The following is a 115,343-nucleotide window of genomic DNA, read 5'->3' as shown; positions in this document are numbered from 1 at the left end:
GAATTTCTGTTGTATGCGGGGGGCATCCGGAAGGGCTGATTAACCCTGCTGTAGAACTGGTCGTCAAGAACCCTGGCATTCCTTACACGGCACCGCCAGTCGCTAAGGCACTTGAGCTTGGAATCGAGGTCGTGAGCGAGGTGGAGGTCGCTTATCATTTGTCCAAAGCGCCGATGATCGGCATTACCGGATCCAACGGTAAGACGACGACAACGACCTGGATCGGCAACATGCTGGAGGCGGCGAGTCTGTCCCCGGTCATAGCCGGTAATATTGGGACGCCTCTCTGTGCAGCGGCCGAGACGGCCGACGTTGAAGACTGGCTGGTCGTTGAGCTCAGCAGCTTCCAGCTCAAAGGGACACGGGAATTTCGTCCCGAGGTGGCTGTTTTGCTGAACATCGCCGAGACGCATCTGGATTATCACGGTACGATGGACGATTATATTTCCTCCAAGGCCAAGATTTTTGCCAATCAAACGGAGGAAGATACGGCTGTTATCAATTGGGACGACCCCGTTTGCAGAGAATTGGTGCCTTACATCAAGGCGAAGCTGCTGCCTTTCTCGATGACGGAGGAGCTGCGTACGGCCGGGGTATACGTTAAACCGGCTTACGTTCCGGATGTACAGGACGGACTTAGCCGTAGCGTTGTTTACTGCGATGAGGAAGGACAGGAGCATACGATCGTAGAAACGGCGGAAATCGGCCTGGCGGGCCGTTTTAACGTAGGGAACGCCCTTGCTGCGGTTGCAGCCTGCGTAGCGGCCGGCGCGGCTCCGGAGTCGCTTGCGGAGCCGCTGCGTACGTTTCGCGGCGTGGAGCATCGCCTGGAGTTCGTCGAAGTTAGAGACGGCGTGGCTTATTATAACAATTCCAAGGCCACGAATTCCAAAGCGACCGCGATGGCGCTCGGCGCCCTGGATAAGCCGATCGTCCTGATCGCCGGAGGCCTTGATCGGGGCTCCGATTATATGGAACTCCTTCCTGTTTTCAAAGATAAAGTGAAGGCAATAGTAGCTTTGGGCCAGACGAAGGAGAAAATCGGAAGAGTAGCCGAATTAGCGGGTCTAAGCGACATCGAGCTGGTCGATACTGGAGACAGCGCCGCGGAAACGCTGCGGACCGCAATCTCCAAGGCTGCTGGCCTGGCCGAGGATGGGGACATTGTGTTGCTCTCGCCGGCTTGTGCGAGCTGGGACATGTTCTCGTCCTATGAAGAGCGTGGACGCATTTTTAAAGAGGCGGTGCATACCCTTTAAGTAGGGGGGTGGAAAAGCCCCTACTTCCTTGTTAAGAGGTGGCTTCCACGATGGTCAAAGGCCGCAACAAACCGGATTTTTGGTTAATGGCCAGCATTTTCGGCTTGCTGGCAATCGGAATTGTGATGGTTTACAGTGCGGGTTCCGTACTCGCTTTCCATGATTACGGCGATTCCTTCTACTTTGTAAAACGTCAAGCTTTGTTTGCTGTTCTTGGTTTCGTAGCAATGTTTTTTACGATGAACGTAGATTACCGGATTCTGAAAAAATACGCCAAGGTGCTGCTCCTGATTTGCTTCGGGTTACTTGTCATCGTATTGATTCCCGGTATTGGGGTAGTGCGCGGCGGCGCCCGAAGTTGGCTCGGCATCAGCTCGTTCGGCATACAGCCTTCCGAGTTTATGAAGCTGGGCATGATTCTTTTTCTATCCTATTGGCTAAGTAAAGAAGATTATAGAATCACCCATTTCACCAAAGGCCTGCTTCCGCCGCTAGGCATCATCGGCGCCGCGTTCGGCCTCACTATGCTTCAACCGGACCTCGGTACGGGTACAGTAATGCTGGGTGCCTCGCTGCTGATCGTGTTTACGGCCGGCGCGAAGATCAAGCACCTCGCCGGATTGGCCGCCGTAGGGGCTCTAGGCTTCGTTGGGCTCATCCTGGCTGCGCCTTACCGGCTGCAGCGGATTACCGCTTTCCTTGATCCTTGGTCCGACCCGCTCGGCGCGGGCTATCAGATCATCCAGTCCCTTTATGCAATCGGACCGGGTGGATTGGCCGGTTTGGGCCTGGGCATGAGCCGGCAAAAGTACAGCTACGTACCGGAACCGCAAACGGATTTTATATTTTCTATTTTGGCCGAAGAGTTGGGATTCATAGGAGGGCTGCTGGTCCTTCTGCTGTTCTTGATCCTGGTGTGGCGGGGCATGAGGGTAGCGATGACGATTGATGATATGTTCGGCAGTTTGCTGGCTGTCGGTATCGTAGGTATGGTAGGCGTTCAGGTCGTTATCAATATCGGTGTTGTCATTGGCCTCATGCCGGTCACGGGGATTACACTGCCTCTCATCAGTTACGGGGGTTCATCCCTGACCTTGATGCTGACGGCACTTGGCATTCTACTAAATTTATCCCGTTATGCGAGGTGAGGATATGCGCGTCGTACTGAGCGGCGGCGGCACGGGGGGACATATTTATCCCGCGCTGGCCGTAGCAAGCAGATGTGCTGAGGAGATTCCCGGTTCCGAGTTCTTATATATCGGCGGAGAGAGAGGGCTGGAAAGCTCTCTGGTTCCGAAAACGGAGATTCCGTTTAAAGCGATAGATATTACGGGCTTCCGCAGGAAGCTTTCTTTTGAAAATATGAAAACCGTCATGCGCTTTCTCAAAGGCGTGAGAAAGTCCAAACAGATGCTCCGCGAATTTAAGCCGGACGTAGTGATCGGCACGGGCGGTTATGTATGCGGACCTGTCGTTTATGCGGCGGCCAAGCTTGGCATTCCGAGCATCATACATGAACAAAATGCGGTACCCGGGCTGACAAACCGTTTTCTGAGCAAATACGTCTCTACCGTGGCGGTCAGCTTCGAAGGCTCCGAGACCGCCTTTCCCGGGGCGCGGAACATTATTTATACGGGAAATCCCCGGGCGACAACCGTTTTTGAGGCGGATAAAAACAAAGGCTTTGAATCGCTGGGACTGCCCGCAAGCAGTTCCATCGTGCTCGTTGTCGGTGGAAGCCGGGGAGCTAAAGCCATTAACGATGCGATGGTCGATATGGCTCCATATTTAAAGGAGCTGGATCATCTTTCTTTTGTGTATGTGACCGGAGACAACTACTATGCGCCGACGATGGAGGCCATTCAGGCCAAAACCGGCGCATTGCCGCGCAATTTGCAGGTGCTGCCTTACGTGCATAATATGCCTGAAGTGTTGGCTTCAACGTCGTTAATCGTGAACCGGGCCGGCGCTTCCTTCCTGGCTGAAATGACGGCCCTTGGCATCCCGTCGATTCTGATTCCGTCGCCGAACGTGACGAACAATCACCAGGAGAAGAATGCCAGAACGCTGGAACAAGCCGGAGCGGCCCGGGTTATTTTAGAGCCGGAGCTTTCCGGTAAAGCACTGTTCACAGCAGTTCAAGAGATTATGAGCAACAAAGTGCGGCATGAATCCATGTCAAAGTCTTCAAGAAAACTCGGGAAGCCGGATTCCGCCCATTTGATCGTTGAGGAAATCCGGCGTCTTACCGGGTCAGGTCGTTCATAAGTCGTCCGCAAGCCCTGGTTCTGGGCGATTGTCACACTCTCCATAAGGAAGGCATAAGATACCCTATAAATCGTGACATTCTTCATTTCAATGGGATCTCGGAAGACGAATGCATTTCTTCTTGGTCTCTTATGGACCCGGGCGCCGGCTTTAGCCGGGCGGCAATACCGGAACCCAGGCCTTGCGCTTAAGCGGGGCGGGGATTCCGGATGTTAATCAGGGAGGGATTTTGCGATGCAGCAGTGGATATCGAAACTATCACACCAAGAAGTCGGGACGGTGTTGCTTAACGAACCGATGTCGAAATATACAACATGGAAAATCGGCGGTCCCGCTGACGCCTTGATCGTTCCCGAAAATAAAGAACAACTTGCGAACCTCGTCCGCCTGCTTCATGAAGAGCAGGTTCCCTGGATGACGGTGGGCAAGGGCTCCAACATGCTCGTATCGGATAAAGGCATTCGCGGCGCCGTTATCAAATTAGGTACAGGGCTTGAGGAGATCGAATTCAAGGGAACGGACGTGGAGGCAGGCGGAGGCGCATCCTTCGTCAGATTAAGCATCATGGCCGGAAAGCAGGGAATGACCGGTCTGGAATTTGCCGGCGGAATACCCGGAACAGTGGGGGGAGCCGTGTATATGAACGCCGGCGCACACGGGTCCGATGTGTCACGCATATTCAAATCCGCTGAAATTGTTCTGGAGACAGGTGAATTGGTAACTTACGGCGCTGAGGATATGGAGTTTGCATACCGGCATTCCATCTTGCATGAACGGCGCGGAATTGTGGCCCGGGCTAATTTTACGCTGGAGGCCGGCGATCGTTTGGAGATTGCCGCGGCCATGGCGGCCTATAAGGACCGGCGGCGCAAAACCCAACCGCTACAGCAGCCTTGTGCCGGAAGTGTATTTCGCAATCCGCCGGGCGATCACGCGGCAAGATTGATTGAAGCCGCAGGACTCAAGGGCCATAGTGTTGGCGGAGCCGAAATATCCACATTGCATGCCAATTTCATCGTCAATACCGGGCAAGCGACAGCAGAGGACGTTCTTAGGCTCATGGAGCAAATCAAGGCCACCATTTTTTCCAAATTTGAAGTCGCACTGGTGCCGGAGGTCTTCTTCGTGGGTGAACGGTAAACTCGGAGGTGATACATTGGACAAATTGGTGATCGAAGGCGGGAGACCCCTATCAGGATCCATTCGTATCCATGGAGCGAAAAATGCCGCACTGCCGATTATGGCAGCCAGCCTGCTGGCTGAAGGCAAGGTGCAACTTCGAAATGTCCCCCGTCTGCTCGATATTGACGTCATGCTCGGGATCTTGAACCGTTTGGGCTGCAATGCAGTTCATAAAGACGACACGATTATTGTGGATTCGAGCGGAGCGGATTCCTGTCATGTGCCGGAAGATTTGATGAAGCAAATGCGTTCCTCCATTTTCCTCATGGGCCCCCTTCTGGCAAGGTTCGGGGAAGTTTGTATCTATCAGCCGGGCGGCTGCGCGATTGGAGAACGGAAGATTGACTTGCACCTGAGAGGCTTGGAGGCTTTAGGAGCAGTCATCGAAGAAAACGATCATCAGATCTGGTGCCGGGCCGCAAAACTGAAGGGGAACGATATTCATCTCGACTTCCCCAGCGTTGGAGCGACGGAGAATATTATGATGGCGGCTGCGCTCGCGGAAGGCACTACGGTGATTACGAATGCAGCGAGAGAGCCGGAGATACAAGATTTGCAGAACTTTTTAAATGCATTGGGCGGAAATGTGATGGGGGCCGGAACGGATACGATCACGATTCGGGGAGTAGAATCGCTTGAGCCTTGCGATTACGAGATTATTCCCGACCGGATCGTCGCGGGAACCGCGCTGATTGCGGCTGCCGCAACACGCGGAACGGTGACGCTTACCCATTGCAATCCGGCGCACCTGACCTCGCTGTTCCATGTGCTGCGCCGGGCCGGTGTTCAAATCGGATCGTGCAATGATATAATAACCGTAAGCGGCACCGGACGTCCCAAGGCGGTTGAACGGATCGTTACTTCACCGTATCCTTCTTTTCCTACCGATCTGCAGTCTCAGGTGATGGTGCTTCTGTCGCTTGCCGACGGGATGAGCCTGATGAAAGAGACGGTATTCGAAGGAAGATTCAAGCATGTGGATGAGCTGGTGCGGATGGGCGCCGACATATCGGTGGATTTGAATTCTGCCTTTATCCGCGGAGTACCCCGTTTATACGGCGCTACGGTGGAAGCCACGGATTTGCGGGCGGGAGCCGCTCTCGTCATTGCGGGGTTAGCCGCGCAAGGCAAGACGGTTGTTGAGCAGATCCATCATATCGACCGCGGCTACGACCGGATCGAGCTGATGTTTCAAAAGCTCGGCGGCGTAATGCACCGGGAAACCCCGGCATTGAAACAACTGGATTTGGCCTGATCCAAGCCTTGGGTCCCCTCCTGATGGAGGGGATACGGGCTTTATTAAGATATCAGAAGGTATGAACTTCGGGGTATTAACTGCCTGATATCGGAAGAAAAACTTCCTCTAAACGCGGTCTGGCTTCCATGAAAGTACGTCGATAGACGTTTTTCTTATTAGCATGGACAATCGATGAACGGAGTACAGATCTTATAAGTTCTTGTTCAAAAAGTCGATTTTTCAGCACCGAGAAGGTTGGATGAAGGAGGGACTGAGGAGCGGAGCGTAGGCAAAACCTACGTGAGCACCGGAAGGCCCGCCTGAATTCAAGATTCGATGTCGGTTAAGGGCCCTGAAATGCTTCGTGATCAAAAGGTGACTTTTTGAACAACCTCTATAAACTATATCGGAGAAATATTATGCCAAAAGCTAACGTGCCTATCCTTAAAGAGCCCAAGCCGAAAAAGAAAAGCAGCCGGAAAGTGGCGGTAGTTTTATTCCTGCTGGTGCTTATCCTGCTTTGCGTGTTGTTTTTTCGTTCGTCTTTAAGCAAAATTTCGGAAATTGCTTTCGAAGGAAATCTGTATCAGTCCGACCAGGAACTGCTTGAGATTTCCGGGTTGAAGGCGGGTGCCCCGTTTTTTGGGACAAGCGCCTCCAAAATTGAGGACAAGCTTACGAAAGTGCCGTCGATCGAAGAAGTTACCGTGGACAAGTCTTTTCCGGGCAGCATTAAAATTACGGTTCGGGAATACCCGGTCGTCGCCTATGAGCTCTCCGCGGAAGGCAGCTTAAACGGCTTGTTGGCAAACGGAACGAAGATCAATCTGAAGAACGGGTCCATGCCGATCGAAAAACCGATTTTGACCGGCTGGTCCGGGGATGATCCTAATCTAGCAAAATTATGCGCTACTTTGGCCAAAATTCCGGATTCCCTGATTTCGGAAATTTCGGAAATTACGCCGTCGCCTTCCGTGTCTTATCCCGACCGGATCAAAATGTATACCAGGTCGCACTTCGAGATTATTTCCGCGATCTCTGTCCTGCCTGACAAAGCGGAGTACATGAACCTGATCATGGATTCCCAGGATCCCGGGACGCTGACCTTGCTCGAGGCCGATAGCTATCTGCCTTATGCGCCCTCCGGGGAGGAGACGGAAGGTGAAAATGATACTACTCATGAGTGACAAACAATGATAAAATACATTTTATGGGCTAGTTTCCTATCCCCCTCTTTTCTCTGATTCTATGCAAAACTTGGAAGTAAAAAATTTGTAGAAAAAAGAGGGAAAGGTTAAGCCGCGTTGAATAAGTAGAGAGTGCATTTTACAAACGTCATTATATTTTTATGGGAAATAGGAGGTGCCAGGGGCTTGAGCAACAATGACATCATTGTTAGTTTGGACATCGGTACATCCAAAGTTCGTGCTATTATTGGGGAAATTAGTAATGGAACCTTTAATATTATTGGGGTTGGATCTGCCGACTCGGAAGGAATTCGCAAAGGCGCGATTGTAGATATTGACCAGACGGTTCTCTCGATCCGTAATGCAGTGGATCATGCGGAACGTATGGTGGGTATTCAAATATCGGAAGTGTACGTCGGCATTTCGGGAAATCATATCGGACTCCAAACGAGCCATGGAGTTGTAGCCGTACAAAATGAAGACCGGGAAATCGGAGAAGACGATATCGATCGGGTTCTGAAGGCAGCCGAGGTGATTGCGCTTCCTCCGGAACGGGAAATTATAGACGTCGTCGCCAAGCAATACGTGGTTGACGGGTTAGAAGGAATTCAGGATCCCCGCGGAATGATCGGGGTTCGCCTGGAGGTCGAAGCGACCATCATTACCGGTGCCAAAACGGCGATACATAATTTGCTTCGCTGTGTGGAAAAATCCGGACTTAAGGTGCGGGATCTTGTTCTTCTGTCGTTGGGTTCGGGTCAATTGGCTCTATCCAAGGACGAAAAGACGATGGGTTCGGTACTGGTGGACATCGGCGCCGGCTCCACAACAATCGCGGTATTCGAAAGCGGCACGATTGTAGCTACATCCACGCTTCCGATTGGGGGAGAATTTATAACGAATGATATCGCGTACGGCCTTCGTACGCTGACTGACCAGGCGGAGAAGGTGAAGCTGAAGTATGGCTGCGCGTCCATGGAGGATGCGGCGCCGGACGTCACTTTCAAGGTAACACGCATTGGCAGCAATGTGGATAAAGAATTTACTCAAGAGGATCTTTCCGCGATTGCGGAGCCTCGGGTACAGGAAATATTCCAAATGATCGGCCAGGAAGTCAAACGACTCGGTTACAACGAACAGCCTGGAGGTTATATACTTACGGGAGGTACCGTCTCCATGCCGGGTTTGCTGAAGATTGCCCAGCAAGAATTGGCCGCTTCCGTGCGGATCGCCGTTCCCGATTATATCGGGGTACGTGATCCGGGCTTTACCGGAGGCGTGGGGATCCTTTATAAGGTGATCAAGAACATCCGAATCCGGAATGCAAGCCCGAAGAAAACGGCGAATCGGCCGAAACCCGCGGGACCGCAGGAAACGGTTGGGAAGACAGGCGTTATGGAACGCCTTAAGAAATTATTCAGCGAATTTATATAAGGATTATTACGATGGACGGGCCATCCATGCACAATGAGGGGGAGATGGAAGAGTATGTTGGAATTTGATTTTGAAATGGAGAGCTTGGCTCAAATAAAAGTCATCGGTTGCGGCGGCGGCGGTAGCAATGCCGTCAACCGGATGATCGAGAACGGTGTTCAGGGGGTTGAGTTCATTACGGTGAACACGGACGCCCAAGCACTGCATTTGGCCAAATCCGAACATAAGCTGCAGATTGGCGATAAATTAACGCGCGGACTCGGGGCCGGTGCCAACCCGGAAGTCGGGAAGAAGGCCGCTGAGGAATCCCGCGATTTGATCGCAAACACGCTGAAGGGCGCCGATATGGTGTTCGTGACAGCCGGAATGGGCGGCGGTACGGGTACCGGTGCTGCGCCGGTTATTGCGGAAATTGCCAGAGAATGCGGCGCGCTTACCGTTGGCGTCGTCACGCGTCCGTTCACTTTCGAGGGACGCAAACGCTCCTCGCAAGCCGATATCGGAATTGAGGCGTTAAAAGAAAAGGTAGATACGTTAATCGTCATTCCGAACGACCGGCTTTTGGAAATCGTCGACAAGAAAACGCCGATGCTGGAAGCGTTCCGCGAAGCGGATAACGTACTTCGTCAGGCTGTTCAGGGCATTTCCGACCTGATCGCCGTACCGGGCTTGATCAACCTCGACTTTGCCGACGTTAAGACCATCATGACCGAGCGGGGTTCCGCACTCATGGGTATCGGATATGCAACCGGCGAGAATCGTGCGGCTGAGGCTGCTCGCAAAGCGATCATGAGCCCGCTGCTCGAAACGTCGATCGAGGGTGCACGCGGTGTAATTATGAACATTACCGGCGGAGCAAACCTGTCGTTGTATGAAGTAAATGAAGCGGCAGAAATCGTAATTTCGGCTTCCGATCCGGAAGTGAATATGATCTTCGGTGCCATCATCGACGAGAACATGAAGGAAGATATCAAGGTAACGGTGATTGCTACCGGCTTTGAGCACAAGGCTCCGCCGATGTTACCGGGCCGCAAGCCTGCTGCTGCAGGCACAACCGAACAACCGCAGGAGAACCGCAATACGTCTTCTTCACTCAGACCGTTCGGGAACCAGCCAAGCGGGGATCAGTTGGACATCCCTACTTTCCTCCGGAATCGTCGGAACAATAACGAATAATCTATATAATCAAAAGTCTTCCCCGAAGACCTCTTCCCTGTATTGGGAGGGGGTCTTTTTTTCTTTTCCGGCATCCCGTTAATGGATGGTAACCTGGCGTGAACTATTTAGAGAATTGACGAATAAGGAATCGATATGTTATATATTATGCAAACGGTTTCATTATTTAGCAATTAGACTTGTCCGCTATTACAGGATAGAGAGGAGGAGAATAGTGCCGTTTGCGCAAACGATTGCGCAACTTGGAGATTGAACATTCTATTCGCATAAACAGGAGGCCGGATAAAATGAAGCTAGGGAAGAAGAGAAAAGGAAAAGTCATTTTTTCATTTTTTATGATACTCTCATTACTGTTTAGTTCCGCTGGATTAAGTTTAGCTGCAGAGGAAGTTCCTTATGTTCCAGAAGAAAGCGAAGCAACGCTGAGTGGCGTCGCGACTGAAGTGCCTGCCGGACATGTCCGGATCCACTACAACGGGAATACGGACGGAACGGGGATATGGTTATGGGGTGATGTAGCGGAGCCTTCGCAAAACTGGTCTTCCGGTGCAAGCGCCTTCAATCCTGATCAAGCCGACAGTTATGGACATTACCTCGATATCAAGCTTAGCGAAGGTGCGAAGAAGGTCGGATTTCTTGTAGTACACCGAACTACGGGAGAGAAGGAGGGAGGCGACAAAAACCTGACCCTGTCCTCCTCGGCCATGAACGAGGTCTGGATCAAGGCGGGTTCGGATCAAGTCTACTCGTATGAACCTGTAGATTTGCCTGCAAACACGGTCCGGATTCATTACTCCCGCGATGACCAGAATTTTGGCACCTACGGTCTTTGGTTATGGGGGGACGTGCTGGCACCTACCGAAGATTGGCCAAAGGGGGCGGTTCCTTTTGTCGCAGAGCAAACTGACCGTTATGGCGCCTATGTGGATGTTCCGCTCCAGCCGGAAGCCAAAAAGATAGGTTTCCTGGTCGTCAACCGCAATAATGGAGACGAGAAGGACGGCGGTGACAAATCGTTTAGCCTAATGGATCGGTACAATCGCTTATGGATTAAGCAAGGCGACAACAATGTCTATGTCTCTCCTTACGGGGAAGTTCCGGTAGGACTCGTATCTGCGGAGGTCTTGTCCGAAAGTAAACTTTTACTGGGATTTACCATGACGGATGGACTGGAACCAGATGCCTTGAAGGATGAACTTGTGATTAAGGATAGCCAAGGAGCAGAAGTTAAAGTCAATCAAGTAAACATAACGAGCACTACGTCGGTTGAAGCGGAAGTATCCGGCGCAAGTCTGCTTGAGCATCTTCCTCTGAGCGTGACCTATTCCGGAAAGACGGTTACGGCTTCAACCAGTTGGAGAATGCTGGATGAGATGTTTTATTACGACGGAAACGATCTGGGGGCGACTTACCACGATGGCGGCGTAACGTTCAAACTTTGGTCCCCGACCGCCAGCTCCGTTACGGCAAGCGTCTATGACAAAGACGATTCGACGCGTTACATAGGCAGCATCGACCTGGTTCAGGGAGACCAGGGGGTGTGGGCGGCGGAGGCGTCTCCTGCCGACTTTCAGACCTCCGATTTGAAGGGATACTTCTACCAGTACTTTGTCACGAATCAAGGAGTTACAAAGGCTGTGCTCGATCCGTATGCCAAATCCATGGCGCCATTTCGAGTGGATACGAACGGTAAGCCCGGTCCTGACGGTGATATCGTAGGTAAGGCGGCCATCGTAGACTTGAGCGACACGAATCCTGAAGGATATGACTTTGCTCAAATTGACGGCTATGAGAAGCGGGAGGATGCTGTCGTTTGGGAAATTCATGTAAGGGACTTTACCTCCGATCCTTCCATTGAAGGCGATTTGAATGGAAAATGGGGCTCATATAAAGCGTTCGGCGATAAACTGGATTATTTAAAATCGCTGGGAGTCACCCACGTTCAATTGCTCCCCGTTATGGCATGGTATTACGGGGACGAGATGAACATGGAAGAGAGAGAGCTCGCCTACTCGACACAAGGAAATGAATATAACTGGGGATATGATCCGCACAATTATTTTTCACCGGATGGAGCTTATTCCGAGAACCCTGCAGACCCGCAGCTTCGAATCGAAGAATTGAAGGGCATGATCGATGCCATCCATGAAGCGGGAATGGGCGTTATTCTCGATGTGGTCTATACCCATATGGCCAAAGCCGACTTCTTGAACGACATCGTGCCGGACTACTATGCCTGGAAAGACGCCAACGGAAATAATGTCGGCGGCTTCGGCAACAACCTGGCAACTAACCACAAGATGGCCGAAAAATTAATGGTGGACTCCGTCAAGTACTGGTTCGACGAGTATAAAATTGACGGCATGCGCTGGGATATGATGGGCGATGCCACTTATGAAGCCGTTCAGAACGCCTACGACGAAGCCGTCAAAATCAATCCGGATGTCCTCTTTATCGGGGAAGGCTGGCGGACATTCAGCGGCGGGATTGCGGAACCGGCTCTGGAAGGGCATGGAGCAACCCAAGACTGGATGAACAAAACGGATAATGTCGGCGTATTCTCGGACGAAATCCGGAATGAATTGAAGTCCGGCTTCGGTTCGGAGGGAGAACCGAGATTTATTACCGGCGGTGCAAGGCCGATTGAAACGATATTCAATAATATCAAGGCTCAGCCTTCCAATACGCCGGCGGACGATCCCGGAGATATGGTGTCCTATATCGAGGCTCATGACAATCTGCCGCTCTATGACGTCATCGCTCAGTCTATCAAAAAGGATCCGGCCGTTCCGGCCAATGATCTTGAAATCCATAAGCGCATCCGCTTGGGGAATCTGCTGATTATGACTTCGCAGGGAACGGCGTTCCTTCATGCGGGGCAGGAATACGGACGAACCAAGCAGTGGAAAGGGGAAGGGTTGCCTGAGCAAAAATATCATGAACTGAAAGATGAGTCCGGCAATGCCTTCGGCTATTTCGTTCATGATTCCTATGATTCTTCCGATGCGGTCAATATGTTCGACTGGACCAAAGCGACGGATGCGGATAAATTCCCTGTCAATCATGTCACCAGGGAGTATACGAGAGGACTGATCGAGCTGAGAAAGTCGACCAATGCCTTCACGTTGGGCGATATGAAGCTTGTAGATCAGAATGTCACGCTGATCCAGTCGCCTGAAATGGCCGTCGACAGCGATCTGCTCATCGCATACAAAAACAAAGCAACCGATGGCAGCGGAAATTACTATGTATTCGTGAACGCGGACAGTAAGCCGAGAACGCTGAGCCTGCAGGAGAATTTAACCTCAGGCAAAGTGCTAGTCGATAACGATGAGGCTGGCAAGAATGGCGTTTCACAACCTTCAGGTTTCCAGCTTACATCAAGTTCCATAACACTTGAGCCATTAACGTCCGTAATTATTCAAACACAAGGCTCGGATAACGGTAATCCAGGAAATCCCGGCAATCCGGGTAATCCGGGTAATCCCGGAAACGGTGGGGGAGATACCGGGTCAAACGGGTCCGCATCATCCAAAGACTTGGACTCCTTAAAGAAACGGCTCGGCAGCCTGCCTGTAAGCGATGCTCAGGCGGCAGAAGCTATTTTGAAAGAGCTGGATACGCTTGGAACGGTAACGGCCTATGAAGCGAAGGACAAAGAGGGAAAGAAGGTTTGGAAGGTCGATCCGAAGCAGCTCCAGTCCGCCCTGGATCGGTTGACTAATGGTTTGGATTTGATCCGGCAACAATTAGCGGGGAAGACCGGTCTATTAAATCAAATTAATACCGGGTCAGCCGTGGTCATTAACACCGGCGGACAGTCGGGTGAAACATTGGAACTGACGCTGACCGGCTCCTATCTTGCTAAGCTGGAAGCTGCCGGAATCGCTTTGAAAGTACGGACGGCGGATGCAACGGCAAATATTGCGGCCGGAACAAGTCCAATGGCCATGAATCTCTCCACGATTCAGGAGATGAACCTTCGGTTTGCCGTTGTTGACGGGGCCGAAGCGCAAAGCTTGTTGTCGAACGCAGGGGTCGCTGGACGAGATCTGAAGCCGGCCGGAAATCTACTTTCCTTCACCGGCTATACCTTAGACAACTCTGGTAACCGAATCGAAATCTCGGCATTTAACAAGCCGATAATGATGTCTCTGTTGCTGTCTAAGGAAGAAATGCAGAAGGTTAGCGATAAGAGAAAATCCGGTGTATATCAGTTGAACGATAACGGTGACGTTCAGTTCCGTGGAGGAAAGTTCGGTAGCGGGGCCGTAAGCTTTGATACTACGAACACCGGGAATTACTCCGTAATGGAATCGAACAAAACGTTCAAGGATTCTTCCGACAGCTGGGCCAAAACCTATATTGAGATTCTAGTGGCTCGTGGCGTTGCAACAGGAATCGATGACGAACGTTTTGCGCCGCAGACTGCGGTAACAAGAGGGCAGTTGACAGCTTTCCTGGGCAGAGCCCTGCAATTGGGCGAAGCCGAAGGAACTGCGCCGTTCAGTGATGTGGCCGCAGGTTCGTATTACCAAGGCTTCATAATCGCCTTGAAGCAGGCCGGAATTGTCTCTGGCTATGAAGACGGAACCTTCCGTCCGGACCAGAAAGTAACGCGGGAAGAAATGCTTACCATGGTGATGAAGGGCTACGAATATTTGAAAGGCAATTCCCTCGCCGGCCTGCCGGCAGGAAATCCTTCTATCGGTTCCTTTGCGGACGAAGATCAGATCAGTAGTTTTGCTCTGGACAGCGTGCAAGCCGCAAGAAATCTGGGAATGATCGGCGGCTTGCCTGAAGGCAAGTTTGCTCCTCAGGAACAGGCTACCCGGGATCAGGTGGCAAAAGTATTAGTTCTGCTGATGGAAGTAACGGGACAGTTTTAAACATAGCAAGCGGTAGAGAACCGGCTCAAGGGTTAAGATGAACCTTGAGCCGGTTTTTCTATTTTTAAGTTATATCATTCCTGGCTGTCGACAAAATTAGTGGGCTCCCGCTTTCAATTTTAGACAGACTTTACATATGGAAGTCTATATACTGAGAACCATCTCCACGTCATAGGCAGGTAGATTCTAGTAGAGAACAGGTTCAGGCAGGTGATGAAGCATGGTCGTTTATCTCGATCTGATTTTTTTGATGAACCTGCTGATCGACGGAAGTCTTCTGGCCGTAACAGCGTGGATGCGGAAACGGAAAGTCGTCGTTTGGCGGCTGTTGCTTTCCGCGGCGGTCGGGGCGTCCTACATAGTTATGATGTTCTTGCCCGAACTGTCGTTTCTGTTCACTTTTTTGGTGAAATTTCTGTTTTCCGTCGTCATGCTATGGATCGCCTTCGGTTTTGGCAGTCTGCAAAACTATTTGCGGAATTTAGGGGCATTCTACATCGTCAATTTTGCGGCAGCCGGTGGAATTTTGGGGATACATTATTTGCTCCAGAGCTCCGGCGACCTTTGGAATGGAATTTGGTATTCCGCTTCCGGGGGCATGGGATTCTCGCTGCAAATCGGTACCTTGTTTGTGCTCTTCGTTTTTTTCGCCGTATTGATTTGGTTCAAACTGGTGATTTCATCAAGACGAAGGCAGGAATTGATCTCCTCTTATCTTGCGGAGGTAAAGGTCCGGATCGGAGAGGCGGAGATTTGCTGCACCGGACTGATCGATACCGGCAATCAATTGACCGATCCGCTGAGCCGGCTGCCGGTAATGGTGATGGAGACTTCGTTATGGAGTGAATTTTTGCCGGGCTCCTTAAAAGGACTCGAGGCCGGGAGTCAGGCGGACAACCTTATTCTGGAATGGTCGGAGGATGAGGAGTTTCCTTGGCGGGACCGGCTGAGACTGGTTCCTTATCGCGGATTGAACAGAGGTTCACAGTTTATGGTCGCTTTGAAACCGGATGAAGTGACCGTTATGCTGGAAGGCCGGGAAATCAGGAATACGCGTGTCCTTGTCGGACTGGACGGGGGAAGTTTGTCTTCGGAAGGAGCGTATCGGGCCATCATTCATCCGTCATTAGCCGGGGAGGCCGAGGAGAGCGGAACGGATCGGAAGAGCTTCGGCAACGGGAAACCGGATCAAGGAGCGCGGTCTCACGCCGGTGTATGAGTCTGGGGTTAGGAACTTCATGAATACGGGAATGGAATATGGGAGGAAAAATAAGCCATGCGTGTAAAATGGAAAATGATGCTGCAGCTGCAGTACTACCGTTTATTATTTTTATTCGGACTGAAAAGCGAAGAAATCTATTATATCGGCGGAAGCGAAGCGCTGCCGCCTCCATTGACGCGCGAGGAAGAAGAATATTTGCTGCAGCGGCTGACGACCGGGGATGCCGCAATCCGGGCGATGCTGATCGAACGGAATCTCCGGCTGGTCGTATATATCGCCAGAAAATTTGAGAACACGGGCATTAATATCGAGGACCTTGTGTCGATCGGCACGATCGGACTTATCAAGGCGGTCAACACGTTTGATCCCGAGAAAAAAATCAAGCTCGCGACCTATGCGTCCCGCTGCATCGAAAATGAAATATTGATGTATTTGCGCCGGAACAGCAAAATCCGGACAGAAGTATCCTTCGATGAACCGCTGAATATCGATTGGGATGGAAATGAACTTCTTCTTTCCGACGTACTAGGGACGGAGAATGACACGATATACCGTAACATCGAGGAACAGGTCGACCGCAAGCTGCTTCATAAGGCGCTTGATAAGCTGAGCGAGCGTGAACGGATGATCATGGAGCTTCGCTTCGGCCTTGTCGACGGCGATGAAAAGACGCAAAAAGACGTAGCGGATTTGCTTGGAATTTCCCAGTCTTATATTTCGCGTCTTGAAAAAAGGATCATTAAACGGCTGCGTAAGGAATTCAATAAGATGGTGTAGCCCGGAGCGGGCATGTACTTTTTTCAGGAATAAAAATACAGTCCCGGGAGATAATGATCATTAATGTTTCTCCTTGGGAGGTAGACTTGATGACCCGAAACAAAGTCGAGATTTGCGGGGTTGATACCGCAAAATTGCCCGTTCTAACCAATGCGGAAATGCGTGAATTGTTCCACTCTTTGCAGCAGGACCACGTAAGATCAGCCAGAGAAAAGTTAGTGAATGGCAACCTCAGACTCGTACTGAGTGTCATCCAGCGGTTCAACAATCGGGGGGAGTTTGTGGACGACCTGTTCCAAGTCGGCTGCATCGGACTCATGAAAGCCATCGATAATTTTGATTTATCGCAGAACGTCAAATTTTCGACCTATGCGGTGCCGATGATCATCGGGGAAATCCGCCGTTACCTTCGGGACAATAACCCGATCCGCGTATCGCGGAGTCTGCGGGACATCGCTTATAAGGCATTGCAGATGCGCGACAGCCTGACGAACAAAAATTCCCGGGAACCGACGATTTTTGAAATATCGGAGGCGCTCGGTCTTCCGAAGGAGGATGTCGTATTCGCGCTCGACGCTATTCAAGATCCGGTATCCCTGTTCGAACCGATCTACCATGACGGGGGCGATCCCATCTATGTCATGGATCAGATCAGCGACGACAGGAATAAGGACGTCTCGTGGATTGAGGAGATCGCCCTGCGGGAAGCGATGCAGCGGTTGGGACGACGGGAGAAGATGATTCTGTCGATGCGATTCTTCGAAGGCAAGACCCAGATGGAGGTAGCTGACGAGATCGGCATCTCCCAGGCTCAGGTATCCAGGCTCGAGAAATCCGCCATCCTACAAATGCAGAAGCATGTAAAGTCGTGAACTCTGCAAGGCCCTTCGGGGCCTTTTTTTCGTCATTGGGACAGGGGAGCGAGGAAGGGCTGCCGTTTTCTTTAACATCTTGTCGGTAGGCTTTAATGTTTTGAAGCTGCCGCTCATATAGTATAGGGATAGCATTCGGCAGTCAGGGGGCGATGATGGATGGACAATGTGGTCAGAGCAAGCATGAAGATATCGGATTTTCAAACCAAAGACGTCATCAATGTGGTGGACGGCAAGCGGTTAGGGCATATTAGCGATCTTGAGCTGGATTTGCGGCAGGGCGTGATCGAGGCGATCGTCGTACCGGCAAGCACCAAGTTTCTCGGGCTATTCGGAAATGGAACTGATCTGATTATTCCCTGGAAAAATATCGTGAAGATCGGCTCCGACGTCGTCCTCGTCAAGATGGAGGAATTGAGGGAATCCCGGATACAGCCTTCTTATGAGACAACGGTTTATATCGACCGGGATGGGCGGGCCGATCGCCGTTAATGGCCGTATAACCGCAGGGGACTCACGAGAGGCAGATGTGTTAAACTGTGGAGAGACAAACATCAGGGGGAGATGGATGATGGAGCCGTTCATTTGGAATCCTAGACAGGATATTCCTGAACAATATGAACTAAAGGTATGGGAGAGCCTTGTACCGGGATTAAGCGCAGGGTTCTCCGGCCGTGCAGGTGGGGTCGGGGAAGCACCGTACGATAGTCTGAATTTGGCGTATCATGTCGACGATAATCCCGAAACGGTGCTGGAGAATCGGAGAAGACTGGCCGGGGCTTTAGGTTTCCCGGCGGAAACCTGGACCTGCGGCGAGCAGGTGCACGGCGTGGAAGTCGCAGTCGTCAGGGAAGAGGATATCGGAAAAGGGTTCCGCGACCGGGACAGTGCATTTCAGGCAACTGACGGTCTCGTAACTAACGTTCCTAATGTGCTGCTGACTTCTTTTTATGCCGATTGCGTCCCGCTCTATTTCGTAGATCCCGTACACCGGGCGGTAGGTCTGGCACACGCGGGCTGGAAAGGGACTGTTGGCCGGATCGCAGAAGCGGTCATCGCCAAGATGGAGCAGGAATACGGAAGCCTCAGAAGCGATATCCGGACGGCGATCGGCCCATCCATAGGGGAGTGCTGCTATGAGGTGGATGAGCATGTGATGGGGAAAGTCCGGGAGGCCTTCGCGGGAATTCCAAGAGAGGAATGGGAGCCGAAAATTGCGGTTTCCTCTGTCCGGGAAGACCGAAGCATGCTGAACTTGAAAGAAATGAATCGAATTATTATGATAAAAGCAGGAATATTGCCGACACATATCGAATGTACATCTTGGTGTACAAGCTGTCAGAGCGACCGGTTTTTCTCTTACCGTAAACATAACGGGGTGACCGGGCGAATGGCCAGCTGGGTTGGTTTGAAAGAGAGGTGATCCCTTCTTGTCACTTAAAGAACGGATACAGCATGTAGAAGAACGGATCCGGGCGGCCTGTGACCGAAGCGGAAGAAATCCCGGGGAGGTCACGGTTATCGCCGTGACCAAGTATGTGACAACCGAGATGACCCGCTCCGTCCTGGAGAGCGGAATTACCCATTTGGGAGAGAATCGCCCGGGTGTGGCGGTGCCGAAATGGGAGGCGCTTGGCGGACAAGGAGTCTGGCATTTTATCGGCCATCTCCAGAGCAGAAAGGTCAAGGACGTCGTAGGGAAATTTCAATATATTCATTCTCTGGACCGGCTTTCGCTGGCCCAGGAACTGGACAAGCGCGCCGCAGCGGCGGGCGCCACGGTCAACGTGTTTTTGCAGGTCAACGTTTCCGGAGAGACTTCAAAACAGGGGATTACCCCGGGAGAAGCCGAAGCCTTCCTTCGCGAAGCGGAGCAGTATCCTCATATTCGGATTATCGGACTGATGACGATGGCACCGGAGGAGGAAGATCCCGAGCTGACAAGACCCATATTCCGCAGGCTGCGCGAGCTGAGGGATGAGTTGAACGCCAAGGGCGTGACAAAGGAGCCCATTACGGAATTGTCCATGGGTATGTCGGGCGATTTTGAAGTGGCGATTGAAGAAGGGGCGACCTGGGTGCGCCTCGGTACTCTTTTAGTAGGGAAAGGGGAAGAGACGTAATGGGAGTAATGAACCGGTTCATGAACTTCTTGGGCCTGCAGGAAGAGGAAGAAATCGTGGAACGCGAAACTTTTCCGGGACAAGATGAGCCCGAATTTGAAACCCCGAGCTTTGAAACCCGTAGAAACCAGAAGGGAAGCAACGTGGTCAGCATTCATTCGCAAAAGAACGTCAAGGTGATTCTTTATGAACCGCGCTCTTATGATGAAGCGCAAGAGATTGCGGATCATTTGCGTTCTCACCGGAGTGTCGTAGTCAACCTGCAAAGGGTTCGCAACGACCAGGCGATGCGGATTATCGACTTTCTGAGCGGCACGATTTACGCGCTGAGCGGCAGCATTTCCAAGATTGGCGGCAATATTTTTCTGTGCACGCCGGATACCGTGGAAATTCAGGGAGCGATTACCGAAATACTGACCGAGGATTCCGATTACAACAGAATGAGGTGAAGACAGCTTGGGAAGCGGCACAATCGAAAGTATTGTTAATTTGTTGTTTAATATTTATTTTTATATGATTCTTATTTACATCCTGATGTCTTGGGTGCCTAACGCACGGGAGAGTTTCATCGGCGATCTGCTCGGAAAGCTGGTTGAACCTTATCTATCTCCTTTCCGGCGGTTTATTCCTCCGCTGATGGGAATGATCGACTTCTCGCCAATCGTGGCCTTGTATGCGCTGCGTTTAGCCAAAGTCGGCCTCATCGCCGTGCTGGGTTATATTTTTGGCATATAGCGTGGATCGACTATGAGACCAGACATTTATGAACATTTTAAGCCGGAAGAACGTCCGTTTGTAGATCGGGCCTGGGAATGGGTTGTAAACGCCGGGGATTATCATGAAGTCAAGCTTACCGACTTTTTGGATCCGCGGCAGAGCTTCATATTGCAAACACTGGTCAACCGCCATCCTGATGCCGCTCTGCGGTTGGACGGCGGTTATAATGGTGCAGAGCGGCAGCGTGCTCTCGTGGCCCCGGATTACCGGGATTTGGACGAGGAACCGATGCGGATGAAAGTAATGAGCATTACCTCGGATGACCAGAGACTGGCCTCTTTGCAGCATGGGGATTACCTCGGAGCCGTGCTCGGGCTTGGGCTTAAGCGGGAGAAAATCGGTGATATTCACGTTCGGGAGGACGGCTGCCATGTCATCGTCGCGGAAGAAATATCCTCCTTTTTAAGCATGAATCTGCACCAAGTACACCGGGTTGGCGTTATGACCGATATCATGGATTTGGATTCACTCAAAACGGCGGAAGCCGAGCTTGAGCCGCTGGATCTGACGGTGGCTTCTTTACGTTTGGATGGCATCGCCGGCGATGTTTACCGGCTTAGCCGGAGCAAGGTGCTGGTGCCGATCAAGGCCGGACGTTGCCGGGTGAATTGGAGGACGGAGGAGGATCCGTCCAAAATGTTGAAGGCGGGCGACATCGTCGCTTTGCAGGGCTTTGGACGTTTCAAGGTGCTCGAATGTGATGGCATGACAAAAAAAGGCAGACTCCGTGTAAAAATCGGTAAATTTGTATGATCTCTTTGCAGGAGATCGGCAATTCTTGTCGAAATTAACTACCTACGCATAAAATGAGAGTTCTGGAGACAGGCTTCCCGGAGGGGAAGGTTTAAATATAATAGGAGGTGCGGATCATGCCACTAACACCGCTGGATATACATAATAAGGAGTTTTCGAGACGCATTCGCGGCTATGATGAAGACGAAGTGAACGAATTCCTCGACCAGGTCATCAAAGATTATGAAATCGTGATCCGGGAGAACAAAGAGCTGCACAATCAGCTGTTCTCGCTGCAAGAGAAGCTGGATCATTTCTCCAATATTGAAGAGACGCTTAGCAAGACGATCATAGTCGCGCAAGAGGCGGCCGATGAAGTGAAGAACAACGCGAAGAAAGAAGCGCAGCTTATCGTGAAGGAAGCCGAGAAGAATGCGGACCGGATCGTTAATGAATCGCTCTCCAAATCGCGCAAAATCGCAATGGAAGTCGAGGAGTTGAAGAAGCAGGCCTCGATCTACCGCGCCCGTTTCCGTACGTTGGTGGAAGCCCAACTGGACCTCTTGAGCCACGACGGGTGGGAGTCACTTGAGAACCGCGAGCGTTCTTTCGAACAAGAACGTGAACGTGAACGCGACCGTGACCGCGAAGTGAAAGAGATTTATTAGTAAAAATTCAATCTGCGTCGATTAGGCTGCACTTAGGTTGACATTCCCCTGGGAAATAAGTTATAAATAATAACATATTGTAAGTTGTGTTTGTGAATTCCCTATATTGATTTGATGATGGGAACCAGTACGCGGCGATGTTGTCCCCCAGAGAGTTGGCATTTTGCTGAAAGCCAATGTTCAAGACGCCGACGGAAGATCGTCCCGGAGAAGCCTAGCTGAATTTCCGCAGGGAAAGCGTAAGCTATGCCGGCAGCCGGCCGTTATACCGGACCCATATGAAGCGTATGGGATCAAGGTGTCATGCTGACTACGGAGATGTATTAACCGTGACCGGCTTGAAACAAGGGTGGTATCGCGAGGTCAAGTCTCGTCCCTTTTGGGACGGGGCTTTTTTGATTTTACAAGAATTTTGTTGAAGGGAAGTATCAGGAATGAAAAAAGTCGATATCAAAGAACAGGCCCGCACGCGCGACCTGCGTATCCTGGACAAATGGAACAGCGAGAATACGTTCAAGCGCAGTATCGAAAACCGGGAAGGCCGCCCGAACTATGTGTTCTATGAAGGACCTCCGACCGCTAACGGACTTCCTCATATCGGTCACGTGCTGGGACGCGTCATCAAGGATTTTGTCGGCCGTTACCAGACCATGAAAGGATACCGTGTTGTTCGTAAAGCCGGATGGGATACGCACGGTCTTCCCGTCGAGCTTGGCGTTGAGAAAGAATTGGGCATTTCCGGCAAGCAGGAAATCGAGAAATACGGGATTGAGGAATTCGTTAAAAAATGTAAGGCCAGCGTATTCGGCTACGAAAAACAATGGCGTGATTTTACCGAAGCGATCGCTTACTGGACCGACCTTGATGATCCGTACATCACACTCGACAACAACTACATTGAGAGCGTGTGGAACATTTTGGCTACCATTCACGAGAAGGGCTTGCTTTACCGGGGTCACCGGGTCAGCCCGTACTGCCCTTGCTGCCAAACCTCGCTTAGCTCGCATGAAGTGGCTCAAGGTTACGAGGACGTGAAGGACCTGAGTGCGACCGCAAAATTCAAGCTCCATGATACAGGCGAATACGTACTTGCCTGGACGACTACGCCTTGGACTTTGCCGGCTCACGTTGCCTTGGCCGTCAATCCGGACATGGAATATGCCAAAGTAAAACAAGAGGATGGCGTATACATCGTCGCCAAGAACCTTGTCGAAAAAGTCATGAAGGGCGACTACACCGTGGAATCGGTCGTTAAGGGATCCGATCTGGTCGGCAAAACTTATATGCCGCCTTTCAGTTACATCCAAGCGGATAAAGTAAACGTCATCGTAGGCGCTTCGTTCGTAACGGATGCCAGCGGTACCGGTATCGTTCATATGGCTCCGGCACACGGGGAAGACGACTACAAGACCTGCCGAGAAAACGGGATCAGCTTCGTCAGCGTCGTGGACGGGCAAGGCCGTTATACGGATACGGTTAGCGATTTTGCCGGACGCTTCGTTAAAGATTGCGATCTGGATATCGTAAAAATGCTGTCCGAGAAGGGCACACTATACAGCAAGGAAAAATACGAGCATAGCTACCCGTTCTGCTGGCGCTGCAAATCTCCGCTGCTGTATTACGCAATGGACAGCTGGTTCATTGAAACGACAGCGGTCAAGGATCAATTGATCGCCAACAACAACTCCGTGACTTGGTATCCAGGGCATGTCCGGGAAGGCCGATTCGGGAAGTTCCTGGAGGAGCTGGTGGACTGGAACATCAGCCGAAACCGCTACTGGGGTACTCCGCTTAATGTGTGGGTTTGCCAAAGCAACGACTGCGGGAAGCAGTTCGCACCGCATAGCTTAGCCGAGCTTCGCGCTCATGCGGTAGGCGAGGTCAGTCCGGAGCTGGAGCTTCACAAACCGTATGTGGATGAAGTGAAAGTGAAATGTCCTCACTGCGAAGATGGGATCATGGAACGGACGAGCGAAGTGATCGACGTCTGGTTCGACAGTGGCTCGATGCCTTTTGCTCAGCATCACTATCCGTTCGAGAACGAAGATACCTTTAAGGACCAATTCCCTGCGGACATGATTTGCGAAGGGATCGACCAGACTCGGGGCTGGTTCTACAGCTTGCTGGCCGTATCTACCCTGTTTACGGGTAAAGCGCCTTACAAAGCTGTTATCGCAACCGGGCACGTACTGGACGAGAACGGGCAGAAGATGTCCAAGTCGAAAGGCAATGTTATCGACCCTTGGGATATCATCAAGGAGTTCGGCACAGATGCATTCCGGTGGGCGTTGCTCTCCGACAGTGCGCCGTGGAACAGCAAGCGCTTCTCCAAAGGCATCGTGGCCGAAGCAAAATCGAAAGTCGTGGATACGCTGGTCAATACCCATGCCTTCCTGACGCTGTATGCCGGCATTGACGGCTTCAAGCCGGAAGAGCATGCATTCCGCCCATCCGCGAATAAGCTGGATCGCTGGATCCTGTCCCGTTTGAACAGCCTGATCCTGGTCGTAGACAAAGGATTGGCCGTAAATGACTTTGTGAATACTTCCAGAGCCATTGAATCCTTCATCGACGAGCTGAGCAACTGGTATATCCGCCGGTCGCGCGACCGTTTCTGGGGCAGCGGCCTGGGCGAAGACAAAGTATCCGCCTACCAGACGCTGATCAACGTACTGCTCTCGCTGTCCAAGTTGATGGCTCCATTTACGCCGATGCTGTCCGAAGATATCTTTACGAACCTGGGAGGCGGAGAGAGCGTCCATCTGGCAGATTATCCGAAAGCGGACGAATCTCTGATCGATCTTACGCTGGAAGCGGATATGGAAAGCGCGCGGCAAATCGTTGAATTGGCCCGTAACGTCCGCAACGAAACCGGCATCAAAACCCGTCAGCCGTTGTCGAGCCTGATCGTATCCATGGATCGTGATGTGGCTTTGAACGAGTATGAGGAGATCATCAAGGAAGAAATCAACGTGAAGGCGATCGAACTGGAGACCAGCGACAGCGGGTTTGTTGATTTTACATTAAAGCTGAACCTCAAAGTGGCCGGGAAGAAGTACGGCAAGAACGTCGGCTTCCTGCAAGGCTTTCTTAAAGGTATGGCTGCCGAGGAAACCCGTAAAGTCGTGGAGAACGGCAAAGTGAACGTTACTTCTCCTGAAGGTGAGGAATTGTCTGTTACCGCAGAGGAACTCCTTGTCGAAAAACAGGCGAAAGCGGGATTTGCCTCCGCATCCGGGTACGGGATTACCGTTGCGCTGAATACCGACATCACTCCGGAGCTGGAGCAGGAAGGATGGGTGCGTGAGGTGGTTCGCGCCGTACAGGACACACGTAAAAAGCTCGATCTCCCGATCGAAAAGAGAGTACATTTGACCTTGGATGTCGACGACGAGCTTAAAGCTGCCATCCAGGCTTTTGAACAGGTGCTGCGGGAGAACGTGCTCATTACGGACGTAACCTTTGGTACCGAGGAAGGCCAAGGGGAAACCGTAGATTTGGGCGGTAAAAAAATCGGAGTTTATATTTTGGGATAAAGGAAGTTCCGCATAAAGGAATAAGGTTAATCCGTTGTATGGAGCGCAAGTCCAGCGGTCATACTAGGATTAACCAAGAAGAAACGAGCTTGGGTGAGGCATTCTTTCATTTCGAAAGAGTCCGCCCGGGCTCGTTTCATTTTGCGGAGGTGCCGATGAAGCGTCGAAGAAAGAACGGTAAAACTAAAATCGAATCACCGCCGGAAGACCCTCAAATGCCGATTCCCCAGACGCCCGAAGAGCAGATGAGCGCCATTTACCGGCTAACATTGAGCTGGACCAGGCAGTTGGAAAGATCCAGAATTGCCGAATACACAGAACTGCTAAACCGGCCATGGCGTCTAATTTGGCTGAATTTGTTATCCGGCACGGCAAGAGGGGTCGGCATTGCGATCGGCTTTACTTTTTTTGCGGCAACGATCATTTATGTCCTTCAGGTACTGGGCGCGCTTAACCTGCCGATTATCGGCGATTATATCGCGGACATCGTACGGATCGTACAAAGACAGCTTGAACTCAATACTTATTAGATCCTGTGCCCAAAGAGTCCTCGCTATCCAGATGTTCCGTGGCCTGCATATGCTTTCTGTATAATCCGTTCCGGTAAAAAACGACGTTCTCTCCATAGATGTCGGTCGCGACAAATGTTTCGTATGGCTCGACAAATCCGTCAAGCTCTTCCGAGGCTTCGATTTCCATGTCGTTGTAGTCATCGATTTCGTTATCTTCGGCAAGCGCCGGCGAGTTGGATGTCCCAAAGCCTTCGACGATTTGCCAAGCGTCCTCGCCGTCAAAGCCGTTCTGATCCTCATGCTCGTCAAGGCTCGTACGGCCAAAAGGTGGTGCCAGAAACAGTTCCTCGATCGGCCGTTTTGCTGAAACAAAGGATTGAGGGCTATCATCAACGCAGTAAGCCGTTTCAGGTACGGCCTTCAGGCGTTCGAAGCTGATGGGCTCTTTGCAAGTTTGACAATATCCGTAAGTCCCTTCGGCCATCCGGTCCAGGGCTCCGTTGATCCGGGTCAGCCTCAGTTCATCATGCTCGTTCAATGCCAGGTCTTTGCCGCGTTCAAACATTTCGGTTCCGATATCGGCCGGATGGTTGTCGATGGAGGACAACTCGCTCGTGTTATCCCGCAGGGAACCGCGAAGTCCGTAATGATCCTTTTCCTCAAGCATTCGATACGTTTCGTCACGGGCCGTTTCAAGGTCCGATTTCAGCTCCGCCAGTTGCTGCTTCGTCAGGTGTGGCATGGAAGGTTCTCCTTTCCGGAAAGAAATCGTATGGGTATTTTGCCGTAAAGCTATTTTGCGCAGAAGCATGACGTTTTACCTAAGGAAAATCCTTTCGTGCATGGACGGGTGAATTGCGGCTGTGCTACAATATACAGGTCTTAGAAGTGGAACATTCTGTCGCATTCTTTCGGCAGTCTAACGAAAAAACGAGGTGAATTCCCGCGTGATCTATTTTCTGATTGCATTAATTGTGTTTTTAATCGACCAAGGAACGAAATATCTGATTGCGTCCGGTTTAACGATCGGGGAACAAATTCCGGTCATCGGCGACTTTTTCCTGATTACTTCCCACCGGAATACTGGTGCGGCGTTCGGGATACTGGAAGGGCAACGTTGGTTTTTTATCGTGATTACGACTGTTGTCGTTGTGGGTATCATCTGGTATTTGCAAAAAGTGAAGTCGTCGGGCAACAAGCTGCTGCCTACCGCGCTGTCGCTCGTATTGGGCGGGGCCGTGGGGAATTTCCTCGACCGGGCCGTAAGCGGCGAAGTCGTCGATTTTCTGCAATTCAATTTCGGCACTTACACCTTTCCGATCTTTAACGTGGCGGACTCCTGTATTGTGATCGGGGTATGTCTCATCGTTTTGGATTCCATTTTGGAAATTCGCAGAGAAAAACAACAACAGTTGACTAAACATGAGCAAGAGGAGCAAGTATGATATTGGACAAGCCTTTCTTTGATCCTGAAGACGGAAATGCAGAATGGACGGCGGATGCCGGTGCAGCGAAGGATCGAATCGACAAGTATATTAAAGCCCAGGTAGGCGAGGAGTACTCCCGGAGCCAGATTCAGCTTTGGATCGAAAACGGGGACATTCTCGTCAACGGCGGCCGCATCAAAGCTAATTATAAAATCGCCGAGGGGGACGTCATTACATTGACCGTCCCGGAAGCAGAGTCGGTAGAAATAGTACCTGAAGATATTCCGCTCGATGTGTATTATGAAGACGCGGATGTCATTGTCGTAAACAAGGACCGCGGGATGGTGGTACATCCGGCCCCGGGACATTCCTCGGGAACTCTGGTGAATGCGCTGATGTTTCATTGCAAGGACTTATCGGGCATCAACGGGGAACTTCGACCGGGCATCGTACACCGCATCGATAAAGACACTTCGGGTTTGTTGATGGCCGCCAAAAATGATAAGGCCCATGCATCTTTGGCCGCTCAGCTGAAGGAGCATTCGGTGACCCGCAAGTATTACGCCTTGGTTCACGGGAATGTAAGTCACGACCAGGGAACGGTTGACGCTCCGATCGGACGGGATCCCCATGACCGTAAAATGTATACGGTGATCGAGCGGAACAGCAAGGAAGCAGTCACGCATTTTCAAGTGGCGGAACGTTTTGGCGACTATACGCTGCTGGAGCTTAAATTGGAGACCGGGCGAACGCATCAAATCCGTGTGCATATGAAATTTATAGGGCATCCGCTGGTCGGAGATCCATTGTACGGGCGGAGTAAGGGCAGCCTTAAGTTGTCCGGGCAGGCGCTGCATGCCGCAGTGCTGGGATTTGTCCATCCATCAAGCGGAGAATACCTGGAGTTCAGCGCACCTATTCCGGGCGATATGGAGGATCTGCTGCATTCCCTGCGTAATCGTTAATCGAATATTCAATGACTGATCCATTGAGAGCATCCTTTTCCAAACGTGCATTTTGTGCAAATTGGAACGAAGGATGCTCTTTTTGATTGGCTTAATCCGGTACCACATCCACTTCGATAGTTATCTTATAAAGTCGATAAGTACAAACGATCCGGTGAATAATCCATTCTCCAAAAACCCCGATTCCATTTAAGCTGGATATAAGAAAAAGGACCAGACAAGGGAGATTTTGAAGAAGGGAATGGACATTTTATGAGTATAGAATTATATCAAGAGACATATATCCAACGTCAATTTGCCGATCGTATCGGAGGAGCCGACTATGGGAAGGATACCGCCATTTATAAATTTGAAAAAATCAAACGCGCAAAAGCAGCGGCAAAAAGAGATTTTCCCGATGTGGAATTGATTGATATGGGCGTCGGTGAACCTGACGAAATGGCGGATCCCGGGATCGTAGCGAAGCTGGCTGAGGAAGCGGCCAAACCGGAGAACCGCGGCTACGCGGACAATGGAATTGCCGAATTCAAATCGGCTGCAGCCCTTTATCTTCAAGAGGTCTTCGGCGTAATGGGAATCGATCCAGATATGGAAATCGTGCATTCCATCGGTTCTAAGCCGGCTCTCGCAATGCTGCCATCCTGTTTTATTAACCCTGGAGACATTACGATTATGACGGTACCGGGCTATCCGATTCTTGGGACGCATACGAAATATCTTGGCGGTGAAGTGTACACGGTACCGTTGACGGAAGAAAATCATTTTTTGCCGGACCTGGCTTCGATTCCCGAAGAGATTGCCCGCAAGGCCAAGCTGCTCTATCTGAACTATCCGAACAATCCGACAGGCGCAAGCGCCACGGCGGAGTTCTTTGCGGAAGTGGTGGAATGGGCTCGTAAATTTAATGTGGTTGTCGTGCATGACGCTCCTTACGCCGCTTTAACCTATGACGGATTGAAGCCGCTCAGTTTTCTATCCATACCCGGAGCAAAGGATGTAGGCGTCGAGCTGCACTCCTTATCGAAATCTTACAATATGACCGGTTGGAGAATCGGATTTGTGACCGGGAACCCTCTGATTGTAAAAGCATTCAGCGATGTGAAGGATAATAACGATTCCGGCCAGTTCATTGCCATACAGAAAGCGGCAGCATATGGTTTAGCCCATCCTGAAATCACGGAGCGGATTGCCGAAAAATACTCGCGCCGACATAATTTGCTGGTTGCAGCACTGAATGAACTCGGGTTCAAGGCCAAAAAACCGAAAGGCTCGTTCTTCCTCTACGTAGCCGCTCCGAAAGGGGTCGAAGGCGGACCGTCATTTGCGACGGCGGAGGATTTTGCTCAATACCTGATCCGGGAGAAACTGATTTCGACGGTTCCTTGGGATGATGCCGGGCCTTACGTTCGCTTTTCGGTTACGTTCGCGGCAAGCGGAGCTGCGGAAGAAGAGAAGGTCATCTCGGAAATCAAACGCCGTCTTGGCGATGTGAAGTTCATATTTGAATAACGATCTGGAACCGTCCGGCAAGCAGCCGGGCGGTTTTTTCTATGCAGACCCGCAAAAATGGATTGAATAAATATTAATTATAATGTATATTTATTAGCAGGAAAACTTTCGCTGCTCTTTATTAAGGAACAAGGATGCCGACATCGATTTCAGCCAGGGATAATTATCCAAGGGTGGTTGTCTTGACAGTCAGGCCGCATTCTGTCATAATTCATGTAAATCAATATGAACCTTTAATTCAGTCCCGTGAGGCTGGCAAGGTAACGTGAATGAGGATTTGGGGAACATTATGACCATTGCTGCGGCAATGCATACCCTGAATCCGCATGACAGTCATGGCTTAAACCTGTGACTAGAGACTCCTTGCCCGAATCAGGCAAGGAGTTTTTTTGTGGCTTATCACGGAATCTGGATAATTTATCCTGAGGAGGCAGTTCCAATGAGCACCGAGAGTCATATTATTATGGATGAAATAGCCATTCGCCGTGCCCTTACCAGAGTGGCCCATGAAATCCTGGAGCGTAACAATGGAATTGAAGGCTGTGTACTGGCCGGGATTAAAACTCGCGGCGTATTTTTAGCGAAACGGCTTGCTGAAAGACTCGAAAATATCGAAGGGACGCCAATGCCATGGTTTGAGCTGGATGTAACGGCTTACCGCGATGACCGCGCCGCTCAAGAGCGGGGAACAGAGCACGCAGCTTTCCCTGTGCCGATTCATAACAAAAAAGTCATTTTGTTCGACGACGTTCTATATACCGGACGGACGATCCGTGCGGCGATGGATGCCATCATGGACGCGGGAAGACCGGAATCAATTCAACTCGCTGTACTTGTAGACCGGGGACACCGCGAACTGCCGATCCGGCCGGATTATATCGGAAAGAATGTACCGACCTCCAAAGCCGAAGAAATCGAAGTATTACTTCAGGAAAGCGACGGTAACGATCAAGTCCGGATTTTGCAGCAGCGGGGGGAACAGTGATGACAATGACCGCATCCACTTTGAAGGAACGCAGCTTACTTGGGCTAAAAGAGCTCAGCGCCTCGGAAATCAGTTCGATTCTGGACCGGGCGGCGTATTGGGAAAGCCGGGACGAGAAAGTGATTCCCGTACTGAAAGATCGTTTTGTAGCGAACATGTTTTTTGAAAATAGCACGCGTACTCGGTTCTCGTTTGAAATGGCCGAGAAAAGACTGGGAGCGGAGGTTCTGAACTTCTCAGCCGCCGTATCCAGTGTCGAAAAGGGCGAATCCATTTACGATACGGTGCGCACTTTGGAATCAATGGGAATCGATGCAGGCGTGATTCGGCTTAAGCCGGTCGGCATGTTGGCCGAATTGGCCACCAGAGTAAACATACCGCTGGTGAATGCCGGTGACGGGAATAACGAACATCCGACGCAAGCTTTGCTTGACTTGTACACGATGAAGAAGCATTTCGGAGAATTGAAGGGACTTAAGGTGTCGATTATCGGTGACATTAAACACAGCCGGGTAGCCCGCTCGAACCTGTGGGCCTTGCAGAAATTCGGTGCTGAAGTCAAATTGTGCGCGCCGGACAGCATGCGGGCTCCGGAACTTGCGGCGGAAGCTCCCTATGTATCCATGGACGAGGCGCTCTGCGCCGATGTAGTCATGATGCTGCGGGTACAGCTGGAACGTCATGCCGAAGGATTGCTGAAATCCGCCGAGCAATATCGTCTGGAGTACGGGCTTACGGAGGAGCGTGCAGCGGGTCTTGCCCCGCATGTGATCATCATGCACCCAGCTCCCATCAATCGGAACGTAGAAATCGATGACGCAGTGGTGGAACATCCGCAATCGCGGATCTTTAAACAAATGTCGAATGGGGTACCCATCCGGATGGCGGTTATGGAACGAGCGATGAAATAGGCATCGATTCATATATAGGTAACGATTCTTACCATAGAAGGTAATTGGATTTCAAAGATTGCAAAAGAACAAGCGGAGGTTTCATCCATGCAGCTTATAATTCGAAATGCCAGTGTATTGAATGAAAAAGGAGAACTGGAAAGCAAGCACATCACGGTGGCGGACGGAGTAATTGTGAAAATTACGGATGCCGCCGGAGAAACCGCAGCAGACCAGCCGGCTGCAGAGGCTCAAGTCATTGATGCCGCAGGCAAACTGGTAACTCCGGGGTTCATCGACATGCACGTCCATCTGCGGGAGCCCGGATTTGAACATAAAGAAACGATCGAAACCGGATCGCGCTCCGCTGCAAAGGGCGGGTTTACGACGATCGCCTGCATGCCGAATACAAGGCCGGTAACGGATAGCCCCGAAGTCGTTTCTCTTGTATTGGACAAAGCGAAGGAAGCCGGGTTGGTTCATGTGCTCCCTTACGCGGCCATTACGAAAAACGAGCTGGGACGCGAGTTGACGGATTTTGCGGCCTTGAAAGCGGCGGGCGCGATCGGGTTCACCGATGACGGCGTAGGAGTGCAAAACGCGCAGATGATGAAGGATGCGATGACTCTTGCCGCATCGATGGATATGCCGGTCATCGCTCACTGCGAGGATAATTCCCTCGTCGAAGGCGCGCCGGTAGCCGAGGGGGAATTCGCTAAGCGCCACGGGCTGAAAGGAATCCCGAACGAGTCGGAAGCGATCCACGTCGGGCGGGACATCCTGCTGGCGGAAGCTACCGGGGTACATTACCATGTATGCCATGTCAGCACGGAGCAATCCATCCGGCTGATCCGTCAAGCGAAAGAGATCGGAATCAACGTGACCGCCGAGGTTTGCCCTCACCACCTGATTCTTGCGGAAGAGGATATTCCCGGTCTGGACGCCAATTGGAAAATGAACCCGCCGCTGCGCTCAAGACGCGATGTGGAGGCATGCATCCAGGCGCTGGAGGATGGGACGATCGACATTGTCGTAACGGACCACGCTCCGCACAGCGAGGATGAAAAAGCTAAAGGAATGCAGCTTGCTCCATTCGGAATCGTCGGTTTTGAAACGGCGTTCCCGCTGCTTTATACCAAGTTCGTCGCGGAAGGCCGCTGGAGCCTGGAGATGCTGGTACAGCGGATGACGGCCGATCCGGCCCGCGTATTCGGACTGGAAACGGGACGATTAGCACCAGGGGCACCAGCCGATTTGACGATCGTGGACCTGGATCTGGAGAAGGACGTCAACCCGGAGGACTTTGCCTCCAAGGGCCGTAACACGCCGTTCAGCGGATGGAAATTGAAAGGCTGGCCGGTAACGACGATCGTGTCCGGCAAAGTGGTTTGGAGCGAATAATCAGCAATTATAAATAGATTACGTAAAGGAGTGCTGCAGGATGCAGGCAAGATTATTGTTGGAAGACGGCACATTGTTTACCGGAAAATCGTTCGGCGCGGAAGCCGAAAGCACCGGAGAGGTCGTTTTTAATACAGGAATTACAGGTTACCAGGAAGTATTGTCTGATCCTTCTTACTGCGGACAGATTGTAACAATGACTTATCCGCTGATCGGAAACTATGGAATTTCGAGGGATGATTTTGAATCGATCGCTCCTTCGATCCACGGGTTTGTCGTCCGCCGCTATGAGCCAACGCCAAGCAACTGGCGGGCGCAGTACAACTTGGGGGATTTGCTGAAGGAATACGGCATCCCTGGGATTACCGATATCGACACGCGGATGCTGACCCGGATTATCCGCCAGCATGGCACGATGAAGGGGATTTTGACGACTTCCTCCAAATCCGTGGCCGAACTGCAAGAAATGATCGCATCGACCAGCATCGAGGAACTGCGCAACCAGGTTGCCCGGACTTCGACGCCTAACGTATACAGCAGCCCGGGATCCAAAGAACGTATCGTTCTCGTCGATTACGGTGCGAAAAGCGGGATTCTCCGCGAATTGAACAAGCGTGACTGTGACGTCGTTATCGTCCCTCATGACACGACGGCAGAAGAAATCCGCCGACTGCATCCGGACGGCATTCAGCTCTCTAACGGGCCTGGGGATCCGAAGGATGTTTCTTATGCGGTGAACACAATCTCCGAGCTGCTCGGTGAATATCCGATCTTCGGGATCTGCCTTGGGCACCAGCTGCTGTCGCTGGCTTGCGGAGCGGATACTGAAAAGCTGAAATTCGGCCATCGCGGGGGAAATCACCCGGTGAAGGACCTCGAAACCGGCCGCTGCTACATCACATCCCAGAACCATGGTTATACGGTCAACGAAGCCTCCCTTGCGGGAACGGATTTGATCGTTACGCACATCAATAATAACGACAAAACGGTTGAGGGCGTCAAGCATGCCAAATACCCTGCCTTCTCGGTGCAATATCACCCGGAAGCGGCGCCAGGACCTTATGATAACAGCTATCTTTTTGACCGCTTTATCGAAATGATAAGAGAACACAAGCGGCTGAATCCTCAAAAGCCGCGTCAAGCCGAACTGACGGCTGCAGCGAAAGGAGTACTGTAATATGCCGATTAATAAAGAACTTAAGAAGATCCTCGTCATCGGTTCAGGACCGATCGTTATCGGCCAGGCGGCGGAGTTTGACTACGCCGGTACTCAGGCCTGCCAAGCGCTGAAAGAAGAAGGCGTTGAAGTGGTGCTGATCAACAGTAACCCGGCTACGATCATGACCGACACCAACATGGCGGATAAAGTATATATCGAACCGATTACTCTGGAATTCGTTACGCAAATTATTCGCCAGGAGCGCCCGGATGGGCTCTTGCCTACGCTCGGAGGTCAAACCGGCCTCAACATGGCGGTGGAGCTTGCCCGCGCCGGCGTACTGGAGCGCGAAAATGTAAAACTGCTCGGAACCCAGCTTACCTCCATCGAGAAGGCGGAGGACCGCGACTTGTTCCGCGAACTGATGCGTGAATTGGAACAGCCGGTACCTGAAAGTGCGATCATCACTTCGGTAGACGAAGCCCTTAATTTTGCCGAAGAGATCGGTTATCCGGTGATCGTTCGTCCGGCCTACACACTCGGCGGCACAGGCGGCGGCATTTGCGCAACCTTGGAAGAATTGAAAGAGACCGTCGCATCGGGGATCCGCTATAGCCCGATCGGTCAGTGCCTGATCGAGAAATCGATCGCCGGCATGAAGGAAGTCGAATATGAAGTTATGCGCGATGCGAACGATAACTGTATCGTAGTCTGCAATATGGAGAACTTTGACCCGGTAGGCGTACATACCGGAGACAGTATCGTAGTGGCTCCGAGCCAAACGCTGTCCGATCGGGAGTATCAAATGCTGCGCTCCGCTTCGCTCAAGATCATCCGTGCCTTGAACATCGAAGGCGGCTGCAACGTGCAATTCGCACTGGATCCGCAAAGCTTCCAGTACTATGTCATCGAGGTGAATCCGCGGGTCAGCCGCTCCTCGGCGCTCGCGTCCAAAGCAACCGGTTATCCGATCGCGAAAATGGCCGCAAAAATTGCAATGGGTTATACGCTGGATGAAATCGTAAACCCGGTTACCGGCCAAACTTATGCTTGCTTCGAGCCGACGCTCGATTATATCGTCAGCAAAATTCCACGCTGGCCGTTCGATAAATTTGTCAGCGCCAACCGTAAGCTCGGCACGCAAATGAAAGCGACGGGCGAAGTCATGGCGATCGGCCGGACTTTTGAAGAGTCGATCCACAAAGCGGTTCGCTCGCTGGAGATCGGAACGCACCGTCTGTACCTGAAAGGGGCGGACGAATTGGATAAGGAAACTCTGGACCAACGCCTGATCAAGGCCGACGACGAGCGCCTGTTCCTGGTGGCCGAAGCTTTCCGCCGCGGCTACAGTCTGCAACAAATTCAGGATCTGACGCAAATTGACTGGTGGTTCCTGGACAAAATTGAACGTCTGGTACAATTCGAAGCCAAAATTGCTTCGGAATCCGAACTGACTTATGAAACGCTGTATGAAGCGAAGCGACTCGGATTTACGGACCGCGCGATCGCTGAGCTGCGCGCCATTGGCCAGCCTTCAGGCACTCATCTGACGGAGCAAAGCGTTACGTTGTTCCGGAAGGAGAGAGGACTTCGTCCGGTCTACAAAATGGTCGATACCTGTGCTGCCGAATTCGAAGCTTCAACGCCTTACTACTACTCCACGTATGAAACGGAAAATGAAGTCATCCATACGGACAAAGAGAAAATCGTCGTGCTCGGCTCCGGACCGATTCGGATCGGCCAGGGTATCGAATTCGATTACTCCACCGTGCATGCGGTATGGGCGATTCAAAAGGCCGGATACGAGGCTGTCATTATCAACAACAACCCGGAGACAGTGTCTACGGACTTCAATACATCGGACCGGCTGTACTTTGAGCCGCTCTTCTTCGAAGACGTCATGAACGTCATCGAGCAGGAGAAGCCGGTCGGCGTTATCGTACAGTTTGGCGGCCAGACGGCCATCAACCTGGCAGCGCCGCTTCAAGCTGCAGGAGTAAACATTCTCGGGACTTCGCTCGAAAGCATCGACGAGGCCGAGGACCGGAAGAAGTTCGAAGCTCTTCTGTCCAGACTGGGTATCGCCCAGCCGAAAGGCAGTACGGTGACTTCGGTTGACGAAGCGGTCGGCACAGCACAGTCGCTCGGTTATCCGGTACTGGTGCGTCCATCCTACGTCCTCGGCGGACGTGCGATGGAGATCGTATACTCCGACGCGGAGCTTCTGAAATACATGAAGGAAGCCGTAAACATCAACCCGGAGCATCCGGTGCTTATCGACCGCTATATGCTTGGCAAAGAGGTCGAAGTGGATGCGATCTGCGATGGTGAAACGGTACTCATTCCGGGCATCATGGAGCATGTCGAACGGGCCGGGGTTCACTCCGGTGACTCGATCGCGGTGTATCCGCCTCAATACCTTTCGGATGAACTGAAAGATAAGATCGTAGATATTACTACAAAAATAGCCAAGGAACTTAAGACGGTCGGACTGGTCAACATTCAGTTCGTCATCTATAAGAATGAAGTGTATGTGATCGAGGTCAACCCGCGCTCCTCGCGGACGGTTCCTTTCTTGAGCAAAGTTACGAACATCCCGATGGCTAATGTGGCTACTAAGGCTATCCTTGGCACGAAGCTGAAGGAACTGGGTTATGAAGACGGCTTGTGGCCGGAGAGCGATCAGGTCTCGGTCAAAGTGCCGGTATTCTCCTTCGCCAAGCTCCGTCGCGTCGAGCCTACTCTCGGACCGGAAATGAAATCGACCGGCGAAGTAATGGGCCGTGATCCGCAATATGCCAAGGCGCTATATAAAGGCCTGATCGGTGCAGGTATGAAAATCCCGACCACGGGCGCCATCATCGCTACGGTTGCGGATAAGGATAAACAAGAAGCGGTAGAGCTGCTGCGCGGCTTCTACAACCTGGGTTACAAGATCATCGCTACAGAAGGAACGGCAGCGGCATTGATCGAAGAGGGCATTCATGTCACTACGGTGCACAAGCTGACCGAGGGCGTGCCGAACATTCTGGATTTGATCCGCAATGGAGAGGCGCACTTCGTAATCAATACGTTGACCAAAGGCAAAGAACCTGAGCGCGACGGCTTCCGGATTCGCCGGGAAGCTGTAGAGAACGGGATTGTGTGCATGACCTCGCTGGATACGGTGCGTGCCCTGCTGAATATGCTGCAGACGATCAACTTCTCTTCCCAGGCTATGCCAAGCTTATAACAGCAATCTGATAAAAAATATAGCGGCTCCGGATGCATCTTGCGCATCGGAGCCGCAAGTATGACTGGAGGAGTACAAATGGCGTTGTCATATGAACAGGCTGCCGGCAGGCTGATGGTTGCCCTGGACTATCCTTCCGCGGAACAAGCCCGGGAAACGATTCAAGCATTGAAGGGAATACCTTGCTACATGAAGGTGGGGATGCAGCTTTTCTATACTGCTGGGCCGGATTTTGTGAAGGAACTGAAATCGCAAGGCTACTCGGTGTTTCTCGATCTGAAAATGCATGATATCCCTAACACGGTGAAGGGCGGGGCGAACAGCATCACGCGTCTTGGCGTCGATATGTTCAATGTCCATGCGGCAGGCGGGTTGAAAATGATGGCAGCAGCTTATGAAGGCGTGATGTCAGCTTTGGAAAGCGATGCATCATTGAAGAAGCCGCTTTTGATCGGAGTAACCCAACTGACCAGCACAAATCAAGACACGTTAAATCGGGAAATCGGCATCCAAGGCAGCGTTGAGCAATCGGTTTTGTCCTATGCGGCTTTCACCAAAGAAGCTGGTCTGGATGGCGTCGTTGCTTCTCCTTTGGAAGTACAAGCAATAAAGGGACAATGCGGAGCCTCGTTTATTACAGTTACCCCTGGCATTCGTCCGGCGGGAAGCAGTGCGGGAGATCAATCCCGCACATTAACGCCTGGGGAAGCGATGCGGCAGGGTACGGATTATATCGTTGTCGGACGTCCGATTACGGGAGTGCCACAACCGCGTGAGGCAGCGGAACAAATCATTGAGGAGATGATGAAGTAATGATCAATATTGAACAGATTGCAAATCAAGTGGCAGGTCGTTTGCTGGACATCGGCGCGGTAGCTCTTCGTCCGCATGAACCTTTTACCTGGACTTCCGGCATCAAATCGCCGATCTATTGCGATAATCGGTTGACGATGTCCTATCCTGACATCCGGGACCTGGTTGCAGAGTCTTTTGCAGCGGTAATTCGCGATGCTTATCCTGACACCGAGGTGATCGCCGGAACTGCGACCGCGGGCATTCCGCATGCGGCATTCGTGGCCCAGAAGCTGGGACTCCCTATGGCCTACATTCGCGACAAAGCGAAAGGGCATGGCAAGGAGAACCAGATCGAGGGTCTGATCAAGCCGGGGCAAAAAGTAATCGTCATCGAGGATTTGATTTCGACCGGCGGCAGCTCGATCAAGGCGGCCCAGGCTGTCCGCGAAGCGGGCGCCGAGCCATTGGCCGTGCTGGCGATCTTCAGCTACCAGCTGGACAAGGCGGTACAGGGCTTTAAAGCGGCAGGAATTCCGCTGCAAACCTTGTCCAACTACAGCGCGCTGATCGATGTTGCCATAGAGCGGGGCGAAATCAAGCCGGAGGATCTGGCTTTGCTGAAGTCCTGGAGAGAGGATCCGTCCTCCTTCGGCAAGTAAAACGAAGATTAGTGTATAGATGTCTATGATCCATGGCCCTTACGCATTTGCGTGAAGGGTCATGGTTTTTTGTTGTGAACTTAACGAATCTGAGACACGCTATTGAGCGAAAAAAAGCGATTTTCAGAATTTAACGAATCTATGTGTCGCTAATTAGACGGTATTGTTGTAAATGGGATAGGATTTCATCAAATAAGAGTTACTGAGTTCTTTACATTTCAAATCCTCGAAAATACCTTGAAATAACGTTGCTGGAGTTCGTTAGATTGCGATCAGAGAGCTTCGGTATGCTCGGTTCAGATTAGCTTCAAATTCGTTTCAGACTCATATCAGACTCATATCAGACTTACAATTTCAGACCAATTTTAATTCAGTTTCAATTCGAAACAGTTCCCCGTCCTATCTTCGCACAAAAGCCGAACAAGCCCGCAGGGTCTCCCCAGCGGGCTTGTACTATGTGTAGTGTTATCTCTGTGACTTGATCGCCGAATATTTAGCGGCATTGCGCAGGGCTGGCCAAACCTCGGGCGTATCTCCTCCGATAGACCAGTAGGCGAAGCCCGCTATGTTCTCTTCCAGCGCCATCGTGTACTTTTGGGTCAGAGAGCGGGAATCTTCCAGCCAGATCTTGTGCGCAGCCGATGAATAGTATTTGGTCGTGTATTGGCCGAGTTGGCTGTTCCACTCCGGTTTGACGCCGAAACGCGCGATCCGTTGAAATTGTTCTCCCAAGCTAAGGTCCTCCGAGTTTATCGTGTTTCCTTTGCTATCCACTGTCCAATCCCTGACGTACAAGGGCAGGGCCAGGATGACTTTGGAGGCGGGCACTTGCTTCAGCAGTGTCTCAAGTCCATATTCAACCCAAGGCAACGAAGAGACGGAGCCGGCAGGACCGCCGGCCCAATGCTCATCGTAGCCCATCAGTACGATATAGTCTGCAATCTTACCGAGAGAAGCATAATCGAAGGCTTCGGTCCAATCGGTTCCGAGATCCGGAGATACATCGACGGACAGCGTCATCCCGTTGGCGTGAAGCTGCCGGGCCAGCTCCGAGACGAACGCTGTGAAGGCCCTCCCATCGGTTGCAGCTACATTTTCAAAGTCCAGATTAATCCCGTGCAACCCACTCTTCACGGCTAGGCTTTTGATTTTGGCAATGGCGGCTGCCGATTTCTCGCCGGAGGATAGCAGGGAATGCGTGTTTTCCTGGTTGAGACGGTTGCCGAACATGGCCCATACCTGTTTACCGTTCTTTTTGGCCCAAGCGGATAGATTGGCATCGCTGTGATCGGAGATGCTGCCGTCCTCATTTAAAAAGAACCATCTTGGCGACAACACATTCACGTTCGATTTCAGGACCGATTGTTTGAACTGCTCATCGGTTTGGTCATATTGCCAACCCAATTGGATAGCGGCGGGAGCCTTAGCCGATAATTTACGGGACCAGGCATCGTTCTGAAGTATACGGTCCAGAATCGTAGCGGTTTCCTGTCTGGTCAACGACTGGACGGGATTAAAGCGGCCGCCGCTCCCCTCCATCAGTCCAAGCTTGGACATGGCGGCGACATAAGGGCGAGCCCAGGGTGCAATCAAGTCCGCATCTTTGTATCCGTAATTTAATCCCGTACTGGTGCCAGAAGTCTTCTCGTTTAGAATCCGGACGATCCACACAGCCGCTTCTTGTCTTGTAACCGGTTGAAAAGGGGCGAAGGTACCGTCTCCTTTTCCTTCGGTAAGTCCCAGTTCGGTCTGCGCTTGGACGCCGGAGTAGAACCAGTCGCCTTTTGCAACGTCTCTATAGGCGGGAACGGACGATGAGACCGATTCGAGTCCCAGTATACGATTGACGGTTATTAAAAATTCCGCGCGCGTAATCGGCTTGGCGGGGGAGAATACGTTGTCGGAGGTACCGTTCATAATTTTTTGTTCATTAAGCCGAATAATAGCCTCTTTAGCATAGCTTGTCCCAATGTCATTAAAAGGCAATTCCTTACCGGCAACGTAGGTTTGCGGTTGGATGATAGAAGGTGATAGAAGTGCGAGCAGGAGAATCGCTGTTTTTAACGGTTTGATCGTACTCCCCTCTTTTCCACTGAATATAGCAATCTTCGTAATACTATCAAAAAATAGCAGATTACATCAGTGTAAAAAATATGGAAATAAAAATATCAATATCGTAAAATTTCTTGTAACTTTTTGGTATGAATTTTCGTTTATAATGCAAGACGTGATGGATACATAGAAGCGATTTCGTCCGACCCGTACCGTCTTGGCATTTATAAAATGAAATTAGGAGACCGATACACAATGATGCGATGGCTTCGCAAACCAGTTAAAACCGATGAGGCCGCGCCCGTCGAACCCGCAGCAGCGGAAGAAGCCGGCGCAGCGGCAGAACTTCTGGAAGATGAAATCGATGAGGGCGGCTACGTCCCTGAGATTGATCACACTGAAATACAGGAAATGGAGAAGGGGCCCGTGCTGTCCGTGCGGGATGTTCATCGTTCTTTTCCCGTTGGCGGTGGAGAGATTCATGTTCTGAAAGGCATCAATATGGAAGTACAGCCTGGCCAACTGGTCATGCTGAAAGGGAGATCCGGTTCGGGGAAAACAACTTTGCTGAATATGCTGGGCGGTCTCGACCAGCCTTCATCAGGTGAAATATTGTTTCGAGGGCAAGCGCTGCATCAATTAAATGATGACAAACGAACGCTGCTTCGCCGCAATCAGATCGGCTTTATTTTTCAGGCCTACGCCTTGCTGCCGTTATTGTCCGCCTGGGAAAATGTCGAGCTGTCGCTAAGGATGGCAGGCGTTCCTCCTCAAGAGTGGAAGCGGCGTGTAACCCATTGCCTGGAGCTGGTCGGGCTTGGCAAACGGATGTTTCACCGCCCGTTCGAGCTTTCGGGGGGCGAGCAACAGCGGGTGGCGATCGCCAAAGCGATTGCGCACCGGCCTAAACTGTTATTGGCGGATGAGCCGACGGCCAACCTGGATTCCCAAATGGGCGCGCAGGTCATGGCTGTATTCAAAAACATCATACATACGGAGCATATGACAATTTGTATGACTACACACGATCCTACAATCTTGGAGGTAGCGGACCATGTTTACGAAATGGTGGATGGAAAATTTATCGGCTAGGAAAGGGGGGATCGGTCGGACGCTGGGGCTGCTAGCTCTTTGTCTTGCTGTCGTCGCTTCTACAGGATGCGGCTTGCTTCCGAATGAAGATGAGGAAGAGGTCCTTCCGGTCATTACGCCGCCTACGATCTCGAAAAAGCCGGAATACGACGTTCGTTCGGAAACGATCGAGCTCAGCGTCAGCGCGGTTGGCAAGCTGATGAGCCAGCGGGAAGAACCGCTTTATTTTACGGAAGACGGACTTCATATTCAAGAGGTCAAGGTCAAAGCCGGCGATAAAGTAGCCCAGGGCGATGTCCTGGTCGTTCTGGATGTGAAGGATTTGCAGAAGGACCTCCGCAAGAAGCGGCTGGACTTCCGGCAACAGGAATTGACGATGAAGGAAACGCTGCGCACAAAGGATGAAATGAGCGAAATCGATTTTGAAAAAGCGTCCATCGTGTTTGAAGAGCAGCGTCAGGAACTGGTCGATCTGGAACAAAAAATTGCGGACGGTACGCTGAGAGCCCCGTTTGCGGGAACGATCGTATCGATGAGCGCCCAAAAGGGCGGCACCATAAAAGCATATGAATCACTCGGAATCATTTCCGACACTTCTTCATTAGTTGTGGCCGCTTCTTTTGCCAAGGAGGATCTGGAGAAGATTTCCGTAGGCATGAAGGCGAAGGTAGATATCAATGCGGCGGGAACGTTTGACGGCAAGGTCAAAGTAATGCCGGTCGCTACGACCTCCTCGGACAATGGAAACGGCGGGGGGATTGGCGGAACGCCGCCTGAGAAGGATTCGATTGATAAATATTTGATCGTTTCGCTTGATAAATGGCCGCAGGACGTGGAGCGCGGGCGTCAGCTCAGCGTATCCATCGTAACGCAGCGGAAAGAAAACGCCGTTTTGATCCCGATATCCGCACTTCGCTCGATCGGATCGCGTACTTACGTGCAGGTGATCGAAGAAGACGGGACGAAGCGCGAAGCCGACGTGGAGGTTGGACTGCAAACCTCGACGGACGTTGAAATCGTTAAGGGGCTTACGCCGGGGCAGAAAGTAGTGGGTCGCTAATGGGTGTTCCTCTATTACGATTGCTGTTCCGCAAAATGTGGAACACCAAATGGCTGACGCTCAGCACCTTACTCGGTCTGATCGTCGCGGTTTCATTTACGGTCAGCATACCGATGTATTCGGACGGCTCGCTTAAACGGGTCGTGTCCAGCACGCTGAAGGCGGAGAGTGAAGGCCTTCCGGCAGGCTCCCTGATTATGAGCTACCAGGCCCCGGGAGGAGCAAAAACGGATCTCGCCGGGCTTGAAGCGGTGAATCAATATATCGTTGACGGGGTTCCGAAGGAGATCGGGTTCCCATTTCAAAGTTATGTGAATACACGTTCGATCCGCGGGACGGAGGTTTATCCCGAAGATCCGACGAAGGTTGACGCCAGCCGAACCAGAGCCATGAGCATTTCCTCCATGAGCGGCTTGAAAGATCACGTTTCGGTGACAGGGGGGCAATTGTTCGCCGATAAAGCCGACGGGCCGATGATCGAAGCCATGATGCTGGAAGAAGCGATGTACCGGCAGGATTTGCATATCGGGGATGTAATGGAATACCCGGTATACAGCGGAGTCGATGTTACGCTCAAGGTGAAAATCGTCGGGGCATTCCAGCCGCTGGACGATACGGATGCCTATTGGTATCAAGGCATGGAAGGCATGATGAACACGTTTTACGTCGGTGAAGCGGCATTTAACGACGGTATCCTGAAACAATTAAACGTTCCGCTTCATAATTCAAGCTGGTACTATGCGTTCGATTTGCGCGAAATTCAGACGGGTCAGCTTTCGTCGCTGTCGAGCACGCTGGATCGGCTGAATATCGAACTGTACCAGAAACTGAAAGATACAAAAGTGGATATTTCGTTCGGCAGCCTGCTGAACGATTTCCGGAAGCAGAGCCTGCAAATGCAAACGCTGTTGTTTACGCTGGCGGCACCGATGATTGCCATGGTGTTTTATTTTATCGTTATGAACGCCCGCCAGTCCTTGGATAAACAGCAAAGCGACATTGCAGTACTGCGAAGCCGGGGGGCATCCACCAAACAGATTATTTTCATTTATTTGCTGGAAGGCTTGATTTTGGGGGCGGTCGCCATGATCGCCGGGCCGTTGCTCGGCTGGTTTATGTCGAAGAGCATCGGCTCCGCCGACGGCTTCCTGGCTTTCGTCAACCGGAAGTCGATTCCGGTTGGATTTAACTCCGATGCGCTGCTGTTGGGAGCTGCCGCGGTTATTATCGCGATCTTGGCGACGCTGCTTCCGGCGGTCTCCTATGCCCGTGCTTCCATTGTAAAAGCGAAGCAGAAGCAAGCGCGGTCGGATCAGCGTCCCGGATGGCAGAAGTGGTTCATCGACATCGTGTTGATGGGCGTTGCCGGTTATGGATATTATTTATTCGTCGAGCGCCAAATGCTGACGTTCCAGACCGGGATGACCACGGATGAGCTCCAAGTGCAGCCGTTTCTGTTTTTTGTACCGGCGTTGGCTATTTTCTCGATTGGCTTATTCTTTTTACGTGTCTTCCCGTGGCTGCTGAAGCTGATCGGGTGGATCGGCAAAAAGTGGCTTCCGGTACCGTACTATTTGAGTTTGACACAGTTATCGCGGTCGGCAGCTTCCTATTATCCGTTGATGATTCTACTTGTTCTTACACTGGGACTGGGGGTGTATAACGCCTCCGCGGCTCGGACGATCGATCTGAACTCGACGGAACGGACGCTGTACAAATACGGAGCTGACGTAGTCATGCAAACCGTTTGGGAGGCAACTCCCGAAATGACCAAAAAGCCGCAGCAAGGCGGGTCCGGTCAAGGCGGTTCAGGTTCGGGCGGCGGCCAAGGCGGAGCTGGAGGCGGCCAAGGTGGCGGCGGACAGGGCGGTGGCCAAGGTGGAGGTCAGGGCGGCGGCCAACAGCCGACCAAACTGATTTACTCGGAGCCGCCGTTTGAGGTGTTCCGTAAGCTTGAAGGAGTGGAGCATGCCGCACGCGTGCTTCAAACCAAAGGCAATATCATTATTTCCGGCCGTTCCGCGGGCCAGGGCAACATTATGGGGATCGATAATGTCGATTTTGCGAAGGTGGCCTGGTTCCGAAACGATTTATTCCCGGCACATCCGTATCAGTATTTGAATTTATTGGGGATGAACGAGAGCGCCGCGCTGGTGCCGTCGAATATGGCTGAGAAATATAAGCTTAAACCGGGCGATGTATTTACAGTCTCCATGGGTGAAGCTTCATTGGAATTTGCGGTATATGGTATTCTTCCGTACTGGCCTAGCCAATACCCGGACGAGAAGCCGTTTATTATAGCCAATCTGGACTATATTTACGATCAATCCCCGCTCGTTCCGTATGAGGTTTGGCTGAAAATGAAACCAGACGCCAAAGTGGCTCCGCTTGTTACAAAGCTGGCCGAACAGGATGTCGAGCTGTATTCCGTCAAGGATGTGCGCAGCGAACTGGCTGCTCAGAGCAAGCATCCGACCCGCGGCGGTGTCTTCGGGATTCTAAGCTTAGGATTCATTGTATCGGTTATCGTATCGCTGATCGGCTATGTATTGTATTGGTTCTTTAATCTTTCCGGCAGAGTAGTGCAATTCGGGATCCTGCGCGCGATGGGACTATCGCGCAAGCAGCTGACCTTCATGCTGCTGACCGAGCAAATATTGACCGCAGGACTTTCGATCATATTAGGGATCGTGATCGGGAAAGTCGCCGGCAAGCTGTATCTGCCGTTCCTGCAAACGACGGATAACGTAACGACCCAGGTACCGCCGTTCCGCATCATCTTTAACTCTTCGGATACGATGAAGCTGTACGTGGTCGTACTCGTGATGCTGATCATGGGGGCCGGCCTGTTGTTCTGGCAAATCAGACGTCTGCGCGTGCATCAAGCCGTGAAGATGGGAGAGGAGCGGTAAGATGAGTGACAACATGGATGACAACGTGAATGAAAATTCTGACAAGAACTCAACCGAACCTATGATTAGCTGTGAGGGACTTGTCAAAATTTTTAAATCCGACGAAATTGAGGTCGTCGCGCTCCAAGGTCTAAATCTGACGGTGGAGCAGGGAGAGATGATGGCGATCATCGGCAACAGCGGAAGCGGTAAATCTACGCTGCTGAACATGCTCGGAGGCCTTGACCGGCCTTCCGCCGGGCAGGTGAGCGTCGGAGGCTGGGATCTGCTCAAGATCCGCGACGATCAGCTTGTGGAATACAAACGCAATACCGTTGGCTTCGTGTGGCAGAACAATGCCCGTAACCTGCTGCCTTATTTATCGGCACTGGAAAACGTTGAGATGCCCATGCTGCTGACGGGCAAGCTGGATCGCGCATATGCCAAACAATTGCTCGAATGGGTTGGATTGAAGGACCGGATGCATAACAAGCTGCATCAGCTATCCGGCGGTGAACAACAGCGCGTTGCCATCGCAATCTCGCTATCCAACAAGCCGAAAATGCTGCTGGCCGACGAACCTACCGGCTCGGTAGACACCGCTACTTCCGACCAGATCATGTCGATTTTCCGGAAGGTAAACCGGGAGCTTGGAATAACGATTGTCATCGTTACCCATGACCTCACATTAGCGGGTAAAGTGGACCGTGTCGTTGCGATTCGCGACGGCTTAACGAGCACGGAATTTGTAAAGCGGAATCCGAATCTGGATTTGGCGGCCGCAGATCCCGGATTCGGGGGCGGCGGTTTGCAAGAAGTGCATGAAGCGTTTGTCGTAGTCGATCGGGTTGGACGGCTTCAGGTGCCTAAGGAGTATTTGGAAGCCGTGGGCATCGGCGGTCGCGCGAGCATGGAATTTGATGGAGAGAAGATCGTAATTACTGCACCGAAATCACTGGAGGGGGATAAGTCATGATGAAGAGGGGATTTGGGAAACTGCGCAAGGCTGTAACGGTATCTCTGGCTGCTGCTTTGACACTGGGGCTTCTGGCAGGCTGCTCCGGCGGCAAAGCGGCGGACAAACAAGAAGAGAAGGTACTTCGCATCGGGGTGCTGTACGGAAGTACGGATGATTCCTGGTTCCGTCAGCAGTACACGGATATTTTCGAGTATACGAACAAAAATATTAAAATTGAAATCGTTCCGGCGGTTGATAACAACCAATACAGATATAACGACGGAACAGAACCGTATGTTCAGCCGGATTACCTGGAGAGCATGAAGAAGATTATGACCGGCAGCAATCCGGTGGACGTCGTTGTGGCCGATACCGGTACGCTGAAGCAGTTGATTCAAGAAAACTTGTTGAAGCAGCTTGATCCGATGATCCAAGAGGATAAATTTGATACGACCGATTATGTTCCATCCGTTATTGACGGGATCAAGGATTTGGGAGAAGGCAACATCTTTGCATTAGCGCCTTCGTTCTCATCCTCAGCCTTGTATTATAACAAGAAGATTTTTACGGATGCTGGCGTAGAACCTCCGACCGATAAGTCGACCTGGGACGATATTTTTGCGAAAGCCCGTCTGGTCGCTAAAGGCGAAGGTAAAGATCGCGTATACGGCTTCTCCTTTAACCGTTACAAAGGCAATGACCCGTTCTGGGATATGCAGTATACCTATGTCGGCGGCTTGCAATTGAAGACGTTTGACGATAAAGCGGAAAACATGACGGTCAGCTCACCGCAATGGGTTAAAGTTTGGGAGACAATCAGCAAGCTGGCTAAAGATAAGATCATTCCTGACAGCAACTCCGGCATGAACGACAACGAAGTATGGACAGCGGTAAGCAGCGACTTGTTCTTGTCCGGGAAAGTGGCTATGACGATTGGGGAAAGCAATTATGTGAATGAAGTTGCGGACGCCAATAACAATGCCTCTAAAATTAAAAACTTTACGCCTGTGGACTGGGACGTAGTAACTGTACCGGTTCATCCTGAGAAACCGGACGTGGGCGGAAACATTTATCTGAGCAATACGTTCTCGATCAACAGCAGCGCTCCGAATGCCGATACTGCATGGGATTATATCAAGTTTATTAACGGCGAAGAGTACGCTAAGCTGAAATCGCGGAGCAATACGTATGAAATGGTGTCGCGGAAGTCTTACATTCAGCCGAAACAAGGGCTGTCTTATAACATCCAGGCGTTCTATCTGCTCAAGCCGCTTCCACCAACCAATCCTAAGGACGATAAGATGATGGCCGATAAGCCGGGACTTTACAACGTCACCAATATGGGCCGGACCTATTTCCAACAGGTGCTGGAGAATAAGAAGACCCCTGACGAAGCGCTTAAGGAATGGGCGGAGAAGGGGAATAAGATGCTTCAAGAAATTAAGCTTAATCCGAAAACACAGTTCCAGGAGGACGGTACTCCGTTCGTTCCTGACGAATCAGGAAATATCAGATATTAATAACAGGGCCGCCGATTTGTTTCGGCGGCTTTTTTTGTGTGTTTTTGGGTAATCTATAGATAAGGTGGAGATCATACCTATTATAAAGAAAGGAGTTTAGGGTATGCGCTGGATCTACTTTAATAAATTGTACAGAACCAAATTTCAAGCAGGCTGCCTGGCCCGGAGACTGGAGCATGATGGATGGATTTACGGATTCGACGAGATGAGGGTAATAGAAATATTCCGTTCCCGAAGAGGGAAATACGGCGTACGATTTATTCCATAAACCCTTGACGTAGTATGCTTAAATAGTGTATATTATTAATTGTCGCTATTTACTGACGCGGGGTGGAGCAGCCCGGTAGCTCGTCGGGCTCATAACCCGAAGGCCGCAGGTTCAAATCCTGCCCCCGCAATCCATTTTAGTTCCTGGAATCCGGGCCCTTAGCTCAGTTGGTTAGAGCGGTCGGCTCATAACCGATTGGTCGGGGGTTCAAGTCCCTCAGGGCCCATAGTTTGAAAACCCCTTGCGTAGCAAGGGGTTTTTGCTTTGTTTTGAAGTTGGTATGGATGCTGAGTCATGCAAGGTATTCTAGCGGTTATATGATGCTTTTAATGAGCTCTTCGGAGTTATTCCGGACATTCCCGACAGTTGCAGACACCGGGTAGGCGCGCATTTTATCCGCATCATAAGGTCGTAGCAGGCGCAAAAGCGTGGATTCGTCGTGGTTATCGCGGGCTAGCCATTCGGCTTCGTCTTCCTTGCGCAATATAACCGGCATCCGGTTATGAATATCTGCCATGAGGGAGTTCGGCTCCGTCGTAATGATCGTGCAAGTTGCGAGTTTATTTCCGTCTTCATCCGCCCATATATCGTACAAGCCCGCGAAGGAAAATACGCTCTCATCACGCAGAACAATTCTGTACGGTTGTTTCGTTCCTGAGTCTTGCTTCCATTCGTAAAACCCGTCGGCTGGAACAATACAGCGGCGGGATAATAGTAAGCGATTAAATGCCGGTTTTTCCGTAAGGGTTTCCGCCCTTGCGTTAATTATTTTACTTCCGATTTTCGGGTCTTTGGACCAAGACGGAACGAGGCCCCAGCGCAGCTCCCCGAGTCGATTACCGTTATTTCCAGCCACCACCGCAGGAACATACTGCATCGGGGCGACGTTATATGATGGTTTATAGTTGGCAGTTGTAGCTTTCCCAATGAGGTAAAGAATGATTAATTCGTCGAGTGGGATTGTTATGGTATAACGTCCGCACATATCCGTCCCTCCTTAAGGTTACTATGTCTATTGTAACCATTCAGAGGAAAGAGAAAAACAAGTAATTATTAGCTGAACAAACCGTAGAGTTAGTAGTACAGCTAGTTTTTATTGTCGAATCGTAACGCTCGTTCCGATGGAAACAAGATTCGCCAGTTGAATGACATCCTGATTGTGCATGCGAATACATCCGTGGGAAACCTGTTTTCCGATCGATGAGGGATCATTAGTTCCATGAATACCATAGTGAGGCCTGGATAATCCCATCCAGTACGCTCCAAACGGTCCGCCTGGATTAGGCGCCTTGTTGACAATCGTGTAGACTCCCTCGGGTGTTTGCGTCAGCATAGTTCCGATACCCACCGGGAATCCCCGTACAACGATATTATTATCCAGTAGATAGAGCATTCGATCGGACAGGTCAACGATGATTCGGTAATTAGGCATTTTCGTCAGGCCTCCTTTTCTGCATTTAATGTATGATAATTAGGCTAGAGTTGATTGGGCGAAATGATATAGTATGTGTTTTGGAAGTCTATGCAGGTTAGGAGGGGACGGATTGAAAGCCATTACTATACACCAACCCTGGGCTACGCTTATAGCTCTTGAACAGAAAAAATTCGAGACCCGCAGTTGGAAGATAGCTTATCGGGGCGAGCTGGCGATCCATGCAGGAAAGAAAATCGATAAGAAGGTATGCCGATGGGAACCTTTTCGCAGCGTGCTTGCCAAGCACGGATATAATGAGGATAATTTGCCGACCGGGGCCATTGTTGCGGTATGCAGGCTCGAGGAATGCTGGTCCGTTTCCCGATCTTCGGAAACAGAAATTCTCTTAAGTTACGATAGACCTGACATTTCAAAGGAAATATCTATAGGAAAGCAAGAAGAAATCTTCGGAGATTACAGCGATGGGCGATATGCTTGGGAATTAAGTCATGTTCAGCGGCTGCCCGAGCCGGTTCCGGCTACGGGGAGACAAGGGCTATGGACTTGGGAGGCCCTAATCTGATATGAATAGAAGAGAACCGACCGGATCTATCCGGACGGTTCTTCTTTTTTTATCATAACTTCATTTATATTAAAAATCCGATAGGGCGCATATATATTAAAAATGGTCATATCTAAAGGGGGAACGAGTATGAAAAAGAAACGGTGGCGGAATTATGCACTTTGGGTGAGTGTGGCCTCGCAAGTTGTATTGCTTATCCAGTTGATCGGTCATTTAACCGGACTTTTTATATTGACGGACGTGATGGCACAGGAGATTTTAACGGCTGTCGATATTTTACTTGGAATCCTCGCGACACTTGGCATTATTTCAAACCCGACCAAGCCGAATTCAAAGGGCTATAATCTTTAGATCTGTAAATTTCCCTCTAAGTAAAGTACGGCGTGCCCGCCTATAGAGACTCTGTCTGCAAGATTTTCGCAATAGAGAACTCCGCCCCGCTTGGATAGTTGTCTGGCGAGCAGCTTGTTCTTTCCGAGCTTTTCCGACCAGTAAGGAATGAGTGTGCAGTGTACGGAACCCGTTACGGGATCTTCATTAACTCCGGCATGGGGAGCGAAAAATCTTGAAACAAAATCACTGCTGCTTCCCTTGGCGGTAATGACCAGCCCGAAGGATTGCGGCAGCTTTTTTATTAGCTCGAAGTCGGGTACAAACTGTTCGATCTTTTCCTCCGCAGCAAGCACGGCATAGTAACGAGTTCCCACCTGATTCCGGGTTGCGTACAATTCAATCGGCGCTGCTCCCAAAATTTCCTCGATCAAAGGGAAGGAGTCGATCTTTTCCGAAATTCGGGCAGGAAAGTTTAATTCAAAGAGGTCCTCCTTTTTTACGACGTTCAGTATACCGCTCAACGTATGGAAATTCATCTCCATCAGACCGGGATTGACATAATGGTGAACCACATAAGCGCTTGCCAATGTCGCATGTCCGCAAAGATCCATTTCAAGCTCAGGCGTAAACCATTTCAAGTCAAAATACCCGTCACGAGGCACGACAAAGGCGGTTTCCGACAAGTTATTCTCGTAGGCAATGCTTTGCATGAACGAAGTATCAGGGAACTCGTCCACAACGCATACACCAGCCGGATTACCCTTAAATATTTGATCCGTAAATGCATCCACCACATAGTACTTCATTATTGTTCTCCTCCAATTCTGCAGCTTTTAATAAAACAGCATAAAACATATTTTCAAAATAGAACAGAGGAAATTACCCGCTGCATAAAGGTCCTGATTCTCGGGAAACTTACGGGATGTAGTCACTAATTCAGGAGGTGCCTTCCTTTGAAAAAGAGTTTGACCGCAATGCTCGTTACAGCATTGATTTCCGCAGTGCTGGTTCTGCCCGCTTCGGCTTATGGAAACAATACGAACGTCCGCGATATGAATAATAACAACACGACCGGGGGCAATTATTCGACGAATAATGTCCGGGCTCACGCGGTGAACGGCAACAATAACGGCTCTAATTGGGGATGGCTCGGTCTGATCGGCTTGCTCGGTCTTGCCGGTATGCGGAGAAGAGAAACCGACCGTTCTTAGGAGTCCATACTTGGTAATGACACATCGAACAAAAAGGCTTCCAATATGGAAGCCTTTTGTTTTGACGCCAGGAGCCGGTCGGCATTACTTGTATTCCTTCTCGGTTTCTTCGTAGGCGATCAACGTGATTTTTTCCCCGGTCATACGCTTAAGGGATTCTTCCGCCTCTTTGATAATGGCAACCGCCTCGGCGCCCTTATCCAGCGGGGCTACCTTGTATTTATCCGTTGAAATTTCCATCGCATTTCCCTCCATTTAAGGATAAAGCTTAGTCTATCCTCTTAAGGATAAAGCTTAGTCTATCCTCAGGCGGTTAGTTTCATGATAATAAAAAGAGTTGAATCTAAATGAATTTCCGTATATAATCATACCTACGGGAATTTTTCTCGGTCACCTTTGCCGGGGTGGCGGAATTGGCAGACGCACAGGACTTAAAATCCTGCGGTAGGTGACTACCGTACCGGTTCGATCCCGGTCCTCGGCATCAATGAAAAGTTAAAGGTCGCAAGACTGCGCGAAAGCGCCGTTTTGCGGCCTTTTTCTTTTTTTATCGCGTCTGACATCTACTAACGTGGTAAAATGCTGTTGTAATCTTAATTGATACGTGAATTTATTTTCAATAACAGCCGGGGAGGAGACTTGATGATGTTCGGAAACGATTGGGACGAGGTGCTTAAGGAAGAATTGGGCAAGCCCTATTTTAAAGAGCTGATGAACTGGCTTGACGGGGAATATGAGGAGCACACAGTATATCCGCCTAGGGAGTTTTTATTCCAGGCGCTGAAGCTGACAAGCTATGAAGATACGAAGGCGGTTGTTTTGGGACAGGATCCATACCACGGACCGGGTCAGGCGCATGGGCTCAGCTTTTCCGTACTGCCGGGAGTCCGGATTCCTCCGTCGCTCCGCAATATGTATAAGGAGTTGGCGACCGATCTCGATTGCCCGGCCCCGACAACGGGAACGTTGACGCCATGGGCGCAGCAGGGAGTGCTGCTGCTGAATACGGTGCTGACGGTGCGGGACGGACAGCCCGGTTCGCACCAGGGAAAAGGTTGGGAGAGATTTACGGATGCCGTGATCGAAGCATTGAACCGCCGCGAACGGCCGGTTGTGTTTGTGCTATGGGGGAGCCATGCCCAGAAAAAAGGGCAGATGATCGATACGACCCGGCATGAAATTATAACTTCGGCACATCCCAGCCCGCTGGCGGCAAGAAGAGGCTTCTTCGGAAGCCGTCCGTTTTCACGAATGAATACTTTTTTGGAACAGCAGGGGGAAGCACCCATCGATTGGTCGGCGAATATGACGGAGGATTAAAAATATTAATAGGACCAAGGTCTCGTTTTTGGCTAAAAAGGTTACTGAAAATATCCTAAAAACCGATATAAAACGCATAGGCCCGGAAAGGAAGGTTTTCCGGCAAAGATGGAATTAAAGGAGAGAAATGAATGACTGCTAAGAGGAAGATGACAGGTTGGCTCCTGGCGATGGTACTGCTGCTTACCGCAGCATTTCCAAGCGGCGCGTTTGCGGCAACCGGCGATGTAGTGTCGATTGACATCGAGGGTTCGGGAACAACGGTTGAACTTACGGTAGGCAAGACAAAACAGCTTAAAGCATGGGGAACAACCGAAGGCTCCACCGTAAAGAAAGATTTGACGAATGCGGTAAGCTGGTCATCGAGTGACAGCGAAATCGTTAAAGTAACGAATGGATTTTTGACACCGTTAAAAGCGGGGACGGTAACGATCTGGGCGGATCACGCACAAGGCCCTAAGTCCAGCATTCAAGTCACTGCAAAAGATTCCTACAAGGAATTAACGCTCGAATATTCCCAAAAAGGGAAATACAAGCTGGGGACCAGCGATAAAAACCTGACCGTAAAAGCGCTGGCCGCGATCGAAGGCTCTGTCGGCGCTACGAAGGACGTAACCGCGGATACGGACTGGTCCAGTTCCAACTCCGGCGTCCTGACCATTGAGAAAGGGCAAATCACCCTTGTAGGCGAAGGAACGGCGACCATTACCGCGAAATATTCGGGCCTTACGGCGACTTACAAAGCTACCGTTAGCTCGCCTTATTCCGAATTGACACTGAAATATCTCGTTAAAGGCAGCGATGACGTAGTTAAGGAACTGCCTGCCGAGGATATCGAGCTGGTCGTTGGCGACAGCGAAGCTACGTTGAAGGCGGAATCCACGTTGGCCAGCGACAGCACCTCCAAGTCGGACGTGAGCGATAAAGCGAATTGGACTTCATCCGATACGGCGGTTGCTACGGTCGAGAAGGGTAAAATCAAGGCACTGACCGTTGGTAAAACAACGATCACCGTCGATTATCTCGGCGTAAAAGCTCAAACCGACGTGTATGTTCGTACACCTTTTGAAGCTATTCTGCTTGATCCTTCCGGCGATCAGTCGATGTTCATCGGCGAGACGCTGGAAGTTGACGCTGAAGTTAGAAGCGGCGTGAACGAATCGGTTATCGTGAGTTCGGATGCGACCTGGACTTCCTCCAATCCGCTTGTGGCTACAGTCTCCGGCGGGGACATTTCCGCCAAGACGGCTGGAACAACAACGATTAAGGTAAGTTATAAAGGGATCAGCAAGTCCTTCAAAGTTACCGTGAACCCGACGATCACCAAGTTGGCTATTGAGAAGAAGGAACTGGATCTCTTTAAGGGCGAATCGATCAGTTTGCCGAAAGTAACGGCAACGAAGCTGGATGAAGAAGAAGTGGATTTCAGCAAGGAAGTAAAATGGACGTCAAGCAATGAAGAAGTTGCCAAAATCAAAGACGGCAAGATCGTTGCGGAAGATAAAGGCACGGTAACCTTGACCGCGAAGCTGCCGGAGACGGGAGTAACCTCGCCGGCGCAAATCCGCAGTACGGAAATTACAGTAACGCTTACCGTAAAGGAAAAGGTGCTGGCGCTGATCACGGAAGACGAGAAGCTTAGCATCGTTATCGGAGAAGAAACGAAGCTTCCTGAAGTGAACGTTGTTTGGGAAGACGGAGAAGAAGCTAGCGTATCCGATTCTATCGAATGGAGTGTCTCGGGTTCCAACGCCGTCATCAAAACGACGACTACCGGAAAAGTGATTAAAGGACTGACCAAAGGTACGGCTTCCCTGAAAGGAACGTACTCTAACAAGACGATCAGCATTCCAGTTACGATCGAACAAAAGATCGTCAAGGTCGTCGTTGATCCGGTCAATATTACATTGAATGTAAAGAAGACCAAGGCAATTAAAGTAACCGGATTCTATAAAGACGGCAAAACCGTGAATCTGTCAAGCAAAGTAGGATGGGAATCTTCCGATCCGGAGGTAGCGACAATCTCTTCGACTTCCGTTAAAGCTGTGGCGGAAGGTACCGCGACGCTTAAAGGCTCTTACCAGGGGTATGACGTAAGCGTGAAGGTCAGCGTAGTACCGAAGCTGATGAAGCTTACCGTGGATGAGAAGAGTTTGAAACTGGCGCCAGGCTCCGCTAAAACGGTAGTTGTGACGGCGGAGTATGACAACGGCAAGAAGTCCTCCGTAACAGGAAGTGCTTCTTGGACAAGCTCGAAGCCTTCCGTGGCCAAAGTCACGGCTGGCAAAATCGAAGCGGTTGCCAAAGGCAGCGCTACAATTAAAGGCGTGTATGACGGGAAGACGGTTACGGTTCGAGTAACGGTCAAATAGATTTCAAGTTACGGCAGCTTGCCTTCCAATATGAAGGCGGGCTGTCTTTTTATTTGCCATCTATGACTGTAAGGCAGCGGCTTGCCTGTGCTATAGTATAAAAAAGGGATTTTAGGAAGAGGAAGAGGAATTAAATCATCTATGATTAGACGTAAAAGTTTTTGGCGGACACGTATTTTAACTGGAATTTGCACGGTTGTTATTTGGTCTTTGTTATCCGGATGTGCTTTAAATCTGGGGGATTTTTCAGTTCAAGGGGGCAATGGTTCGTCTCCTGTGTCCTCATCGTCCGGGAACAAGCTGCGCGTCATTTTTCTGGATGTCGGCCAAGGCGCATCACAACTGCTGATCAGCCCTTCGGGACGGACGATGCTGGTGGATGCAGGCAATAACAACATGGAGCAGCAAATGCTGGATTACTTAAGGCAGTTTGGTGTTGATCGGATCGATATCATGGTGGGCACGCATCCTGACGCGGACCATATCGGCGGGTTGGATGCCGTGATCGATCATCATGAGATTGGCGCCATTTACATGCCGAAAATCCAGAGCAACACGAAGACCTTCGAGTCATTGCTCCAATCGATTCGGAGTAAAGGTCTTAAGGTCAAGAGCGCCCGAAGCGGCCTCAGCCTAGACTGGGATGACGAGGTAAAGGTAGAAATGCTTGCTCCTGTAGAAATCAGCGATGACAGCAACAACATGAGCGCTGTGCTCAAAGTGTCTTATGGCGGAACGTCCTTCTTGCTGACGGGCGATGCCGAGCGCGAGAGCGAGAAGGCCATGATGGCTTCAGGCAAGGACTTACGGGCTGATGTACTGCTTGTGGGGCATCACGGGTCGAAGTCGTCCACGTCGCTTTCTTTTTTGCAGCAGGTTTCTCCGAAGTTTGCCGTAATTCAGGTTGGAGACAATTCTTATGGTCACCCCAAACAGGAGATTCTGAATCGGTTGAACAAAAATGGAGTCGAGGTTTATCGGAATGACTTGCAGGGGACGATCGAAATTGCATCGGATGGACAAAACTACGAGATCACGACAGAGAGGTGAACCGCCTATGCAGGCGATTGTGGAGGGCTTTGAAGGGGATTTCTGCATTCTCGAGATCGATGGACAGACGAAGGATGTTCCGCGGCAGCAGATGGATGAAAAAGCTAAGGCCGGGGATATCGTGGTTTGGAACGGAGAGAAGTGGATCCTGGATCTGAAGCAGACCGAAGACCGAACAAGGCAAATCGGAAAGTTGATGGATGAAGTTTGGGAAGATTGACTACATAAACAAAGGGAGAGATGAACGATGTTGGAAAAACCGCAAGCAGGGGAATATGCAACGCATTTCGAACCTTACATTCAAAAGGTACCGGAAGGGAATCTGCCTTCCCTTCTGGAAAAGCAGGTTGACGAAGTGATCCAGCGGCTGGGGCAAATTACGGAGGAACAAGGATCCTACCGGTATGCGGAAGGTAAATGGAGTCTTAAAGAAGTGCTGGGGCATATTTCGGATACGGAACGCATTATGAGCTACCGGCTTCTTCGGATTGCCCGGGGCGATACGACGCCGCTGCCAGGGTTTGAGGAAAATCTGTTTGTGAGCCATGCGCATGCGGACCGCCAGACGGTAAACGCTTTGCTGCAGGATTTTGCTGCCGTAAGGATCGCGACTCTATCTCTGATTCGGCAGCTCGATGACGAAGCTTGGGCACGTATCGGCACGTTTAGCGACCATCCGGGATCGGCACGGGCACTGGCCTATATTATCGCCGGTCATTCCATTCATCATTTTGATATCATTGAGGAACGTTATTTGCGACGTTAAACTGCTGAATTAAGTCAACTCAAAAAAGACGCCCGGCTGTCTCCGTAGACAGCTTGGGCGTCTTTTTTTATATGAGAAGGGAGTTTCGTTTTTACTCGCCTTCGCGAGAAATAATCAGCATGAGTTCGCCCTCGATTTGGAAAGGTCCGAAATCGACCGGCAGGATGAAATGGTCGCCCTTAGCCAGCGAATATTCCTGATCCTCGACGGAGAGCTTGCCTTGGCCTTCAATTACGCTGCAAATCGTATATTTCTCATTAGCCGGTACATTTGCGGTTCCGGTTACGTTCCATTTTTCCACGGTGAAGAAGGAATTGGATACAAAGGTAGTCACGGACAGTCCGTCGGATTCCTTACTGCTGTATTGGACCGGCTCGTACGCCTGAGGAATGGATGTAACGTCAATGGCTTTCTCCAAATGGAGGTCGCGCAGGTTGCCGTCTTTATCCCGGCGGTCATAATCGTATACCCGGTAAGTCGTGTCCGAGCTTTGTTGGGTTTCCAGGACCACGATTCCTTTGCCTAACGCATGAATGGTACCGCTCGGCACGTAGAAGAAATCTCCGGCTTTTACAGGGACCTGGGTCAGCAAATCGTTCCATTCGCCGTCCTCGATCATTTGTACGAGCTGTTCCTTCGACTTGGCTCCATGTCCGTAAATGATGACGGCTCCCGGCTCGGCATCGACGATATACCAGCACTCGGTTTTGCCCAGCTCGCCGTTCTCGTGTTTGCCCGCATATTCGTCATCCGGATGGACTTGGACCGAAAGATCGTCAGAGGCATCCAAAATTTTGGTGAGCAAGGGGAATACGGCGGAATCCGAACGGAACAGCTCTTTGTGGGAATTCCACAGCTCGCCGAGTTTCAGGCCTTGATATGGGCCGCTCTTAACAACGCTTTGGCCGTTAGGATGAGCGGATATCGCCCAGCACTCGCCCGTGCGGTCATTAGGAATTTCGTAGCCGAACAATTGCTGCAGCTTGGTACCGCCCCAGATTCGTTCTTGAAATACGGGTTCCAAAAAAATAGGTTGATTCATGGATAAAGTTCCTCCTCGTATTAATAATTCAAATGAACAAGAGCCGCCGCGCCGATCAGGCCGGCCTCCTGCTGTAAAGCTGCCGGAATGACCGGTGTATTGCGACCCGAAGGATTCAGGGCATGGTGTGAGACATAATCCTTTACAGTGTCAAACAGCGGGCTTCCGATTTGCGACACGCCACCGCCGATCACAAGCAACTCGGGGTCCAGCGTGTTGATCAGAGTGACACAGCCGATGCCGATATTGCGGAACACCTGATTGACCAGCCGTTCCATGTCGGGATCTTTATCGTTCAAGGCCAAATCGAACACTTCTTTCGAGGTGACGGTGCGCCCCAGTAGCTCGCTGGCTTGTCTGGCGATGGCCGTGCCCGAGGCTACGAATTCCCAACATCCTTGCTGTCCGCAAACGCAAGTACCAACCGTAGGATCGACCACCAAATGACCGACGTCTCCGGCATTTCCGGTTGCACCGGTAATCAGCTTGCCATGGCTATAAATACCTGCGCCGATGCCCGTGCTGATCGTGATGTAGACGAAATTTTCGGCATTCTTAGCGGCGCCGATCCACTTCTCCGCCAAAGCTGCGGCCGTGGCGTCATTCTGAAACGATATCGGCAGTTCAAAATGCCGTTTGAAGGACTCAACGATGGGGAAGCCCCACCATCCCCGCATATTCGGCGGTTCCGTGATCTCTCCAAGTTTGGTGTTCAGCGGCCCGGGGGCCCCGATGCCGATGCCGAGAATATCCGATTCCTTGATTCCGGCCGCCTGAGCGAGCTGTTTGACGGCCGCCGCGATCCGGTCCACCATTTCGGATGGAGCAACGGATTGATCTGTGGGCAGCGTGTTCTTTGCAAGGACCTGCCCGCTTTGGTCGACGAGACCGATGGCGGTTTTCGTACCTCCGATGTCAATGCCAACTGCGTAACTCAAAAGTTATTACCTCCAGATGTACGGTACTAGTTTAGTTTCGTTACTTGACAAACTTGACAAAACTTAAATTTGTAAAGTAATATTGAGCATAGTTTATCATGTTTCGGAAGGATTGAAAAGAACATGGGCCGTAAAAAGAAAGTATCCATGCAGGATATCGCCGATCACCTGGAAATATCGAAGAATGCAGTATCGCTGGCCTTGTTGAACAAGAAAGGCGTCAGCGAGGAGATGCGAAACCGGGTGCTGCAAACGGCCCGGGAGATGGGCTATGGTTCATATTCGGATAAACCGCCCGAGAGCGGGAATATTCTGGTGCTGGTTCCCGAGCGAATTATGAGTTACCAGGATAACGATCATTTTCAGTTTTACCATGATATGATCTGGGGCTTGGAACGAAGTATCCGTAAAAAAGGACTGAACGCGGTGATTGCGCCCGTCGACCGGGATATGGAGTCCCGGCTTGAGCTGCCACGGCATTGCTCTGAAATTTTCTATCACGGTATTATTTTATTCGGAATCGTGGACAGGGGATATGCCAGGACCGTTTGGGAACTGGACACCCCATTGGTTATGCTTGATTCTTACCATCGGGATTTTCCTTGTCCGGTAGTTGCCTCGGCGAATATCGAAGGGGCTTATGAGGCGGTATCGGTCCTGATTCAGGCCGGCCACAGGGAGATCGGATTTATCGGGCCGACCAATTTGACGACCAGCCATGAGGAGCGTTGGTTCGGATACTGGAAGGCGATGCAAGATAATGGGCTTATCATCAGTGACCGTTTTATTTTGACATCTTCACCGGGTTTTGATTACACGGAGCAGGAGATCGGGATGTTTCTGGACGGGCTGGAAAAGAAACCGGGCGCATTCTTCTGCGGCAACGACCGGATTGCGTATCTGCTCGCGAGACAGATGAGGAAGAGAGGACTTCATGTCCCTGCCGACATATCCATTGTCGGTTTCGATGATCTCAAATATGAGGAAGAGGGCGGCCTCAAAATGACCACAATGCGGGTAGAAAAAGAGGAAATGTGCGATGCCGCGGCAAACTTGCTATTGTCGCTGTCCGGGACATCCCGGGATGCGATCCATCAGTATGTGCGGCCAACCTTAGTTCTCGGCAATTCCGTACAAGGGTCGGTTCATTGAAAGGGGCGGAAATAAAAAAGGCGGTTGGACACGGGCGTGATACCCGGACCAACCGTCTTCTTGTTTACGTCAATATTATTTGTTCAAAGCAGCTTCATAACGTTTCTCAACTTCAGACCAGTTGACTACGTTGAAGAAAGCTGCGATGTAATCAGGACGTTTGTTTTGGTATTTCAAATAGTAAGCATGCTCCCATACGTCGAGGCCAAGGATTGGCGTTTTGCCTTCCATGATCGGGGAGTCTTGGTTCGGCAAGCTGTACACGGACAATTTGCCTGCAGCGTCTACCGCAAGGAATGCCCAGCCGCTACCGAAACGAGTCGTAGCTGCTTTCGAGAAATCTTCCTTGAATTTGTCGAAGCCGCCGAGTTCGCTGTTGATAGCGTCAGCAAGCTTACCGGATGGTTGGCCGCCGCCGTTTGGTCCGATCGTTTCCCAGAACAGGGAGTGGTTCGCATGGCCGCCGCCGTTGTTGCGGACTGCTGTACGGATGCTTTCCGGAACGCTGTCCAGATCGGCGATCAGTTCCTCTACGGATTTCGATTGAAGCTCAGGTGCGGATTCAAGCGCCGCATTCAGGTTCGTTACGTAAGTATTATGGTGACGGTCATGGTGAATCATCATAGTTTGTTCGTCGATATGCGGTTCAAGTGCGTTGTTTGCATAAGGAAGTGCTGGTAATTGATGTGCCATTGTTTATCATCCTCTCCATAGATATGTAAAAGTTATTTTGAACACTCCCTATTATAATTATCCATTGCGGCTTAGTCAACATAAATGTATATTAAGTATGTTAAATCATGGCCTGCATTGACAAACGGGGCTTGTTTTATCATAATGAGTCATCGGATATAGATAATTTCAGTTTTGAGGTGAATGAAAATTGAATATGGGCATCGTTGTCGTGGAAGTGTGCGACAGCAATCTGATGAGCGCGTTGGAGCTGGAGGAGCTGGAGGAAGAATATCCAGAAATCGCCGTGCTTCGGTCGGACTGTATGAATTTATGCGGCCTGTGTAAACTTAGACCTTACGCAATGGTCAACGGGAATAAGGTATTTGCCAAGACAACCGAAGAGTGCATTGCTCTGATCAGGCAATCGATCGAGGAAGAGTTGAAGGCATTCCATAATATATAAACTAAAATACAGATATACAAAACAACCTCCGAAGCCGCAGTTGCGGATGATCGGAGGTTGTTTTATGTGTGGACTGCAGGTATGCAGCTATGACGGCTTAATTACATAAACGCATTTACGCCCTTCCTGAGCCAGGCATTCCGTGCGTTCTACTTTGGCATCCAATAGCGATTCAAACAGCTTGAGCTCGCATTCGCAAGCGTGGTTATAACGGTTTGCAATTTGGGAAATGGGGCAGTTGTGCTCCATGAGAACGAAACTGCCGTCTTCCTGGGTTTCGCATTCCGTCATATAGCCGTTTTCGTTTTGGATTTCCGCTAACCGCTGGACTTTCTCCAAGAGGTCTTTTCCCTGCATGTCGGCTTCGTACTGCCGGTTAAGCTTATCCTTGCGACGGTCAAACAGACGATTTACAGTTTCTTCGCCGTACTCCTGTTCCAATTCATCGAGCAGATCCAGGGTCAGGGTATGATACTTTTTAGGAAATAACCCTTCAGCCAGTTCGGTCAGCCCGTATACGGCGGTAGGACGTCCAAGCGTCTGGCGTACCATTTTCGACTCGATCAGACCGTCGCGCTCCATCGTACCGAGATGGCGGCGAACCGCCATTTCCGTAATGCCGAGCTGTCCGGTGATTTCTTTGGTGCTGAGGGGACCGGAGGTTTTCATCATTTGCAAAATCCGGTCGCGGGTAGACAAATCCTTTGGTTGATTCAAGACATACACTCCTCTCGGGGCGCAAGATCAGCCGTGCTTAACAGCCTGCACGGCTTCCATGCACGCGTCGGAGCAGAAGCCCTGATGCTCATCTTCGCAATCTTCACAGCATACATATTGGAGGTTACATACTGGACAGTTGATATAACGGTCATGAGTAACCCCGCAGTGATGGCAGCTGGCAATAACGATATCTTCATCCGTTTGGTTGATGGGAACGGAAATACGTTCGTCGAACACGTAGCATTTACCGTCAAACAACCGCCCTTGAACCTCGGGATCCTTCCCGTAGGTAACAATTCCGCCTTCCAGCTGGGCCACGTCCTCAAATCCTTCTTTGAGCAAGAAGCCGGTCAGTTTTTCGCAGCGGATGCCGCCCGTGCAGTAAGTCAAAATCTTCTTATCTTTATGCTCGCTCAGGTTTTCGCGGATCCACTGAGGGAACTCCCGGAAAGACTCCACTTCGGGACGGATCGCTCCGCGGAAGTGGCCAATGTCGAATTCGTAATCATTTCGTCCGTCGATCACGATCACGTCTTCGTCTTGAAGCTGCTCGTAGAACTGAGTCGGAGACAAGCGTTTGCCGCTCAACGTGTTCGGATCCAATTCATGCTCATAGCGGAAGGTAACTAGTTCCTGCTTATGGCGGACGAACATTTTCTTGAACGCATGGCCTTCAGATTCATCAATCTTGAACACGATATCTTTAAACTCCGGCATGGCGCGAAGATCGGCCATATAACGCTCCGTTTGCTCGATCGTACCGGAGACGGTGCCGTTAATTCCTTCGGAAGCGATGAGAATGCGGCCTTTCAGGCCTAAATCCTTGCAATACTGCAGATGCTCCGCCGTGAAAGTTTCCGGGGAAGCGATCGGTGTAAATTTATAAAATAACAAAATGCGATATGCATGTTGACTCATGTTAGATCACCCGTCTATATTAGATTCTACTGAATTGTAGTGAATTTTATCAACTTAGTCAATATTAAAGTATAGTAAGTATAGTAAATATTGCACAGAAGATTAAGGAGGAAATTGAAGATGAAAAAAAACAGAACCGTGGCCTTCATTTATGCACATCCCGATGACGAGACGTTCGGCTGTTCTTATCTGATCCGGGAAATCGCCGATGGGGGCGACCTTCCTGTCTTGTTTACGGCGACCCGGGGAGACGCGGGAAAGACCGGACGTTTAGGCGAAATGACGCGTGAAGAATTGGCGGCAAAGCGGGATATCGAGCTTGATAAGGCGGTTGAAATTCTGGGCATAACGACTTTGGAGCAGGCGGGGATGGGAGACGGGAAGTTGAAGGAAGCGGATCCGGCCGCGTTGCGGGAGCAGATTGCCGACTTTTTGCGGCGTCATGAGGCGGATGTGGTCGTTACTTTTCCGGAGGACGGTATTTCCGGGCATGCGGATCATATTGTCATTCATCATGCCGTAAATGATGTCGTTTTCGGAGGTCAGGCCCCTTCGGTACAAAAATTGTACTATAACCAATTGAGCTCATACGAAGCGAATACCTCGAGCGTCGTCAAAATTGCGGAGAATGGAAACTGGGATGTTAAGCGCCGGGCGCTGGCAGCTCATGAATCGCAAATTCTCAGCATTGAGCGGGTATTCGGTAAACTGGGGCCGGACGTTCCGCCAGGCCAACAGGTTGAAGCATTCGAGTTGGCATGGGAGCGGGGAGTTCGTTATCCGATTAAAGCGGAGCGCACGATTTTTGATGACCTGAATTAGAGCAATTCTTGTACAATGAGCTTGGTGTTACCATGGGGGAGGAAGTACTAGGTGAAAATTTGGCTTACGGCCGGAATAACGGCTATCTGTTTTGTTCTGCTTGGACTCGGTATACATACAGAAGGCTTGCAGTCGATCGACCGGGGGATCGGTGACTTTTTCTATGGTCTCAGGATGGAGAGTTTAAATCCGGCAATAAAATCGGTGTCGGAACTGGGCACAACGACGGGATATATCGTTGTTTTTGCCATTGTGCTGATCATTACACTATTGCTCCGGCGTTGGCGGACAGCCGTATGGCTAACGGTCAGCCTCGCAGCCGGCTGGCTCGTCAATAAAGGTCTTAAAGTGCTGTATCACCGGGAGAGACCCCAGCTGTGGGACCGTCTGGTGGAACCGGACGGGTTCAGCTTTCCGAGCGGAAACGCGATGGTTTCAATCGCTTTTTACGGAATGATCGCCCTGATTCTGCTGCGATCTCGTCAAGGCTGGATTCGAGCTTGCGGAGCAGCGGTGCTTGTGATAATTCTGTTGATCGGATTAAGCAGGTTGTACCTAGGCGTGCATTACACCAGCGACATTGTCGGCGGCTTTCTGGCGGGAGGTTGTATCGCAGCCCTATGCTATAAGGGATGGCGAAGCAGCTCTGACAGTATAAAGTGAAGGGAATCTGCCTTCGAATAAAATAGGCAATACAAAAGCCAGGGACTAGTATCCCTGGCTTTTTGTATTGTTTATGTGGACTGAGGCGTTATGCCGTATGTTTTACTTTCATCCCTTGTTTTGGAGCCGGGATTACGGGATTAACAGTTTCTTTTTTGTGGAATAACCCACGGAGGTAAGGGAGAACATAACGGTCAAGGCCGATTTTTCCGGCGTTAGCGGCAGCTACGACGATAAGTACTTCAAGCAAGAGCATTTGTGCGTTGGTGCTTACTGTACCCGAGAATAGGAAGGCGGCGTTCATAACCAGTCCCATCAGGGCTGCGAAAGTAGTGAATGTTCCGAGTATCAGGCCCAGGCCTACCAAGAATTCACCGTAAGGAACCATAACGTTGAAGATGTCTACGTTAGGAAGTGCTACATGTTGCAGGAATGTGGCCCACCAACCTTGAACGGCTGCGTGTTCTCCGGTACTGTTAGCGATCGCTCCATTCAGGAAGCCCGCGGCGTCGAATCCGCCTGTAATTTTGTGCCAACCGGCTGTGATCCATTGGTATCCTAGGTATATCCGAAGTACGGTTAAAAACCACATTGCGTATTTGTTAGTTCTGAGGAAATTGTTAAACATAATTACCACTCCTTGTTTGTATTTGTTTGTTTTTGGATGATCATCTTTGATGTCTTAAGTATAAGTGATAATTTTCACATGGTATGTGATTTAAATCACAATTATAAAAATTTTAGTATTTTAATTTGATTTAACATTGAATTGAAAGTTTAAATTTTGTATTGTTTTATGGTAGTTGGCTATATTTAACATATGATCAAAAACACCAAACGGGAGGTAAGCTAGATGAGACTGTCCAACAAAGTGGCGATCGTGACCGGAGCGGGTTCCGGTATGGGGAGAGCCATTGCGGAATTGTTTGCCAAAGAGGGAGCCAAGGTGGTGGTGTCGGATGTTAATGAGGAACGAGTTAATGAAGTTACGGCGTCCATAAAGGATGCTGGAGGCGAGGTATTAGGGGTTATGGCCAATATGGCCAAGGAATCCGATGTGCAGCAATTGATAGACCGGACTGTGGATGCCTATGGCACCGTAGACATTTTGGTCAACAATGCAGGAATTATGGACAACTTTATTCCGGTCGGAGAAATCACGAACGAACACTGGGAACGTGTCCTTGGAGTCAATCTCAACGGGCCGATGTATGCTTCGCGTGCAGCAATCCGGATTATGCTGGATAAAGGCAAGGGTGTCATCGTCAACAATGCTTCCGTCGGCGGACTGTTTGGAGCCAGAGGCGGTGCAGCTTATGTGGCTTCTAAACACGGTTTGATCGGACTTACGAAAAATACGGCTGCCGTATACGGTCTGAAAGGAATTCGCGTGAATGCCATTGCACCGGGCGGCGTAAACACGGCCATCAGCGGAACGATTACCGCGCCGAATCAGCTTGGCATGGAAGCTATCGGTCGGGCCGGAACCGCTCCTATGGGCGAAGCGGAAGAAATCGCCTATGCCGCACTGTTCCTGGCATCCGATGAGGCCAGCTTCATAAACGGAGCCGTGCTTACGGCGGACGGCGGTTGGACTGCACACTAAATAAATATGACAGAAGCCCGGCGCAGGATTTGCGCCGGGCTCTATTTTTCATTTATCCGCTGTCCGGTTTGATACATCCGCTTGTTCCTGACGTTGATTTTTGTCTTGCTGATCTTCCTTCGAATTATTTAACAAGGCATCGACCACCTCTTCCAGCTTGCCCGTGGCTGACACGGAATCATTGTCCGGGGTAGGGATCGGGTCCACGCCCGGACCGTAACCCAGACCTTCAAATTCTTCTTTTTGCTTACTCATAGCAATCTCTTCCTTTCCGTAAAATCCTATTCTTAGAGTGTGCGCTTTGTCTTCAGTTTCTATGTAAACCGATAACCTCCTGATAGAGCCTTGAATCAATGAGGTACGTACGTTTACGCAAACAGCAGAAAATACATCAGAAAAAAAAGAAGGCCGAAAATTATCAGCATCAAAATAAGCATGAGGCTTACGATAATATAGGAAGACCGGAAGATATTCCTGTTGATTTGCCCCCGTTTGAGCCGATATTCCAAGGTCGCCGCAATAATAATTGAGATTCCGAATATAAGGGAACCCATGCCCGTTATAATGGAGAACAGTCTGGCGATTCCGCTATAGGTAGAGTTGAAAACGAGCCCGGCGGCCAGAAAACCTATGCCGATGATGGAGATGCTCGTACGGATCCAAGCGAGGAAGGTCCGTTCATTCGCCAAGTGCTGCTGAACATAGCGATTTTCGGCAGAAGATTGTTCCTCCATGCTATCCCTCCTTTGTCACCTATACATTAACCATATTCTCCGTCATGTTCTCCTTATGAACGGTTGGCATGGAAATGGAGAAGGGGGCGCCTTCTCCATCAATGAATATCATGTGAGCCCGTTAAGGCATTAATGGCTGACCTTGATATGGTTCTTCGGCGCAACCTTGTGAGAAAGCAATTCCGAGATCGTAACGAACGAGTATCCGCGTTTTTTTAGCTCGGGGAGAATGATTTTTAACGCTTCCGCGGTTTGATTGCTGTTATAGACAAAATCATGCATCAGGACAATATCACCGTTCCTTGCATTATTCAGCACCTTGTTTGCGATCCGCCCGACGCCCGGAGCTCTCCAATCTTTAGTGTCCTGGTGCCAAGACCACAATATCATCTGTAAATGATGGTCCTTCGAAAGCTGAATGATCTTCTCATTATAGAAGCCTCCTGGCGGCCGGAAGAGCACTGGCTTTTGTCCCGTTGCCTTGTAAATGGCGTCCTGGGTCTTAACTAACTCATTTTCCATAGAATTGCCGGGCAGGCCCTGAAAGGAGGGATGGCGGAAGGAATGATTGGCGATTTCGTGCCCTTCCTGCAGCTCCTGACGGACAACTTCGGGGTAACGCTCCACCCGGTCGCCAACCAGGAAAAAGGTCGCTTTAGCGTCGTATTGCTTCAGGACTTCCATGATTTTTAAAGTTTGTTGGGGATCGGGACCGTCGTCAAAAGTCAGTGCCATATATTTCTCTTCGGTCGGTACCTCCCAGACAATGTCGCCCCGCTCCTCATAATAACTGCGGTCTTTCATCTGGGCAGCGGGGTAGGAAGCAGCTTTAGCCTGCAGCGGAGACGAAACTGCGGACAAGGCAATAACAAGGGCGAGCACAGTTCGTTTTTTAAACATTAATACATTTCCTCCATTACAGAACATGTTGTCATCCAACACAGCTGGATGCGGCCATCCTCAAGGTTCCTTTATTTTGCTTCACGGGGGTGATTTTATCCAAGGTTGCGGCAAAAAAGGTTTGACATCCGCACTCCGCCCTGATAAGATAAATTTTGTCTTCACTATATATCTGATCTGTTAGCTCAGCTGGGAGAGCACCATCTTGACAGGGTGGGGGTCAGTGGTTCGAGCCCACTACAGATCATACTTAAAGAACCCTTACGGCGTAAGGGTTCTTTGTTATTTTATCTTTTTTACGGAGTGCCTTATGGGCATTCTTTTTATTTACCTAGAAAGAAGGTGAGGAGTTGATGATTGTATCTCCGATAATACTGTCCTCAAAGTTCATAAAAGGTCAACTCTCGGTGATTTCGGTAGACGGATGTATATACAAACTAATCTACTTTATAGAAGCATCGTTAATCGCTTGAACAACTAAACCTAACGCTTTAAGTCTCCGTTCTAAAAGCGTTCTTTGTGGACTGCCTTCTTTTGATTTAGCATAACTAGTTTCCACGGATGGGGTTAAACCAATAAGAACATTCCGAGCTTCTACTAAATCGTGTTGGGTGTAATCATGAGGCTTTTGATTCCAAACTTGCTCAAGCATAGCCAAGCCAATGGTAACAGCTTTCAGACGTTTCTCTACTAGTGTTGTGTTTGCGCCTTTTTGAGCCATCTGGGAAAAAGCATTTTCGAGTTTTCTGATAGTCGATTCTAAAGATTTTATGGACTCCAATTTATCTAAACTAGAGAGATCCTCCATATTTCCACCTTCGTTTCTGAATTATTATATATGTTTTATTCTCCAATGAATCTTATTTTCTTTATCATTTTAAATTGTACTACATTAATACTAGTCCTATGGAATGTTCCTTTTAATAGGATGGGGACATCAGGGGGTTAGCCTACTTCAGATCATACTAAAAAGCCTTGAGGCGTTCGGCTTCAAGGTTTTTTTATGCGAAGAATACACCGCTATTTTAGTGATGCAGGCGGGTGCATTGATACGAAATATGATACGAATAGGGTCAGTGTTAGTTACCGTTACTCCTTTTCGTTTAGCTCTGCTTCAGCTTGAAGTTCAGTTCGTTTTTTATCTGCTTTCGACTTAAAATAATAGCCATAACCAAGTACAAAAAGTGAAAGTGCTGAAAATAAGAAGATAGGGATTGATTCTTTTCCGAAGAGTAACGTCAGAATAAAACTTAAGATAACAAGCCCAATCCCAAGATAAAATACTTTGTCTTCCTTACTCATTGAGAATCTCCTTAATTAATAATTACTCGTCTGGAACTGTAATCAATCCCCAACGACAAACTGAGTCAGCCAGTCCAGCAACTAATGATTTAAACACAAATGAAGATAATGAATCAATAAAGCTTAAATAATGCGGTTTATTTGTACTAAAAAAACCTGAAGCCTAAATGCCTCAAGGGTTTTCCTGCAAACTACTAATGATTCATAAAATACAAAAACCAAACCGCATGATTTTGTTCGTCGGCCGCTGCTTGTTGGAACGTATCTCTGATGAGAGAATCATTGGATTCTCTTGCGATTCTATGATAAAGGTCCACCGTTTCTTGCTCATCCTTAAAGGATGCAAGCACTCCGCTTCTAAAATCGGCAGCACAAGGTTCAGTTAGTTGAGGGGAGAATTTATTCACCGTCAGAGATATATAGAAAGGGGAGATCAATTGATAGTGTCTTATTTCATCATTCCTTATTTCAAGGATTCGATTTTTACTTCTTGATTTGGAGCCTGATTTGCTAACTGCTCATAGCAGTGAATAGCATGATACTCACCGTTTAGAGCCTTGGTTAAATCGGTAACAATTTTTGTATTAGTAGAGGGCTGCCAGGTGTAGTAGTAATTCACCTTGCGATCACTCCTTTTTGCATCAATGTTTGCTCCAGCCCAAATTACCGAACCTTGTCTGCTCAATTTGAGTCAAAACACCTCTGCAACCTTTCCGTATTCCATCCAGTCATAAAGGTATCACTAATATAGGGGGATGGTCATGAAACCCTTCCGAGGTTTTTATTTGTTGGGAATAATCGTTGCTCTTTCGATGATCTTAATTTCTTGCTCAAAATCAAACGTTGAAGAGAGTTCAAATCATCTATCCAATCACGAAAGCCTGCTGACTTCAAAGAATATAGAATATGAGGATGACCTGTTCAAAATATCAAGTGAAGAAGTTTCCAGCATAGTGATTTTGGATAATCCGGTTGCTAAAGACATAAAGCAAGAGACGACCGCAGTTATTGATAATCACAAAGATATCAAGGAAATAGTTGATGTTTTGAACAATTCACCTGCGTATATGGGGGCAGCAACTGCAGATTTCTACAGGATAATGGAGATAACAAGTAAAGACGGCACCAAGACGTTACTGGAGTTTGGTGGGCAAGGGAGATTCTTTAAAGATATAAATTCGGGGGTATTCTTCGGACTTGACCCTGAAAATAAATTTGAAGACTTAAATACATTCATTGAACAAGCGGAGCAAAAATATTCAAAATAGCAAACAAACAGCTCTGGGCGACCAGAGCTATTTGAGGATCAACTTATTGGCAAATGTGGGTTGTAATTATTTTGAATCCTTAATATTATTTAGGATAAAGGAGGGTGAACGCCCTGTATAGAACTTCCCCTGAACGAATTAATCCTAAATCTGTCGCCAGTTTAATACTAGGAGTTTTATCATTAGTAATACCTCTATTTGGATTTGTCCTTGCCATAGCGGCACTGATATTGTCCAGGCAATCACTTAACGAAATACAAAGTTCAAATGATCAAGGTGCAGGTTTATCAGTTGCAGGAAGGGTTTGTGGAGCTTTATCGTTGGCTGGTTACTGCGTGTTCTTTTTGTATCTTGCTAAATATTGGTTTTAAAAGCTTGTCCATATTTATGGGCAGGCTTTTTCTATATTAAATTCATCTAACTCCGGAACTAGGAAGGATAAAAAGTTATATATAACAATTGGAAGTTTATATCATTATTAATACAGGATAGGGGTGGGGAGATGAAACTAAGACCGTATATTGCCGGACGAAGAAAAAACACTATTTTTATATTCATGATCTTGGCTCTGGTTCTGGCTTTAGTGACTTTCATATATATTCGGCAAAACGATCGGCGGGAGCCTTCGTCAACCATCGCTTTCGTAGAGAAATATATGACGAATCCGAACGGGACGTTAGCCTCGTATCTTCAGGATTTCGAATCCGACAACCCGGATGTTGTGGCCGGACACGAAGCTTTGTCGGAGTCATTGGGACTGTGGATGCAAGCGGCGGTCCTTAATAAGGATAAGCAGCGCTTTGACAGAAGCTTCAAGCTGTTGCAGGAGCTATTTATTTCGCCTCAAAATTACGTGTACTGGAAGCTCCAACCCGACGGAAAGGCCGAGGTGAACACCAGTGCACTTGGTGATGATTTCAGAATCATAGGTGCTCTCCTGGACGCCTATGACCTCTGGCAGGAGAAGGAGGTTCTGGATACGGCCGAAAAATTAACGAAAACGCTGCGGTCCTCGTTGACGGTAGAGGGTTATTTTGTCGATTATCATGACTTCAAGCATGAGACTTCAGCAGGTGAGCTGAGCTTGGTTTACGTGGATACGGCAGCGTTGCAGGCGATGCAGCGGCACGGGCTGATAGACCGCGGTATGCTGGACAAGCATACGGATTTGCTGCTCAACATACCTAATGACGGGAAGTTCTTTCCTAAAGCGTTTCAAGTCACTTCACGCATGTACCGCTACGACCAGGAGATCAATTTAATCGATCAATTAATCGTGGGAATTCATCTGGCGGAGCTGGGGAAATCCGTGGAGCCGCTTACCGCGTTTCTTAAACAGGAACTGACCGCGCGGGACATGCTCCCCGGGCGTTATGACCGGGAGACCAGAGAACCGTCGGTAAATTACGAATCTCCGGCTGTATACGGATTGGCCATATTGCTGGCCTCCGAAATTAAGGATCGTGCTTGGGCGGAGCAGCTTTACCCATACATGATAGCCATGCGGGACAATGACCCCCGATTTGAAGGCGGCTATGTATTTGATCAAAATTCGCATTTATTCGATAATCTTGTACCTCTTTTGGCTGAAATCGTCTATATGAAAAATGCATCAGAACATCAATAAAAGTTTAATTTAATAGAAAACAGTCTTCCAGCGAAGGTAATATGTGGGTTCACCCGACTGGTAAGGAGGTATATCTTGGAACATCAAAAGAAGCTTCGGAGAATAGATATCGGTTTCCTCAGCCTGATGGCCCTTTTACTGCTTGAACAATTGGCGGTATATGCAAATCTGTACATGGATCAGAGTTTTTCTGGCTGGGAAATGGCTGCAAGCATTGGGGCGATCGCGGCGATCGCCATGGGCTTGCTATTGCCGGTCGGCTACTCGGTCGTACTGGTTTTTATTTTTGCCGTCACGTATCTGGTGTGGCTGACAACCCATGGACGCAGCGATCTGCTTGAAGTGTCTTGGCTGCTACTTATTCCCGCGAATGTACTTGTAGCCTCGTTTTTAAACAATGGACTGATCCGGACGAAAAATATGATGGTTCGATTGAAAGATTTGAATGATAAGAACCCGACCATTGATCTGGACACAGGGCTCGGGAACAAAGAAGCCTTTGCGGACCTGTTGTCTAAGCAAACTAACTTAGCTAGACGATATCCGGAGAAATATGATTTCTCCCTAGCTATATTTAAAATTGAGTTTTTGCCGCTCGTTTTGGAATCGCTAGGTCCAGAGCGTTATTCGAGATTTCTGCTTGAGATCTCCAACACGATCCAGCAGCAAATCCGGATGGAGGATTCCAAGTTTTCGATCGATATGGGACGCTTCATCATCCTCTGTCCGCTGACGGACCGCAGCTTCTTTTCGGTGGTGGCGGAGCGAGTGAAAAACGCGATGATGAGCCTTGATTTTCAAGATAAAAAGGGACAGCCCCTGAAACTCGTGGTACGTTCGGCAACGCTAGGATTCCAATTGGATCGGGCCGATTTCTTTTTGCAAACCGATGATGTCATTAACGCATTGGAAAGAGGCACGGAGACGGACCTGATTGCGGAGTATATATAGACTACCAGTAGCGGTCGAAAGGAAGTGGCAGCATGATTGACTATCAATGGTTCATCATTCTTTGCATCATCGTCTCCTCGATATTTACCCTTGCGGTCATTATATTAACGATCTTCACACTCGTATTTCGTGTCAGAGTCATTGAAAAATACGATCGGGGGAAGCCGAATGTCTGATTTCTTCTTGATTTTCTCCGTGATCAGTATTTGGATTGCGGTCCTGGAAGCTATCGTAATTATGGCGGGTGCGATTAAATTTATTTTCAGGCAGAATCGATCTCCGCTGACGATCCCGGAAAATATGGACAATTACCCGACGGTCAGCGTACTTGTACCGGCCCACAACGAGGAAATCGTAATAGCATCTACGGTAGAGCACATCCTGCAGCTTAATTATCCGGCCGATAAAATACAAATCATCGTGATTGCCGATAACTGTACGGATCGGACGGCCCACAATTTGAAGGTATTGAAGAACAAGGAAGCTTATCGCGACCGGGATTTTATGATTCTTGAACGAACGGGGAAGGGCGGCAAGTCCGGAGCGTTGAACGATGCTCGACAACTGGCCACCGGGGAGTGGCTTTGCATCTATGATGCGGATGCCGCACCGGAACGTAACGCATTAGCCTTCCTTGTGCAGAAAGCGATGGAGGAACCCGAGCTGTATGGCGCCGTCTTTGGCAGGAACAAGGCGAGAAACCGAAGCCAGAATTTCCTGACCCAATGCATTAACCTGGAGCTTGTAACTGTGCAACGGGTTCATCATACGGGTTTATGGGAATTGTTCAAAATCGGTACTATTCCTGGAACTAATTTTATCGTCAAGTCGGCGTTGATCCAGGAAATTGGAGGCTGGGACGAGGAGGCGATAACGGAGGATACCGCGATTTCTTTCGAGATTTTGACGCGGGGCCAGCTTATCGCTTTAGCGCCACAGGCGGAGGCTTATCAGCAAGAGCCGGAGCGACTCGGTGTATACATGCGGCAGCGGGAACGGTGGTCCAAAGGGAATTATCATGTCATTATCGACAACATCCATCATCTGTTTAACAGGTCAAGCTGGCGGATCAAGCTACATGTGCTGTATTATGCGGCCAGTTATTTCTGGTTCATGATCGCTATTATAATCTCGGACATTATTTTTATTACGAATATCGTTTATCAGATCATAGCTCTGTTTGTTCCGTCGATCGTATCTCCTTTTATTTTCGGAGGCGATATTTTTGTATTCTTAATGATCGCATGGGCATTGATGTATTACATTTATGTCCTGCAGATTAACCTGGCCTTGGCCGCGGATATCGGTCAGAGCAACATTCGAAATTTCATTGTTTCCGTGGTATCGTACTTCACCTATTCCCAACTGTTCCTCGTTATTTCCGTACGGGCATTTTATTCCTTGATTATGGATAAATTATTTAGGAGAAAAACAAAATGGTATAAAACGGAGCGCTTTGACTGAAGAGAGCATTCGTTTAGCGTAAAGCTTTCCGGGCAACACTGGAATCATAATATATGAGAACAGTTGCGAAGGAGGGAATTCCGCCTTGATTAGCGATTATAGCAAGGATGCACCGTCCAAAGGTCACGACAGAACCAGAAACCGGTTGCTCTGCCTGATCGTCGGTTTCAGCGCGCTATCTTTAATCGTGGGATGCGGCCTAAAGGCCGATGAGGCCACGCTGCGCAGACAGGCGTCTTCGCCCTGGTGGTTCGTCGGCCCTTCGATATCGGAGGGAGTCTATTCACCGGCTGTGAGGGACGAAGTCTATTCCAAAGAAACGCTGAGTCATCCCTAATAAACGGGACGGAATTGGACTCGGGTTCGGGCTCGGCCCCGAATTTTCGTTCAATCTTCGTCCCATTTTCGGGAGTAGCCCTTCTTGGTGACATAAAACATGGAGACAATCAGCAGGACAGCGATTAGCACGGCAGCCGCGATGGTAACGCCCATGACCATTGGTAAGCTCCTTTCATCATCGGATACTGTCCCAACTATACATGAAAACCGTTTTTTTGTATAATGTTGCAGTTCAATTGTTTTTCATAGAAAAGGTACATGGGAGGCTGAGAAATGGCTGCTGTCATTATACATGTAGAAACGGAACAGCAACTGGAACAATGCTTGAATATCCGCAAAGAGGTATTCGTGGAGGAGCAGAAGGTTCCTATCGATTTGGAAATTGACGAATTTGACCGGATCGGCCCGGATGCACATCATGTGCTGGTGGACGTGGATGGTACATATGCGGCAACGGGAAGATTGACTTACTATAAAGACAATTCGGCTAAAATGCAGCGGATCGCAGTACGTCAAAGCTTCCGTTCCAAAGGAATCGGTAAAATTCTGCTGATCGCTATGGAAGAGCTCGCTAGGGAACTGGGCCTGAGTCAATCGGTACTTGACGCACAATGCCAAGCAGAGGAGTTCTATCGCAAACTGGGATATGAGACGATCTCCACGGAACCGTTTGATGACGCAGGAATCCCGCATGTGCGAATGGTAAAGCCGCTAAAGGCATAGTTCATAGATTTTGCGAAAAAGGACATGCTATACACATCCCTTCCTCAGGGGGAATCCACGAAGAGGAGAAGTGATGCAGCATGGCACTCGATGCGAGAGAACACTTTATTGCGGTTCAAAAAAACGGCGATGGGGATTTGACAGCCTTTAAAACGTCAAGCGGCCGCATTCTGAATTATGATCAGGCAAAGCAGGAAGTTCAGGCCGGTGCGATTGCCGGCGTAAATTTATTCAAAGGAAGAGACGGGGAGATGTACATCCGGGGGGATGCCGACGGCGACCCTACCAATAACCTGGACGCGCTGCCCCGTTTTGATGCATAGTTTGCCGTTTTGTTGCTGAACCAAACACAGTGAAACAGCCCCACGGATCACTTCCGGGGGGCTGTTTTTTATAGGTCATAGATTTCATGCTGGCGAAGAAACTCCATTTCTGCGGTACGTCCGATATAGTCTTCCATTTCATCTCCATAGTGCATGAGCATAATTTTGCTGCGGATTTCCGGCGGCAGGGACAACAGTTCCTCCAGTGTCGTATGCACTTCGCCAGCACCGGTCAGCTGGACCTCGTGCAAGATTTTCCGGCAGTTTCTATCCTTCACCAGGTGGGTCAGCAGTTCGGGTTGAAACACTTTGTCCGCACTATAGAAAATTTCATCGTTAATATAGAGCGAATAGCTTGCTTTGCCCGGAATATGGGGCGTCCGGATGATTTCCACGCTCAAATTCGGCGACAGGCTGCAGGCATTTCCTTCCGTCAGCGGCCGGACCTCAAAGGCATCCTCCAGTGATGAAATCCCGTCCTGGCCAAGTCCGCCCTTCAATGTATTTTCCCAAAGCGGGGTGATCAGCTGTTCGGCGATGTAGAGCACTGGCTTGCGCCCGGCTCCGTATTTCATTCTGAACACAAGCTCTTCCAGACCGCCCACATGGTCCCCATGAATATGGGTCACGAGGATAGCATCGATTTCCTCCAGCGCCGGTTTCCCGAGTTGATGCAAAGAGAGCGGTGCGGTAATGCCGCAGTCGATCAGCAGAGTGAAATCATCGGCATAGATAAACCCGTTATTATTGTAGTATTTCTTGGCAAAAGCACCGCCCGTACCAAGCATTTGGAGACGTAGTGTCATATAATCCCTCCTGAGCTGTAATGCTGTTATTTTCCTTGTTCCACCTAATTTACACAATTTCGAATCGCAGTGAAAGTCTGCGTTTGTAAAAAATGTTCAATCTTTTGGTAAATCACCGCAACTTGATTCTCTGCATGGAGTATAAATTTACATCAACACGAATCAATTGGAGGGTTATAAAATGAGATGGAGAAGAGTTGCCTTGCTAGTCGTTGCGTTCTCCTTGATGGGAGGTTCACTGCTGTTTGCTGATTCCGCATCCCAGAAAGTCAAAACGCTTCTTAACGGCCGTGAATTGGAAGACGGGGGGTATATGATCGACGGAAAAACCTATATCCCTGTGCGCGAGCTTGAAGGTTTGATAGAATACGACGACTCCACCAAAACGGTAAAATACTATAAACCGAACGTCCACATGTTTTTGTTTACGGACGAGGCGGTATTTGGAGATATTAAGAAGACCGGGAAACTGAAGTTTAACGTATTTTCCCAAATCGATAATTTGCGGACGGACATTTCAGCGGTGCGGGTCTCTATTACGGCTCCGGACGGCGCTTCCAAAGTGATTCAAACGAGCGATATCAAAGAGCAGCGGGATAACTTCTGGTTCCGGACGGAAGATTACACCTATGATTTCAAATCGGCCGGAAAATATACCGTAGGCTTCTACATGAAACCTAGCGGTGGCTCGGACTTTACGCTCGTCTCGGAGAAAAGCATCAATGTGCTCAAATAAGCCTCGTGAACCTCTATTCCAAAATTGACCTGCCATCCTGAAAATGTTACGATACGAGGGAAACCGACAGGGTTCAACACATTAAATTAATCAAAGCGAGGTATTTCAATGAGCGACCACAATCACGAACATGGTGAAGCTTGCGGCTGCGGACACGACCATGATCATGACCACGAGCATGAAGAGTTCGTATTGACGCTGACGGATGAGGAAGGCAATGACGTAGAAATGGTTCTTGTCGAGACATTCGATGTAGGCGAAAAAGTATATGCGCTTCTGCTGGAACGCAACAATCCGGAAGCGGACGGCATCATCCTTCGTATGGAAGAAGAGAACGAGGAAATGGTGCTTTACAATATCGAAGACGAAAACGAATGGCGTCAAGTGGAAGAAGCTTATAACGAGCTTGTTGCACAACAAGGTGAAGCTTAATAACCGTTCCATAATCAAAAAGGTGGTCCCAAGCATTCAGCTCGGGATCACCTTTTTTGCGTGTTCTCTGTTAGAAGATCGGGTCGGCTTCCACGATGACCTTGACCTTATTGATATAACGGTCCTCGGGACCTTTTACCGGCAGTCCGACTTCCACGTGGTCGACGATGTAATCGATGTTGCTCTGGGAGATGACCTCGCCAGGCAGCAGAATCGGAATACCCGGCGGATAAACATAGATAAATTCGGCGATGATCCGGCCAGCCGATTCCTTGAACGGAATGACTTCCGTATCCGCATAGAAGGCGTCTCTTGGAATTAGCGACAGCTGCGGGATCTCCGGAATTTTGACGATCAGCTCGTTCGCGTTATTTTCTTTGTAGTATGTTTCGGACAAATGTCGAAGCGCGGACAGCAGGGTATTTACCGATTCCTTTGTATCTCCCGGGGTAATGATACAAAGAATGTTGTACATGTCGCTGAGCTCGACTTCGATATTGTAATGCTCACGCAGCCAATTCTCCGTTTCATAACCGGTAATGCCCAAATGACGCACATGAATCGTCACCTTGGTCGGGTCCAGATCATAGGTGGCTTCGCCGCCCAGAATCTCCCGTCCGAAGCTGTACAAGCCTTCGATGTTGTTGATCTCGCCGCGGAGGTAATGGGCCAGGTCAAGCGCCTCCTGCACCATTTGCCGGCCGTTCAAGGCCAAGTTTCTGCGGGCGGTGTCCAGCGAAGCGAGCAGCAAATAAGACGTCGAAGTCGTCGTCAGCATACTGATGATCGTCTGTACGCGTTGCGGGTTGACGAAGCCGTTCTTGACGTTCAGGTTCAGTACCGAACTTTGCGTCATCGAACCGCCCAGCTTGTGTACGCTGGTAGCGGCCATGTCCGCACCGGCCTGCATAGCCGACATCGGAAGCTCCTCGTGAAACTGGATATGCACGCCGTGGGCTTCGTCCACCAATACAGGCACGTTGAAGCTGTGCGCCAAATCCACGATTTCTTTCAAGTGGGCGCATACGCCGAAATAGGTCGGGTTAATGACAAGCACGGCTTTCGCATCGGGATGGCGCTTGAGGGCGCGGTGAACCGACGAGGTCGTAATGCCGTGATCGATTCCCAGGTTCTCGTCCTGCGCGGGAGAGACGAATACCGGCTTGGCGCCGGCAAAAATAATGGCCGACATAACCGATTTATGAATGTTTCTCGGGACGATAATTTTATCACCGGGAGAACAAATGGATAGTACCATAGTCATGATGGCTCCGCTGGTCCCTTGCACGGAGAAATAAGTATAGTCCGCGCCGAACGCATCGGCCGCAAGCTTCTGCGCCTCTTCGATCACGCCCGTAGGCTGATGAAGGTCGTCCAGCGGCGCGATATTGATAAGGTCAATGGATAGGGCGTTATCGCCAATGAATTCGCGAAATTCTTTATCGGTTCCGAGCCCTTTTTTGTGCCCGGGAATGTGAAATTGAACGGGATTGCCGGCCGCATGCTTTTTAAGAGCGTTAAATAGCGGCGTTTGTTGATGATCCATAGGGCCGTCCCTGCCTTTCGTAATGTAAATTTTCAACAAGGTTGAGTATAGCAAAATGGGCCCGGAATGCAAGCGAAGTTTAGAGAGTGCTGACCTAAGCGGCATCAGGAGGTTAAGTTCAGGCCCTAACTGGAAAGACTAGGAGAAAGCACAGTAACGGGATAAACAGGGGAAAGGAGATGAACGCCGATGGAATTGGCAACAAAGTTTGTAAACAAAAAATTGCTCACACCAACCTTCGTCAGTCTATGGATTATTATGTTTTTGGTGGAATTTGTAAAAGGTGCCCTGATCGTCGCCATTCTTCCCGTGTATATGGGAGACGTATTGCAGCTTAGCGCATTTGCGATCGGCTTATCCTTCTCGTGCCAGTACATAGGAGACAATCTGTTCCGCAGCCCGGCAGGCTGGCTGATCGAGCGCATCGGGTTCCGATTGACGATGACGATCGGGCTGTGCATTACTTTGGGAGCCGTTTTTATCATTACGGTTATGAAAACGATGGGCTTTATCGTGTTGGGATGCGCCCTGCTCGGGATCGGCACAGCGCCGCTATGGCCCTGTGTCCTGATGGGCATAACGGCGGTGACGGAGGAAAACAAAAATTTCGGCACCGCCATGGGGGTCATCCAGATCTCGAGCCTGGGGGGGACAGGCCTGGGGCCCGTTATCATCAATTTTCTGGTCAGCGTATCTTATACAGTCGTATTCTGGGTGCTGCTGAGCTGCATGGGGCTTGTGGTCCTGGTATCGCTGTTTCTGCCTAGACATGCGGGGAACCGTAATACGGCCACAGGTACCGAGACCGTGGCGGACACGTCTGCCACCGCAGCGTTATGGCAAGGCGGAGCAGCCCGGATCTGGCAAAATATCAAGGAGACGCACCGTCATATCCGGACTCATCTGAAGGTGAGTCCGCTGCTTTATCCGGCGCTGTTCCTTCAATCCTTTGCCGTCGGGCTGCTCACCCCGGTCATTACGCTGTTTGTCCGCTCCGAGCTGGGCCTCTCGCCGGAAGCGTTCAGCCTGATGCTGATCTCGGGTGGCGGGGTCACCGTGCTCGGGTTGATTCCCGTCGGCAAACTCGTTGACCGGTACGGGACTCGACGGTTTTTGAACGCCGGCTTTGCGCTGGCCGCCGTATCCGTCGGACTGTTTGCCTTTATCCGGCCGCTGCCCGTCGTGTGGACGCTGGTCATGCTGATTGGAGTCAGCTATGCGCTGATCCTGCCCACGTGGGATACGATGATCTCTCACCTGCTCCCGGAGGGGGAGAAGGGTACCGTGTGGGGGCTATTCCTTACGATCCAGGGCACGGGCATGATCGTAGGGCCGATCGCCTCCGGCAAAATGTGGGACGCTCTGGGGGCCCCCGCTCCCTTCGTGGCGAGTTCGATCTCAATGGCCCTGCTGTTCTTCTTGCACTTGTATTTATCACGCAAACAACCCGCTTCTGCCGGAGTTTCGACCCGGTAAGAGCGGGGGCTTAGCGAGATACTATAAAAGTGATCGTCCCAAGTCGCTTCGAACCGCGCGCTGTAAGCACGCAGTTTTACACATGCGCGCTTCCAGCTCGCGCTGTTTCGCTGCATGACGGCGTCCGGTCGCCCACTACTTAGCCGATTGGATTAACTTGAAAACCTCCGGTTAGTTTCGGCTAGCTATGTGTGTGCTGGCTCAATTAGCTGTAAAACCTGCAGTTAATTTCAGCAATCTCGGCTTTCTAACCAAATTAGCTGTAAAACCTACAGTTAATTAAGCTGTTATCGCTTGAAGATGGGGAAAAAGTCAAATTTAGATGCAGGTTATACAGTTATTTTCAATATTTTACTGGATACCGGCTAATTAGCTGTAGAAAATACAGTTAAATTATATTCAACAGTAATCAATCCGACATTGTATCAGCAACTAATGCCAACTAGAATCTTTCCGTCACAGTCACAGCATCAGCAGCTTAAAGGCACAAAGCAATCATCCGAAACAGCTTCAGCAACCAGTGCAACTCTAAGTTTTCTGACATTCATCATATCGGACTTTCCAACTCATTTAGCTGTAAAACCTGCAGTTAATTTCGGCAATCCCGGCTTTCTAACCCAATTAACTGTAAAACCTCCAGTTAATTGAGCTGTTATCGCCTGCAGAGGGGGAAATAGCCAAATTTAGATGGAGGTTTTACAGTTATTTTTAATATTCTAATGGATACTCGCTAATTAGCTGTAGAAAATACAGTTAAGTTATTTCATGTTCAATTTTCGGCTCCCTTAATTATCAGAAAGAAGCCTGATACAGCGGAAGCAAGGAACCGAAGGTTTCTTCGATTTTTGCCGTAAGCTTCTCACCGTCGCTTAAGATCGGATCATCCCGCTCAATGCGCAGGCCGCACATGATCTCTGCTTTCTTTACTGTTTTCAGCTTCTCAGCCATGTCCTTAAGCGTTTGGGAGCTCGTGTCGGTATGAAGCTTACCGCCCGGATCCATGTGATCCATGGACCAGTAGAACTCGCCTGGTACGGCTTTTTTGATTTTGGCGGTGTGCTTCTGCACATAATCGGCGAATACCGCTTTATTCGGACTTTCATAAATGACCGCAAAAATAATAAACAAATGAGTCGAAAACATACCGACCTCGAAATGCGGGAGCGCCTTATAACCGCGTTTGCTGCTCGCCCAGGCGATCCAGGTGTCGATCGGCGGATTTACTTTCCGGCGGGCGTGTTTGGCAACATGCGGATACATGTCCTCGCCGCACAACACGGAGAGATATGGGGAGAGCGCGCCGCCCAAGGCTTCAAGCTTGGGTCTGACCCGACTGATGATGGCTTCCATCCGAGGCTCAAGCCCGGGAACTGTCAAACTATCGAAATCCTGCTCGGTAAAACCGTTAAACGTCATTTTAATACCTCCATCACTGGCTCTTGCTGGCTTGGCTTACTAACCGATTATAGCATATTTTGCAGAACGGTCCCGCCTGAGGGCGAATCCCTAGCTTCCTAGCTCCCCGGAGGATGAAATACCGCCCTTTTGAGTCAGACCCAGCCCGAAACGGGTAAAAATAATCAATAATCCAAGTTCCGCTACATAAGATGAAGAATAGGAAATGGTAAGCCGCAAGTGGGAGAAATGCGAGGCCCGGCCGACGCCCTGAAGCCCGGTTCGGGTTTGATCAAGAAAGGGAGGGAGTGCCATGAATAAAAGCTATGAAGTGGAATACTGCAACCTGGAACTCCGATTCGACCGCCGGCATATACAGCAGCTGATCCGCGATTTGATCCAAGACGGATATTCTTTATATTGGAGCGAGAACGAATCCATTTTCATTATTTCCGTGCGAACGGGCCGCAAGCTAACGAAGCTTCGTTTTCAGCGTCTGGCGAAAGGATACAAGCTGGTGGGCGATTACGTAATCAAGGATGCCAAGTTGGCCGAATGGCTGGAGAAGCTGATCGGGGATCTTCGCGGTCACGCCGTGGTTAAGCGCTTTAAAGACCGGCAGATTCTGATCGAGAATATCCTGTTCGGCGAAGTGATCAGGCTGGTAGAGATCAACGGTATGGAGCATCGTGTGATTTTTCAGAAAGGCCCTGTTCTCGATACGGGAAAAATGGCGGAAATGTTCGCCTCACAATCGGCGGAGCAGCAGCTTGAAAGCTTGCAGCAGGAGCTCGACCGGGAGTTGGAGATGCTATACGAGGCGCTGCAAAAGGGAGACAAAGAACTGGCCGAGATTTGCAAAGAGAAGCTTCGCAAACTGCGGATCAAATTGATCCGGCTTGAATGGTAGCCTTCTTTTTAACGCAAACTAGGATATAAATCATTGTAAGGCCCCCTGATTTATGGGGGGTTGTTTTGTGGGTACCGGGTTCAAGGGGTTCACTTCTGTACTCAAAAGAGTTAAAATGATATTATTGATAAAAATAAAGTTTGCAAAGGATGGAGACCATGTCAAAACAACAGATTGGCGTTATCGGCCTGGCCGTTATGGGCAAAAATTTGGCCCTCAATATCGAAAGCAGAGGCTTTACCGTTTCGGTATTCAACCGCTCCCCGCAAAAAACGCATGACCTACTTGAGAACGAAGCCAAAGGCAAAAATCTTGTCGGTACTTTCTCGGTAGAAGAGTTTGTGCAATCCCTGGAAACGCCACGCAAAATTTTGATCATGGTACAAGCCGGTTCCGCGACCGACGCGACCATTGAGAGCTTGCTTCCTTATCTGGATCAAGGCGACATCATTATCGACGGCGGTAACGCTTATTTCCCTGACACTCAACGTCGCAGCAAAGAACTTGAAGCCAAAGGCTTCCGTTTCATCGGTACAGGCGTATCGGGCGGCGAAGAAGGCGCGCTTAAAGGCCCTGCGATTATGCCGGGCGGACAAGAGAGTGCTTATAAATTGGTAGAGCCGATTTTGACGGCGATTTCCGCCAAAGTAAACGGCGATCCTTGCTGTACATATATCGGACCGGACGGTGCCGGACACTATGTGAAGATGGTTCACAACGGCATCGAATACGGCGACATGCAGTTGATCGGCGAAGCTTACCATCTGTTGAAAGACGTGCTTGGCGTGGACGCCAAAGAATTGCATGAAATTTTCACTGACTGGAACAAAGGCGAGCTGGACAGCTACCTCATCGAAATTACCGCCGACATCTTCTCGCAATATGACGAAGAAACAGGCAAACCTATGGTTGACGTGATCCTCGACGCAGCCGGACAAAAAGGCACCGGCAAATGGACAAGCCAAAGCGCCCTCGATCTCGGCGTTCCGTTGTCCATGATTACGGAATCCGTATTCTCCCGCTTCTTGTCCGCGATGAAGGAAGAGCGCGTGGCGGCCAGCAAAATTTTGAGCGGCCCGGCTAAGAAATCGTTCAGCGGCGACAAAGCGGAATTTATCGAGAACGTGCGTAAAGCGCTGTTCGCAAGTAAAATCGTGTCCTATGCCCAAGGCTTCGCGCAAATGCGCTCCGCTTCGGATGAGTACGGCTGGGACTTGAAATACGGCAATATCGCTATGATTTTCCGCGGCGGCTGCATTATCCGTTCGCAGTTCCTGCATAACATCAAAGAAGCGTATGACCGTGATCCTGCTCTCAAAAACCTGCTTCTGGACTCGTACTTCAAAAATGTCGTGGAAAGCTACCAGGATGCATGGCGCAAAGTGGTTGCAGCCGCTGTTGAGAACGGAATTCCGGTTCCAGGCTTCTCCAGCGCATTGTCCTACTACGACAGCTACCGTACGGAACGTCTGCCTGCCAACCTGCTTCAGGCGCAGCGCGACTACTTCGGAGCTCATACCTTTAAACGTGTGGACAAAGAAGGCGTATTCCATCACCAATGGTTCTAAGAACCAAACTTTGGAATCATGTATTGAACGGCTCAAACAAGGGCGCCAAAGCAACGGACATTCCGTTTGCTGCGGCGCTCTTTTATCATAGGGCAGGATGCGGAGTCGTAGAAAAGTGATATTTTTCAGGGGAGAAGTGCCAAAGTTACCAGCCTGTGTTATGATATGAAAAAGTTAATTTGAGAACCATGGGATCAGGAAACAAAGTAGGTGAAAATTTGACAAAAAAAAGCGATGTTATCGTACTGATCGGGATGATGGGGACCGGTAAATCTACGGTCGGGGCACATCTTGCCGCAGAGACGGGATACCGTATGCTGGATTTGGACGCAATGATTGCGGAGAAGGCGGGCTGCTCCATTCCCGAGTTGTTTGAAGAGAAGGGCGAGTCCTATTTCCGCGAGCTGGAATCGGCTGTTCTGGTTGAAGCGCTTAAAGTTCCGGGATCAATCCTGGCCACAGGTGGCGGAGCGGTGCTTCGGGAAAGCAATTGCGGGGAAATGCTGAAATACGGCTGGGTTGTCGCGCTTGCGGCTACAGTGGACGAAATCGTTGCCCGGGTCGGAGAAGATAAGGGAAGACCGCTGCTTGCCGGCGGGGCCAGACAACGCGTCACGGCGCTGCTGGAAGAACGGAAGCATGCTTATGACTTTGCACATGTAACCATCGATACTTCCGGCAAAAGTGCGGAAGAAGTGTCTGCGGAGATTTTAATGCATTACCGCGGTTAATCAATCAACAACACATACAAAGGGGATATACATATGGATATGATCGTTAGGCCCACTGCGGAACTAAAAGGAGAAATCGGAGCGCTGTCCTCCAAAAACTATACGACCCGCTATCTGCTGGTAGCCGCTCTGGCGGAAGGTACAAGCACGGTGTACTACCCCGCTCACAGCGAGGACAGCGATGCGATGCGCCGGTGTATTCAGGATCTCGGCGCAGTATTGCAGGAGGATGACGAGAAGATCGTCATCACCGGCTTCGGCAAGAACCCGCGGGATGTGAAGGAACTGAACGTAGGCAACGCAGGAGCGGTGCTGCGGTTTTTGATGGCGATTGCAGCGCTTTGCCCGGATGTGACCTTTGTAAACACCTATCCGGACTCCCTCGGTAAACGTCCGCACAGCGACTTGATCGAGGCGCTGGAATCGATGGGCGTGGAGATTGAGCATCAAGAAGGCCGGCTGCCGATCACCATCCGCGGCGGCAATCCTAAAGGCGGGAAGATTAAAGTGTCCGGCGAAGTCAGTTCGCAATATTTGAGCGCCTTGTTATTTCTGACCCCGCTGCTTGAGGAAGACAGCGAGATTGAAGTGCTTGGCGACTTGAAATCGAAGGTCGTCATCGGGCAGACGCTGGAAGTGCTTGAGCAGGCGGGTATTAAGATCGACGCCGCCAGCGATTATATGAGCTTCCGGGTTCCGGGACGTCAAGCTTACCAGGCCAAGAACTATACGGTTCAGGGGGATTATCCCGGCTCGGCGGCTATTCTCGCCGCGGCGGCCGTGACGAAATCCGATGTGAAGGTGCACCGTCTGATGGAACGCAGTAAACAAGGAGAACGTGCCATTGTCGATGTGCTGCAAATGATGGACGTTCCGCTCAGCCATAAAGAAGGCACGGTCCATGTGCTCGGCAACGGGCGGCTTCGCCCGGTTGAGTTCGACGGCGATGCTGCGACCGATGCGGTGCTGGCTATGGTGGCTGCAGCCGTATTTGCTGACGGCACCTCAAGATTTTACAACGTGGAAAATTTACGGTATAAGGAATGCGACCGCATTACAGACTATCTCAATGAGTTGAAAAAGGCGGGCGCCCAGGTGGAAGAGCGCCAATCGGAAATCATCGTTCATGGCCGTCCTTCGGGCCTCGAAGGCGGAGCGACGATCAACGCTCACTACGATCACCGGGTGATCATGGCTTTGACCGTCGTCGGTCTACGCTGCAAGGAACCGCTCCTTATCAAGGACGCGCATCATGTAGCCAAATCTTATCCGCAATATTTCGATCACTTGACTGCGCTTGGCGCTTCGGTCGAGTGGGTAAAATAACGGTAAAGAAAGGTGTGATCCCAAATGGCATTTGAAAATCCGAGCCGTGAGGAAATCAAGGGTATTTTGCAAAATGCGGGCAATATCGCTGTCGTCGGTTTATCCGATAAAAGTGACCGGACTTCGTATATGGTAGCCCAGGCGCTCCAGAACAACGGTTACCGGATCATTCCGGTCAACCCGGCCGCCAGCGGCGAAATTCTCGGCGAGAAGGTCTATGCCGCTTTGAAAGACATCCCCGAGCCGGTGGATATCGTCAATGTGTTCCGCCGAAGCGAATATACGCCGGAGGTGGCCCGCGAAGCGGTGGAGATCGGAGCCAACGTGCTCTGGCTTCAGCTTGGCATCGAGAGCGACGAGGCTTATGAGATTGCTTCCCAAGGCGGTTTAACGGTCATCATGGACCGCTGCATCAAGGTGGAAGACAGTATTTTGATCGGAAAGAGATAATTTATCACTACCGAGAGACTCGGCCCCTGCGGGGCCGGGTTTTTTATTTATGTATTCCGAATTCCTTTGACAAATTTGCAAACCTGGGCTTACCATAAAGTATTAGAGAGAGGGTATCCTATATTACGAAAGTAGGACATTAGGGGGTCGAAACATGATACAGGGTATCGGTGCAGCCGCGGGCGTAGCGATAGGCAAAGCTTTTGTGCTGCCCGCCTGGGAGTGGGATGTGCAGGATCGCCGGATGGAGAAGGTGGATCTCGCCAAGGAATTCGAGAGATTGTATGAGGGAATCCGCACGTCCAAAACCGAGATCGAGTTCATGAAGAATGAAATCAAGGAGACGGTCGGGGTAGCGGAGTCCAGCATTTTTGACGCGCATATCGCCATTTTAGAGGACCCCGTGTTTATGAGTGAAATTCAGGGGATCATCGAACGCCAGTACAAAGCGGCCGAGGTGGCTGTTAAGGAAGCGATCGACCATTTTGTAACGATGTTTGATCTTCTGGATGATGAATATATGAAAGAGCGGGCGCTTGATATTAAGGATGTCGGCAACCGGCTGCTGAAGCATCTGCTCGGCACGCCTGAGATTACTCTGCCCGCCGACACACAGCCGTACATTCTTGTCGCCAAGGAGCTTTCGCCGTCCCAATTAGTGCATTTGAATCCGGAGAATGTGCTGGGCATGGTCACGATGGCGGGAGGGCAAACTTCCCATTCCGCGATCATGGCCCGTGCCATCGGAATTCCGCTGGTGTCCGGCCTGGAAAACAAGCTTGTCGAGCCGCTTCAAACAGGGGATTTCCTCATTATTGACGGGGATGATGGCCGGATATATCTGAATCCGGAGCAGGAATTGATCGACCGGTTTACCGGGATTGCCGAAGGTCAGCGCCGCAGAAAAGAACAGCTGCAACTGCTCGCCTCCGTCGATGCGGTGACGAAAGACGGCTACCATTTGCGGCTGGCTGGGAATATCAGCTCGCTGAAGGACCTGGAGCAGGTAATGAAATACGGAGCTCATGGGGTAGGACTGTTCCGTACGGAATTTTTATATATGGACCGCCCCACTTTTCCAACGGAAGAGGAGCAGTATGAGGTATACCGCCAGATCGTTGAGAAGGCGGGAGGATATCCGGTAGTCATTCGGACACTGGATATTGGCGGAGATAAGCAATTGGAATATTTTGCGCTGCCGGAGGAAGAGAATCCGGTGCTTGGGTATCGCGGTATCCGCATCAGCCTGGACAGCAACGAGCTGTTCAAAACCCAGCTAACCGCCTTACTGCGGGCCAGCGCGCATGGCCACGTGAAAATTTTGTTCCCGATGATCTCATCCCTGGAGGAATTCAGGGGCGCCAAGCGGATTCTGGAGGAGGCTAAGCTGGATTTGGCGGTCCGCGGCCTTCCGTTCCGTTCCGACATCGAGGCGGGTATTATGATTGAAGTGCCGGCCGCCGCGGCGATTGCGGATCTGCTGGCAAAGGAAGCCGATTTTTTCAGCATCGGGACAAACGATCTGGTACAGTATGTGCTGGCCGTGGACCGGATGAACGAAAAAATCGCACATATGTATCATCCTTTTCATCCTGCCGTACTTCGCCTGCTGCGCCAGACCGTGTCCGCAGCGAAGGAAGAAGGGATACCCGTCAGCGTATGCGGAGAATTGGCCGGCGATGAGAGAGCGCTGCCGATCTGGCTTCACCTTGGTGTGGACAGTCTCAGCATGTCGCCGCAAGCTTTGCTCCGCGTGAAGCATCGCGTTTTGAACAGCACGCTCAAGGAGGGGCAAGAGGAAGGCAAACTCTGCTTCCGGCTTACCACGAGCGAAGAGATCGAAAGAGAGCTGTCCGGTTTTCTGGGCAAGGACCCGGTAGCGGGCCGCTAATATAAGCAATATTAAAGCCGGGGGAAGAGTGATCTCCCTCCGGCTTTTTCGTTCTTTATCCTATTTTGCGGCAGCAGCCAGAGCATCCACGAACGCCTTGCCGTATTCCGGCAAATCGGGCGGACGTCTCGCCGAAATAATATGCCCGTCGCCAACGACCGGCTCGTCTTTCCAGATGGCTCCGGCGTTCTCCATATCGTCGCGGATTCCCGGCGTTGAAGTGACCGTGACTCCTTTCAGGATGCCCGCGGAAATCAATACCCAGCCGGCATGGCAGATCTGGCCGATCGGCTTCTTGTCGTTATTCATTTCGCGAATAATATCCAGCACTTTGCCGTAACGGCGCAGCTTGTCCGGAGCCCATCCGCCCGGAACCAGGATTCCGTCATAGTCGCTGGCACGGATTTCCTCGAACGAAAATTCGGCCTCAGCGGGTACGCCGTATTTGCCGATGTATTTTTTGCCTTTCTCCGCTCCTGCCAAATGCACCTCGGCACCTTCCTCCCGAACGCGGTAAATCGGGTACCAAAGCTCCAAATCCTCGAATTCTTCATCCACCAGAGCTATCACTTTTTTTCCAGTAAGTCTCAAAACTTTCTCCTCCTGTCTATTGAAACTCTTGACGAAAATCGTTTTCGATATTTTAATTGTATCAAAAATAAAGATTTCTTTCATGATGCTGTCGCATGGTTATTTATTCTTTACTTAGCGATTATTACATTAAATAAAATGTTGAGGATTAAATGAGGTGATCCTGTGCGCAAGCTTTGCCGCTGCGGACAAAACATGAACCTCGGTTTTAGGCTGGTTATTTTCGAAAACAAGTTCCAGGTCGACCGGGTTCCGATTCTAGAGTGCGAAGAATGCAATTACTATGAAGTGCTGCCTTCCTTTAAGGCGGATGTAATCGACTTGTTAAGCCAATTGAAGGAGCAAGGCGAGAGCGTGCGTGTTTATTTTACCGAAATCAACGAATTGGCGGACGTGTTATACGGCCTGTCATCACAAGCAGCCAAGCTGGACCCTTCGGCATTTAGGGTGTTATTGGAGCAAAGCTGCAACGAACGGATCAATCTGCTGCTCGATATATACGGATGCGCGCAAAAAATGGGAGACACTTCCTGGATGAATGAAATTGCCGTCCGGCTGGCACCTTTGTCGAAATTTGTTAAAAAGGGACAGTCCTTAAGTGCGAAATAGAAGGAAATTGATATGAATTTGTCGTTATAAGTTGTTTTTAGCTTTCCCTTTTTGGTAAGATATGAATAGAAAACGTGAAAATTATTTTCTGAAAGGGGACGGATGCGGGATGTCCGAATTGAAGAGAATAACTACTACTGAGGATCTTCAGAAGGCGTTTGAGCAATCGGCGGACCAGCCGCTGCTGCTGTTCAAGCATAGTACAAGATGTCCGATTAGCGCCGGGGCTCACCGGGAGCTGGCGGATTACCTGAACGACGCTCCGAATGAGAAGATTACATATGGGCTGATTTATGTGGTTGAAGACCGCGACGTATCCAACGCGGCGGCGGAGAAGCTTGGCGTCAAGCACGAATCTCCTCAAGCGCTGCTGGTTAAAGACGGCCAAGCGGTATGGCATGCTTCCCATTCTAAAATTACGGTGGATGCAATAAGAGGAATTCTTGCAAAATGAAGCGTTATCATTGCGTAAAGTAATATTTTGTCGTATCATAAATTTAATTGAGCAGCAGGGACTTTGGTTGGACAACGATTGAAAATCTATTGGCAATGGAGAGAAGAATGTGACGGTTACCATTTACGATGTGGCACGTGAAGCGGGCGTCTCGATGGCAACGGTTTCCCGGGTTGTGAATAACAATCCCAACGTGAAGCCGCAAACCCGGAAGAAAGTTTATGAAGCGATTGAACGTTTGGGATATCGTCCGAATGCGGTGGCAAGAGGGCTTGCCAGCAAGAAGACGACCACGGTCGGAGTGGTGATCCCGGATATATCTAATTCGATTTTTGCGGAGATTGCGAGAGGCATCGAAGACATCGCTAACATGTACCACTATAATATTATTTTGTGTAATGCCGACAAGAAGAAGGAAAAGGAAATTCGCGTCATCAACACCCTGCTTGAAAAGCAAGTGGACGGGCTTCTGTTCATGGGCGGAACGGTGACGGAAGAGCACGTGCAGGCTTTCCAGACCTCGGCTGTGCCGATCGTTTTGTGTGCTACGAGCGATGAGAACGGGGCGATCCCTTCCGTCGATATCGACCACGAAGCCGCTGCATTTGATGCGGTGAGCACGCTGGTAAGACACGGGCACCGGCATATTGCGATGATCAGCGGTACGCTGCAGGATCCAGCGAACGGCTATGCTCGGTTCCAAGGTTATAAACGCGCGTTAGAAACCGCGGGAATTCCGCACGATGAGGATTTGGTTCGCATCGGGAACTATCGTTACGAATCCGGCGTTGAAGCGATGAAATATTTCCTTGGGCTTAAGAAACGCCCTAGCGCGATTTTTGCGGCTACGGATGAGATGGCGATCGGAGCGATCCACAGTATCCAGGACGAAGGTCTTAAAGTGCCTGACGATTTCTCCATTATCAGCGTTGATAATATTCGTATGGCTTCCATGGTACGGCCTCAGCTGACCACGGTAGCTCAGCCGATGTATGATCTTGGCGCGGTGGCCATGCGTCTACTTACCAAGCTGATGAAGAAGGAAACGGTAGAGAACCCTCGCGTGATTCTGCCGCACGAAACGATTTTGCGGTTGTCCGTCAGCCATATTTAAAGGCTGGTTTTGATTATAAAGAGAGATACAACAGACAAATATATGAAAAAGGTTATACGGCAAAAAGCTCCTGATTCAGGAGCTTTTTATATGTTATAAAATAACGTTTCCGTAGTTCGGGTTCGGGTTACATTATAAAATGATGCTGAAAGTAAAGGAGCGAAGCACGAGTGCCGACAACCATCGGAATTATCGGAGCCATGGATGAGGAAATCGCCTTGCTTCTGCAAGGGATAGAAGGCCAGGAACAGGTCATGCAGTCGGGCATTTCTTTTGTAAAAGGCCGGTTTCACGGCAAGGAAGTGGTAGTTTGCAAATCAGGGGTGGGGAAGGTAAACGCGGCGATTACGACGCAAATCCTGATCGACCGTTTTGATATCGGAGCGGTCTGGTTCACGGGCGTGGCGGGAGCGTTGGACCCGGGGCTTAATATCGGGGATATCGTAATCTCTTCTTCTTGCCAGCAGCACGATATGGATTGCTCCCCGCTCGGCTTCAGTCGGGGGATTATCCCTTTTCAGGAAACCTCGGATTTCCCCGCTGATCCCGGCTTTATCAAGCTGGCCGAGGAAGCCTGTTCCCGCGTGTGCAAGGAACAAGGCTATGTGATCGGCAGAGTGTTATCCGGCGATCAATTCATCGCCGATTCGGAAAAGGTCCGCCTGCTGCACGAAACGATGGGCGGCGCTTGCGTGGAGATGGAGGGCGCCGCAATCGGGCAAGTATGTTATACGAACTCGGTGCCTTATGTCATTCTCCGCTCGATGTCGGACAAGGCGGACGGCACGGCCAATGTGAATTTCGCCGAATTTACCGTAGCCGCCTCGAAACGTTCTTTCGAGATCGTGGAAGATATGATCCGCCATTTCGAGGCATCCTAGATCACGTCTCAGGATATTCCTGCAACGCAACCGCGAGATTCTCGCGGTTTTTTGCTGTGATCTCGTCTCTTCGCGGAATTCCTTCCCACCGGGACAAATCGTCCAGCCATTCGGTAGGCAGCGTCTGTTGCGTCTGCCCTTGCCATTTGTCTATCCAGCTCTGGGGCAGGTGCGCATGGGCGGGATCCCCCTCGTCCAGAGCCTGCTTCAAAGGGTGGTGGCTCATTTCCAGCCACAACAGCCCCCAAGCGCGCGGAACTACCCGCCACATGTCGTAACCCCCGCCTCCCACGGCGACCCATCGTCCTTCACAGTAAGTATGGGCCAACTCGTGCAGAATCGCCGGCATCCGGTTGTAAATATCCATGCTGCAATGCATATGACTCAGCGGATCCAGCGCATGGGCATCGCAGCCGTGGAGGCTGACGATGAGGTCGGGCTTGAAGTAAGCCGTCAGACGGGAGATGGACTGCTCGAAGCATTCCATCCAGGAAGCGTCCTCGGTATAAGGCTGTAGCGGGACGTTCAGGCATGCTCCGTAGCCTTGGTGTTCCCCTCTTTCGTTGAGATACCCGGTTCCGGGAAATAAATACTTGCCCGTCTCATGGATAGAGTATGTACATACCTCCGGATCCGAGTAAAAACTCCACTGCACCCCGTCCCCATGATGTACGTCCGTATCGACATAAAGGACTCTGGCATTATAATGCCGTCTGGCATATGAGATCGCTACGGCGGCATCATTGTATACACAAAACCCGGCCGCTTTCGCGGACAAGGCATGATGCAGACCGCCGCCCAAATGGAGGGCATGGGTAGATTTCCCGGACATAACGGCTTCCACGGCCGTTATTGTGCCTCCGGTTACATAAGAGGCTGCTTCGTGCATTCCGGCAAAATAGGGCGTATCCTCGTCCATCAGGCCGTATTGTTCGGCCCGCCCGATCCAATCGGGCTCGGGCGTAGCTTGGCTCAAAGCTTTTACCGCTTCGATATAGGCCGGTTGGTGGATCCACATCAGCTCTTCATCCGATGCCGGACGGGACAATAGCATTTGCGAGGGCGCAAGCGCCCCTATGCTTGATAAGAGGTCAAGCGTGAGCTGCAGCCGGATCGGATGGAAGGGATGATGATCGTGAAACCGGTAATTCATCGATTTATCGTGATGAACAAATAAAGCGCTTCCAGACATGGCGTCACGCGTCCTTCCTCTTGAGTAAATAATCAATACATGAAGCGCTGCTGGAAACGGATTCTGTCAAACTGTTCTTCGGATTCGATCGGAACTTCCTTGCCGATCCGGACCATCAGGCAGTTGGCGGGGTGGGAGCAGATTTCCGGATCATCGGTCGCGTACCAGACCATATCAACGGTTTGCATCAGCCGTTCCATCATCTTGCGGTAATCCCAAACGGATAAGCCGCTGCTTTTAAGATCCCAATGCCAATAATACTCGGTAGTAAACACGATGTACTTTTCCATCTGACCGTCTTCAAACGCCGTGGAGATCATGCGGGAGCCGATTTTCAGGGACCGGTATTCATTGGACACTTCAATCGCGCCCAACTCGATCAGGTCAGGCATGTTCCCTTGAGACCACCGCTCCATCTCATCGGGATAGTGAAAAGTCACGTAGCCGATGATCACGTCATTTTCCCGGGCCAAAATAATCCGCCCTTCCGGAAGGCCGGCGATTTCAATCAGAGCCAGGTGCTGATCCTCCGGTTTGCGGAAGGCGTCCAGTTCGGGATGCATCCGCAGGGTACGGAGATGGGATGGCGTTACGGGGCCTTCCAGGACAATTTCGTGGTTTTCATGGGGCAGGGTATGGCGGATATACGTTTTTCGGTGTTCCATCATTGCCGCCTCCTTTGCTCGTTCCACTCTCTTATAACAGAAAAATGAAAATTTGAAAAGTATAGCCGCTATGTAAGACGTATGTTATAATGTTTCCGACATAAAATTTTCACAATTTTCACTTGACATCGTGATTTTTGTTGCATACTTTCTTTGCGGTCTTTTTCGCGTTTCTGATCAAACGGATGCCGTCCTATTAGCCGTCGCTCAGTGATCTTTCAACCACATGTTCTTTGTATCCGTTTTCATGATTTTGATCTATTCTATTAAACTTTTGTTCAGATCAAGGGAGGATGGAACGATGAGTCAAATGCAGGGAGAAATTATTTCAGCGGGAGCCCCTTCATCAAACCTGGGGAACTACGAAGAAGCGTATGCCAACTTTAACTGGGAGGACGTAGAAAAGCAGTTTTCCTGGTATGAAACCGGAAAGGTCAACATGGCTTATGAAGCGATCGACCGTCATGTAGACGAGGGAAGAGGCGACCGGATCGCATTGCGGTTTAACGACCCGACCCGGGAAGAAACTTACACGTTCAAAGATTTGAAGGAGAAATCCAATCAATTTGCCAATGTGCTCCGCAGTCAGGGGATCTCCAAAGGGGATCGCGTATTTGTGTTTATGCCGCGCAGCCCGGAATTATACGTCAGTATTCTAGGAATCTTGAAAGTCGGGGCCGTAGTCGGTCCTCTGTTCGAGGCGTTTATGGAGACCGCGGTCAAAGACCGTTTGGAGGATAGCGGAGCGGTTGCGCTTGTAACGACAACGACTTTGCTGCCGAGGGTGAAACGGGATGAGCTGCCGCTGCTGCATCATATTTTTCTGGTGGGAAAGGACATTGAGCCTGAAGCAGGCATTATTGATTATTTTAAAGAGATGGAGCATGCTTCGAGTGATGCCGAAATCGAATGGGTAAACCGTGAAGACGGACTAATTCTCCATTACACTTCCGGATCGACAGGCAAGCCGAAGGGTGTTTACCATGTTCATAACGCCATGCTTCAACACTATTATACGGGCAAGGTAGTCCTTGATCTTAAAGAAGGAGATGTCTACTGGTGTACGGCCGATCCAGGTTGGGTGACGGGGACTTCTTACGGGATTTTCGCTCCTTGGCTGCACGGCGCCACTAATGTAGTACGTGGGGGACGTTTTAGCCCCGGGGACTGGTATGATACGATTCAAAAAAATAAGGTCACTGTATGGTACAGCGCTCCTACCGCCTTCCGGATGTTCATGGGTGCAGGGGAAGATATCGTGAAACAATATGATCTGTCCACGCTGCGGCATATTCTCTCGGTCGGCGAACCGCTGAATCCGGAGGTCGTTCGTTGGGGATATAAAGTCTACGGACACCGGATCCATGATACTTGGTGGATGACCGAAACCGGGGGACAACTGATCTGTAATTATCCGTCCATGCCGATTAAGCCGGGTTCGATGGGCAAACCGGTTCCAGGCATTCAGGCGGCTATTATCGATGACAACGGCAAGGAGCTGCCGCCTAACCGGATGGGCAACCTGGCTGTGCGCACGCCATGGCCGTCCATGATGCGGCTCATTTGGAACAACGCCCCCAAATACGAGGAATATTTCCGAATCCCGGGCTGGTATATTTCCGGAGATACGGCCTATATGGACGAGGACGGATATTTCTGGTTCCAGGGCCGGATCGATGACGTGATCAACTCCTCAGGCGAACGGATCGGACCGTTCGAAGTGGAGAGCAAGCTGGTCGAGCATCCGGCGGTCGCCGAAGCCGGTGTCATCGGTAAACCCGATCCGACACGGGGCGAGATTATCAAGGCGTTCATTTCGTTAAGAGAAGGCTTCGAACCTTCCGAAGAGCTGAAGGCCGAAATATCCCGTTTCGTAAAAGAAGGCTTATCGGCGCATGCCGCTCCGAGAGAGATTGAGTTTAAAGATAAACTGCCAAAGACGCGTTCCGGTAAAATTATGCGGCGCGTGTTAAAGGCCTGGGAGCTGAATCTCCCGGCGGGCGATCTGTCGACGATCGAGGACTAATTTATAATTAATCGAGCAATAAACGGGGCTATCCCGCGCCATCATATGGCCGCAGGATAGCCCCGTTTTTTTGTCAGAATCATAAAACATATACTATTCTGTGCGCAGTACTATGCTCGGGAGAACGTTCCTCTTGTTAGCAGATCCTTCGGCAATTCGGCATCCCATCCCGCCGGCGTTGCCAGCCCTAAAGCCAGTGCAGTAACCCGGGCCGTATCCGTGATGGATACGGGACTCGACAGGTGGCCTTGCTTGATGCCAGGGCCGATGCAACCCCAGAAAACGTTGCGGTCCATCGGATGATCGCTGCCGTGATTATGTGTCTCCGCACCGCCTCCGCCATGATCTGTGAGCAGGATGATGAGGCTGTCCTCTATAAGATGTAATTGCTCCAAGCGTGCCAATATCATCCCGATGCGCTCGTCACAGGTTCCGATCATTTTCAAGTACTCGGGCGAATCCGGACCATAGCCGTGTCGATGGCCGGATCCATCCGGCTCGTCCAGTTGCAGAAACAATAGTCTTACGTCAGGATTTTCTTCCACATATCCTAAAAGAGCTGGGACAAGCTCGGCATCGGGCAGGGAAACCTTATAGACTCCAAGATTATTTTCAATGATTCCGGAGTTAATGGGGTCCCAACCGGTAAAGGAAGCCAGCTTGGCATCCGGTTGTTGCTCCCTTATCAGCCGAAAGAGGGAGGGGTAGGGAGAATCGGCCGGATAGGGCTCGTTAGCCGCCTTGTCATTGTTTAAGCCGTGTTTGTCAGGTCTCACTCCATGAAGAACGGAACCCCAGCATTCCGCACTGATCGTTGGCAATTCCGCCTGAGCTTCATAGGTGAAGGCGCCGCGTGGCAGCCAAGCATCCAGATGAGGGGTATTCGCTTGTTGTACGAAATTTCCTGCGCCATCCATACCCAGAATAAAGACTCTCTTTACGGCTTCTGCTTTTGCTTCTGATTGCGTCAACTTGTATCACTCCTCGTAAGAAAACTATGTTGAAGGCGGATTCCTCCACTACCCGGGAGTACCGCCTTGAGTATACGCACTTAGCATAAGAGGAGCTAACGGCATCGTCAATATGTGAAGGTTCTTTCTGGCGAAGTTGTCACAAACGTGATAATGATAAGTCACAATCCTAGTAGTTCGCGGAATCGGAGTCCATCTATAATTAGTGACAGAAAGAAATAACTAGAGAGGATGAGCTTTATGAAACCGCTTGCATCATCCGATGCACCTACCGTTTCTCCCGCTATAGTTCCCGGCCGAATGCGCACTTTTCGAAGAAAGATCAAAAAGTACAGGGCCCTGCTTCTTATGATGGTTCCCGGACTATTGTATCTGATATTAAATAATTACATTCCCATGTATGGGGTCATCTTGGCTTTTAAAGAATTGAATTATGTGGATGGCATTTTTGGAAGTCCATGGGCAGGTCTCTACAACTTCAAGTTTTTGTTCAACTCGCCGGATGCCTATCTAATTACGAGAAATACGGTGCTCTATAACGGAGCGTTCATTATCGTAAATACCTGTCTCGCGCTGCTTGTGGCACTGTTGGTCAACGAGATCAAGGACAAAGTCGTTACCCGTTTTTACCAAAGTACGTTTCTGCTTCCGCATATTATTTCCATGGTTGTAGTCGCTTATCTGGTATATAGCTTTTTGAATGCCGAGAGCGGATTTGTCAATCGCCAGCTTGCGAACTGGTTCGGCTTCGATTCGATCTCTTGGTACAATGAAGCGAGTTATTGGCCTTACGTATTGGTCATCGTCAATGCATGGAAAGGCGTAGGTTACCTGGCCATTATCTACTTCGCAGCCATCATCGGGATCGATAAAGAATACTACGAGGCGGCAACCATTGATGGCGCCAGCAAGTGGAAGCAAATGACGCGGATTACGCTGCCGCTTATTGCTCCTATGATTATCGTGATGACACTTCTTTCGATTAGTACCATCATGCGCTCGGACTTCGGTTTGTTCTATCAGGTGCCGATGAACTCCGGTCCTCTAATGCCGACTACAAACACGATCGATACGTTCGTCTATCGGGCAATGATCGTGCGTGGGGACATTGGAATGTCGACAGCCGCCGGCGTCTATCAATCCGTCGTCTGCTTCTTCCTGATTCTCGGTGCGAACTTTGCCGTACGCCGGATCAGCAAGGACAATGCATTATTCTAACGAGAGGAGGCGGCCTTCCATGCCGATTGCAGCACGTGTTCGCAAGTCATTCATTCATCTGTTCTTCATTCTGTTTAGCTTTGCTTCGCTGATGCCGTTCGTCCTGGTATTTATGGTTTCCATTACGGACGAGAGCTCTATTGTCAAGAATGGCTACAGTTTTATTCCAAGCAAATTCAACTTTGCCTCTTATCAGTTTCTGTTTAATGATTTTGGGCAGATCGCAAGATCCTATGGCGTAACCATCCTCGTAACGCTGATAGGAACCGTTGTCAGTTTATTTATCACGGCGCTTTTCGCTTATCCTTTGTCGCGTAAGGACCTGCCTTTAAGGCGGTCGATGTCGTTCATTTTGTTCTTCACGATGTTATTCAGCGGGGGCATGGTGCCGTGGTATATCACTTACGTAACGATGATAGGCCTCAAAAACTCATTGTTCGGCATGATTATTCCCAATCTTTTGATGAGCGCCTTCAACGTCCTGTTAATGCGAAGTTTCTTTGCCAATACGATTCCGGAATCCATCATCGAATCCGGAACGATTGACGGGGCAAGTGAGCTAACGATTTTCCTTAAGCTGGTGGTCCCGCTTTCCGCTCCCATTATGGCCACGATTGCGCTCTTCAATCTACTGGCTTTTTGGAATGACTGGTATAATTGCATGTTGTTCATCGATAAACCCGATTTGATCAATATACAGTATCTGATGACAAAGACGTTAAATAATGTTCAGTTCCTGGTCATGAAGGCGGATACCTCCAGCCAGGCCGGTGAACTGCTTGCCAAGATGCCGACCGAAGGGGTGCGAATGGCTCTTGCCATTATCGGCATTGCACCTCTCCTAATGGCTTACCCGTTCTTTCAAAAGTACTACATTAGCGGTATTACTAGCGGGGCAGTTAAGGGTTAAACCAAGCCTGCACTGCTGGTCTTAAATAAATAGATAAGAAGGGAATGGTCCAAATGAAGAAAAAAGTATCCACCATGTTAGCTTTGCTTATGGCCGTAGTGTTTGTCCTGTCTGCCTGTGGTTCGAAAACAAACAATGACTCAAAAAATGCGACCGGAGAGAACACCCCTGCAACGACAAATGAAGGAGAGGGTACGACGAATCTCAAGCCTTATAAGCTTACGCTTGTTTATCCGGGTACCGCACAGAAAGATCTGGCGCTTGTCCAGGAAGAGATGAGTAAGTATTTGACAGAGAAAATCAATGCAACGATCGAGCTGAAGCCGATTGATTGGGGCTCCTGGACGGATAAGACTAACTTGATGAAAATTTCCGGTGAGTCGTTTGATTTAATGTTTACTGCAGGATGGTTCGGTTATGGCCTTGATGTATCCAAAGGACAATTTATCGAATTGAACGATCTGATGGAGAAATACGGAAAAGATATCCCGACGGTACTTGGCGAAGACTTTATCAAAGGTTCGCAAATCAATGGCAAGTCCTATGCCGTACCAACAAAGAAGGAATTCGCCCAAGGCTTTGGTTTCGTTCTTAATAAGGATTTAGTCGATAAATATCAATTCAATACCGAAGGAATTAAAACGCTGGAAGAAATGGAAGAGATGTTCAAGACAATCAAAGAGAACGAGCCGGGTATAGTGCCTGTTGTGAGTAATAAATTTGCAAGCACTTGGTCCGCTGCCAATTATGACAACTCGATGATCTCCCGGGACAGTAAGGAATTGAAAGTTATCGATACATTGGAAGATCCTAAGTTCATCGATTTCCTTAAACGGATGAGACAATGGAACTTGAATGGCTGGTTCGATAAAGATGTTGTAACTTCGGATAGCAGCGGTCAAGCCGATAATATGCTTAAATCGGGAAAAGCCTTTGCCTTGGCCCAATCGCTCAAGCCTGGTAAAGACAAGGAAATGTCGGTAACGATGGGGCTTCCGTTAGTCCAAGTGGAGACGGCTGAACCTTACACCACGACCGGCGAAGCTACCGGGGCTATGCTGGCGATCTCCCGGACTTCCAAGGATCCTGAAAGAGCCATGATGTTCCTGAATATGCTGTACACGGATGCCAAGCTGCTCAATATGCTGGATTGGGGAATCGAGGGTAAGCACTACGTCAAGGTCTCGGATAACATGATTGATTATCCAGAAGGTGTAACGGCGGAAACTCAAGGATATCCAAGCCCGGGCGGATGGATGTTCGGCAATCAGTTTATCTCTTACCTGTGGGCTAACGAGGATCCCGATAAATGGGAACAATTCGAAAAGTTTAACGCTAGCGCCGAACGCTCTATCGCTTTAGGTTTTGCCTTTGACGAAACGCCGGTTAAAGCGGAGTTGGCGGCAGTGGGTAACGTGGATAAAGAATTCCAAATGGTTTTGAATGCGGGCGCCATCGATGATGTAGAAGGAACGATAGCCAAATACAAAGCTAAACGGGATGCCGCAGGTTTCCAGAAGATTCTGGAAGAGAAACAACGGCAGTTGGACGAATGGGCTAAAACCAGCAAATAATGAAGGGTTTGCAAGTCAGGAGTTGGAACCTAGTTATCCAACTCCTTCTTCCTTTTACTACATGTTGAGATATAATTGCTGTAATAAGTACACCAACCAACATTAGAAAGAGGAGAGAATAACGATGAATCCCAAAGGATCTCTTCGTTTTAAGCTAACGATTGGTTTTATCACGATTACGCTACCTCTAGTCATTCTGCTGATTTATAGTAATTTTACGGCATCCGGCTCGGTTCGGGAGCAAGCGGCAGAATCAAATAAAAATATGATAACGCTTTATTCCAATCAAATCGAGACCACCCTCGGTATTGAGGCAAACTTTCTATATGATTTAACTTCCCACGATGCGGATATTCTGTCTTTAAATAACATGGTCTATAACTCTGCGGATTACACGCTGACCAAAATGCGAATCTTGAACAGCCTCAGCCGGTACAACCGGTTCAATAATAGTGTCGATATTCAATTTGCTTATTCCAAGGTGAACCGCGATCTGGTTCATACTCCGATCAGATCGAATTCTTATGAAGAGACAATGGCGATCAAGCAGTGCATCCAGGATACTCTGGATAGGGCGGCGCCGGACAGCCCGGCATTCAAGGAGTGGATGACGGTTGACTGCGGAGGGTTCTACGCACTTTCGCGTATTGTCGACTCAGGATACGGCATGTACTTGGGAGCCTGGGTCCAGCTTGATCATCTGATGATTCCGCTGGAATTGATTCAGCTAGGCGGGGAGGGATTTTCCGCTCTTGCAAACTCGGAGGGAAGACTGCTGGCCGGGAGATTCGATATCGGCGGGTTTAAGGATCCGCCGCTAATCAATTCGAACGCGGGATATCAGAGACTTAAAGGGGAGAACGGCACTTATGTTGTCGTCAGTAATCCGATTGATTCGACGGACGTTACATTGATTGCCTTCATTCCGGAAGAAGGAATGCTGGATACGATCTATCGGTTCCGCAAGGTTATCATCTGGATTCCGTTATTTGCTCTGGTTTTGTTGTCTTTGTATTTGGTTTATCTCAACAGTATCATTCTCAGACCGATGAATGCCTTGCTCAAAGGGATGCGTAAGCTGAAGCGGGGCGATTGGGCTATACGATTGAACAACACACCTTCCAGGGAGTTTCATGTGGTCACGGAAACGTTCAATGATATGGCACAACAAATTCAGAAGTTGAAGATTAATGTGTATGAAGAGCAAATCCGAACCCATAAAGCAGAGCTGAAGCACTTGCAATTGCAAATCAATCCGCACTTTTTGTTAAATAGCATCAATGTCATCTATAATCTTGCCCAGCTCAAAAACTTTTCCGTCATTCAGGCCATGTGTCTTAATCTGGTGAAATATTTTCGTTTCACGACCAAAACGAGTCAGCCTTTCGTCAGTCTTTCCCAAGAGATGGAGCATATGGACAGTTATTTGTGTATTCAGCAGCTCCGCTTTCCCGGCAGGCTTACCTTTCGGATCGAGATAGAGGAAGACGCTAAAGAGGTTCCTATTCCTCCGCTAATTGTACAGCCTTTCATAGAGAATGCCATCAAGTACGGGTTTGACTTTATGGAGAATCCTTTTCATATCGAAATAAAGGCCATGATCGATGCTGACCCAAGATTTTGCCGCATAGTAATTGCGGACAATGGCTGCGGATTCTCGGATGAGTTGCTGGACTCCTTACGCAGCGGCCGATATTTCCAACTTACGAATGATCAGCATTTGGGCATATGGAACAGTTATCATCGTCTGCAACTCTTATACGGGCAGGCAGCGCATCTTAATTTCGGAAATTGTGATCCAACCGGTGCATTGATAGAATTGAGAATTCCGGTAAACTTTTCAGGGCAGTGAGATAAACCGCAATACTAATCAGTCACACAATCACAGCAGGAGGATGAGGGAAATGCAGATTTTGATTGTTGATGATGAAATGTACTCCGTCATGGGGATTAAAGATGCCATTAACTGGGGAGAATTGGGCGTTACTGCGGTCTTTGATGCCTATAACATGAGGGAAGCGATCAAGATCTTTCAAGAGCAGGAAATCAACGTCATGATTAGCGATATCGAAATGCCTAAAGGGACGGGAATCGAGCTGCTGGAGTGGGTCAACGAATTTTCACCGCAAACGGAAACGATTTTTTTGACGGCTCACGATGATTTCCGATTCATGCAGCGGGCTGTTCAGCTCAGCAGCTTCGACTACATGATGAAACCCGTTGAGTACGAAGCTTTGGAAGAAGTCATTCGGAAGGCGATCCGTACCGTAGAGAAGAAAAACGCTGAACTCGCCCAGAGTGAACAATATAAGCCATATTACGAGCTTTGGAACAAGAAAAAAACGCTTCTAAGCGAGCGTTTCTGGTACGACCTGCTTTCGGAGCGGATCGTGGCCACGGCGGAGGACATCTGCAGTCTTCCGGCTGAATATGGCATCGTTTTGCAGGCTGACGACCGGCTCTTACCGGTTGTTATAAGTGTGGAGAACTGGAAGCGGGAACTGAATACGCGTGACGAAGAAGTGATGGAATATGCCATTCGTCAATCCTCCTCTGAATTATTAATTGGCGACTGCAGGGGAGAGGTTGTGCAAACCAAACAAGGGGTCACGATTGCTATCCTTTATTTATCGCCTGAGGAGTTACCTCCACTGCTGGACAGTATCGGCCGGAAGTGCAACGAATATATAGATGCTTGCAGTCAATATTTGAACTGTACGGTATCCTGTTATATCGGCGAGCCTGTTATGCTGCACGAGCTTACGAAAATGTATAATGCTTTGTTAGCGATGGAATACAATAATCTCAGTTTGTCCAATCAACTCAATTGGTTGAGCAAGCGGAGCCCGGAGCCCGCCTCGGACCCTAGCTTGCCTGATTTTACGGTCTGGGCGCTGTTGCTTGAGAACGGTAAGGAGGAAGAGCTGATCCGGCAGTTTAGGAACAGTCTTCAGTTCCTGTCTTCCGACCGGCAATTTGGAGCCCATGTCCTGCATGCCTATTACCAAGGTTTTCTGCAAATGATTCATTATTTACTTCAGAAAAGGGGCCTGTCCGCACACCAATTAATTCATGAAGCCGGTGCGCCGAAAATCAAAACGCCCCCTCGGACTTTGGAGCAAATCGAAGAATGGGGAACTTGGCTAATTCGTAAAGTGCATCGCTGCCTCTATCAGGAGGTATCCGTTATTCCGCGGCTTTGCGCCTATATTAACGATCATCTGAGGGACAATATCACCCGCGAAATGCTTGCGGAATACGTTCATCTAAACCCGGCCTATCTTTCCCGCCTGTTCAAGAAAGAGGTCGGAATGAGCATCACGGATTATTTGCTTCATGAAAGAATGCGGATTGCCAAAGAACTCATTGTCAACTCAACGATTCCGATCTCCGAGATTGCGCAAACGATAGGGTACAGTAATTTTTCCTATTTCTCAAAAATGTTCAAGAAGGTCTATCATGAAAATCCTCAGCAATTTCGAAAACTATCAGGCTGCTCCGGCAGCTAAATGCTGCTAAGCTCATACCATTCAAGGAATGATGGATAGAAAGCGGGTGTTCACGATGAATAAGCCGGAACTTGCCTTACCAACAAAGCAGCAATTGAGATGGCATGACATGGAACTCGGCATGTTTTGTCATTTCGGCATGAATACGTTTTGTGATCAGGAATGGGGCAGTGGCAATGATTCGCCAGAAAAGTTTAATCCAACCCAGCTTGATGCACGTCAGTGGGTTCGTACAGCTAAACGGGCGGGTTTTAAATATTTGGTTCTGACAGCCAAACATCATGATGGCTTTTGTTTGTGGCCAACAAAGACAACTGATTATTCGGTGAAATCCAGTCCTTGGAAGGACGGCCGGGGGGACGTAGTGCGTGAGGTCGCTGACGCTTGTCGCGAGGAAGGCATTGCTTTCGGGTTGTATTTGTCGCCATGGGATCGGCACGAGCCCTGTTATGCCGATAAGGAAGCTTACGACGTTTTCTACGCCGAACAGCTGACAGAGCTGTTGACTCAATACGGGCCGCTTATTGAGGTGTGGTTCGACGGGGCTGGTTCCGAAGGAAGGGAATATGACTGGCCCCGTATTATTGGACTCGTTAAACAGCATCAACCTGACGCTATGATCTTTAATATGGGGCAACCGACCATACGCTGGGTAGGAAATGAAGATGGTGTCGCCCCTTATCCGTGCTGGAACACATCTTCGGAGGCTCGTGTGAGTATGTTTACGAGCGATATGTTGTCCTGGCTGCCGGAGACATCGAGCTGGCTGCCTGCTGAATGCGATGTTCCGATTCGAACCCGCCATTGGTTCTGGCATCCGAATGATGAGAGCAGCTTGCGATCTTTAGAGGACTTAATGGATATTTACTATCGATCGGTCGGACATGGTGCCGTGTTGCTGCTCAACCTATCACCGGATGATCGCGGATTGCTCCCGGACGTCGATGTGGAGCGGGTCATCGAATTTGGGGATGAGATCTCCCGTCGCTTTGATCATCCCATCGCGCAAACCTCCGGTGAAGGTACAACGGTGACGCTGACATTGGAGGAAATTACATCTGTCGATCACACCATCTTAATGGAACAGATCTCCCAGGGCGAACGGGTCCAGGAATATGTGCTGGAGGCGGAACAGGAGGACGGTGCTTGGGTTGAGGTTATAAGGGGTTCCGCGATCGGTCATAAGAAGATCGATTCTTTTGCAGCGATTCGGACTAAACAATTGCAGCTCAGAGTGACGAAGTGTGCAGCATTGCCGCTGATTCGGTACTTTAAGGTATTCTAAAAAGAAATTTCCGGACAGAAAAGCAAAAAAAGGCGGTACGCAGGATTTCATACCTTTGCGTACCGCCTTCTTGCATCCATCGGCGCTTGCTATTTGCCAAACTGGACGGAACTGGACGGCGTTGATTCTCCAAGCGCATTGACCGCTGTGACTTGAACCCAGCCGGTCGTATCGCTTTTGAAGGAGAACGATGTGCCCGAAGTCGAACCGAGCAGAGCAAATTGTCCGTCCGAAGTATTTGAATAATAGATGTTATAACTTGAAACTTGCTCAATGGAAGAAGACGCTGCCCATTGGATTGAAATATCGCCGCCGTTCCCTTGAACGACTACCTGGGCGGGAGCGGTAGGCGGCAGCATAAGGCCTTCCTGGCCTGGTTCGCCTTCCATCCCGGAAGGATCTCCTTCCGTCCCCGGGAAATCAGGAATCCAGCTGTCTGAGCTGACGATCGCGCTAGGCTCGGATTCCTTGCCGGCTACGTCGACAGCCGTTACGTAGTAGGAATGGGTAAACCCGCCGGCTCCTGAATCGGAGATCTCGGTACTCCCTCCGGTTAGGGCTGCATGGCCCGTATACTTGAAGGAACCGCCGTCCTCGGAACGATAGAGGCGATAACCTACCACGTCTTTTTCCGCATTTTTGCTAAATGTGACCTTCGAGTTTCCGCCTGATGACGTAAGCTTTACGTTCGCCGGTGCCGCAGGCGCTACTCCGTCATCGACGCGAGGATCCGGTTTAGTCGGTGCGTCCTCGCCGACATCCTTCGGCATGTAGTAGCTCAGCGGCTTGTGACCGCCTTTCATTTTTGCAAAGGCATTTTCAAGCTCATCGATCAGTTCCTTGATCGGTTTTTCACGCTTCATCACTACTTTTTCGAGCAACATATCCGCCGGCGTAGCTTCCTGCGGAATATAGTTGACTCCTTCATAAGTGATGTATTTCATCCGGACCAGAACATCATCCGGTTCTTTAGGGACGTATTTGGCATTGAAAATGTCGGTAACCATTTTTCCCGCCTGTTTGGTAAGCTCCGTCGGCAGCTTGCCGCTGAAGCCCGATACGGTCGCGGATACGATGCCGTCGGGTTTGACGAATTCCGGCGTGACGAACAGATCCGGCTCATTCTCGGTCACTTCGTTCATGACCATGGCCCAAATCGAGCGGGCCCGGGACTTGCCGGGCTCCGACAGCGTATTGACCGGCTCTTTATAACCGATCCATACCCCGAGGGTAACGTCGGGCGAATAGCCCATGAACCAAACGTCGGCGTAATTTTGCGTCGTTCCGGTTTTTCCGACGATTGGAATTTCCCCGTACTTCTTGAAATCGCTCTTAATCGATTTCCCGGTTCCGTCCTTGATTACGGTCCGCAGCATGTCGGTCATGAGATAAGCCGTTTGCTTGGAGAAGACCCGTTTCGGCTCAACCTCATGCTTATACACGATCTTTCCTTTGGAATCCGTAATTTTGGCGATCATGTAGGCGTCGTTGAATTCACCGCCGTTGGCAATTGCCGTGTACGCGTTAGTGAGTTCCTCCACGGTAACCCCGTATTTCAAACCGCCGAGTACGCCGGTTTGCGCCCCGTAATCCTGTTCATCGAGGGTGGTGATGCCCAGTTTCTTGGAGAAATCCCAAGCCTTTTCGATGCCCACAGTTTCGTTAAACAGCTTCAGGGCCGGAATATTGCGCGATTCGTTCAGTGCGGTCCGGGCGGTTACAAGGCCTTTATAGCCGCCGCTGGAGTTGACCGGGATGTGATATCCTTTTTGGTAATCGCGCAGAATCATCGGCGAATCGTCAATGATGCTCGCGGGCTGGATCAGCCCTTCTTCCATCGCCGGCAAATAGGCGGCGATCGGCTTCATGGTCGACCCCGGTTGACGTATCATTTGCGTTGCGTAATTCATTTGCTCCGTATAAAAATCCCGGCCTTCGATCATTCCGAGGATGGCCCCGGTATGATTGTCAATCATCATGCCGGCGACTTGCTCAAGCCCCTTGGTTTCGCTGTATTTGGAGAAATTCTTCTCGTTTTCCGAAACCTTGTGCATGGAGTTATAGACTTTTTTGTCGATCGTCGTGTAAACCCGATACCCTCCGGTCAGCAGCTCTTGACGAGCTTCTTCAAGTATTTGCGAGTTTTTGGCGACCTCTTCTTTGGTCATCTCCGGATTGTTCAGCATGGCGATCGTAATTGCGCTCTGACGCTCCGTTTCGAGCATCAGGTACGGAAATGTCTCGTAAGCTTTCTTCGTTTGCGGTGCGAGCGACCCTTTAATATCAAACGCAAGCGCCTCGTCATATTGGGCTTTCGTTATTTTGTTCTCCTCAAGCATCCGCTGAAGCACTAGGCGCTGCCGTTTGAGCGCGCGGTCGAAAGCTTCCTGGTTGAACTCTCCTTTGCCGTTATAGGCGGAATAAGAAGAAGGAAGCTGCGGCAACCCGGCGAGATAGGCGGACTGGGCAGTGTTCAGATCATCAAGATTAACAATATTGAAAATACCTTTGGCTGCTGCTTTGATCCCGTAAACCTGATAACCGTTGGAGCCGTTCCCGAACGGTACTTTGTTCAGATATGCCGTTAAAATTTCATTTTTGCTCAGAAACCGTTCCAACCGTAATGCGAGCAGAATTTCCTTTACTTTCCGGTTGTCTGTCCGGTCCAGATTCAGAAATACCCGGCGCGCCAATTGCTGGGTGAGCGTGCTCCCGCCGGTCTGGATGTCTTCTTTGAGCAGCTTTTGCTTTACGGCGCGCATGGTCCCTTTCAGGTCCACACCCTTATGTTCTTCAAAATGATTGTCTTCAATAGCGATGACAGCGTCTATGACGGAAGAAGGGATTTCGTCGAAGCTGACGGGCCGCCGGTCCTCTTCCGAACGCAGCTGGCCGATCGGCTGGCCGTCGCGGAAGTAGGCGAATCCGGTGATTTCGTTATGATCGATTTTTTGTTCAATATCGGTACGTGATCTCACGGGTTCGTCTATGACGATTGAGGAGACGTATCCGAATACTGCCCCTCCGGCAAACAAGGCCCCGGCAAAACCGAGCAAAACGAGCCATCCCAGCGTAGTCCAGACCCAGCGGCCGCGTCTGCGTTTGCGTACGGGCTTCTTGTTTCTGGATTCGCTTCGCGACTTTCTTTGCCCTCCCTTGCCGGAGTTGTTATCGTTTTCATGAACCATGGAATTCCTCCTTTTAACAGCAACATTATAGCATAAAAAAGGGCGTTTGACCGCTTTTTCCACCCATTCGGACACGATCCGACCGTTATTCGGGAGAAGCCGAGGTTTGACTTGACGAAAGTTTCTGTGTTATAAAATAGCTAATTGCATATCGTCAAAGGCTTGGAAAGACTTAGTAGAAGGCGGAATCCCGCCGCTCAGAGAATCGGTGGTCGCTGCGAACCGAATGGGCGGATCCCTTTTGAATTACCGTCTGGAGCCGTCCGGGGGAACGCAGAATTGTCAGTAGTCCGGTACCGGGAAGACCCGTTATTGAAATGAGGTGAAAACCGTCTGTTTGCCTGTGCTCGGGTTATGGGCATTGATTAAGCAGCGGTTTTAATTAGGGTGGTAACGCGAGCAGCTCCTTCTCGTCCCTTGGGATGAGAAGGAGCTTTTTGTCGTTTTCGGCAGATATAAATTAATTGTGGAGGATGATTGAAGATGAAATGGGATGAATTGACACTGGCTCAGCAGGAAGAAGTAGAACGCCAACTGCAGGTGATTTCCCGCGGGGTTGTTGAAATTGTGCCGGAGGACGAATTAAGACAGAAAATCATGAAATCGGTGGTTACCGGAACACCGCTGAATGTGAAGCTTGGCCTTGATCCTTCAGCGCCGGATATTCACGTGGGGCACACCGTAGTTTTGCAAAAGCTGCGTCAGTTCCAGCAATTCGGGCATCAGATTCAGCTCATTATCGGCGATTTCACCGGGAAGATCGGCGATCCGACAGGGAAATCGGAAACCCGCAAGCAGCTGTCCGAGGAGGATGTGCAGCGGAATGCCGAGACGTACCGCCAGCAAATTTTTAAAATTCTGGATCCGGAAAAAACGAAGGTATTCTTTAACTCGGAATGGCTTGCGCCGATGACGTTTGAAGAAGTGGTCAAGCTGGCGGCAAAAGTTACCGTAGCCCGGATGCTGGAAAGAGACGATTTCACCAAGCGTTATCAGAACGGCCAGCCGATCAGTATTCATGAATTTTTTTACCCGCTCATGCAGGGGATGGATTCGGTTGCGCTGCATACCGATATCGAGCTTGGGGGGACGGACCAGAAATTCAATCTGCTGATGGGCAGAACGCTTCAGAAGGAATATGGCCTGGAGCCGCAGATTGCTATTATGACACCGCTGATCGAAGGTCTTGACGGTGTGCAGAAGATGAGTAAAAGCCTTGGGAACTACATCGGCATCGACGAGGAACCGAACGAAATTTACGGTAAATCGATGTCCGTACCGGATGACCTCATGCTGAAATACTTCGAGCTGGCGACTGACTTGACGAATGAGGAGTTGGCCGTGCTTAGCGAAGGCGTCAAGCTAGGGGCTGTTCATCCACGTGATGCCAAAATGCAGCTGGCTTACACCTTCGTACGCATGTACCATGGCGTCGACGCAGCTGAAGCGGCACAGGAGCACTTTATTACCGTCTTCCAACAGCGGGCGCTTCCGGAGGATATTCAAGAGATTACGGTTGCTGCCGGAGAACTGAATGACGGTAAAATCGGTCTGATCAAGCTGTTGTCGCTGCTCGGATTTGCGGCTTCCAATAGTGAAGCCCGGCGCAGTATTCAGCAGGGTGCGGTCAAGGTGAACGAAGAGAAGCTTACGGATCCGAATGCCGAAATCGCTATAGCGGATGGAGATGTCATCCAGGTAGGTAAACGTAAATTTGCGAAGCTGCTCGTGAAATAAGAAGAAAGGAGAAAGAGGCCTTGCGGCCTCTTTTTTCATATTCAAATTTACATGGAAAACTTCTATTTAATTGATTGATTCAAAGTACCAGTGCAGAACTGTTTTAGGGAGAATTTTATTACAGTAACAGAAGGATCGTTCGAATAAAATAAAGTAGCATAACCTAAGTTTGGTCCTGGAAAGGAGGGTTTGCTATGTTTAAAATCGGAGAATTCTCAAAGCTTACCCAGGTTTCGATAAGAATGCTTCGCTATTATGACGAGACAGGTTTGTTAAAGCCGGCGCGGATCGACAACGATTCGGGATACCGTTATTATTCGGTTGAACAAATCTCTCTTTTGCATAAAATCATTTTTTTACGGGACACGGGGTTCACGGTTGCTGAGATCGCACTCGCTATCGGCAACTGGGAGGACTCCTTCATAACCAAGCAACTCAGAGTAAAACAGGAAAAGATAGCCTCCGAAATCAGAAAAGAACAGGAGAAATTGAAGAAAATAAAAATCGCCCTCCGTGACATTCATGACGAAAAAATGGCCGTGCATTGCAATGTTACCCTTAAAAGCGTGCCAAGCTACAGGGTTCTATCATTGAGAAGAATAATACCGGACTATTTCGGCGAAGGGGCGCTTTGGTCGGAGATCACCCGTTATATAGAAGCGGAAGGATTGGCCATCCCTCAAAACAGTAAAACTTTCGCGGTTTATCATGACAACGATTTTAAAGAACGCAATGTAGATGTTGAGGTATGTGTAGTGGTGGATGAAGATCTTCATAAAATCAGCAACGGATTTACATTTCGTGAAACGGAACAAATCGATTCGATGGCCTGCGCTCTGGTGGATGGTCCTTATGAAAATATCGGATCTGCTTTTTTGGCGTTAGCACGCTGGCTCCATTCCCATGATCAGTACAGAATGGATGGCTTGAACAGGCAAATTTGCCATAAGGGCCCGTGGAACGAGGAGAATGCGGAATGTTATCTCACTGAAATTCAAATTCCGGTTGTAAAAAAACAAATATGAATTCGTTAATACAGCCTCTCGAAGTGTTCGGGGGCTGTTTTTTTCGTTTCTTGACTCTCACATGGTGGCAGGCGTTAAAGTGAAATTGAACTTGGAAATGATTTATAAAAACAAGGAGGATGCAAAGTGGAAAAATTATCAGTCAATCCCATCGGAACTATAAAATCGGGTCAAGTTGGGACATGTATCGTTATGGACGAGAAATACGTTCCGGCATTAAAAGGATTGAAAGGCTTCAGCCATGTGATTGTTGTCTGGTGGTTTCATGAATTTGACAATGAAGAGGCCAGAAATGCGATGCAGGTGCAGTCGCCTTATAAATCTTCTCCTCCAAGTTTGGGGACATTTGCTACCCGCTCGCCGCTCAGGCCCAATCCGGTAGCCTTGAGCGTAGTTCAGGCGATTCATATCGATGAAATCCAAGGCATTATTCAGATTCCCTTTATCGATGCCAATGAAGGTTCGCCGGTTATCGATTTAAAGCCTTATACGCCAAGTCTCGATCGGGTAGAGTCACCACATGTCCCGGAATGGTGTTGGCACTGGCCGGGGAGTCTGGAAAAGTCGGCATATTTCGATTGGGCAGGAGAATTTAATTTTTAAAACAAAAAAACCGGCCAATCCCCAAGGGAGTTGGCCGGTTTTGGATTCTTAACGGTTGTAGAATTCGACGATTTGTTTTTCGTCGATGTCTTGGGACAGCTCGGAACGCTCAGGCAGACGAATGAACTTGCCTTCTACTGCACTGTCGTTGAATTCCAGGTAAGCTGGAAGATGCGAGCGGTTTTCCAAAGCTTCTTTAACAGAAGACAGGCTGCGGCTTCTTTCACGAAGACCGATTACTTCGCCAAGGTTTACACGGTAAGAAGCGATATCCACTTTCTTGCCGTTTACGGTGATATGACCGTGAGCTACCAATTGACGAGCGCCAGCGCGGGAGTTTGCAAAACCAAGACGGTATACCAGGTTGTCCAGGCGGCTTTCAAGCAACGCCATGAAGTTTTCACCGGCGATACCAGGCATTTTTTGCGCTTTAGCGAACAAAGTGCGGAATTGCTTTTCGCCCAAACCGTACATGTGACGCAGTTTTTGTTTTTCCAAAAGCTGCATACCGTAGTTGGATACTTTTCTCCGTTGGTTAGGACCATGTTGTCCAGGAGGGAAAGGGCGTTTCAAATCTTTGCCAGTGCCGCTAAGGGAAATGCCGAGACGACGGCTGAGTTTAAATTTAGGACCAGTGTAACGTGCCATTGTATAGGTAGACTCCTTTTAAATTGAAATTTTCGTGTAGGGTTCTACTTGCGCGGGTTTTGTTTGGGCGGGCGGAGGATAGATGAATCCGCTCTCTGACAGGAAAGTTCAGCCGCTGTCCTGTCAGCAACAAAAACCGAGAGGGTGCTTCGCATGCGTTACGCCCCAATCAAGATCCTATCCAGATCTTTATCAACAATAAATATTATATGAAATAGGACGGTAAAGTCAAGCGGGGGATTTTGTTTTAAAAGGAAGAATCGTGTCGATAGGGCTTATGTCCTAAAATAATTGGGTAAAATGAAGGAATTTTAATGCAAAACCATCTGGATGATAGTAAAATAACATATAAACAAAGAACGGATCAAAGCTTACTGTAATAAAGGCGCAACTCAAGGCAGAGTCAAACGGCTTCGTTTACATTATGTCGCTGCGGGCTGGACGCAGTGAAAAAGGAGCTTTTTCATGACAAAACAATCAAGAGATGACCCGACGCAGTCGTTTAAGCCGAATATAAGCAGTACAAGCATGTCTTTGCCGCATTTGACTGAAGGAGAAGAGCAGGAGGACCAGATAAATTGGCTGGGATTGCTCGATATAACATCCTATGACTTTCCTTATATAGCTTCCCTGCTTCAGACCGCATATACCGACTGGCTTGTGGAAATGACAGATGTTCCAGCTCCTTGTCCCGTCGAATGGTTTGCTGCGGACTTTAAAGGTGAACTCCTGAAACCGGGGACAACCTATCCAGAGGATGAGCGGGCTCTCGATATCGCTCCCGAGGTAGCCCAGGCCTGTCTGATCTGCCGGGACGTTACCGCCTCCCAATCAGGAACAGGGCATTGCATCGCGGTTCCGATTGTGACACGGCATACGAAGGAAGTATTTGCGGTGCTGGGGTGTCAAATCGCAAACATGGATGAGGCAGGAATCAGTTTTGCGCAAGGATGGGTAAAGATGGCTGCCGGATATTTCCGGACATGCTTCTACAAGAGATTTGAATCTTTATTCGTATTGGACTTGCTTCAAGTCCAGAAGCAGGCCAAGCGGGAGGAATATAGAAGATCCATCCTGTTCCAGGTAGTTCAAAAATTGCATGACCAGATAGATGTTGATTCGGTGCTTACCGAGGTGTTCGAACGGATTGCAGGCATGTATCCCGGAGCGAAGGTCGAGCTGCTCATGTCGCAGGATCATCTTAGCCGCGATCCCCGGGTCAAATCGCTCCAGCTTCAGGGAGAGCGGGATCACATGTGTGTCCGGGCGTTTATGGAAGGCCGGATGCTGCGGACGGAGAAGCGGGGGAAGGATGACAAGACTTACTTGGAAATCGCGGCTCCTCTAGTAGGTAAGCAGGGGGTTTACGGGGTGTTTCATTTGGTGATGCCCCGCGAGGAAGTCGAAGAGGTGGATTTGCAGCTGATCGGAATGCTGGCGGACACGGCGGGCTCGGCTTTTGAGAACGCGAAATTGTACGAGC

111 protein-coding genes, 4 tRNA genes and 2 other annotated features (2 of these 117 running past the window's edge) are annotated in these 115,343 nt (G+C 49.9%); of the genes, 87 read left to right on the top strand and 28 right to left on the bottom strand.

What is annotated here, in order from left to right; all coding sequences use genetic code 11:
- From murD to KB559_RS01300, 21 genes are all read left to right on the top strand, one after another.
- A protein-coding gene (gene murD / locus KB559_RS01400; RefSeq protein ID WP_211019796.1) for a UDP-N-acetylmuramoyl-L-alanine--D-glutamate ligase crosses the window boundary here: on the top strand, positions 1-1,259 show its 3' portion. The gene continues 166 nt to the left of window position 1, outside the view; 1,259 of the gene's 1,425 nt are visible here — the last part of the coding sequence; its start codon lies beyond the left edge, outside the window; it ends in the stop codon at positions 1,257-1,259.
- A gap of 50 nt (positions 1,260-1,309) precedes the next feature.
- Positions 1,310-2,407 carry a stage V sporulation protein E gene (gene spoVE / locus KB559_RS01395; protein WP_211019795.1) on the top strand — a complete coding sequence of 366 codons (1,098 nt, stop codon included), beginning with the start codon at positions 1,310-1,312 and terminating at the stop codon, positions 2,405-2,407.
- 4 nt (positions 2,408-2,411) lie between these two features.
- A complete protein-coding gene (gene murG, locus KB559_RS01390; RefSeq protein WP_211019794.1) occupies positions 2,412-3,527 on the top strand; it encodes an undecaprenyldiphospho-muramoylpentapeptide beta-N-acetylglucosaminyltransferase in 1,116 nt (371 codons plus the stop codon).
- A gap of 234 nt (positions 3,528-3,761) precedes the next feature.
- On the top strand, positions 3,762-4,667 hold the full coding sequence (gene murB, locus KB559_RS01385) for a UDP-N-acetylmuramate dehydrogenase (RefSeq protein ID WP_211019793.1): 906 nt from the start codon (positions 3,762-3,764) through the stop codon (positions 4,665-4,667).
- 16 nt (positions 4,668-4,683) lie between these two features.
- Positions 4,684-5,964 carry a UDP-N-acetylglucosamine 1-carboxyvinyltransferase gene (murA, locus tag KB559_RS01380; RefSeq protein ID WP_211019792.1) on the top strand — a complete coding sequence of 427 codons (1,281 nt, stop codon included), beginning with the start codon at positions 4,684-4,686 and terminating at the stop codon, positions 5,962-5,964.
- A 401-nt stretch (positions 5,965-6,365) separates the two neighbouring features.
- Entirely contained in the window at positions 6,366-7,133 is a 768-nt protein-coding gene (locus KB559_RS01375) for a cell division protein FtsQ/DivIB (protein ID WP_211019791.1), read from the top strand.
- A gap of 186 nt (positions 7,134-7,319) precedes the next feature.
- Entirely contained in the window at positions 7,320-8,567 is a 1,248-nt protein-coding gene (gene ftsA, locus KB559_RS01370) for a cell division protein FtsA (protein WP_211019790.1), read from the top strand.
- A 54-nt stretch (positions 8,568-8,621) separates the two neighbouring features.
- Positions 8,622-9,743, top strand: a complete 1,122-nt coding sequence (gene ftsZ, locus KB559_RS01365; protein ID WP_211019789.1) for a cell division protein FtsZ — start codon at positions 8,622-8,624, stop codon at positions 9,741-9,743.
- A gap of 287 nt (positions 9,744-10,030) precedes the next feature.
- A complete protein-coding gene (locus KB559_RS01360) occupies positions 10,031-14,632 on the top strand; it encodes a pullulanase (protein ID WP_211019788.1) in 4,602 nt (1,533 codons plus the stop codon).
- A 220-nt stretch (positions 14,633-14,852) separates the two neighbouring features.
- A complete protein-coding gene (gene spoIIGA / locus KB559_RS01355) occupies positions 14,853-15,851 on the top strand; it encodes a sigma-E processing peptidase SpoIIGA (RefSeq protein ID WP_211019787.1) in 999 nt (332 codons plus the stop codon).
- Positions 15,852-15,908: 57 nt separating this feature from the next.
- A complete protein-coding gene (sigE, locus tag KB559_RS01350; RefSeq protein WP_211019786.1) occupies positions 15,909-16,631 on the top strand; it encodes an RNA polymerase sporulation sigma factor SigE in 723 nt (240 codons plus the stop codon).
- Between the two features lie 89 nt (positions 16,632-16,720).
- Positions 16,721-17,503, top strand: a complete 783-nt coding sequence (sigG, locus tag KB559_RS01345) for an RNA polymerase sporulation sigma factor SigG (protein ID WP_211019785.1) — start codon at positions 16,721-16,723, stop codon at positions 17,501-17,503.
- Positions 17,504-17,662: 159 nt separating this feature from the next.
- Positions 17,663-17,995, top strand: coding sequence for a YlmC/YmxH family sporulation protein (locus KB559_RS01340; protein WP_244861389.1), 333 nt, complete (start codon positions 17,663-17,665; stop codon positions 17,993-17,995).
- A 79-nt stretch (positions 17,996-18,074) separates the two neighbouring features.
- The gene (pgeF, locus tag KB559_RS01335) at positions 18,075-18,926 is read left to right on the top strand and encodes a peptidoglycan editing factor PgeF (RefSeq protein ID WP_211019784.1); all 852 of its coding nucleotides are present in this window, start codon (positions 18,075-18,077) and stop codon (positions 18,924-18,926) included.
- A gap of 7 nt (positions 18,927-18,933) precedes the next feature.
- Complete coding sequence (locus KB559_RS01330; protein WP_211019783.1) at positions 18,934-19,626, top strand: YggS family pyridoxal phosphate-dependent enzyme; 693 nt, start codon at positions 18,934-18,936, stop codon at positions 19,624-19,626.
- Positions 19,626-20,075, top strand: coding sequence for a cell division protein SepF (locus KB559_RS01325; RefSeq protein ID WP_211019782.1), 450 nt, complete (start codon positions 19,626-19,628; stop codon positions 20,073-20,075). Before KB559_RS01330 ends, KB559_RS01325 begins: the two co-directional genes overlap by 1 nt.
- A 7-nt stretch (positions 20,076-20,082) precedes the next feature.
- Positions 20,083-20,361, top strand: coding sequence for a YggT family protein (locus KB559_RS01320; protein WP_280520356.1), 279 nt, complete (start codon positions 20,083-20,085; stop codon positions 20,359-20,361).
- 12 nt (positions 20,362-20,373) lie between these two features.
- Complete coding sequence (locus KB559_RS01315; RefSeq protein ID WP_211019781.1) at positions 20,374-21,156, top strand: YlmH family RNA-binding protein; 783 nt, start codon at positions 20,374-20,376, stop codon at positions 21,154-21,156.
- Between the two features lie 116 nt (positions 21,157-21,272).
- Positions 21,273-21,803 carry a DivIVA domain-containing protein gene (locus tag KB559_RS01310; protein WP_211019780.1) on the top strand — a complete coding sequence of 177 codons (531 nt, stop codon included), beginning with the start codon at positions 21,273-21,275 and terminating at the stop codon, positions 21,801-21,803.
- A gap of 105 nt (positions 21,804-21,908) precedes the next feature.
- Positions 21,909-22,184 (top strand) — a binding site (T-box leader).
- Positions 22,185-22,237: 53 nt separating this feature from the next.
- Positions 22,238-25,339: an isoleucine--tRNA ligase gene (gene ileS, locus KB559_RS01305; RefSeq protein WP_211019779.1), complete on the top strand. Its 3,102-nt coding sequence runs from the start codon at positions 22,238-22,240 to the stop codon at positions 25,337-25,339.
- Between the two features lie 215 nt (positions 25,340-25,554).
- Complete coding sequence (locus KB559_RS01300; RefSeq protein ID WP_211020220.1) at positions 25,555-25,869, top strand: DUF5665 domain-containing protein; 315 nt, start codon at positions 25,555-25,557, stop codon at positions 25,867-25,869.
- Here the strand turns inward: KB559_RS01300 and KB559_RS01295 are convergent.
- Complete coding sequence (locus tag KB559_RS01295; protein ID WP_211019778.1) at positions 25,856-26,593, bottom strand: TraR/DksA C4-type zinc finger protein; 738 nt, start codon at positions 26,591-26,593, stop codon at positions 25,856-25,858. The two genes, KB559_RS01300 and KB559_RS01295, sit on opposite strands and share 14 nt — an antisense overlap.
- A gap of 205 nt (positions 26,594-26,798) precedes the next feature.
- Between KB559_RS01295 and lspA the strand changes: the two genes are divergently transcribed.
- From lspA to pyrE, 10 genes are all read left to right on the top strand, one after another.
- On the top strand, positions 26,799-27,296 hold the full coding sequence (lspA, locus tag KB559_RS01290; RefSeq protein WP_211019777.1) for a signal peptidase II: 498 nt from the start codon (positions 26,799-26,801) through the stop codon (positions 27,294-27,296).
- Entirely contained in the window at positions 27,293-28,243 is a 951-nt protein-coding gene (locus KB559_RS01285) for an RluA family pseudouridine synthase (RefSeq protein ID WP_211019776.1), read from the top strand. Before lspA ends, KB559_RS01285 begins: the two co-directional genes overlap by 4 nt.
- Before the next feature lie 252 nt (positions 28,244-28,495).
- Positions 28,496-29,752 (top strand): LL-diaminopimelate aminotransferase, encoded by a 1,257-nt coding sequence (locus KB559_RS01280; RefSeq protein WP_211019775.1) that lies wholly within the window; start codon positions 28,496-28,498, stop codon positions 29,750-29,752.
- A gap of 439 nt (positions 29,753-30,191) precedes the next feature.
- Entirely contained in the window at positions 30,192-30,737 is a 546-nt protein-coding gene (pyrR, locus tag KB559_RS01275; protein ID WP_211019774.1) for a bifunctional pyr operon transcriptional regulator/uracil phosphoribosyltransferase PyrR, read from the top strand.
- Positions 30,737-31,648: an aspartate carbamoyltransferase catalytic subunit gene (locus KB559_RS01270; RefSeq protein WP_211019773.1), complete on the top strand. Its 912-nt coding sequence runs from the start codon at positions 30,737-30,739 to the stop codon at positions 31,646-31,648. The genes pyrR and KB559_RS01270 overlap by 1 nt, the downstream gene beginning before the upstream one ends.
- Positions 31,649-31,735: 87 nt before the next feature.
- Entirely contained in the window at positions 31,736-33,028 is a 1,293-nt protein-coding gene (locus KB559_RS01265; RefSeq protein ID WP_211019772.1) for a dihydroorotase, read from the top strand.
- A 40-nt stretch (positions 33,029-33,068) separates the two neighbouring features.
- Positions 33,069-34,205 (top strand): glutamine-hydrolyzing carbamoyl-phosphate synthase small subunit, encoded by a 1,137-nt coding sequence (carA, locus tag KB559_RS01260; protein ID WP_211019771.1) that lies wholly within the window; start codon positions 33,069-33,071, stop codon positions 34,203-34,205.
- 1 nt (position 34,206) lies between these two features.
- On the top strand, positions 34,207-37,419 hold the full coding sequence (carB, locus tag KB559_RS01255) for a carbamoyl-phosphate synthase large subunit (RefSeq protein ID WP_211019770.1): 3,213 nt from the start codon (positions 34,207-34,209) through the stop codon (positions 37,417-37,419).
- A gap of 78 nt (positions 37,420-37,497) precedes the next feature.
- Positions 37,498-38,232, top strand: a complete 735-nt coding sequence (gene pyrF / locus KB559_RS01250) for an orotidine-5'-phosphate decarboxylase (protein WP_211019769.1) — start codon at positions 37,498-37,500, stop codon at positions 38,230-38,232.
- Positions 38,232-38,873, top strand: coding sequence for an orotate phosphoribosyltransferase (gene pyrE, locus KB559_RS01245; RefSeq protein ID WP_211019768.1), 642 nt, complete (start codon positions 38,232-38,234; stop codon positions 38,871-38,873). The genes pyrF and pyrE overlap by 1 nt, the downstream gene beginning before the upstream one ends.
- A gap of 465 nt (positions 38,874-39,338) precedes the next feature.
- Here pyrE and KB559_RS01240 read toward each other — a convergent pair whose 3' ends face one another.
- Positions 39,339-40,892 (bottom strand): S-layer homology domain-containing protein, encoded by a 1,554-nt coding sequence (locus tag KB559_RS01240; protein WP_481856415.1) that lies wholly within the window; start codon positions 40,890-40,892, stop codon positions 39,339-39,341.
- 288 nt (positions 40,893-41,180) lie between these two features.
- Between KB559_RS01240 and KB559_RS01235 the strand changes: the two genes are divergently transcribed.
- The 8 genes from KB559_RS01235 to KB559_RS01200 all read left to right on the top strand — a co-directional run bounded on the left by KB559_RS01235 (position 41,181) and on the right by KB559_RS01200 (position 48,940).
- Positions 41,181-42,017 carry an ABC transporter ATP-binding protein gene (locus KB559_RS01235; RefSeq protein WP_211019767.1) on the top strand — a complete coding sequence of 279 codons (837 nt, stop codon included), beginning with the start codon at positions 41,181-41,183 and terminating at the stop codon, positions 42,015-42,017.
- Positions 41,980-43,077, top strand: coding sequence for an efflux RND transporter periplasmic adaptor subunit (locus KB559_RS01230; protein WP_211019766.1), 1,098 nt, complete (start codon positions 41,980-41,982; stop codon positions 43,075-43,077). Before KB559_RS01235 ends, KB559_RS01230 begins: the two co-directional genes overlap by 38 nt.
- Positions 43,077-45,989, top strand: a complete 2,913-nt coding sequence (locus KB559_RS01225; RefSeq protein WP_211019765.1) for an ABC transporter permease — start codon at positions 43,077-43,079, stop codon at positions 45,987-45,989. Before KB559_RS01230 ends, KB559_RS01225 begins: the two co-directional genes overlap by 1 nt.
- Before the next feature lie 61 nt (positions 45,990-46,050).
- Positions 46,051-46,944 (top strand): ABC transporter ATP-binding protein, encoded by an 894-nt coding sequence (locus tag KB559_RS01220; protein WP_211020215.1) that lies wholly within the window; start codon positions 46,051-46,053, stop codon positions 46,942-46,944.
- Positions 46,944-48,446, top strand: coding sequence for an ABC transporter substrate-binding protein (locus KB559_RS01215; RefSeq protein WP_348772876.1), 1,503 nt, complete (start codon positions 46,944-46,946; stop codon positions 48,444-48,446). Before KB559_RS01220 ends, KB559_RS01215 begins: the two co-directional genes overlap by 1 nt.
- Positions 48,447-48,549: 103 nt before the next feature.
- A complete protein-coding gene (locus tag KB559_RS01210; protein WP_211019763.1) occupies positions 48,550-48,714 on the top strand; it encodes a hypothetical protein in 165 nt (54 codons plus the stop codon).
- A 56-nt stretch (positions 48,715-48,770) separates the two neighbouring features.
- A tRNA-Met gene (locus KB559_RS01205) sits at positions 48,771-48,844 on the top strand.
- Positions 48,845-48,866: 22 nt separating this feature from the next.
- Positions 48,867-48,940: transfer RNA gene (locus KB559_RS01200), tRNA-Ile, on the top strand.
- Between the two features lie 87 nt (positions 48,941-49,027).
- Here the strand turns inward: KB559_RS01200 and KB559_RS01195 are convergent.
- Positions 49,028-49,699 (bottom strand): SOS response-associated peptidase, encoded by a 672-nt coding sequence (locus KB559_RS01195; RefSeq protein ID WP_211019762.1) that lies wholly within the window; start codon positions 49,697-49,699, stop codon positions 49,028-49,030.
- A 108-nt stretch (positions 49,700-49,807) separates the two neighbouring features.
- Positions 49,808-50,146 (bottom strand): L,D-transpeptidase, encoded by a 339-nt coding sequence (locus KB559_RS01190; protein WP_211019761.1) that lies wholly within the window; start codon positions 50,144-50,146, stop codon positions 49,808-49,810.
- Between the two features lie 112 nt (positions 50,147-50,258).
- Between KB559_RS01190 and KB559_RS01185 the strand changes: the two genes are divergently transcribed.
- Together KB559_RS01185 and KB559_RS01180 are read left to right on the top strand one after the other, a co-directional pair.
- A complete protein-coding gene (locus tag KB559_RS01185) occupies positions 50,259-50,711 on the top strand; it encodes an ASCH domain-containing protein (RefSeq protein WP_211019760.1) in 453 nt (150 codons plus the stop codon).
- A 129-nt stretch (positions 50,712-50,840) separates the two neighbouring features.
- Complete coding sequence (locus tag KB559_RS01180; protein ID WP_211019759.1) at positions 50,841-51,062, top strand: phage holin; 222 nt, start codon at positions 50,841-50,843, stop codon at positions 51,060-51,062.
- On the opposite strand, the gene KB559_RS01175 is transcribed toward KB559_RS01180, so the two are convergent.
- Positions 51,059-51,850, bottom strand: coding sequence for a PhzF family phenazine biosynthesis protein (locus tag KB559_RS01175; RefSeq protein ID WP_211019758.1), 792 nt, complete (start codon positions 51,848-51,850; stop codon positions 51,059-51,061). The two genes, KB559_RS01180 and KB559_RS01175, sit on opposite strands and share 4 nt — an antisense overlap.
- 147 nt (positions 51,851-51,997) lie before the next feature.
- Between KB559_RS01175 and KB559_RS01170 the strand changes: the two genes are divergently transcribed.
- Positions 51,998-52,255, top strand: a complete 258-nt coding sequence (locus tag KB559_RS01170) for a WGxxGxxG family protein (RefSeq protein WP_244861390.1) — start codon at positions 51,998-52,000, stop codon at positions 52,253-52,255.
- 84 nt (positions 52,256-52,339) lie between these two features.
- Here KB559_RS01170 and KB559_RS01165 read toward each other — a convergent pair whose 3' ends face one another.
- Complete coding sequence (locus tag KB559_RS01165; protein ID WP_211020271.1) at positions 52,340-52,495, bottom strand: hypothetical protein; 156 nt, start codon at positions 52,493-52,495, stop codon at positions 52,340-52,342.
- Between the two features lie 158 nt (positions 52,496-52,653).
- Between KB559_RS01165 and KB559_RS01160 the strand changes: the two genes are divergently transcribed.
- The 6 genes from KB559_RS01160 (at position 52,654) to KB559_RS01135 (ending at position 57,763) form a co-directional block, all read left to right on the top strand.
- Positions 52,654-52,739: transfer RNA gene (locus KB559_RS01160), tRNA-Leu, on the top strand.
- Positions 52,740-52,900: 161 nt separating this feature from the next.
- The gene (locus KB559_RS01155) at positions 52,901-53,575 is read left to right on the top strand and encodes a uracil-DNA glycosylase (RefSeq protein ID WP_211020211.1); all 675 of its coding nucleotides are present in this window, start codon (positions 52,901-52,903) and stop codon (positions 53,573-53,575) included.
- A 149-nt stretch (positions 53,576-53,724) separates the two neighbouring features.
- Positions 53,725-55,947 carry an Ig-like domain-containing protein gene (locus tag KB559_RS01150; protein ID WP_348772875.1) on the top strand — a complete coding sequence of 741 codons (2,223 nt, stop codon included), beginning with the start codon at positions 53,725-53,727 and terminating at the stop codon, positions 55,945-55,947.
- Positions 55,948-56,223: 276 nt separating this feature from the next.
- Positions 56,224-56,997, top strand: a complete 774-nt coding sequence (locus KB559_RS01145) for a ComEC/Rec2 family competence protein (RefSeq protein WP_348772874.1) — start codon at positions 56,224-56,226, stop codon at positions 56,995-56,997.
- A gap of 7 nt (positions 56,998-57,004) precedes the next feature.
- A complete protein-coding gene (locus KB559_RS01140) occupies positions 57,005-57,217 on the top strand; it encodes a DUF3006 domain-containing protein (protein ID WP_211019755.1) in 213 nt (70 codons plus the stop codon).
- A 27-nt stretch (positions 57,218-57,244) separates the two neighbouring features.
- Entirely contained in the window at positions 57,245-57,763 is a 519-nt protein-coding gene (locus KB559_RS01135; protein WP_211019754.1) for a DinB family protein, read from the top strand.
- A gap of 91 nt (positions 57,764-57,854) precedes the next feature.
- On the opposite strand, the gene manA is transcribed toward KB559_RS01135, so the two are convergent.
- Both manA and KB559_RS01125 read right to left on the bottom strand, forming a co-directional pair.
- A complete protein-coding gene (manA, locus tag KB559_RS01130; RefSeq protein WP_211019753.1) occupies positions 57,855-58,805 on the bottom strand; it encodes a mannose-6-phosphate isomerase, class I in 951 nt (316 codons plus the stop codon).
- Positions 58,806-58,825: 20 nt separating this feature from the next.
- On the bottom strand, positions 58,826-59,743 hold the full coding sequence (locus KB559_RS01125) for an ROK family protein (protein WP_211019752.1): 918 nt from the start codon (positions 59,741-59,743) through the stop codon (positions 58,826-58,828).
- Between the two features lie 123 nt (positions 59,744-59,866).
- On the opposite strand from KB559_RS01125, the gene KB559_RS01120 reads away from it, so the two are divergent.
- Entirely contained in the window at positions 59,867-60,895 is a 1,029-nt protein-coding gene (locus KB559_RS01120; RefSeq protein ID WP_211019751.1) for a LacI family DNA-binding transcriptional regulator, read from the top strand.
- Positions 60,896-60,970: 75 nt separating this feature from the next.
- On the opposite strand, the gene KB559_RS01115 is transcribed toward KB559_RS01120, so the two are convergent.
- Positions 60,971-61,588, bottom strand: coding sequence for a superoxide dismutase (locus KB559_RS01115; RefSeq protein ID WP_211019750.1), 618 nt, complete (start codon positions 61,586-61,588; stop codon positions 60,971-60,973).
- Between the two features lie 196 nt (positions 61,589-61,784).
- Between KB559_RS01115 and KB559_RS01110 the strand changes: the two genes are divergently transcribed.
- Positions 61,785-62,033: a YuzB family protein gene (locus tag KB559_RS01110; RefSeq protein WP_211020210.1), complete on the top strand. Its 249-nt coding sequence runs from the start codon at positions 61,785-61,787 to the stop codon at positions 62,031-62,033.
- Between the two features lie 87 nt (positions 62,034-62,120).
- Here KB559_RS01110 and KB559_RS01105 read toward each other — a convergent pair whose 3' ends face one another.
- Positions 62,121-62,750, bottom strand: a complete 630-nt coding sequence (locus KB559_RS01105) for a helix-turn-helix transcriptional regulator (RefSeq protein ID WP_211019749.1) — start codon at positions 62,748-62,750, stop codon at positions 62,121-62,123.
- Positions 62,751-62,777: 27 nt separating this feature from the next.
- On the bottom strand, positions 62,778-63,671 hold the full coding sequence (gene trhO, locus KB559_RS01100; protein ID WP_211019748.1) for an oxygen-dependent tRNA uridine(34) hydroxylase TrhO: 894 nt from the start codon (positions 63,669-63,671) through the stop codon (positions 62,778-62,780).
- Positions 63,672-63,791: 120 nt separating this feature from the next.
- On the opposite strand from trhO, the gene KB559_RS01095 reads away from it, so the two are divergent.
- Positions 63,792-64,493: a PIG-L deacetylase family protein gene (locus KB559_RS01095; RefSeq protein WP_211019747.1), complete on the top strand. Its 702-nt coding sequence runs from the start codon at positions 63,792-63,794 to the stop codon at positions 64,491-64,493.
- 51 nt (positions 64,494-64,544) lie between these two features.
- Entirely contained in the window at positions 64,545-65,156 is a 612-nt protein-coding gene (locus KB559_RS01090; RefSeq protein WP_211019746.1) for a phosphatase PAP2 family protein, read from the top strand.
- An 88-nt stretch (positions 65,157-65,244) separates the two neighbouring features.
- On the opposite strand, the gene KB559_RS01085 is transcribed toward KB559_RS01090, so the two are convergent.
- The gene (locus KB559_RS01085; RefSeq protein WP_211019745.1) at positions 65,245-65,784 is read right to left on the bottom strand and encodes a DoxX family protein; all 540 of its coding nucleotides are present in this window, start codon (positions 65,782-65,784) and stop codon (positions 65,245-65,247) included.
- Between the two features lie 225 nt (positions 65,785-66,009).
- On the opposite strand from KB559_RS01085, the gene KB559_RS01080 reads away from it, so the two are divergent.
- The gene (locus tag KB559_RS01080; RefSeq protein ID WP_211019744.1) at positions 66,010-66,762 is read left to right on the top strand and encodes a glucose 1-dehydrogenase; all 753 of its coding nucleotides are present in this window, start codon (positions 66,010-66,012) and stop codon (positions 66,760-66,762) included.
- A gap of 48 nt (positions 66,763-66,810) precedes the next feature.
- Here KB559_RS01080 and KB559_RS01075 read toward each other — a convergent pair whose 3' ends face one another.
- The 3 genes from KB559_RS01075 to KB559_RS01065 form a co-directional block, all read right to left on the bottom strand.
- Complete coding sequence (locus tag KB559_RS01075; RefSeq protein WP_211019743.1) at positions 66,811-67,017, bottom strand: hypothetical protein; 207 nt, start codon at positions 67,015-67,017, stop codon at positions 66,811-66,813.
- Between the two features lie 113 nt (positions 67,018-67,130).
- Entirely contained in the window at positions 67,131-67,496 is a 366-nt protein-coding gene (locus KB559_RS01070) for a YidH family protein (protein WP_211019742.1), read from the bottom strand.
- A gap of 129 nt (positions 67,497-67,625) precedes the next feature.
- A complete protein-coding gene (locus KB559_RS01065; protein ID WP_211019741.1) occupies positions 67,626-68,396 on the bottom strand; it encodes a polysaccharide deacetylase family protein in 771 nt (256 codons plus the stop codon).
- Positions 68,397-68,570: 174 nt separating this feature from the next.
- Here KB559_RS01065 and KB559_RS01060 point away from each other — a divergent pair.
- A tRNA-Val gene (locus tag KB559_RS01060) sits at positions 68,571-68,643 on the top strand.
- A gap of 195 nt (positions 68,644-68,838) precedes the next feature.
- On the opposite strand, the gene KB559_RS01055 is transcribed toward KB559_RS01060, so the two are convergent.
- The 3 genes from KB559_RS01055 to KB559_RS25530 form a co-directional block, all read right to left on the bottom strand.
- Positions 68,839-69,204 carry a hypothetical protein gene (locus KB559_RS01055; protein ID WP_211019740.1) on the bottom strand — a complete coding sequence of 122 codons (366 nt, stop codon included), beginning with the start codon at positions 69,202-69,204 and terminating at the stop codon, positions 68,839-68,841.
- Between the two features lie 281 nt (positions 69,205-69,485).
- Positions 69,486-69,698, bottom strand: a complete 213-nt coding sequence (locus KB559_RS01050) for a hypothetical protein (RefSeq protein WP_211019739.1) — start codon at positions 69,696-69,698, stop codon at positions 69,486-69,488.
- A 463-nt stretch (positions 69,699-70,161) separates the two neighbouring features.
- On the bottom strand, positions 70,162-70,383 hold the full coding sequence (locus KB559_RS25530; RefSeq protein WP_481856405.1) for a ferritin-like domain-containing protein: 222 nt from the start codon (positions 70,381-70,383) through the stop codon (positions 70,162-70,164).
- A 76-nt stretch (positions 70,384-70,459) separates the two neighbouring features.
- Here KB559_RS25530 and KB559_RS01040 point away from each other — a divergent pair, with 76 nt between their 5' ends.
- The 9 genes from KB559_RS01040 to KB559_RS01000 all read left to right on the top strand — a co-directional run bounded on the left by KB559_RS01040 (position 70,460) and on the right by KB559_RS01000 (position 76,393).
- Entirely contained in the window at positions 70,460-70,966 is a 507-nt protein-coding gene (locus tag KB559_RS01040; RefSeq protein ID WP_211019738.1) for a hypothetical protein, read from the top strand.
- 104 nt (positions 70,967-71,070) lie between these two features.
- Positions 71,071-71,337, top strand: coding sequence for a DUF4190 domain-containing protein (locus tag KB559_RS01035; protein WP_348772873.1), 267 nt, complete (start codon positions 71,071-71,073; stop codon positions 71,335-71,337).
- A gap of 131 nt (positions 71,338-71,468) precedes the next feature.
- Entirely contained in the window at positions 71,469-72,593 is a 1,125-nt protein-coding gene (locus KB559_RS01030; protein WP_211019737.1) for a glycosyl hydrolase, read from the top strand.
- A gap of 75 nt (positions 72,594-72,668) precedes the next feature.
- Positions 72,669-73,544, top strand: a complete 876-nt coding sequence (locus tag KB559_RS01025) for a diguanylate cyclase domain-containing protein (protein WP_244861392.1) — start codon at positions 72,669-72,671, stop codon at positions 73,542-73,544.
- A gap of 32 nt (positions 73,545-73,576) precedes the next feature.
- Positions 73,577-73,720, top strand: a complete 144-nt coding sequence (locus KB559_RS01020; RefSeq protein WP_211019736.1) for a hypothetical protein — start codon at positions 73,577-73,579, stop codon at positions 73,718-73,720.
- Complete coding sequence (locus tag KB559_RS01015; protein ID WP_211019735.1) at positions 73,713-75,008, top strand: glycosyltransferase family 2 protein; 1,296 nt, start codon at positions 73,713-73,715, stop codon at positions 75,006-75,008. Before KB559_RS01020 ends, KB559_RS01015 begins: the two co-directional genes overlap by 8 nt.
- A gap of 85 nt (positions 75,009-75,093) precedes the next feature.
- The gene (locus KB559_RS01010) at positions 75,094-75,345 is read left to right on the top strand and encodes a hypothetical protein (protein WP_211019734.1); all 252 of its coding nucleotides are present in this window, start codon (positions 75,094-75,096) and stop codon (positions 75,343-75,345) included.
- A 275-nt stretch (positions 75,346-75,620) separates the two neighbouring features.
- Positions 75,621-76,070 (top strand): GNAT family N-acetyltransferase, encoded by a 450-nt coding sequence (locus KB559_RS01005; protein WP_211019733.1) that lies wholly within the window; start codon positions 75,621-75,623, stop codon positions 76,068-76,070.
- A gap of 80 nt (positions 76,071-76,150) precedes the next feature.
- Positions 76,151-76,393 (top strand): DUF3892 domain-containing protein, encoded by a 243-nt coding sequence (locus KB559_RS01000; RefSeq protein WP_211019732.1) that lies wholly within the window; start codon positions 76,151-76,153, stop codon positions 76,391-76,393.
- A 68-nt stretch (positions 76,394-76,461) separates the two neighbouring features.
- Here KB559_RS01000 and KB559_RS00995 read toward each other — a convergent pair whose 3' ends face one another.
- Entirely contained in the window at positions 76,462-77,199 is a 738-nt protein-coding gene (locus KB559_RS00995; protein WP_211019731.1) for an MBL fold metallo-hydrolase, read from the bottom strand.
- A 181-nt stretch (positions 77,200-77,380) separates the two neighbouring features.
- Here KB559_RS00995 and KB559_RS00990 point away from each other — a divergent pair, with 181 nt between their 5' ends.
- Both KB559_RS00990 and KB559_RS00985 read left to right on the top strand, forming a co-directional pair.
- Entirely contained in the window at positions 77,381-77,935 is a 555-nt protein-coding gene (locus KB559_RS00990; RefSeq protein ID WP_211019730.1) for a copper amine oxidase, read from the top strand.
- A 108-nt stretch (positions 77,936-78,043) separates the two neighbouring features.
- On the top strand, positions 78,044-78,367 hold the full coding sequence (locus KB559_RS00985; RefSeq protein ID WP_211019729.1) for a DUF1292 domain-containing protein: 324 nt from the start codon (positions 78,044-78,046) through the stop codon (positions 78,365-78,367).
- A gap of 70 nt (positions 78,368-78,437) precedes the next feature.
- Here the strand turns inward: KB559_RS00985 and KB559_RS00980 are convergent, their stop codons facing one another.
- On the bottom strand, positions 78,438-79,913 hold the full coding sequence (locus tag KB559_RS00980) for an aminotransferase class I/II-fold pyridoxal phosphate-dependent enzyme (protein ID WP_211019728.1): 1,476 nt from the start codon (positions 79,911-79,913) through the stop codon (positions 78,438-78,440).
- A 189-nt stretch (positions 79,914-80,102) separates the two neighbouring features.
- Here KB559_RS00980 and KB559_RS00975 point away from each other — a divergent pair, with 189 nt between their 5' ends.
- Positions 80,103-81,389: an MFS transporter gene (locus KB559_RS00975; RefSeq protein WP_211019727.1), complete on the top strand. Its 1,287-nt coding sequence runs from the start codon at positions 80,103-80,105 to the stop codon at positions 81,387-81,389.
- 792 nt (positions 81,390-82,181) lie between these two features.
- On the opposite strand, the gene KB559_RS00970 is transcribed toward KB559_RS00975, so the two are convergent.
- Together KB559_RS00970 and KB559_RS00965 are read right to left on the bottom strand one after the other, a co-directional pair.
- Positions 82,182-82,805 (bottom strand): DUF1054 domain-containing protein, encoded by a 624-nt coding sequence (locus KB559_RS00970; protein WP_211019726.1) that lies wholly within the window; start codon positions 82,803-82,805, stop codon positions 82,182-82,184.
- Between the two features lie 90 nt (positions 82,806-82,895).
- Positions 82,896-83,099 (bottom strand): hypothetical protein, encoded by a 204-nt coding sequence (locus KB559_RS00965; RefSeq protein ID WP_211019725.1) that lies wholly within the window; start codon positions 83,097-83,099, stop codon positions 82,896-82,898.
- Between KB559_RS00965 and KB559_RS00960 the strand changes: the two genes are divergently transcribed.
- The 6 genes from KB559_RS00960 (at position 83,098) to ptsP (ending at position 89,660) form a co-directional block, all read left to right on the top strand.
- The gene (locus KB559_RS00960; protein ID WP_211019724.1) at positions 83,098-83,694 is read left to right on the top strand and encodes a hypothetical protein; all 597 of its coding nucleotides are present in this window, start codon (positions 83,098-83,100) and stop codon (positions 83,692-83,694) included. The genes KB559_RS00965 and KB559_RS00960 overlap by 2 nt on opposite strands.
- Positions 83,695-83,852: 158 nt before the next feature.
- The gene (gene gndA / locus KB559_RS00955; RefSeq protein WP_211019723.1) at positions 83,853-85,262 is read left to right on the top strand and encodes an NADP-dependent phosphogluconate dehydrogenase; all 1,410 of its coding nucleotides are present in this window, start codon (positions 83,853-83,855) and stop codon (positions 85,260-85,262) included.
- A 218-nt stretch (positions 85,263-85,480) separates the two neighbouring features.
- Entirely contained in the window at positions 85,481-85,993 is a 513-nt protein-coding gene (locus tag KB559_RS00950; RefSeq protein WP_247681490.1) for a shikimate kinase, read from the top strand.
- Between the two features lie 33 nt (positions 85,994-86,026).
- On the top strand, positions 86,027-87,319 hold the full coding sequence (aroA, locus tag KB559_RS00945; protein ID WP_211019721.1) for a 3-phosphoshikimate 1-carboxyvinyltransferase: 1,293 nt from the start codon (positions 86,027-86,029) through the stop codon (positions 87,317-87,319).
- Between the two features lie 24 nt (positions 87,320-87,343).
- Positions 87,344-87,769 carry a CoA-binding protein gene (locus KB559_RS00940; protein WP_211019720.1) on the top strand — a complete coding sequence of 142 codons (426 nt, stop codon included), beginning with the start codon at positions 87,344-87,346 and terminating at the stop codon, positions 87,767-87,769.
- A gap of 154 nt (positions 87,770-87,923) precedes the next feature.
- Positions 87,924-89,660, top strand: a complete 1,737-nt coding sequence (gene ptsP, locus KB559_RS00935; protein WP_211019719.1) for a phosphoenolpyruvate--protein phosphotransferase — start codon at positions 87,924-87,926, stop codon at positions 89,658-89,660.
- A 60-nt stretch (positions 89,661-89,720) separates the two neighbouring features.
- On the opposite strand, the gene KB559_RS00930 is transcribed toward ptsP, so the two are convergent.
- Positions 89,721-90,251: a type 1 glutamine amidotransferase domain-containing protein gene (locus tag KB559_RS00930; RefSeq protein ID WP_211019718.1), complete on the bottom strand. Its 531-nt coding sequence runs from the start codon at positions 90,249-90,251 to the stop codon at positions 89,721-89,723.
- Positions 90,252-90,416: 165 nt separating this feature from the next.
- On the opposite strand from KB559_RS00930, the gene KB559_RS00925 reads away from it, so the two are divergent.
- The 4 genes from KB559_RS00925 (at position 90,417) to KB559_RS00910 (ending at position 93,309) form a co-directional block, all read left to right on the top strand.
- Positions 90,417-90,860 (top strand): hypothetical protein, encoded by a 444-nt coding sequence (locus KB559_RS00925; RefSeq protein WP_211019717.1) that lies wholly within the window; start codon positions 90,417-90,419, stop codon positions 90,858-90,860.
- Between the two features lie 109 nt (positions 90,861-90,969).
- A complete protein-coding gene (gene ytxJ / locus KB559_RS00920; RefSeq protein ID WP_211019716.1) occupies positions 90,970-91,314 on the top strand; it encodes a bacillithiol system redox-active protein YtxJ in 345 nt (114 codons plus the stop codon).
- Positions 91,315-91,423: 109 nt separating this feature from the next.
- The gene (ccpA, locus tag KB559_RS00915; RefSeq protein WP_211019715.1) at positions 91,424-92,428 is read left to right on the top strand and encodes a catabolite control protein A; all 1,005 of its coding nucleotides are present in this window, start codon (positions 91,424-91,426) and stop codon (positions 92,426-92,428) included.
- Between the two features lie 170 nt (positions 92,429-92,598).
- Positions 92,599-93,309 (top strand): 5'-methylthioadenosine/adenosylhomocysteine nucleosidase, encoded by a 711-nt coding sequence (locus KB559_RS00910; protein ID WP_211019714.1) that lies wholly within the window; start codon positions 92,599-92,601, stop codon positions 93,307-93,309.
- A 1-nt stretch (position 93,310) separates the two neighbouring features.
- Here the strand turns inward: KB559_RS00910 and KB559_RS00905 are convergent, their stop codons facing one another.
- On the bottom strand, positions 93,311-94,501 hold the full coding sequence (locus KB559_RS00905) for an acetoin utilization protein AcuC (RefSeq protein ID WP_211019713.1): 1,191 nt from the start codon (positions 94,499-94,501) through the stop codon (positions 93,311-93,313).
- A gap of 32 nt (positions 94,502-94,533) precedes the next feature.
- Positions 94,534-95,166, bottom strand: a complete 633-nt coding sequence (locus KB559_RS00900) for a GNAT family N-acetyltransferase (protein ID WP_211019712.1) — start codon at positions 95,164-95,166, stop codon at positions 94,534-94,536.
- 301 nt (positions 95,167-95,467) lie between these two features.
- Here KB559_RS00900 and acsA point away from each other — a divergent pair, with 301 nt between their 5' ends.
- Complete coding sequence (gene acsA, locus KB559_RS00895; RefSeq protein WP_211019711.1) at positions 95,468-97,192, top strand: acetate--CoA ligase; 1,725 nt, start codon at positions 95,468-95,470, stop codon at positions 97,190-97,192.
- A gap of 110 nt (positions 97,193-97,302) precedes the next feature.
- Here the strand turns inward: acsA and KB559_RS00890 are convergent, their stop codons facing one another.
- A complete protein-coding gene (locus KB559_RS00890) occupies positions 97,303-98,163 on the bottom strand; it encodes an alkaline phosphatase family protein (protein WP_244861394.1) in 861 nt (286 codons plus the stop codon).
- Between the two features lie 300 nt (positions 98,164-98,463).
- On the opposite strand from KB559_RS00890, the gene KB559_RS00885 reads away from it, so the two are divergent.
- The 6 genes from KB559_RS00885 (at position 98,464) to KB559_RS00860 (ending at position 106,659) form a co-directional block, all read left to right on the top strand.
- The gene (locus KB559_RS00885; RefSeq protein WP_211020200.1) at positions 98,464-99,381 is read left to right on the top strand and encodes an ABC transporter permease; all 918 of its coding nucleotides are present in this window, start codon (positions 98,464-98,466) and stop codon (positions 99,379-99,381) included.
- Positions 99,382-99,400: 19 nt separating this feature from the next.
- Positions 99,401-100,291 carry a carbohydrate ABC transporter permease gene (locus KB559_RS00880; RefSeq protein ID WP_211019710.1) on the top strand — a complete coding sequence of 297 codons (891 nt, stop codon included), beginning with the start codon at positions 99,401-99,403 and terminating at the stop codon, positions 100,289-100,291.
- Between the two features lie 53 nt (positions 100,292-100,344).
- Complete coding sequence (locus KB559_RS00875) at positions 100,345-101,865, top strand: ABC transporter substrate-binding protein (protein ID WP_244861396.1); 1,521 nt, start codon at positions 100,345-100,347, stop codon at positions 101,863-101,865.
- A 124-nt stretch (positions 101,866-101,989) separates the two neighbouring features.
- Positions 101,990-103,717 carry a sensor histidine kinase gene (locus KB559_RS00870; protein WP_211019709.1) on the top strand — a complete coding sequence of 576 codons (1,728 nt, stop codon included), beginning with the start codon at positions 101,990-101,992 and terminating at the stop codon, positions 103,715-103,717.
- 52 nt (positions 103,718-103,769) lie between these two features.
- The gene (locus tag KB559_RS00865) at positions 103,770-105,374 is read left to right on the top strand and encodes a response regulator (protein WP_211019708.1); all 1,605 of its coding nucleotides are present in this window, start codon (positions 103,770-103,772) and stop codon (positions 105,372-105,374) included.
- Positions 105,375-105,429: 55 nt separating this feature from the next.
- Entirely contained in the window at positions 105,430-106,659 is a 1,230-nt protein-coding gene (locus KB559_RS00860) for an alpha-L-fucosidase (protein ID WP_211019707.1), read from the top strand.
- Between the two features lie 89 nt (positions 106,660-106,748).
- On the opposite strand, the gene KB559_RS00855 is transcribed toward KB559_RS00860, so the two are convergent.
- Entirely contained in the window at positions 106,749-109,847 is a 3,099-nt protein-coding gene (locus KB559_RS00855) for a transglycosylase domain-containing protein (protein WP_211019706.1), read from the bottom strand.
- Positions 109,848-110,001: 154 nt separating this feature from the next.
- Positions 110,002-110,268, top strand: a binding site (T-box leader).
- Between the two features lie 62 nt (positions 110,269-110,330).
- Between KB559_RS00855 and tyrS the strand changes: the two genes are divergently transcribed.
- From tyrS to KB559_RS00840, 3 genes are all read left to right on the top strand, one after another.
- Positions 110,331-111,584: a tyrosine--tRNA ligase gene (gene tyrS / locus KB559_RS00850; RefSeq protein WP_211019705.1), complete on the top strand. Its 1,254-nt coding sequence runs from the start codon at positions 110,331-110,333 to the stop codon at positions 111,582-111,584.
- Between the two features lie 194 nt (positions 111,585-111,778).
- Positions 111,779-112,609 carry a MerR family transcriptional regulator gene (locus tag KB559_RS00845; protein WP_211019704.1) on the top strand — a complete coding sequence of 277 codons (831 nt, stop codon included), beginning with the start codon at positions 111,779-111,781 and terminating at the stop codon, positions 112,607-112,609.
- A gap of 126 nt (positions 112,610-112,735) precedes the next feature.
- Entirely contained in the window at positions 112,736-113,212 is a 477-nt protein-coding gene (locus tag KB559_RS00840; protein ID WP_211019703.1) for an SAM-dependent methyltransferase, read from the top strand.
- A gap of 48 nt (positions 113,213-113,260) precedes the next feature.
- On the opposite strand, the gene rpsD is transcribed toward KB559_RS00840, so the two are convergent.
- Positions 113,261-113,860, bottom strand: coding sequence for a 30S ribosomal protein S4 (rpsD, locus tag KB559_RS00835; protein WP_211019702.1), 600 nt, complete (start codon positions 113,858-113,860; stop codon positions 113,261-113,263).
- 465 nt (positions 113,861-114,325) lie between these two features.
- On the opposite strand from rpsD, the gene KB559_RS00830 reads away from it, so the two are divergent.
- Positions 114,326-115,343, top strand: partial view of a GGDEF domain-containing protein gene (locus KB559_RS00830; protein WP_211019701.1) — the 5' portion only. The gene runs 986 nt beyond the window's last position; 1,018 of the gene's 2,004 nt are visible here — the first part of the coding sequence; the start codon lies at positions 114,326-114,328; its stop codon lies beyond the right edge, outside the window.

Source organism: Paenibacillus sp. Marseille-P2973 (assembly GCF_018101095.1).
Taxonomy (GTDB): domain Bacteria; phylum Bacillota; class Bacilli; order Paenibacillales; family Paenibacillaceae; genus Fontibacillus; species Fontibacillus vini.
This window is presented reverse-complemented; position numbering and strand designations above follow the sequence as displayed.

What these genes read in the sequence shown, in the direction of transcription:
- KB559_RS01005 (WP_211019733.1), top strand. Translation starts at nt 75,621, where the DNA reads ATGGCTGCTGTCATTATACATGTAGAAACGGAACAGCAACTGGAACAA.
- KB559_RS01055 (WP_211019740.1), bottom strand. Translation starts at nt 69,204, where the DNA reads ATGGAGGATCTCTCTAGTTTAGATAAATTGGAGTCCATAAAATCTTTA.
- KB559_RS01210 (WP_211019763.1), top strand. Translation starts at nt 48,550, where the DNA reads ATGCGCTGGATCTACTTTAATAAATTGTACAGAACCAAATTTCAAGCA.
- KB559_RS01190 (WP_211019761.1), bottom strand. Translation starts at nt 50,146, where the DNA reads ATGCCTAATTACCGAATCATCGTTGACCTGTCCGATCGAATGCTCTAT.
- KB559_RS00865 (WP_211019708.1), top strand. Translation starts at nt 103,770, where the DNA reads ATGCAGATTTTGATTGTTGATGATGAAATGTACTCCGTCATGGGGATT.
- ytxJ (WP_211019716.1), top strand. Translation starts at nt 90,970, where the DNA reads ATGTCCGAATTGAAGAGAATAACTACTACTGAGGATCTTCAGAAGGCG.
- murB (WP_211019793.1), top strand. Translation starts at nt 3,762, where the DNA reads ATGCAGCAGTGGATATCGAAACTATCACACCAAGAAGTCGGGACGGTG.
- KB559_RS01050 (WP_211019739.1), bottom strand. Translation starts at nt 69,698, where the DNA reads ATGAGTAAGGAAGACAAAGTATTTTATCTTGGGATTGGGCTTGTTATC.
- KB559_RS01110 (WP_211020210.1), top strand. Translation starts at nt 61,785, where the DNA reads ATGGGCATCGTTGTCGTGGAAGTGTGCGACAGCAATCTGATGAGCGCG.
- KB559_RS00940 (WP_211019720.1), top strand. Translation starts at nt 87,344, where the DNA reads ATGGCATTTGAAAATCCGAGCCGTGAGGAAATCAAGGGTATTTTGCAA.
- KB559_RS01235 (WP_211019767.1), top strand. Translation starts at nt 41,181, where the DNA reads ATGATGCGATGGCTTCGCAAACCAGTTAAAACCGATGAGGCCGCGCCC.
- KB559_RS01265 (WP_211019772.1), top strand. Translation starts at nt 31,736, where the DNA reads ATGCAGCTTATAATTCGAAATGCCAGTGTATTGAATGAAAAAGGAGAA.
- trhO (WP_211019748.1), bottom strand. Translation starts at nt 63,671, where the DNA reads ATGAGTCAACATGCATATCGCATTTTGTTATTTTATAAATTTACACCG.
- KB559_RS00905 (WP_211019713.1), bottom strand. Translation starts at nt 94,501, where the DNA reads ATGTCTGGAAGCGCTTTATTTGTTCATCACGATAAATCGATGAATTAC.
- KB559_RS00845 (WP_211019704.1), top strand. Translation starts at nt 111,779, where the DNA reads ATGTTTAAAATCGGAGAATTCTCAAAGCTTACCCAGGTTTCGATAAGA.
- KB559_RS01015 (WP_211019735.1), top strand. Translation starts at nt 73,713, where the DNA reads ATGTCTGATTTCTTCTTGATTTTCTCCGTGATCAGTATTTGGATTGCG.
- KB559_RS01085 (WP_211019745.1), bottom strand. Translation starts at nt 65,784, where the DNA reads ATGTTTAACAATTTCCTCAGAACTAACAAATACGCAATGTGGTTTTTA.
- KB559_RS00995 (WP_211019731.1), bottom strand. Translation starts at nt 77,199, where the DNA reads ATGACACTACGTCTCCAAATGCTTGGTACGGGCGGTGCTTTTGCCAAG.
- KB559_RS00980 (WP_211019728.1), bottom strand. Translation starts at nt 79,913, where the DNA reads ATGGATCATCAACAAACGCCGCTATTTAACGCTCTTAAAAAGCATGCG.
- KB559_RS01340 (WP_244861389.1), top strand. Translation starts at nt 17,663, where the DNA reads ATGGACAATGTGGTCAGAGCAAGCATGAAGATATCGGATTTTCAAACC.
- aroA (WP_211019721.1), top strand. Translation starts at nt 86,027, where the DNA reads ATGGATATGATCGTTAGGCCCACTGCGGAACTAAAAGGAGAAATCGGA.
- acsA (WP_211019711.1), top strand. Translation starts at nt 95,468, where the DNA reads ATGAGTCAAATGCAGGGAGAAATTATTTCAGCGGGAGCCCCTTCATCA.
- pgeF (WP_211019784.1), top strand. Translation starts at nt 18,075, where the DNA reads ATGGAGCCGTTCATTTGGAATCCTAGACAGGATATTCCTGAACAATAT.
- KB559_RS00960 (WP_211019724.1), top strand. Translation starts at nt 83,098, where the DNA reads ATGAATAAAAGCTATGAAGTGGAATACTGCAACCTGGAACTCCGATTC.
- carB (WP_211019770.1), top strand. Translation starts at nt 34,207, where the DNA reads ATGCCGATTAATAAAGAACTTAAGAAGATCCTCGTCATCGGTTCAGGA.
- KB559_RS01080 (WP_211019744.1), top strand. Translation starts at nt 66,010, where the DNA reads ATGAGACTGTCCAACAAAGTGGCGATCGTGACCGGAGCGGGTTCCGGT.
- KB559_RS01140 (WP_211019755.1), top strand. Translation starts at nt 57,005, where the DNA reads ATGCAGGCGATTGTGGAGGGCTTTGAAGGGGATTTCTGCATTCTCGAG.
- carA (WP_211019771.1), top strand. Translation starts at nt 33,069, where the DNA reads ATGCAGGCAAGATTATTGTTGGAAGACGGCACATTGTTTACCGGAAAA.
- KB559_RS01020 (WP_211019736.1), top strand. Translation starts at nt 73,577, where the DNA reads ATGATTGACTATCAATGGTTCATCATTCTTTGCATCATCGTCTCCTCG.
- KB559_RS01115 (WP_211019750.1), bottom strand. Translation starts at nt 61,588, where the DNA reads ATGGCACATCAATTACCAGCACTTCCTTATGCAAACAACGCACTTGAA.
- KB559_RS01075 (WP_211019743.1), bottom strand. Translation starts at nt 67,017, where the DNA reads ATGAGTAAGCAAAAAGAAGAATTTGAAGGTCTGGGTTACGGTCCGGGC.
- KB559_RS01095 (WP_211019747.1), top strand. Translation starts at nt 63,792, where the DNA reads ATGAAAAAAAACAGAACCGTGGCCTTCATTTATGCACATCCCGATGAC.
- sigE (WP_211019786.1), top strand. Translation starts at nt 15,909, where the DNA reads ATGCGTGTAAAATGGAAAATGATGCTGCAGCTGCAGTACTACCGTTTA.
- KB559_RS01325 (WP_211019782.1), top strand. Translation starts at nt 19,626, where the DNA reads ATGGGAGTAATGAACCGGTTCATGAACTTCTTGGGCCTGCAGGAAGAG.
- KB559_RS01180 (WP_211019759.1), top strand. Translation starts at nt 50,841, where the DNA reads ATGAAAAAGAAACGGTGGCGGAATTATGCACTTTGGGTGAGTGTGGCC.
- KB559_RS00875 (WP_244861396.1), top strand. Translation starts at nt 100,345, where the DNA reads ATGAAGAAAAAAGTATCCACCATGTTAGCTTTGCTTATGGCCGTAGTG.
- KB559_RS00990 (WP_211019730.1), top strand. Translation starts at nt 77,381, where the DNA reads ATGAGATGGAGAAGAGTTGCCTTGCTAGTCGTTGCGTTCTCCTTGATG.
- KB559_RS00965 (WP_211019725.1), bottom strand. Translation starts at nt 83,099, where the DNA reads ATGGCACTCCCTCCCTTTCTTGATCAAACCCGAACCGGGCTTCAGGGC.
- manA (WP_211019753.1), bottom strand. Translation starts at nt 58,805, where the DNA reads ATGAATCAACCTATTTTTTTGGAACCCGTATTTCAAGAACGAATCTGG.
- KB559_RS01155 (WP_211020211.1), top strand. Translation starts at nt 52,901, where the DNA reads ATGTTCGGAAACGATTGGGACGAGGTGCTTAAGGAAGAATTGGGCAAG.
- pyrF (WP_211019769.1), top strand. Translation starts at nt 37,498, where the DNA reads ATGGCGTTGTCATATGAACAGGCTGCCGGCAGGCTGATGGTTGCCCTG.
- ileS (WP_211019779.1), top strand. Translation starts at nt 22,238, where the DNA reads ATGAAAAAAGTCGATATCAAAGAACAGGCCCGCACGCGCGACCTGCGT.
- KB559_RS01360 (WP_211019788.1), top strand. Translation starts at nt 10,031, where the DNA reads ATGAAGCTAGGGAAGAAGAGAAAAGGAAAAGTCATTTTTTCATTTTTT.
- KB559_RS01220 (WP_211020215.1), top strand. Translation starts at nt 46,051, where the DNA reads ATGATTAGCTGTGAGGGACTTGTCAAAATTTTTAAATCCGACGAAATT.
- spoVE (WP_211019795.1), top strand. Translation starts at nt 1,310, where the DNA reads ATGGTCAAAGGCCGCAACAAACCGGATTTTTGGTTAATGGCCAGCATT.
- KB559_RS01150 (WP_348772875.1), top strand. Translation starts at nt 53,725, where the DNA reads ATGACAGGTTGGCTCCTGGCGATGGTACTGCTGCTTACCGCAGCATTT.
- KB559_RS01165 (WP_211020271.1), bottom strand. Translation starts at nt 52,495, where the DNA reads ATGGAAATTTCAACGGATAAATACAAGGTAGCCCCGCTGGATAAGGGC.
- KB559_RS01215 (WP_348772876.1), top strand. Translation starts at nt 46,944, where the DNA reads ATGAAGAGGGGATTTGGGAAACTGCGCAAGGCTGTAACGGTATCTCTG.
- KB559_RS01195 (WP_211019762.1), bottom strand. Translation starts at nt 49,699, where the DNA reads ATGTGCGGACGTTATACCATAACAATCCCACTCGACGAATTAATCATT.
- rpsD (WP_211019702.1), bottom strand. Translation starts at nt 113,860, where the DNA reads ATGGCACGTTACACTGGTCCTAAATTTAAACTCAGCCGTCGTCTCGGC.
- KB559_RS00900 (WP_211019712.1), bottom strand. Translation starts at nt 95,166, where the DNA reads ATGGAACACCGAAAAACGTATATCCGCCATACCCTGCCCCATGAAAAC.
- ftsZ (WP_211019789.1), top strand. Translation starts at nt 8,622, where the DNA reads ATGTTGGAATTTGATTTTGAAATGGAGAGCTTGGCTCAAATAAAAGTC.
- pyrR (WP_211019774.1), top strand. Translation starts at nt 30,192, where the DNA reads ATGAGCACCGAGAGTCATATTATTATGGATGAAATAGCCATTCGCCGT.
- ptsP (WP_211019719.1), top strand. Translation starts at nt 87,924, where the DNA reads ATGATACAGGGTATCGGTGCAGCCGCGGGCGTAGCGATAGGCAAAGCT.
- spoIIGA (WP_211019787.1), top strand. Translation starts at nt 14,853, where the DNA reads ATGGTCGTTTATCTCGATCTGATTTTTTTGATGAACCTGCTGATCGAC.
- KB559_RS00975 (WP_211019727.1), top strand. Translation starts at nt 80,103, where the DNA reads ATGGAATTGGCAACAAAGTTTGTAAACAAAAAATTGCTCACACCAACC.
- KB559_RS01285 (WP_211019776.1), top strand. Translation starts at nt 27,293, where the DNA reads ATGATATTGGACAAGCCTTTCTTTGATCCTGAAGACGGAAATGCAGAA.
- KB559_RS01310 (WP_211019780.1), top strand. Translation starts at nt 21,273, where the DNA reads ATGCCACTAACACCGCTGGATATACATAATAAGGAGTTTTCGAGACGC.
- KB559_RS00885 (WP_211020200.1), top strand. Translation starts at nt 98,464, where the DNA reads ATGCGCACTTTTCGAAGAAAGATCAAAAAGTACAGGGCCCTGCTTCTT.
- KB559_RS01270 (WP_211019773.1), top strand. Translation starts at nt 30,737, where the DNA reads ATGACAATGACCGCATCCACTTTGAAGGAACGCAGCTTACTTGGGCTA.
- KB559_RS01175 (WP_211019758.1), bottom strand. Translation starts at nt 51,850, where the DNA reads ATGAAGTACTATGTGGTGGATGCATTTACGGATCAAATATTTAAGGGT.
- tyrS (WP_211019705.1), top strand. Translation starts at nt 110,331, where the DNA reads ATGAAATGGGATGAATTGACACTGGCTCAGCAGGAAGAAGTAGAACGC.
- pyrE (WP_211019768.1), top strand. Translation starts at nt 38,232, where the DNA reads ATGATCAATATTGAACAGATTGCAAATCAAGTGGCAGGTCGTTTGCTG.
- KB559_RS01120 (WP_211019751.1), top strand. Translation starts at nt 59,867, where the DNA reads ATGGGCCGTAAAAAGAAAGTATCCATGCAGGATATCGCCGATCACCTG.
- KB559_RS01295 (WP_211019778.1), bottom strand. Translation starts at nt 26,593, where the DNA reads ATGCCACACCTGACGAAGCAGCAACTGGCGGAGCTGAAATCGGACCTT.
- KB559_RS00985 (WP_211019729.1), top strand. Translation starts at nt 78,044, where the DNA reads ATGAGCGACCACAATCACGAACATGGTGAAGCTTGCGGCTGCGGACAC.
- KB559_RS00880 (WP_211019710.1), top strand. Translation starts at nt 99,401, where the DNA reads ATGCCGATTGCAGCACGTGTTCGCAAGTCATTCATTCATCTGTTCTTC.
- KB559_RS01315 (WP_211019781.1), top strand. Translation starts at nt 20,374, where the DNA reads ATGAGACCAGACATTTATGAACATTTTAAGCCGGAAGAACGTCCGTTT.
- KB559_RS01230 (WP_211019766.1), top strand. Translation starts at nt 41,980, where the DNA reads ATGTTTACGAAATGGTGGATGGAAAATTTATCGGCTAGGAAAGGGGGG.
- murG (WP_211019794.1), top strand. Translation starts at nt 2,412, where the DNA reads ATGCGCGTCGTACTGAGCGGCGGCGGCACGGGGGGACATATTTATCCC.
- KB559_RS01375 (WP_211019791.1), top strand. Translation starts at nt 6,366, where the DNA reads ATGCCAAAAGCTAACGTGCCTATCCTTAAAGAGCCCAAGCCGAAAAAG.
- KB559_RS01065 (WP_211019741.1), bottom strand. Translation starts at nt 68,396, where the DNA reads ATGTTTAAAAAACGAACTGTGCTCGCCCTTGTTATTGCCTTGTCCGCA.
- KB559_RS00970 (WP_211019726.1), bottom strand. Translation starts at nt 82,805, where the DNA reads ATGACGTTTAACGGTTTTACCGAGCAGGATTTCGATAGTTTGACAGTT.
- KB559_RS01300 (WP_211020220.1), top strand. Translation starts at nt 25,555, where the DNA reads ATGCCGATTCCCCAGACGCCCGAAGAGCAGATGAGCGCCATTTACCGG.
- gndA (WP_211019723.1), top strand. Translation starts at nt 83,853, where the DNA reads ATGTCAAAACAACAGATTGGCGTTATCGGCCTGGCCGTTATGGGCAAA.
- KB559_RS01040 (WP_211019738.1), top strand. Translation starts at nt 70,460, where the DNA reads ATGAAACCCTTCCGAGGTTTTTATTTGTTGGGAATAATCGTTGCTCTT.
- KB559_RS01280 (WP_211019775.1), top strand. Translation starts at nt 28,496, where the DNA reads ATGAGTATAGAATTATATCAAGAGACATATATCCAACGTCAATTTGCC.
- KB559_RS00855 (WP_211019706.1), bottom strand. Translation starts at nt 109,847, where the DNA reads ATGGTTCATGAAAACGATAACAACTCCGGCAAGGGAGGGCAAAGAAAG.
- sigG (WP_211019785.1), top strand. Translation starts at nt 16,721, where the DNA reads ATGACCCGAAACAAAGTCGAGATTTGCGGGGTTGATACCGCAAAATTG.
- KB559_RS00860 (WP_211019707.1), top strand. Translation starts at nt 105,430, where the DNA reads ATGAATAAGCCGGAACTTGCCTTACCAACAAAGCAGCAATTGAGATGG.
- KB559_RS01030 (WP_211019737.1), top strand. Translation starts at nt 71,469, where the DNA reads ATGAAACTAAGACCGTATATTGCCGGACGAAGAAAAAACACTATTTTT.
- KB559_RS01000 (WP_211019732.1), top strand. Translation starts at nt 76,151, where the DNA reads ATGGCACTCGATGCGAGAGAACACTTTATTGCGGTTCAAAAAAACGGC.
- KB559_RS01070 (WP_211019742.1), bottom strand. Translation starts at nt 67,496, where the DNA reads ATGGAGGAACAATCTTCTGCCGAAAATCGCTATGTTCAGCAGCACTTG.
- KB559_RS01225 (WP_211019765.1), top strand. Translation starts at nt 43,077, where the DNA reads ATGGGTGTTCCTCTATTACGATTGCTGTTCCGCAAAATGTGGAACACC.
- KB559_RS00870 (WP_211019709.1), top strand. Translation starts at nt 101,990, where the DNA reads ATGAATCCCAAAGGATCTCTTCGTTTTAAGCTAACGATTGGTTTTATC.
- KB559_RS01135 (WP_211019754.1), top strand. Translation starts at nt 57,245, where the DNA reads ATGTTGGAAAAACCGCAAGCAGGGGAATATGCAACGCATTTCGAACCT.